The 111,469-nt window shown below is 66.5% G+C and carries 112 protein-coding genes, 3 tRNA genes and 1 other RNA gene (1 of these 116 running past the window's edge); 74 read left to right on the top strand and 42 right to left on the bottom strand.

The window, feature by feature from the left end:
* Together BT264_RS01905 and BT264_RS01900 are read right to left on the bottom strand one after the other, a co-directional pair.
* Window positions 1–1,291, bottom strand: the 5' portion of a protein-coding gene (locus tag BT264_RS01905; protein ID WP_072436067.1) for a formate dehydrogenase beta subunit. Its footprint begins 287 nt before the window's first position; only the first 1,291 of its 1,578 coding nucleotides appear in the window; its start codon is at window positions 1,289–1,291; its stop codon lies off the left edge, out of view.
* Window positions 1,288–1,788, bottom strand: coding sequence for an NAD(P)H-dependent oxidoreductase subunit E (locus BT264_RS01900; protein WP_072436066.1), 501 nt, complete (start codon window positions 1,786–1,788; stop codon window positions 1,288–1,290). The genes BT264_RS01905 and BT264_RS01900 overlap by 4 nt, the downstream gene beginning before the upstream one ends.
* A 131-nt stretch (window positions 1,789–1,919) precedes the next feature.
* Here BT264_RS01900 and BT264_RS01895 point away from each other — a divergent pair, with 131 nt between their 5' ends.
* The 3 genes from BT264_RS01895 to BT264_RS01885 all read left to right on the top strand — a co-directional run bounded on the left by BT264_RS01895 (window position 1,920) and on the right by BT264_RS01885 (window position 4,126).
* Window positions 1,920–3,026, top strand: coding sequence for a substrate-binding domain-containing protein (locus BT264_RS01895; RefSeq protein WP_072436065.1), 1,107 nt, complete (start codon window positions 1,920–1,922; stop codon window positions 3,024–3,026).
* Between the two features lie 101 nt (window positions 3,027–3,127).
* Window positions 3,128–3,397 (top strand): hypothetical protein, encoded by a 270-nt coding sequence (locus BT264_RS01890; RefSeq protein ID WP_072436064.1) that lies wholly within the window; start codon window positions 3,128–3,130, stop codon window positions 3,395–3,397.
* 375 nt (window positions 3,398–3,772) lie between these two features.
* A complete protein-coding gene (locus tag BT264_RS01885) occupies window positions 3,773–4,126 on the top strand; it encodes a DUF4148 domain-containing protein (RefSeq protein WP_034183020.1) in 354 nt (117 codons plus the stop codon).
* A 278-nt stretch (window positions 4,127–4,404) separates the two neighbouring features.
* On the opposite strand, the gene ssrA is transcribed toward BT264_RS01885, so the two are convergent.
* The 4 genes from ssrA to ompA form a co-directional block, all read right to left on the bottom strand.
* Window positions 4,405–4,774, bottom strand: a transfer-messenger RNA (tmRNA) gene (gene ssrA / locus BT264_RS01880).
* A 17-nt stretch (window positions 4,775–4,791) separates the two neighbouring features.
* Window positions 4,792–5,508: a phosphoglycolate phosphatase gene (gph, locus tag BT264_RS01875; RefSeq protein ID WP_072436423.1), complete on the bottom strand. Its 717-nt coding sequence runs from the start codon at window positions 5,506–5,508 to the stop codon at window positions 4,792–4,794.
* A gap of 13 nt (window positions 5,509–5,521) precedes the next feature.
* Entirely contained in the window at window positions 5,522–6,220 is a 699-nt protein-coding gene (ubiG, locus tag BT264_RS01870) for a bifunctional 2-polyprenyl-6-hydroxyphenol methylase/3-demethylubiquinol 3-O-methyltransferase UbiG (protein ID WP_072436063.1), read from the bottom strand.
* 152 nt (window positions 6,221–6,372) lie between these two features.
* Window positions 6,373–7,041: an outer membrane protein OmpA gene (gene ompA / locus BT264_RS01865; RefSeq protein ID WP_006400736.1), complete on the bottom strand. Its 669-nt coding sequence runs from the start codon at window positions 7,039–7,041 to the stop codon at window positions 6,373–6,375.
* A gap of 548 nt (window positions 7,042–7,589) precedes the next feature.
* Here ompA and gyrA point away from each other — a divergent pair.
* The 16 genes from gyrA to cysM all read left to right on the top strand — a co-directional run bounded on the left by gyrA (window position 7,590) and on the right by cysM (window position 25,361).
* On the top strand, window positions 7,590–10,193 hold the full coding sequence (gene gyrA, locus BT264_RS01860) for a DNA gyrase subunit A (RefSeq protein ID WP_072436062.1): 2,604 nt from the start codon (window positions 7,590–7,592) through the stop codon (window positions 10,191–10,193).
* A gap of 83 nt (window positions 10,194–10,276) precedes the next feature.
* Window positions 10,277–10,876 (top strand): DUF2059 domain-containing protein, encoded by a 600-nt coding sequence (locus tag BT264_RS01855; RefSeq protein WP_021157463.1) that lies wholly within the window; start codon window positions 10,277–10,279, stop codon window positions 10,874–10,876.
* A 174-nt stretch (window positions 10,877–11,050) separates the two neighbouring features.
* Window positions 11,051–12,133, top strand: a complete 1,083-nt coding sequence (serC, locus tag BT264_RS01850; RefSeq protein WP_072436061.1) for a 3-phosphoserine/phosphohydroxythreonine transaminase — start codon at window positions 11,051–11,053, stop codon at window positions 12,131–12,133.
* 33 nt (window positions 12,134–12,166) lie between these two features.
* Complete coding sequence (gene pheA / locus BT264_RS01845; protein WP_072436060.1) at window positions 12,167–13,249, top strand: prephenate dehydratase; 1,083 nt, start codon at window positions 12,167–12,169, stop codon at window positions 13,247–13,249.
* Between the two features lie 177 nt (window positions 13,250–13,426).
* Complete coding sequence (locus BT264_RS01840) at window positions 13,427–14,353, top strand: prephenate dehydrogenase (protein WP_072436059.1); 927 nt, start codon at window positions 13,427–13,429, stop codon at window positions 14,351–14,353.
* 13 nt (window positions 14,354–14,366) lie between these two features.
* A complete protein-coding gene (aroA, locus tag BT264_RS01835; RefSeq protein ID WP_034183036.1) occupies window positions 14,367–15,671 on the top strand; it encodes a 3-phosphoshikimate 1-carboxyvinyltransferase in 1,305 nt (434 codons plus the stop codon).
* Window positions 15,672–15,684: 13 nt separating this feature from the next.
* Entirely contained in the window at window positions 15,685–16,371 is a 687-nt protein-coding gene (gene cmk, locus BT264_RS01830; RefSeq protein WP_072436058.1) for a (d)CMP kinase, read from the top strand.
* Between the two features lie 142 nt (window positions 16,372–16,513).
* The gene (gene rpsA, locus BT264_RS01825; protein ID WP_034183438.1) at window positions 16,514–18,226 is read left to right on the top strand and encodes a 30S ribosomal protein S1; all 1,713 of its coding nucleotides are present in this window, start codon (window positions 16,514–16,516) and stop codon (window positions 18,224–18,226) included.
* A gap of 22 nt (window positions 18,227–18,248) precedes the next feature.
* Window positions 18,249–18,572 (top strand): integration host factor subunit beta, encoded by a 324-nt coding sequence (locus BT264_RS01820; protein ID WP_072436057.1) that lies wholly within the window; start codon window positions 18,249–18,251, stop codon window positions 18,570–18,572.
* Window positions 18,573–18,783: 211 nt separating this feature from the next.
* Window positions 18,784–19,077 (top strand): lipopolysaccharide assembly protein LapA domain-containing protein, encoded by a 294-nt coding sequence (locus BT264_RS01815; protein ID WP_034183038.1) that lies wholly within the window; start codon window positions 18,784–18,786, stop codon window positions 19,075–19,077.
* Window positions 19,078–19,130: 53 nt separating this feature from the next.
* A complete protein-coding gene (gene lapB, locus BT264_RS01810; protein WP_034183039.1) occupies window positions 19,131–20,303 on the top strand; it encodes a lipopolysaccharide assembly protein LapB in 1,173 nt (390 codons plus the stop codon).
* Window positions 20,304–20,393: 90 nt separating this feature from the next.
* Entirely contained in the window at window positions 20,394–21,794 is a 1,401-nt protein-coding gene (locus BT264_RS01805) for a UDP-glucose dehydrogenase family protein (RefSeq protein WP_072436056.1), read from the top strand.
* Window positions 21,795–21,801: 7 nt separating this feature from the next.
* The gene (rfaE1, locus tag BT264_RS01800) at window positions 21,802–22,752 is read left to right on the top strand and encodes a D-glycero-beta-D-manno-heptose-7-phosphate kinase (RefSeq protein WP_072436055.1); all 951 of its coding nucleotides are present in this window, start codon (window positions 21,802–21,804) and stop codon (window positions 22,750–22,752) included.
* A gap of 63 nt (window positions 22,753–22,815) precedes the next feature.
* Window positions 22,816–23,808: an ADP-glyceromanno-heptose 6-epimerase gene (gene rfaD / locus BT264_RS01795; RefSeq protein WP_072436054.1), complete on the top strand. Its 993-nt coding sequence runs from the start codon at window positions 22,816–22,818 to the stop codon at window positions 23,806–23,808.
* A gap of 73 nt (window positions 23,809–23,881) precedes the next feature.
* Entirely contained in the window at window positions 23,882–24,244 is a 363-nt protein-coding gene (locus BT264_RS01790) for a ComEA family DNA-binding protein (protein WP_072436053.1), read from the top strand.
* Window positions 24,245–24,458: 214 nt separating this feature from the next.
* The gene (gene cysM / locus BT264_RS01785) at window positions 24,459–25,361 is read left to right on the top strand and encodes a cysteine synthase CysM (protein ID WP_072436052.1); all 903 of its coding nucleotides are present in this window, start codon (window positions 24,459–24,461) and stop codon (window positions 25,359–25,361) included.
* 66 nt (window positions 25,362–25,427) lie between these two features.
* Here cysM and mltB read toward each other — a convergent pair whose 3' ends face one another.
* The gene (mltB, locus tag BT264_RS01780; protein WP_072436051.1) at window positions 25,428–26,771 is read right to left on the bottom strand and encodes a lytic murein transglycosylase B; all 1,344 of its coding nucleotides are present in this window, start codon (window positions 26,769–26,771) and stop codon (window positions 25,428–25,430) included.
* A gap of 43 nt (window positions 26,772–26,814) precedes the next feature.
* On the opposite strand from mltB, the gene BT264_RS01775 reads away from it, so the two are divergent.
* On the top strand, window positions 26,815–27,738 hold the full coding sequence (locus BT264_RS01775; protein ID WP_072436050.1) for a histone deacetylase family protein: 924 nt from the start codon (window positions 26,815–26,817) through the stop codon (window positions 27,736–27,738).
* 31 nt (window positions 27,739–27,769) lie between these two features.
* Here the strand turns inward: BT264_RS01775 and BT264_RS01770 are convergent, their stop codons facing one another.
* Window positions 27,770–28,690 carry an alpha/beta hydrolase gene (locus BT264_RS01770; RefSeq protein WP_072436422.1) on the bottom strand — a complete coding sequence of 307 codons (921 nt, stop codon included), beginning with the start codon at window positions 28,688–28,690 and terminating at the stop codon, window positions 27,770–27,772.
* A 218-nt stretch (window positions 28,691–28,908) separates the two neighbouring features.
* Here BT264_RS01770 and BT264_RS01765 point away from each other — a divergent pair, with 218 nt between their 5' ends.
* The 5 genes from BT264_RS01765 to BT264_RS01745 all read left to right on the top strand — a co-directional run bounded on the left by BT264_RS01765 (window position 28,909) and on the right by BT264_RS01745 (window position 33,343).
* Complete coding sequence (locus BT264_RS01765; protein WP_034183046.1) at window positions 28,909–29,943, top strand: methionine ABC transporter ATP-binding protein; 1,035 nt, start codon at window positions 28,909–28,911, stop codon at window positions 29,941–29,943.
* Complete coding sequence (locus BT264_RS01760) at window positions 29,933–30,586, top strand: methionine ABC transporter permease (RefSeq protein ID WP_006486982.1); 654 nt, start codon at window positions 29,933–29,935, stop codon at window positions 30,584–30,586. Before BT264_RS01765 ends, BT264_RS01760 begins: the two co-directional genes overlap by 11 nt.
* A 32-nt stretch (window positions 30,587–30,618) precedes the next feature.
* Window positions 30,619–31,413 (top strand): MetQ/NlpA family ABC transporter substrate-binding protein, encoded by a 795-nt coding sequence (locus BT264_RS01755; protein ID WP_072436049.1) that lies wholly within the window; start codon window positions 30,619–30,621, stop codon window positions 31,411–31,413.
* A 228-nt stretch (window positions 31,414–31,641) separates the two neighbouring features.
* Window positions 31,642–32,391: an electron transfer flavoprotein subunit beta/FixA family protein gene (locus tag BT264_RS01750; protein WP_072436048.1), complete on the top strand. Its 750-nt coding sequence runs from the start codon at window positions 31,642–31,644 to the stop codon at window positions 32,389–32,391.
* A 16-nt stretch (window positions 32,392–32,407) separates the two neighbouring features.
* Complete coding sequence (locus BT264_RS01745) at window positions 32,408–33,343, top strand: electron transfer flavoprotein subunit alpha/FixB family protein (protein ID WP_072436047.1); 936 nt, start codon at window positions 32,408–32,410, stop codon at window positions 33,341–33,343.
* 102 nt (window positions 33,344–33,445) lie between these two features.
* Here BT264_RS01745 and BT264_RS01740 read toward each other — a convergent pair whose 3' ends face one another.
* A complete protein-coding gene (locus BT264_RS01740) occupies window positions 33,446–34,732 on the bottom strand; it encodes a D-amino acid dehydrogenase (RefSeq protein ID WP_072436046.1) in 1,287 nt (428 codons plus the stop codon).
* Window positions 34,733–34,877: 145 nt separating this feature from the next.
* Between BT264_RS01740 and BT264_RS01735 the strand changes: the two genes are divergently transcribed.
* Both BT264_RS01735 and BT264_RS01730 read left to right on the top strand, forming a co-directional pair.
* A complete protein-coding gene (locus BT264_RS01735) occupies window positions 34,878–35,366 on the top strand; it encodes an Lrp/AsnC ligand binding domain-containing protein (protein ID WP_012492860.1) in 489 nt (162 codons plus the stop codon).
* 90 nt (window positions 35,367–35,456) lie between these two features.
* The gene (locus BT264_RS01730; protein WP_072436045.1) at window positions 35,457–36,635 is read left to right on the top strand and encodes a PA0069 family radical SAM protein; all 1,179 of its coding nucleotides are present in this window, start codon (window positions 35,457–35,459) and stop codon (window positions 36,633–36,635) included.
* Window positions 36,636–36,687: 52 nt separating this feature from the next.
* On the opposite strand, the gene BT264_RS01725 is transcribed toward BT264_RS01730, so the two are convergent.
* Together BT264_RS01725 and BT264_RS01720 are read right to left on the bottom strand one after the other, a co-directional pair.
* Window positions 36,688–37,155 carry an NINE protein gene (locus BT264_RS01725; RefSeq protein ID WP_034183440.1) on the bottom strand — a complete coding sequence of 156 codons (468 nt, stop codon included), beginning with the start codon at window positions 37,153–37,155 and terminating at the stop codon, window positions 36,688–36,690.
* A 109-nt stretch (window positions 37,156–37,264) separates the two neighbouring features.
* The gene (locus BT264_RS01720) at window positions 37,265–38,404 is read right to left on the bottom strand and encodes a PQQ-dependent sugar dehydrogenase (protein WP_072436044.1); all 1,140 of its coding nucleotides are present in this window, start codon (window positions 38,402–38,404) and stop codon (window positions 37,265–37,267) included.
* A 152-nt stretch (window positions 38,405–38,556) separates the two neighbouring features.
* On the opposite strand from BT264_RS01720, the gene rpsP reads away from it, so the two are divergent.
* The 6 genes from rpsP (at window position 38,557) to BT264_RS01690 (ending at window position 42,685) form a co-directional block, all read left to right on the top strand.
* Window positions 38,557–38,811: a 30S ribosomal protein S16 gene (gene rpsP, locus BT264_RS01715; protein ID WP_006476550.1), complete on the top strand. Its 255-nt coding sequence runs from the start codon at window positions 38,557–38,559 to the stop codon at window positions 38,809–38,811.
* Between the two features lie 42 nt (window positions 38,812–38,853).
* Complete coding sequence (rimM, locus tag BT264_RS01710; RefSeq protein WP_072436043.1) at window positions 38,854–39,531, top strand: ribosome maturation factor RimM; 678 nt, start codon at window positions 38,854–38,856, stop codon at window positions 39,529–39,531.
* Between the two features lies 1 nt (window position 39,532).
* Window positions 39,533–40,327 carry a tRNA (guanosine(37)-N1)-methyltransferase TrmD gene (trmD, locus tag BT264_RS01705; RefSeq protein WP_072436042.1) on the top strand — a complete coding sequence of 265 codons (795 nt, stop codon included), beginning with the start codon at window positions 39,533–39,535 and terminating at the stop codon, window positions 40,325–40,327.
* A gap of 132 nt (window positions 40,328–40,459) precedes the next feature.
* On the top strand, window positions 40,460–40,852 hold the full coding sequence (gene rplS, locus BT264_RS01700; protein ID WP_011883860.1) for a 50S ribosomal protein L19: 393 nt from the start codon (window positions 40,460–40,462) through the stop codon (window positions 40,850–40,852).
* Between the two features lie 87 nt (window positions 40,853–40,939).
* Window positions 40,940–41,626, top strand: coding sequence for a CoA pyrophosphatase (locus tag BT264_RS01695; RefSeq protein ID WP_072436041.1), 687 nt, complete (start codon window positions 40,940–40,942; stop codon window positions 41,624–41,626).
* Window positions 41,627–41,746: 120 nt separating this feature from the next.
* Window positions 41,747–42,685, top strand: a complete 939-nt coding sequence (locus tag BT264_RS01690) for a CobD/CbiB family protein (protein WP_034183056.1) — start codon at window positions 41,747–41,749, stop codon at window positions 42,683–42,685.
* 63 nt (window positions 42,686–42,748) lie between these two features.
* Here the strand turns inward: BT264_RS01690 and BT264_RS01685 are convergent, their stop codons facing one another.
* The 3 genes from BT264_RS01685 to BT264_RS01675 form a co-directional block, all read right to left on the bottom strand.
* Complete coding sequence (locus BT264_RS01685; RefSeq protein WP_072436040.1) at window positions 42,749–43,066, bottom strand: putative signal transducing protein; 318 nt, start codon at window positions 43,064–43,066, stop codon at window positions 42,749–42,751.
* A 62-nt stretch (window positions 43,067–43,128) separates the two neighbouring features.
* The gene (gene rsgA, locus BT264_RS01680) at window positions 43,129–44,070 is read right to left on the bottom strand and encodes a ribosome small subunit-dependent GTPase A (RefSeq protein ID WP_072436039.1); all 942 of its coding nucleotides are present in this window, start codon (window positions 44,068–44,070) and stop codon (window positions 43,129–43,131) included.
* Window positions 44,067–45,326: a M48 family metallopeptidase gene (locus BT264_RS01675; protein ID WP_072436038.1), complete on the bottom strand. Its 1,260-nt coding sequence runs from the start codon at window positions 45,324–45,326 to the stop codon at window positions 44,067–44,069. Before BT264_RS01675 ends, rsgA begins: the two co-directional genes overlap by 4 nt.
* Window positions 45,327–45,443: 117 nt before the next feature.
* Here BT264_RS01675 and orn point away from each other — a divergent pair, with 117 nt between their 5' ends.
* A complete protein-coding gene (orn, locus tag BT264_RS01670) occupies window positions 45,444–46,064 on the top strand; it encodes an oligoribonuclease (protein WP_072436037.1) in 621 nt (206 codons plus the stop codon).
* 34 nt (window positions 46,065–46,098) lie between these two features.
* Here orn and mog read toward each other — a convergent pair whose 3' ends face one another.
* Together mog and yjgA are read right to left on the bottom strand one after the other, a co-directional pair.
* Entirely contained in the window at window positions 46,099–46,707 is a 609-nt protein-coding gene (mog, locus tag BT264_RS01665) for a molybdopterin adenylyltransferase (protein ID WP_072436421.1), read from the bottom strand.
* Window positions 46,691–47,293, bottom strand: coding sequence for a ribosome biogenesis factor YjgA (gene yjgA / locus BT264_RS01660; RefSeq protein WP_305729451.1), 603 nt, complete (start codon window positions 47,291–47,293; stop codon window positions 46,691–46,693). Before yjgA ends, mog begins: the two co-directional genes overlap by 17 nt.
* 127 nt (window positions 47,294–47,420) lie before the next feature.
* Between yjgA and pmbA the strand changes: the two genes are divergently transcribed.
* The gene (gene pmbA, locus BT264_RS01655) at window positions 47,421–48,791 is read left to right on the top strand and encodes a metalloprotease PmbA (RefSeq protein WP_072436035.1); all 1,371 of its coding nucleotides are present in this window, start codon (window positions 47,421–47,423) and stop codon (window positions 48,789–48,791) included.
* Window positions 48,792–48,874: 83 nt separating this feature from the next.
* Here the strand turns inward: pmbA and BT264_RS01650 are convergent, their stop codons facing one another.
* Window positions 48,875–49,375, bottom strand: coding sequence for a dihydrofolate reductase (locus BT264_RS01650; protein WP_072436034.1), 501 nt, complete (start codon window positions 49,373–49,375; stop codon window positions 48,875–48,877).
* Window positions 49,376–49,648: 273 nt separating this feature from the next.
* Window positions 49,649–49,975, bottom strand: a complete 327-nt coding sequence (locus BT264_RS01645) for a hypothetical protein (RefSeq protein ID WP_072436033.1) — start codon at window positions 49,973–49,975, stop codon at window positions 49,649–49,651.
* Window positions 49,976–50,472: 497 nt separating this feature from the next.
* On the opposite strand from BT264_RS01645, the gene BT264_RS01640 reads away from it, so the two are divergent.
* Both BT264_RS01640 and BT264_RS01635 read left to right on the top strand, forming a co-directional pair.
* Window positions 50,473–51,870: a sigma-54 dependent transcriptional regulator gene (locus BT264_RS01640; protein ID WP_072436032.1), complete on the top strand. Its 1,398-nt coding sequence runs from the start codon at window positions 50,473–50,475 to the stop codon at window positions 51,868–51,870.
* Between the two features lie 41 nt (window positions 51,871–51,911).
* Window positions 51,912–52,883, top strand: a complete 972-nt coding sequence (locus tag BT264_RS01635) for a thymidylate synthase (protein ID WP_072436420.1) — start codon at window positions 51,912–51,914, stop codon at window positions 52,881–52,883.
* A gap of 74 nt (window positions 52,884–52,957) precedes the next feature.
* Here the strand turns inward: BT264_RS01635 and BT264_RS01630 are convergent, their stop codons facing one another.
* Window positions 52,958–55,504 (bottom strand): DUF6600 domain-containing protein, encoded by a 2,547-nt coding sequence (locus BT264_RS01630; protein ID WP_072436031.1) that lies wholly within the window; start codon window positions 55,502–55,504, stop codon window positions 52,958–52,960.
* A 162-nt stretch (window positions 55,505–55,666) separates the two neighbouring features.
* Complete coding sequence (locus tag BT264_RS01625) at window positions 55,667–56,374, bottom strand: ArsR/SmtB family transcription factor (protein ID WP_072436030.1); 708 nt, start codon at window positions 56,372–56,374, stop codon at window positions 55,667–55,669.
* 199 nt (window positions 56,375–56,573) lie between these two features.
* On the opposite strand from BT264_RS01625, the gene BT264_RS39050 reads away from it, so the two are divergent.
* Window positions 56,574–56,714: a hypothetical protein gene (locus tag BT264_RS39050; RefSeq protein ID WP_177318328.1), complete on the top strand. Its 141-nt coding sequence runs from the start codon at window positions 56,574–56,576 to the stop codon at window positions 56,712–56,714.
* A 130-nt stretch (window positions 56,715–56,844) separates the two neighbouring features.
* Complete coding sequence (locus BT264_RS01615) at window positions 56,845–57,357, top strand: acyl-CoA thioesterase (protein WP_072436029.1); 513 nt, start codon at window positions 56,845–56,847, stop codon at window positions 57,355–57,357.
* A gap of 46 nt (window positions 57,358–57,403) precedes the next feature.
* On the opposite strand, the gene fumC is transcribed toward BT264_RS01615, so the two are convergent.
* From fumC to BT264_RS01600, 3 genes are all read right to left on the bottom strand, one after another.
* A complete protein-coding gene (fumC, locus tag BT264_RS01610; protein WP_072436028.1) occupies window positions 57,404–58,798 on the bottom strand; it encodes a class II fumarate hydratase in 1,395 nt (464 codons plus the stop codon).
* Between the two features lie 150 nt (window positions 58,799–58,948).
* Window positions 58,949–60,337 carry a multidrug efflux MATE transporter NorM gene (gene norM, locus BT264_RS01605; protein WP_072436027.1) on the bottom strand — a complete coding sequence of 463 codons (1,389 nt, stop codon included), beginning with the start codon at window positions 60,335–60,337 and terminating at the stop codon, window positions 58,949–58,951.
* Window positions 60,338–60,469: 132 nt separating this feature from the next.
* Entirely contained in the window at window positions 60,470–60,688 is a 219-nt protein-coding gene (locus BT264_RS01600; protein ID WP_006486208.1) for an RNA-binding S4 domain-containing protein, read from the bottom strand.
* A gap of 270 nt (window positions 60,689–60,958) precedes the next feature.
* Here BT264_RS01600 and BT264_RS01595 point away from each other — a divergent pair, with 270 nt between their 5' ends.
* Window positions 60,959–61,360 carry a hypothetical protein gene (locus BT264_RS01595; RefSeq protein ID WP_072436026.1) on the top strand — a complete coding sequence of 134 codons (402 nt, stop codon included), beginning with the start codon at window positions 60,959–60,961 and terminating at the stop codon, window positions 61,358–61,360.
* Between the two features lie 131 nt (window positions 61,361–61,491).
* Here BT264_RS01595 and BT264_RS01590 read toward each other — a convergent pair whose 3' ends face one another.
* The 8 genes from BT264_RS01590 to fdxA form a co-directional block, all read right to left on the bottom strand.
* Window positions 61,492–62,268: a DUF4088 family protein gene (locus BT264_RS01590; protein ID WP_072436025.1), complete on the bottom strand. Its 777-nt coding sequence runs from the start codon at window positions 62,266–62,268 to the stop codon at window positions 61,492–61,494.
* 161 nt (window positions 62,269–62,429) lie between these two features.
* Complete coding sequence (locus tag BT264_RS01585) at window positions 62,430–62,768, bottom strand: AzlD domain-containing protein (protein ID WP_034183072.1); 339 nt, start codon at window positions 62,766–62,768, stop codon at window positions 62,430–62,432.
* Entirely contained in the window at window positions 62,765–63,544 is a 780-nt protein-coding gene (locus BT264_RS01580) for an AzlC family ABC transporter permease (RefSeq protein ID WP_072436024.1), read from the bottom strand. The genes BT264_RS01585 and BT264_RS01580 overlap by 4 nt, the downstream gene beginning before the upstream one ends.
* Window positions 63,545–63,668: 124 nt before the next feature.
* Window positions 63,669–64,595 (bottom strand): AraC family transcriptional regulator, encoded by a 927-nt coding sequence (locus BT264_RS01575; RefSeq protein ID WP_072436023.1) that lies wholly within the window; start codon window positions 64,593–64,595, stop codon window positions 63,669–63,671.
* A gap of 62 nt (window positions 64,596–64,657) precedes the next feature.
* Complete coding sequence (locus BT264_RS01570) at window positions 64,658–65,143, bottom strand: CreA family protein (RefSeq protein ID WP_072436022.1); 486 nt, start codon at window positions 65,141–65,143, stop codon at window positions 64,658–64,660.
* 120 nt (window positions 65,144–65,263) lie between these two features.
* Window positions 65,264–65,339 (bottom strand) — tRNA-Asn (locus BT264_RS01565).
* Between the two features lie 71 nt (window positions 65,340–65,410).
* Window positions 65,411–65,486, bottom strand: a tRNA-Asn gene (locus tag BT264_RS01560).
* A gap of 96 nt (window positions 65,487–65,582) precedes the next feature.
* Entirely contained in the window at window positions 65,583–65,906 is a 324-nt protein-coding gene (gene fdxA, locus BT264_RS01555) for a ferredoxin FdxA (RefSeq protein WP_034183076.1), read from the bottom strand.
* Window positions 65,907–66,206: 300 nt separating this feature from the next.
* Between fdxA and pncB the strand changes: the two genes are divergently transcribed.
* The 5 genes from pncB (at window position 66,207) to rmuC (ending at window position 72,179) form a co-directional block, all read left to right on the top strand.
* The gene (gene pncB, locus BT264_RS01540) at window positions 66,207–67,406 is read left to right on the top strand and encodes a nicotinate phosphoribosyltransferase (RefSeq protein WP_072436020.1); all 1,200 of its coding nucleotides are present in this window, start codon (window positions 66,207–66,209) and stop codon (window positions 67,404–67,406) included.
* Window positions 67,407–67,493: 87 nt separating this feature from the next.
* Window positions 67,494–68,156 (top strand): LutC/YkgG family protein, encoded by a 663-nt coding sequence (locus tag BT264_RS01535; protein ID WP_072436019.1) that lies wholly within the window; start codon window positions 67,494–67,496, stop codon window positions 68,154–68,156.
* 43 nt (window positions 68,157–68,199) lie between these two features.
* Complete coding sequence (locus tag BT264_RS01530) at window positions 68,200–69,630, top strand: sodium:proton antiporter (protein WP_072436018.1); 1,431 nt, start codon at window positions 68,200–68,202, stop codon at window positions 69,628–69,630.
* 81 nt (window positions 69,631–69,711) lie between these two features.
* Entirely contained in the window at window positions 69,712–70,701 is a 990-nt protein-coding gene (locus BT264_RS01525) for a 2-hydroxyacid dehydrogenase (RefSeq protein ID WP_072436418.1), read from the top strand.
* A complete protein-coding gene (rmuC, locus tag BT264_RS01520; protein WP_072436017.1) occupies window positions 70,698–72,179 on the top strand; it encodes a DNA recombination protein RmuC in 1,482 nt (493 codons plus the stop codon). The genes BT264_RS01525 and rmuC overlap by 4 nt, the downstream gene beginning before the upstream one ends.
* 109 nt (window positions 72,180–72,288) lie before the next feature.
* Here the strand turns inward: rmuC and BT264_RS01515 are convergent, their stop codons facing one another.
* From BT264_RS01515 to BT264_RS01490, 6 genes are all read right to left on the bottom strand, one after another.
* A complete protein-coding gene (locus BT264_RS01515; protein WP_072436016.1) occupies window positions 72,289–72,774 on the bottom strand; it encodes a GNAT family N-acetyltransferase in 486 nt (161 codons plus the stop codon).
* Entirely contained in the window at window positions 72,771–73,046 is a 276-nt protein-coding gene (locus BT264_RS01510; protein WP_006476519.1) for a hypothetical protein, read from the bottom strand. The genes BT264_RS01515 and BT264_RS01510 overlap by 4 nt, the downstream gene beginning before the upstream one ends.
* Before the next feature lie 39 nt (window positions 73,047–73,085).
* Window positions 73,086–74,384, bottom strand: a complete 1,299-nt coding sequence (gene glp / locus BT264_RS01505) for a molybdopterin molybdotransferase MoeA (RefSeq protein ID WP_072436015.1) — start codon at window positions 74,382–74,384, stop codon at window positions 73,086–73,088.
* A gap of 112 nt (window positions 74,385–74,496) precedes the next feature.
* Window positions 74,497–75,114 carry a molybdenum cofactor guanylyltransferase MobA gene (gene mobA / locus BT264_RS01500; protein WP_072436014.1) on the bottom strand — a complete coding sequence of 206 codons (618 nt, stop codon included), beginning with the start codon at window positions 75,112–75,114 and terminating at the stop codon, window positions 74,497–74,499.
* A gap of 28 nt (window positions 75,115–75,142) precedes the next feature.
* The gene (gene moaA / locus BT264_RS01495; protein WP_072436013.1) at window positions 75,143–76,255 is read right to left on the bottom strand and encodes a GTP 3',8-cyclase MoaA; all 1,113 of its coding nucleotides are present in this window, start codon (window positions 76,253–76,255) and stop codon (window positions 75,143–75,145) included.
* Window positions 76,256–76,387: 132 nt separating this feature from the next.
* The gene (locus BT264_RS01490; protein ID WP_072436012.1) at window positions 76,388–79,528 is read right to left on the bottom strand and encodes an Rne/Rng family ribonuclease; all 3,141 of its coding nucleotides are present in this window, start codon (window positions 79,526–79,528) and stop codon (window positions 76,388–76,390) included.
* Between the two features lie 724 nt (window positions 79,529–80,252).
* Here BT264_RS01490 and BT264_RS01485 point away from each other — a divergent pair.
* Genes BT264_RS01485 through BT264_RS01470 form a run of 4 tightly spaced genes read left to right on the top strand, consistent with a single transcriptional unit; the run spans window position 80,253 to window position 83,325 of the window.
* Complete coding sequence (locus BT264_RS01485; protein WP_072436011.1) at window positions 80,253–81,257, top strand: RluA family pseudouridine synthase; 1,005 nt, start codon at window positions 80,253–80,255, stop codon at window positions 81,255–81,257.
* Between the two features lie 5 nt (window positions 81,258–81,262).
* On the top strand, window positions 81,263–81,922 hold the full coding sequence (locus tag BT264_RS01480) for an HAD-IA family hydrolase (RefSeq protein WP_072436010.1): 660 nt from the start codon (window positions 81,263–81,265) through the stop codon (window positions 81,920–81,922).
* Window positions 81,919–82,320, top strand: a complete 402-nt coding sequence (locus BT264_RS01475; protein ID WP_072436009.1) for a Rieske (2Fe-2S) protein — start codon at window positions 81,919–81,921, stop codon at window positions 82,318–82,320. Before BT264_RS01480 ends, BT264_RS01475 begins: the two co-directional genes overlap by 4 nt.
* 12 nt (window positions 82,321–82,332) lie before the next feature.
* Window positions 82,333–83,325, top strand: a complete 993-nt coding sequence (locus tag BT264_RS01470) for a S49 family peptidase (RefSeq protein ID WP_072436008.1) — start codon at window positions 82,333–82,335, stop codon at window positions 83,323–83,325.
* 44 nt (window positions 83,326–83,369) lie between these two features.
* Here the strand turns inward: BT264_RS01470 and BT264_RS01465 are convergent, their stop codons facing one another.
* Both BT264_RS01465 and BT264_RS01460 read right to left on the bottom strand, forming a co-directional pair.
* Window positions 83,370–84,092 (bottom strand): SAM-dependent methyltransferase, encoded by a 723-nt coding sequence (locus BT264_RS01465; protein ID WP_034183089.1) that lies wholly within the window; start codon window positions 84,090–84,092, stop codon window positions 83,370–83,372.
* Window positions 84,089–84,721, bottom strand: coding sequence for a Maf-like protein (locus BT264_RS01460; protein WP_072436007.1), 633 nt, complete (start codon window positions 84,719–84,721; stop codon window positions 84,089–84,091). Before BT264_RS01460 ends, BT264_RS01465 begins: the two co-directional genes overlap by 4 nt.
* Window positions 84,722–84,931: 210 nt before the next feature.
* Between BT264_RS01460 and BT264_RS01455 the strand changes: the two genes are divergently transcribed.
* The 22 genes from BT264_RS01455 (at window position 84,932) to nagZ (ending at window position 104,726) form a co-directional block, all read left to right on the top strand.
* A complete protein-coding gene (locus tag BT264_RS01455; RefSeq protein WP_072436006.1) occupies window positions 84,932–85,567 on the top strand; it encodes a DUF177 domain-containing protein in 636 nt (211 codons plus the stop codon).
* 98 nt (window positions 85,568–85,665) lie between these two features.
* A complete protein-coding gene (gene rpmF, locus BT264_RS01450; protein WP_006759765.1) occupies window positions 85,666–85,845 on the top strand; it encodes a 50S ribosomal protein L32 in 180 nt (59 codons plus the stop codon).
* Window positions 85,846–85,974: 129 nt separating this feature from the next.
* Window positions 85,975–87,081, top strand: coding sequence for a phosphate acyltransferase PlsX (gene plsX, locus BT264_RS01445; RefSeq protein WP_034183092.1), 1,107 nt, complete (start codon window positions 85,975–85,977; stop codon window positions 87,079–87,081).
* The gene (locus BT264_RS01440; RefSeq protein WP_072436005.1) at window positions 87,082–88,071 is read left to right on the top strand and encodes a beta-ketoacyl-ACP synthase III; all 990 of its coding nucleotides are present in this window, start codon (window positions 87,082–87,084) and stop codon (window positions 88,069–88,071) included.
* An 83-nt stretch (window positions 88,072–88,154) separates the two neighbouring features.
* Window positions 88,155–89,087, top strand: coding sequence for an ACP S-malonyltransferase (gene fabD, locus BT264_RS01435; RefSeq protein ID WP_072436004.1), 933 nt, complete (start codon window positions 88,155–88,157; stop codon window positions 89,085–89,087).
* Window positions 89,088–89,123: 36 nt separating this feature from the next.
* Window positions 89,124–89,873, top strand: a complete 750-nt coding sequence (gene fabG, locus BT264_RS01430; RefSeq protein WP_072436003.1) for a 3-oxoacyl-ACP reductase FabG — start codon at window positions 89,124–89,126, stop codon at window positions 89,871–89,873.
* 144 nt (window positions 89,874–90,017) lie between these two features.
* Complete coding sequence (gene acpP / locus BT264_RS01425) at window positions 90,018–90,257, top strand: acyl carrier protein (RefSeq protein WP_004197638.1); 240 nt, start codon at window positions 90,018–90,020, stop codon at window positions 90,255–90,257.
* A gap of 164 nt (window positions 90,258–90,421) precedes the next feature.
* A complete protein-coding gene (fabF, locus tag BT264_RS01420) occupies window positions 90,422–91,654 on the top strand; it encodes a beta-ketoacyl-ACP synthase II (RefSeq protein ID WP_072436002.1) in 1,233 nt (410 codons plus the stop codon).
* A gap of 12 nt (window positions 91,655–91,666) precedes the next feature.
* Complete coding sequence (locus BT264_RS01415) at window positions 91,667–92,131, top strand: hypothetical protein (protein ID WP_072436001.1); 465 nt, start codon at window positions 91,667–91,669, stop codon at window positions 92,129–92,131.
* Window positions 92,132–92,222: 91 nt separating this feature from the next.
* A complete protein-coding gene (gene rpoE / locus BT264_RS01410; RefSeq protein ID WP_034183098.1) occupies window positions 92,223–92,822 on the top strand; it encodes an RNA polymerase sigma factor RpoE in 600 nt (199 codons plus the stop codon).
* A gap of 86 nt (window positions 92,823–92,908) precedes the next feature.
* Entirely contained in the window at window positions 92,909–93,526 is a 618-nt protein-coding gene (locus BT264_RS01405; RefSeq protein WP_072436000.1) for a sigma-E factor negative regulatory protein, read from the top strand.
* A gap of 5 nt (window positions 93,527–93,531) precedes the next feature.
* Window positions 93,532–94,584: a MucB/RseB C-terminal domain-containing protein gene (locus BT264_RS01400; protein WP_072435999.1), complete on the top strand. Its 1,053-nt coding sequence runs from the start codon at window positions 93,532–93,534 to the stop codon at window positions 94,582–94,584.
* A 16-nt stretch (window positions 94,585–94,600) separates the two neighbouring features.
* Window positions 94,601–96,097, top strand: a complete 1,497-nt coding sequence (locus BT264_RS01395) for a DegQ family serine endoprotease (RefSeq protein ID WP_072435998.1) — start codon at window positions 94,601–94,603, stop codon at window positions 96,095–96,097.
* A 7-nt stretch (window positions 96,098–96,104) separates the two neighbouring features.
* The gene (locus tag BT264_RS01390) at window positions 96,105–96,341 is read left to right on the top strand and encodes a glutaredoxin family protein (RefSeq protein ID WP_072435997.1); all 237 of its coding nucleotides are present in this window, start codon (window positions 96,105–96,107) and stop codon (window positions 96,339–96,341) included.
* 193 nt (window positions 96,342–96,534) lie between these two features.
* Window positions 96,535–98,328, top strand: coding sequence for a translation elongation factor 4 (gene lepA, locus BT264_RS01385; protein WP_072435996.1), 1,794 nt, complete (start codon window positions 96,535–96,537; stop codon window positions 98,326–98,328).
* Between the two features lie 16 nt (window positions 98,329–98,344).
* On the top strand, window positions 98,345–99,238 hold the full coding sequence (lepB, locus tag BT264_RS01380; protein WP_072435995.1) for a signal peptidase I: 894 nt from the start codon (window positions 98,345–98,347) through the stop codon (window positions 99,236–99,238).
* A gap of 153 nt (window positions 99,239–99,391) precedes the next feature.
* The gene (rnc, locus tag BT264_RS37800; protein WP_072435994.1) at window positions 99,392–100,624 is read left to right on the top strand and encodes a ribonuclease III; all 1,233 of its coding nucleotides are present in this window, start codon (window positions 99,392–99,394) and stop codon (window positions 100,622–100,624) included.
* Between the two features lie 60 nt (window positions 100,625–100,684).
* The gene (gene era, locus BT264_RS37795) at window positions 100,685–101,584 is read left to right on the top strand and encodes a GTPase Era (RefSeq protein ID WP_072435993.1); all 900 of its coding nucleotides are present in this window, start codon (window positions 100,685–100,687) and stop codon (window positions 101,582–101,584) included.
* Complete coding sequence (gene recO, locus BT264_RS01365) at window positions 101,571–102,407, top strand: DNA repair protein RecO (protein ID WP_072435992.1); 837 nt, start codon at window positions 101,571–101,573, stop codon at window positions 102,405–102,407. The genes era and recO overlap by 14 nt, the downstream gene beginning before the upstream one ends.
* A complete protein-coding gene (gene pdxJ, locus BT264_RS01360; protein ID WP_072435991.1) occupies window positions 102,404–103,180 on the top strand; it encodes a pyridoxine 5'-phosphate synthase in 777 nt (258 codons plus the stop codon). The genes recO and pdxJ overlap by 4 nt, the downstream gene beginning before the upstream one ends.
* 72 nt (window positions 103,181–103,252) lie before the next feature.
* Window positions 103,253–103,681, top strand: a complete 429-nt coding sequence (gene acpS, locus BT264_RS01355; RefSeq protein WP_021159685.1) for a holo-ACP synthase — start codon at window positions 103,253–103,255, stop codon at window positions 103,679–103,681.
* Between the two features lie 16 nt (window positions 103,682–103,697).
* The gene (nagZ, locus tag BT264_RS01350) at window positions 103,698–104,726 is read left to right on the top strand and encodes a beta-N-acetylhexosaminidase (RefSeq protein ID WP_072435990.1); all 1,029 of its coding nucleotides are present in this window, start codon (window positions 103,698–103,700) and stop codon (window positions 104,724–104,726) included.
* A gap of 193 nt (window positions 104,727–104,919) precedes the next feature.
* Here nagZ and BT264_RS01345 read toward each other — a convergent pair whose 3' ends face one another.
* From BT264_RS01345 to earP, 3 genes are all read right to left on the bottom strand, one after another.
* Complete coding sequence (locus BT264_RS01345) at window positions 104,920–106,305, bottom strand: sigma-54-dependent transcriptional regulator (protein WP_072435989.1); 1,386 nt, start codon at window positions 106,303–106,305, stop codon at window positions 104,920–104,922.
* Window positions 106,306–106,574: 269 nt separating this feature from the next.
* Window positions 106,575–107,132, bottom strand: coding sequence for an elongation factor P (efp, locus tag BT264_RS01340; RefSeq protein WP_034186515.1), 558 nt, complete (start codon window positions 107,130–107,132; stop codon window positions 106,575–106,577).
* A 128-nt stretch (window positions 107,133–107,260) separates the two neighbouring features.
* A complete protein-coding gene (gene earP / locus BT264_RS01335; protein ID WP_072435988.1) occupies window positions 107,261–108,454 on the bottom strand; it encodes an elongation factor P maturation arginine rhamnosyltransferase EarP in 1,194 nt (397 codons plus the stop codon).
* Window positions 108,455–108,530: 76 nt separating this feature from the next.
* On the opposite strand from earP, the gene uvrC reads away from it, so the two are divergent.
* The 3 genes from uvrC (at window position 108,531) to BT264_RS01320 (ending at window position 111,468) form a co-directional block, all read left to right on the top strand.
* The gene (uvrC, locus tag BT264_RS01330; protein ID WP_072435987.1) at window positions 108,531–110,564 is read left to right on the top strand and encodes an excinuclease ABC subunit UvrC; all 2,034 of its coding nucleotides are present in this window, start codon (window positions 108,531–108,533) and stop codon (window positions 110,562–110,564) included.
* 98 nt (window positions 110,565–110,662) lie between these two features.
* Window positions 110,663–111,250 (top strand): CDP-diacylglycerol--glycerol-3-phosphate 3-phosphatidyltransferase, encoded by a 588-nt coding sequence (pgsA, locus tag BT264_RS01325; protein WP_034183114.1) that lies wholly within the window; start codon window positions 110,663–110,665, stop codon window positions 111,248–111,250.
* 142 nt (window positions 111,251–111,392) lie between these two features.
* Window positions 111,393–111,468 (top strand) — tRNA-Gly (locus tag BT264_RS01320).
* Window position 111,469 lies beyond the last annotated feature (1 nt).

Here is a 111,469-nt window from a genome sequence, read left to right as displayed (position 1 = left end):
ATTCGGCAAGCTCGGCGAGGTTCGACGTGTCGTCGTGCAGCACGATGCCGCCGTGGCCGACCACCGCGCCGATCGCCGTGTACGCCTCGTAATCGAGCGGCACATCCCACTGATGGTCGGGCAGGTAGGTGCCGAGCGGGCCGCCGACCTGCGCGGCGCGTGCCGGCCGACCGCTTGCCGTGCCGCCGCCGAAGTCGAACAGCAGCTCGCGCAGCGTGACGCCGAACGCGAGTTCGACGAGGCCGCCGTGACGGATGTTGCCGGCCAGCTGGAACGGCAGCGTGCCGCGCGAGCGGCCCATGCCGAAATCGCGATAGAACGCGGCGCCGCGCGCGAAGATCACGGGTGCCGTCGCGAGCGTGATCACGTTGTTGATCACGGTCGGCTGACCGAACAGGCCGGCGAGCGCCGGCAGCGGCGGCTTCGCGCGCACGACGCCGCGCTTGCCCTCGAGCGATTCGAGCAGCGCCGTTTCCTCGCCGCACACGTACGAGCCCGCGCCTTTCGCGACGTGCAGCTCGAATGCATGCGCGGAGCCGAGCACGCGTTCGCCGAGCCAGCCGGCCTCGCGCGCGCGGACGATCGCGGCTTCGAGCGTCGCGATCGCGTGCGGGTATTCGCTGCGCACGTAGATGTAGCCGACCGTCGCGCCCGTTGCGATGCCCGCGATGATCATCCCTTCGATCAGGCAGTACGGATCGCATTCCATCATCAGGCGGTCGGAGAACGTGCCCGAATCGCCTTCGTCCGCATTGCAGACGATATACTTCTGCGTGGCGCTCGCGTGCCGGACCGTGCGCCACTTGATGCCCGCCGGGAACGCCGCGCCGCCGCGGCCGCGCAGCCCCGATTCGATCAGCGTTTCGCACGCGGCATCGCCGTCGAGCGCGAGTGCGTTCTTCAGGCCGGCGAGGCCTTCATGCTGCAGGTAGTCGTCGATCGACAGCGGATCGGTCAGGCCGATGCGCGCGAACGTGAGGCGCTGCTGGCGCGCGAGATAGGGGTGCGCGTCGACGACGCCGACGCCGCTCGGATGCGCACCGCCTTCGAGCCAGTTTGCATCGAACAGGGCCGGCACGTCGGCGGCCGACAGGTTCGCGTAGCCGATGCGTCCGGCGGCCGTACCGACCTCGACGAGCGGCTCGAGCCACAGCAGCCCGCGCGAGCCGTTGCGGACCAGTTCGATCGCGAGGCCGCGCCGTTCGGCTTCCGCGACGATCGCGGCGGCGAGTGCGTCGGCGCCGAGGGCCAGCGCGGACGAATCGCGTGGGACGTAGATGCGGGTCGTCATGCGGCCTCCGGCGTGTGGGCGAGAGCATCGGCCAGCAGCGCGTCGAATTTCTCCGGCGTGACCTTCGCATGCAGCACGCCGTTGACCGTCAGCGACGGCGATTGCGCGCACAGTCCGAGACAGTAGACCGATTCGAGCGCGACGGCGTCCGGCGCGTGCGCATCCGCGGCATCGCCGTGCGCTGCGTCGAACCGGCAGCCCGTGCGGGTTTCAGCATGCGCGGCGAGCGTTTCGCAGCCCATGCTGCGGCACGCTTCGGCGCGGCACATCTGGATCGTCACGCGCGCGGGCGGCGCGGTACGGAAGTGGTGATAGTAGGTCAGTACGCCGTGCACTTCCGCGCGCGACAGATTCAGCGCCCTGGCGAGCGGCGCGACACAGCCCGGCGGCACGTGGCCCGCGTCGTCCTGGATCGCGTGAAGGATCGCGACCAGCGACCGGCCGGTGCGCGCATGGCGCTCGACGAGCGCGTCGGGCGCATGGGAATTCGGGGACATCGGTTGTGCTCCTCCAAAGTCTCATATGCTCTCGCTATTCATATAGTGAGCATCGCGACTTCGTTCAGATTGATTTTCATCAACGATAAGCGGAAGATTTCGCAGTCGCAATAGGAAATCGGAGTACATAATTGATTCGAATCGAATGCGACGCGTATCTGACCGTACGCGACACGGAAGGTCGCACGGCCAGCCTGTCGGACGTCGCGCCCTTGCTGGAACTCGTGGCCGATACGGGCAGCATTGCGCAGGCTGCCCAGGCAAAAGGGCTGTCGTACCGGCACGCGTGGGGCATGCTGCGCGCGCTGGAAGCGTGCATCGGCGGGGAGTTGATCGAAACCGCGCGGGGCAAGGGGTCGACGCTGTCGGAACTTGGGCGGGCGGTCGTCGACGCGCAGCGCCTTGCGCGCAGCCGCCTCGACGGAAACCTGCGTGCGCTCGCGGCCGAGGTGGCCAGCGACCTGAACCGGCGGCTCGCGCAACGCGACGGTGCCGTGCGTATCCATGCGTCGCACGGTTACGCGGTCGCGACGCTCGTGTCCGCGCTCGTCGATACGCAGGCGGCCGTCGACATCAAGTATCGCGAGAGCGTCGAGGCCGTGCAGGCGCTCGCACGCGGCGAATGCGACCTGGCCGGTTTCCATCTGCCGCGCGGCGCGTTTCGCGCTCGGTGCGCGCAGATCTATCGGCCGTGGCTCGACGACACGCGCCACGTGCTGATTCACCTGACGCGCCGCCAGCAGGGGCTGTTCGTGTCTCGCGGCAACCCGAAGCAGGTCCGCGGGCTCGCGGACCTCGCGCGCAATGACATCCGCTTCGTCAATCGGCAGCCGGGGTCGGGTACGCGCATGCTGCTGGATCTCGCGCTGCGTGCGATCGGCATCGATCCCGAGCGCATCGACGGCTATGCGTCGGCCGAGCTCACGCATTCGGCGATTGCGGCGTTCGTCGCGAGCGGGATGGCCGATCTCGGCTTCGGTGTCGAGCCGGCCGCCCGTCATTTCGGGCTCGATTTCATACCGGTCGTCGACGAGGACTATTACTTCGCGTGCGAACGCGCGCGGCTCGACACGCGGCCGCTCGCCGGCGTGCTGGCGCTGCTGCGCGACGCGCGCTTCGTCGAGCGCGTCGCACATCTCGACGGCTACGATCCGGCCGCATGCGGGACGCTGACGAGCATCGCGACGGGGCTGGCCGGCGGCGACGGCACGAGCGCGCCGGACGGCCATTCCCGGTAACGGGGACGCGGTCGAACCGCGCTGCAGCAGCGGGGGATTTGCGCTACGCTTGACGCTTGATCAACGTTCCAACAAGCACGCCGTTCAGGCGTCATCCCGCCATGAAATTTTCCGTTTCCCTCGCCGCGGCAGCGTTGACCGCGGGGCTTCTGGTCGCGGCTTCGCCGTTTGCGCTTGCGCAGAATTCCCCGGGCGTGCCCGGCGGCATCCTGAGCGAACAGTTTCGCCTGAACGAGCATCCGCAGATGCCGTTCGCGGCGTCGGCGCCGTCGCAGAAATACCAGGGCAGCAAGAAGTCGGCCTTGCGTCGCAAGGGCGACCTGGGTGACCCGAACGGCTGCAACCTGAAGTGCCCGATGGATAGCCAGTAACGCGCGGACAGGCGTGTTTGCGCCGTCGTCGTGCGGTGTCGATTCGGCAGGCGGGTGATGTGCACGCGCATATCGGCTTGACCGTATGACCGGCGCGACTGCACGAATCCCGTGCAACACCATTCGAGCCCCGCGAAGCGTTGTCGCTTCGCGGGGCTTGTGCTTTCAGGCGAGTCGTCATGCGACCCGATGCCGGATGAAGCAGCGTTCGCGAATCGCCGGCCCGGCGGATGATCTAGGGTTAACCCGTAAATCAGGAAGGATGTCTTCCCGAAACCTGCCTTATTCTTAAGCATCCACCTACATAAACTTCGGTTTGTCGGCGCTGAACAAGGTGTTCACCGCGAAAACAGACAAATCTGGAGGTAGGTCATCATGAAGTCACTCGTTCAAGCTGTTGTCGTTGCTGCCGCTCTCGTTGCTCCGGTCGTGTCGTTTGCCCAGTCGGGTTCGACGATCACCCGCGCGCAGGTCCGTGCCGAGCTGGTCCAGCTCCAGCAAGCCGGTTACAACTCCGCCCGCGGCGAAGATCCGCACTATCCGGAAGCGGTCCAGGCCGCCACGGCGCGTGTTGCCGAGCAGCAGCGCAGCGCACTGGCGCAAGCGCAAGGCGCCGACGCCAGCGGGTACGGTGCGCAGGCACAGGGCGCATCGGCATCGGGTTCGCATGCCATGGGCGTGCGCCCGGCCAGCGCTGAAGAAATGAAGTCGCTGTATCGCGGCAGCTAAGTCGTGTATTGCCCGGTGTGCTCGAGCGCAGGATGCGGCGGACACGTCGCGCCCTGCGCTCGAGCACACCGGGCTGGCCGCAGCCCGTTGCGACCGACGCTTGCGCGGGCGCGGCGGGATATCCGTCACCTCCTGTCGCCGGAATACCGGCGGCATTCCGCCCGGCCCGTCCGTGGCTGGGCGCTTTTTCGGAAGGAGGGGGAGCGCATGCGTTTCGCCGGCAACAAAAAACCCCGCAGACTTGCGTCATGCGGGGTTCGTGCGGCGAGCGCGGAATTTGGTGGAGGCGGCGGGAATCGAACCCGCGTCCAGAAGCGCTCCACGACTAGTTCTACATGTTTAGTTCAGTCATTTGATTTAACCGCAGCGACGCGGACGAACACGCTGCACTACGGCGATTCGCTAGGTTTTCGACCCTGGCGTCGCGACGCCGACAGGGCTTAACTGACGTAAATGACCTCTGGCGGTATTGCTACCGGTCTTGCGACACTAGCCCGTCAGTGAACTAGGCAGAGGACGGCGGCCGTTAGGCTGCCAGTGCGAACGTATCGTCGTTTGCAGTTACGATTTTCCCATTGATTAACGAGGTGACGGGTCCTCGACATGCCCTAGCCGCTTCACAACCCCTGTCGAAACCAGGTCGCCCCCGCGGATCAGATCGATCATTATAGCCCAACATCGCGCAGCAGTTCGCGCAGTTCCTGCGTCGTGTCGACGAGATGCTGGGCCTGCCAGTCGGCCGGCGCGGCGCCGTCGCCGCAGTAACCGTACGCGGCCGCGACCGTCGCCATGCCGGCAGCGCTGCCGGCCTGAATGTCGCGCAGATCGTCGCCGACGTAGACGATGCGCGCCGGCGCGAGCGTCAACTGGTCGGCCGCGTGCAGCAGCGGAGCAGGGTGCGGCTTCGAGTGCGGCGTTGTGTCGCCCCCGACGACGCAGGCCGCGCGCGGTGCAAGACCGAGCAGGTCGACGAGCGGCGCCGTGAGCCGCATCGCCTTGTTCGTGACGATGCCCCAGCGCACGCCGCGCGCATCGAGTTCGTCGAGCACGTCGCCGATGCCGGAGAACAGCGTCGTATGCACGCAGATATCCGTTGCGTAGTTGGCCAGGAACTCATCGCGCATCGCTTCGTAGCCGGGCGTGTGCGGGTCGATGCCGAACGCGCCGCCGAGCAGGCCGCGCGCGCCGGCCGAAGCCAGCGGCCGCAGCGCGTCGAGCGGCGTTTCGGGCAGGCCGCGCGCGCGCTGCATCTTGTTGACGGCGGCGGCGAGATCGGGCGCCGTGTCGGCAAGCGTGCCGTCCAGGTCGAACAGCACGGCAGCGCAGTGCAGCAGGCGCGGTTCGTCGAGTGCGGCCCGCGCGGTCGAAAGGGGAGTCGTCATGCCGGTCGGAGGGTCACGCGCCGCGGCGGCACGCAACGAGGTAGTTGATGTCGGTGTCGTTCGACAGCGCGAAGCGCTTGCCGATCGGGTGATACGTGATGCCCTTGATCTCCACGATGTGCAGATCCGTCGCACGCACGAAGCCGGCCAGTTCCGACGGGCGGATGAAGCGCGCGTAGTCGTGCGTGCCCTTCGGCAGCATTTGCGCGATGTACTCAGCGCCGATCACCGCGAACAGGTAGGACTTCAGATTCCGGTTCAGCGTCGAGAAAAACACCCAGCCGCCTGGTTTCACGAGCGTCGAGCACGCGGCGACGATATCGCCGGGCGACGGCACGTGCTCGAGCATCTCCATGCACGTGACGACGTCGTAGGAGCCTGGCTCGCGCGCGGCGATCGCTTCGGCGGCGATCGCCTCGTAGTCGACCGCGATGCCGCTTTCGAGGCTGTGCAGGTCGGCGACGCCAAGCGCTTCGGTCGACAGGTCGATGCCTTTCACCTGGGCGCCGAGCCCGGCCATCGATTCGGACAGGATGCCGCCGCCGCAGCCGATGTCGAGCGCGCGCTTGCCGGCCAGGTGCGCATGCGCGTCGATCCAGCCGAGCCGGACCGGGTTCAGGTCGTGCAGCGGCTTGAATTCGGCATTCGGATCCCACCACCGATGGGCGAGGTCGCTGAATTTCTGGAGTTCGTGCGGATCGGCGTTGGTCATGGCGGCAAACGGGCTACGGAAGGAGGGCGGTGCTGCGGTTCGTCAGCCCCGAGTATATAAGCGGGCGGACGACGAGGCCAGCGAGCGCCCGGACGGGCATCAATGAAAAAGCCCCGCCGGAGCGGGGCTTTGAAGCAGTCGAAAACCGCGGCTTACTGCGCCGGAACGGTCGTCTTCTGGACTTCTTGCGTACCAACCACTTCGACTTCCACGCGGCGGTCCGGTGCGAGGCAGGCGATCAGCTGCTTGCGGTTCTTCTGGTTGCAGCCAGTCGTAACCGGGTTGCGCTTGCCCTTGCCTTCCGTGTAGATCTTGTTGGCCGGCACACCCTTGCTGACCAGGTACGACTTCACGGCCTGCGCACGGCGCAGCGACAGACGGTCGTTGTACTTGTCCGAACCGATGCGGTCCGTGTAGCCCGTTGCGACGACCACTTCCGTGTTCATGCCCTGGATCTTCGAAGCCAGTTCGTCCAGCTTCTGCTTGCCCAGCGGCTTGAGCGTTGCCTTGTCGAAGTCGAACAGGGCGTCAGCTTGATACGTGATCTTCTGGCTCGTGATGGCCGGAGCGACCGGAGCGACCGGCGGCTGCGGTGCCTGGGCGACCAGTGCGCCGTCGCACTTTGCGTTGGCGGTGGCCGGCGTCCAGAACGCGTCACGCCAGCAGAGCTCGTTCGTGCCGTTCATCCACACCCATTCGCCCGTGCCGTTCACCCAGTTGTCATTGACGGCTTGACGCGACGCCGGCACCGACTGTGCCGAAGCGGATGCAGCCATAACTGCGGTAGCTGCAATGAACGCGAGCTTTGAAAGTTTATTCATATTTCTCCTCTCGAAATTGAGATTACCGCAGGTTTACTGCGAGCCTGTTGACGGTGACAAGTCATACATTGCTCGAAGTATAACATTGGTGCGGCACAAAAAACGCGGCACCGCTCTGTGTAGACTTCGAGCAGCGTCTAACTTTCAGTGCGTTGGCATTTTGCCATATCGTTCCCTTCCTACGAAAAAAAATCCTCCCCACCCTAAGATCCCCTCAACTTTGTGGTGCATGCGCAACACCGGCCTGCCGCAACTTTTAGAAGTTGTCAAGGGTGTGCCGGAGAAATTGCGCGGATGCGTGCATCTGTTTACTCATGCGCGTGAAACAAATCGGGCGCGATCGCCGGTAAACCGGGCGCGAGCAACGGTGATGTCGAGTTGCGTGCGATTCCGGTCGGTTCGCCGCCGCCGCGATTTTCGCTATTTATATATAGCGGAGGAGGCGAATTTGCGGCTGATGGGCGCATGTTAGAATCTCGCGTTGCGTTGCGCATGCAGCGCCCACGCGAAAGGCGTTCGCCGTCTTCGCTCCGAAACGATACGGATACATGGATCAATTCGCCAAAGAGACCCTGCCCACCTCCCTAGAGGAGGAAATGCGCCGTTCGTATCTCGATTACGCGATGAGCGTGATCGTCGGACGTGCCCTCCCGGATGTCCGCGATGGCCTGAAGCCCGTGCACCGGCGCGTGTTGTTCGCGATGCACGAACTGAACAACGACTGGAACCGCGCGTACAAGAAGTCGGCGCGTATCGTCGGTGACGTGATCGGTAAGTACCACCCTCACGGCGACACCGCGGTCTACGACACGATCGTGCGGATGGCGCAGGACTTCTCGCTGCGCTACATGCTGATCGACGGGCAGGGCAACTTCGGCTCGATCGACGGCGACAATGCCGCGGCGATGCGTTACACCGAAATTCGCATGGCGAAGATCGGTCACGAGCTGCTCGCCGACATCGACAAGGAAACGGTCGATTTCGAGCCGAACTACGACGGCAACGAAATGCAGCCGTCGGTCCTGCCGTCGCGCATCCCGAACCTGCTGATCAACGGCTCGTCGGGCATCGCGGTCGGCATGGCGACCAACATCCCGCCGCACAACCTGAACGAAGTCGTCGACGCGTGCCAGCACCTGCTGAACAACCCGGCAGCGACGATCGACGAGCTGATCGAGATCATCCCGGCGCCGGACTTCCCGACGGCGGGCATCATCTACGGCGTCGCCGGCGTGCGCGACGGCTACCGCACCGGGCGCGGCCGCGTCGTGATGCGCGCGGCCACGCACTTCGAGGAGATCGACCGCGGCCAGCGGATGGCGATCATCGTCGATGAGCTGCCGTACCAGGTGAACAAGCGCTCGCTGCTCGAGCGGATCGCCGAGCTCGTCAACGAGAAGAAGCTCGAAGGCATCTCCGACATCCGCGACGAGTCCGACAAGAGCGGCATGCGTGTCGTGATCGAGCTCAAGCGCGGTGAAGTGCCCGAAGTGGTGCTGAACAACCTGTACAAGGCGACGCAGCTCCAGGACACGTTCGGCATGAACATGGTCGCGCTCGTCGACGGCCAGCCGAAGCTGCTGAACCTGAAGGAAATCCTGCAGTGCTTCCTGTCGCATCGACGTGAAGTGCTGACGCGCCGGACGATCTACGAACTGCGCAAGGCCCGTGAACGCGGCCACGTGCTCGAAGGTCTCGCGGTCGCGCTCGCGAACATCGACGAGTTCATCGCGATCATCAAGGCCGCGCCGACGCCGCCGATCGCGAAGCAGGAACTGATGGCGAAGCCGTGGGATTCGTCGCTCGTGCGCGAGATGCTGACGCGCGCCGAAAGCGAGAACGCGGCGGCCGGCGGCCGCTCCGCGTACCGCCCGGAAGGCCTGAACCCGGCATTCGGCATGCAGGGCGACGGGCTGTACCGTCTGTCCGACACGCAGGCCCAGGAAATCCTGCAGATGCGTCTGCAGCGCCTGACCGGCCTCGAGCAGGACAAGATCATCGGCGAGTACCGCGAAGTGATGGCGCAGATCGCCGACCTGCTGGACATCCTTGCACGCCCCGAGCGGATCACGACGATGATCGGCGAGGAACTCACGTCGGTGAAGGCCGAATTCGGCGACGCGCGCCGCTCGAAGATCGAGCTGAACGCGACGGAGCTGAACACGGAAGACCTGATCACGCCGCAGGACATGGTCGTCACGATGTCGCACGCGGGCTACGTGAAGTCGCAGCCGCTGTCCGAGTACCGCGCGCAGAAGCGCGGCGGTCGCGGCAAGCAGGCGACGCAGATGAAGGAAGACGACTGGATCGAGACGCTGTTCATCGCGAACACGCACGATTACATCCTGTGCTTCTCGAACCGCGGCCGAGTGTACTGGGTCAAGGTCTATGAAGTGCCGCAGGGCTCGCGCAACTCGCGCGGCCGCCCGATCGTCAACATGTTCCCGCTGCAGGATGGCGAGAAGATCAACGTCGTGCTGCCGGTGAAGGAATTCTCGGCCGACAAGTTCATCTTCATGGCGACGTCGCTCGGCACCGTGAAGAAGACGCCGCTCGAAGCGTTCAGCCGTCCGATGAAGAAGGGCATCATCGCGGTCGGCCTCGACGACGGCGATTTCCTGATCGGTGCGTCGATCACCGACGGCGCGCACGACGTGATGCTGTTCTCCGACGCCGGCAAGGCCGTGCGCTTCGACGAGAACGACGTGCGTCCGATGGGGCGCGAGGCGCGCGGCGTGCGCGGCATGCAGCTCGAGGACGGGCAGCAGGTCATCGCGATGCTGGTTGCGGGCAGCGAGGAGCAGACCGTGCTCACCGCGACCGAGAACGGCTACGGCAAGCGCACGCCGATCACCGAATACACGCGTCACGGCCGCGGTACGAAGGGTATGATCGCGATCCAGACGTCCGAGCGCAACGGCAAGGTCGTGGCCGCGACGCTCGTCGACGCCGAGGATCAGATCATGCTGATCACGACGGCCGGCGTGTTGATTCGCACCCGTGTTTCCGAGATTCGCGAGATGGGGCGCGCCACGCAAGGTGTTACACTCATCAGTCTCGATGAGGGTACCAAGCTCTCTGGCCTGCAGCAGATTGCGGAGGCCGAGGAGGGCGATGGCGAGGCCGACGAGGCGTCGGACGGCGAAGCCTGAAGAACGGATGAGACTCTGGCCGCCGCGGGCGTGAAGCGCCGCGGCCGGCGAGCAACCATTCATATTTCCAAAAGGGAGTGATGATGCAAAAGCAATTCAAGCAACTGGTCCTGCTGGCTGCACTGGTGCCGACGTTCGCGATGGCGCAAGCGCTGTCGAATTCCGCACCGGCGCCCGCCGCGGCAGCTGCGCCGATCGACGCCGACAAGAAGGCCGCGATCAAGGATCTGCTCGACGCGATCGACGCGCCGAAGCTCGTGTCGGCAATCGGCAACAGCGCCGAAATGCAGGCCAAGCAGCTCGTGCCGGCGATCCTGTCGGACGCGCTGTCGGAAAACAAGACGTTGAACGACAAGCAGAAGCAGGCTGCCGTTCCGACGCTGCAGAAGAACGCGGTGCCGAAGCTGGTCGACGGCGCGGGCAAGGTGTTCGGCACGCAGCAGTTCCAGAACGACGCAATGTCGGCTCAGTACGACGCATATGCGAAGTACTACAGCACGTCGGAGATCAAGGATCTGACGACGTTCTACAAGAGCCCGACGGGCCGCAAGTTCATCCAGGTTCAGGATCAGGTCGGTCGCGACGTGGTCAACGGCCTGATGCAGAAGTACATGCCGCAAGCGATCCAGGCAACGCGCACGCAGGCTGACAAGGAAGTCGCAGCAGTCAAGCCGGGCAAGTAAGCCGTCCGGGCACGCCCCCCCGGCCGTTCGGCCGGGTTTGGCGGGAGCCTTCCGACAGTGCGATAATGGCCGTTTGCGCGCGAGCGCAAGCGGCCATTCCTTTTCTGGCGCGGCTCATTTGCAACTGACATGCGGCGGCAAGCCGCCGGTCGCGTCCCTCCCGAGGTTTTCACGATGCGCGTCTTTAATTTCTCCGCCGGTCCTGCAGCGATGCCCGAGGAAGTGCTGCGGCAGGCCGCCGACGAAATGCTCGACTGGCACGGCAGCGGCATGAGCGTGATGGAGATGAGCCATCGCGGCAAGGAATTCATGTCGATTCACGAGGCCGCGCTGACCGACCTGCGCGACTTGCTCGGCGTGCCGGCAAGCCACCGGATCCTGTTCCTGCAGGGCGGCGGCATCGCGGAAAACGCGATCGTGCCGATGAACCTGCTCGGGTCACGCAACACCGCCGACTTCGTCGTGACGGGCTCGTGGTCGCAGAAATCGTTCGGCGAGGCGAAGAAGTTCTGCACGCCGCATCTCGCCGCAACCGGCAAGACGGAAGACGGCTTCACGCGCGCGCCGGCGCGCGCCGAATGGCAACTGTCGGACGATCCGGCCTACGTGCATCTGTGCACCAACGAGACGATCGACGGCGTCGAGACGTTCGAGATTCCCGATCTCGGCGACGTGCCGCTGGTCGCGGATGTCTCGTCGCACATCCTGTCGCGCCCGATGGACGTCGCGAAATACGGCGTGCTGTTCGGCGGCGCGCAGAAGAATATCGGGATGGCCGGCGTGACGGTCGTGATCGTGCGCGAGGATCTGCTTGATCGCGCGCTGTCGATCTGCCCGTCCGCGTTCGAATGGAAGACCGTCGCCGAGAACAACTCGCTGTACAACACGCCGCCCACCTATGCGATCTACATCGCGGGCCTCGTGTTCCAGTGGCTGAAGCGGCAGGGGGGGCTCGAAGCGATCGAGGCCCGCAATATCGAAAAATCGAAGCTGCTCTACGACACGATCGATGCGAGCGGCTTCTATCTGAACAAGGTCGAGCCGGCAGCGCGTTCGCGGATGAACGTGCCGTTTTTCCTGGCCGACGAAACGCGCAACGAAGACTTCCTTGCCGGCGCAAAGGCGCGCGGGCTGCTGCAGCTGAAGGGCCACAAGTCCGTCGGCGGCATGCGGGCGTCGATCTACAACGCGGTGCCGCTCGACGGCGTGAAGGCGCTCGTCGAGTACATGAAGGACTTCGAGCAGCGCGGCGCCTGACGGCGACGCTGTTCAAACAGCACGGCAAAACGCATGGACGACGAACTGAATTCCCGCCTGAAACCGCTGCGCGACCGCATCGACGCGATCGACGCGCAGCTGATCGCGCTCCTGAACCAGCGCGCCGCGGTGGCGCTGGAGGTGGGCGAGGTCAAGAAGCATTTCAACGCGCCGGTGTTCCGGCCGGAGCGCGAGCTGCAGGTGATCGCGCGGCTGCAGGACATGAGCGCGGGGCCGCTCGAGAGCGAGCACATCAGCGCAATCTGGCGCGAGATCATGGCGGCGAGCCGCGCGCTCGAGCAGACGATCCACGTCGCGTTCCTCGGGCCGGTCGGCACGTATAGCGAACAGGCGATGTTCGAGTATTTCGGCCAGTCGATCGAAGGGCTGCCGTGCCCGTCGATCGACGAGGTGTTCCGTTCGGTCGAGGCCGGTGCGTCCGCGTTCGGCGTCGCGCCGGTCGAGAATTCGACCGAAGGGGCCGTGTCGCGCACGCTCGACCTGCTGCTGCAGACGCAACTACTGATCAGCGGCGAGCTCGCGCTGCCCATCCACCACAACCTGCTCACGCAGAGCGGCACGCTCGACGGCGTGAAGCGCGTCTGCGCGCATGCGCAGGCGCTCGCGCAATGCCAGCAGTGGCTCGCCGCGAATGCGCCGCAGCTCGAGCGGCAGGCCGTGGCGAGCAACGCGGAGGCCGCGCGTCTCGCGGCGGCCGATCCGACCGTCGCGGCGATCGCGGGTGACCGCGCGGCCGCGCATTACGGCTTGCAGATCGCGTTTTCGCAGATCCAGGACGATCCGCACAACCGCACGCGCTTCGTGATCATCGGCAAGCAGCCGGCCGGGCAAAGCGGTCATGATCAGACGTCGCTGATCGTGTCGGTGAAGAACGAGCCGGGCGCCGTGTTCAAGCTGCTCGAACCGCTCGCGCGGCACGGCGTGTCGATGACGCGCTTCGAGTCGCGTCCGGCACGCGCCGGCACGTGGGAGTACTACTTCTACATCGACATCGAAGGGCACCGCGATGATGCGGCAGTCGCGGCCGCACTCACGGAACTCGGCCAGAAGGCCGCGTTCCTGAAGATACTCGGCTCGTATCCGAGCGCACGCTGACGCCGACGCCTGCTCGCGCAGGCGTGGCGGCCAGGCGGGCAGGGCAGGCCGATCGGCGCTGCCGAAGGCGGGTTCGGGCGGCATCCGGTGCAGGTCGCGCCGGGTGCGGACCCGTTGCCCGGAATCTGGAATTCCGTGTGCGGGGCGTTGTTCCGCGCGCGTAACTTGGCTCTTGTCGTGTCAGGCTTTGCATTCAACAAACTGGTCATTTTCGGTGTCGGCCTGATCGGCGGATCGCTGGCCCGCGCGCTGCGTGAGCGCGCGCCGGGCGACGCGGGCGAGATCGTCGGCGTGGGCCGTTCGCGCGCATCGGTCGAGCGTGCGCTGTCGCTCGGCGTGATCGACCGCGCGGCGGCGCTCGACGACGACGCGCAGTTGCGCGATGCGCTGGCGGGCGCCGATCTCGTGCTGCTGGCCGCACCCGTCGCGCAGACGGGCCCGCTGCTCGCGCGCATCGCGCCGTGGCTCGCCGATGCGACGATCGTCACCGATGCGGGCAGCACCAAATCCGATGTCGCCGCCGCCGCGCGCGAAGCGCTCGGCGCGCGGATCGCACAGTTCGTGCCGGGGCATCCGATCGCCGGCCGCGAGTCGAGCGGCGTCGAGGCCGCGCTGCCGGACCTGTACGTCGGCCGCAACGTCGTGCTGTGCCCGCTGCCGGAGAACGCGCCCGAATCGGTCGCGCGGATCGACGCGATGTGGCGTGCGACCGGCGCCGACGTGCGCACGATGAGCACCGGGCAGCACGACCGCGTGTTTGCGTCGATCAGCCATCTGCCGCACGTGCTGTCGTTTGCGCTCGTCGAACAGATCCTCGGCGAGACGGACGCAGAACTCAAATTCTCGTACGCGGCGGGCGGCTTCCGCGATTTCACGCGCATCGCGGCATCGAGCCCGGAGATGTGGCGCGACGTGTGCGTCGCGAACCGCGCGGCGCTGCTCGACGAACTCGACGGCTACACGCGCGTGCTCGCGCGGCTGCGCGAGGCGATCGACGCCGGCGACGGCGCGGCGCTCGAAGCCGTGTTCACGCGCTCGCGTGCCGCACGCAAGGCATGGCAGGAGCGTGGCGGCACGCCCGCTGCCGAACCGGTCAAGAAATAACAGGACGATTCCCATGGACTATCTCGATCTCGGCCCGTACTCCAGCGCATCGGGCACCGTGCGCCTGCCCGGCTCGAAGAGCATCTCGAACCGCGTGCTGCTGCTCGCTGCGCTTGCCGAAGGCGAAACGACGATCACCAATCTGCTCGACTCCGACGACACGCGCGTGATGCTCGATGCACTCGGCAAGCTCGGCGTGAAGCTCGCGCGCGACGGCGACACCTGCGTCGTCACGGGCACGCGCGGCGCGTTCACCGCGAAGACTGCCGACCTGTTCCTCGGCAACGCGGGCACGGCCGTGCGGCCGCTGACCGCGGCGCTCGCGGTGAACGGCGGCGACTACCGCGTGCACGGCGTGCCGCGCATGCACGAGCGGCCGATCGGCGATCTCGTCGACGGCCTGCGGCAGATCGGCGCGCGGATCGATTACGAACTGAACGAAGGCTACCCGCCGCTGCGGATCAGGCCCGCGACGATTTCGGTCGATGCGCCGATCCGCGTGCGCGGCGACGTGTCGAGCCAGTTCCTCACGGCGCTGCTGATGACGCTGCCGCTCGTGAAGGCGAAGGACGGCAAGATCGTCGTCGAGGTCGACGGCGAACTGATCTCGAAGCCTTACATCGACATCACGATCCGGCTGATGGAGCGTTTCGGCGTGGTCGTCGAGCGCGACGGCTGGCAGCGCTTCGTCGTGCCGGCCGGCGTCCGCTACCGCTCGCCGGGGCGGATCATGGTCGAGGGCGACGCGTCGTCCGCATCGTACTTCCTCGCGGCCGGCGCGCTTGGCGGCGGCCCGCTGCGCGTCGAGGGCGTGGGGCGTGCGAGCATCCAGGGCGACGTCGGCTTCGCGAACGCGCTGATGCAGATGGGCGCGAACGTGACGATGGGCGACGACTGGATCGACGTGCGAGGCATCGGCCACGACCACGGCAAGCTCGAGCCGATCGACATGGACTTCAACCTGATCCCCGATGCGGCGATGACCATCGCGGTTGCGGCGCTGTTCGCGAGCGGCACGAGCACGCTGCGCAACATCGCGAGCTGGCGCGTGAAGGAGACCGACCGCATCGCCGCGATGGCGACCGAACTGCGCAAGGTCGGCGCGATCGTCGAGGAAGGTCCCGACTATCTCGTCGTCACGCCGCCGGAAAAGCTCACGCCGAACGCGGCGATCGACACGTACGACGATCACCGGATGGCGATGTGCTTCTCGCTCGTCAGCCTGGGCGGCGTGCCCGTGCGGATCAACGATCCGAAGTGCGTCGGCAAGACGTTCCCCGACTATTTCGACCGCTTCGCCGCGCTCGCCAAAGCCTGACCCGACTGTTCCGATGAAATCGACCCGACCCTTTCACCCGACTCCCGTCATCACGATCGACGGCCCGACCGCTTCCGGCAAGGGCACCGTCGCGGCGCTCGTCGCCGCGCACCTTGGCTTCCACCTGCTCGACAGCGGTGCGCTGTACCGTCTTGCGGCGCTCGCAAGCGTGCGCTACGGCATCGCGGCGGAGGACATCGACGCACTGGTGAAACTGATCGACGATCTCCACATCACGTTCCGCGAAGGCTGCGCGCAGCTCGACGGCATCGACGTGTCGAACGACATCCGCGCCGAAGCGGTCGGCAACCGCGCGTCGGCCATTGCCGTGCACGGGCCCGTGCGCACCGCGCTGGTCGCGCGCCAGCGCGCGTTCCGCAAGACGCCGGGCCTCGTTGCCGACGGCCGCGACATGGGTACGGTGATCTTCCCGGACGCCGTGCTGAAGGTGTTCCTGACGGCCAGCGCCGAGGCGCGCGCGGCCAGACGGCATAAGCAATTGATGCAAAAAGGTTTTTCTGCTAATATAGATGACTTGCTCCGGGATCTTCGTGAACGTGACGCGCGCGACAGCAATCGCGCGGCCGCACCGCTGAAGCCCGCGGCAGATGCCGAGCTGCTGGATACGTCGGCACTTTCGGTCGATGAAGCAGTCGACCAGGTGCTGCAGTGGTACCGGGCGCTCGGTCAGCCCGCCTGAGAAGGCAGGCAGCGGTAGGTGCCCCGCGTCGCAAGCGCGGAGCGTGTTTCGAACCCTTAACCCCGTGTGGTCTTCGATCTGGCCCTTTCAGCCTGCCATTCCGGCCGGCGTGGCACAGCGAGCCATGCACAATCAGATTTTTATGTCCGACCTGCAAACCTCCACCCCGAATACCGAATCCTTTGCGGCTCTGTTCGAAGAGTCGCTGACCCGCCAAGACATGCGCGCCGGCGAAGTGATTTCCGCCGAAGTCGTGCGCGTCGACCACAACTTCGTGGTCGTCAATGCAGGCCTGAAGTCCGAGGCTTACATTCCGATCGAGGAATTCCTGAACGATCAGGGCGAGGTTGAGGTGCAGTCGGGCGATTTCGTGTCCGTCGCGATCGACGCACTCGAAAACGGCTACGGCGACACGATCCTGTCGCGCGACAAGGCGAAGCGCCTTGCATCGTGGCTGTCGCTGGAAAAGGCCCTCGACAACAACGAACTCGTCACCGGCACGATCACCGGCAAGGTGAAGGGCGGCATGACCGTGATGGTCAACGGCATCCGCGCGTTCCTGCCGGGTTCGCTGGTCGACACGCGTCCGGTCAAGGACACGACCCCGTACGAAGGCAAGACGCTCGAGTTCCGCGTGATCAAGCTTGATCGCAAGCGTAACAACGTCGTGCTGTCGCGTCGTGCAGTGATCGAAGCGACGCAAGGCGAAGAGCGCGCGAAGCTGCTCGAGACGCTGAAGGAAGGCGCGATCGTCAACGGCGTGGTCAAGAACATCACCGACTACGGTGCGTTCGTCGACCTCGGCGGCATCGACGGCCTGCTGCACATCACCGACATCGCATGGCGTCGTGTGCGTCACCCGAGCGAAGTCCTGTCGGTTGGCCAGGAAGTCACCGCGAAGATCCTCAAGTTCGACCAAGAGAAGAACCGCGTCTCGCTGGGCATCAAGCAACTGGGCGACGATCCGTGGGAAGGCATCTCGCGCCGTTACCCGTCGGGCACGCGCCTGTTCGGCAAGGTCACGAACATCACCGACTACGGCGCATTCGTCGAAGTGGAATCGGGCATCGAAGGCCTCGTCCACGTGTCGGAAATGGACTGGACCAACAAGAACGTTGCTCCGTCGAAGGTTGTCCAGCTCGGCGACGAAGTCGAAGTCATGGTTCTCGAGATCGACGAAGACCGCCGTCGTATCAGCCTCGGCATGAAGCAGTGCAAGCCGAATCCGTGGGATGACTTCAGCCGCAACTTCAAGAAGGGCGACAAGATCACGGGCGCAATCAAGTCGATCACCGACTTCGGCGTGTTCATCGGTCTGCCGGGCGGCATCGACGGCCTGGTCCACCTGTCGGACCTGTCGTGGAGCGAAGCCGGCGAAGAAGCCGTTCGCAAGTACAAGAAGGGCGACGAAGTCGAAGCAATCGTGCTCGGTATCGACGTCGAGAAGGAGCGTATTTCGCTCGGCATCAAGCAACTCGAAGGCGACCCGTTCAGCAACTACGTTGCAATGAACGACAAGGGCTCGATCGTCGACGGCGTCGTGAAGACGGTCGATGCGAAGGGTGCGGTCATCACGCTGACGGGCGACATCGAAGGCTACCTGCGCGCATCGGAAATCTCGCAGGATCGCGTCGAAGACGCACGCAACGTGCTGAAGGAAGGCGACAAGGTCAACGCGATGGTGATCAACATCGATCGCAAGTCGCGCGGCATCAACCTGTCGATCAAGGCGAAGGATTCGGCCGAACAACAGGAAGCGATCCGCGGCCTGCAATCGGACTCCAGCGCTGCTGCGACCGGTACGACCAACCTCGGCGCGCTGCTGAAGGCGAAGCTCGACGGCCAGAACCAGTAAGCCTCACGAGGTCTGCTGAAGTATGACCAAATCCGAGTTGGTCGCGCAGCTGGCATCGCGATTTCCGCAACTTGTCCTCAAGGATGCGGATTTCGCGGTGAAAACGATGCTCGATGCAATGTCCGAAGCCCTGGCGAAAGGGCATCGCATCGAAATTCGGGGTTTCGGCAGCTTCGGCCTCAACCGTCGCCCGGCGCGTGTCGGACGCAACCCGAAGTCGGGGGAGAAAGTGCAGGTGCCCGAGAAGTTCGTGCCGCACTTCAAGCCTGGCAAGGAATTGCGTGAACGCGTCGACGGCCGCGCCGGTGAGCCGCTGAAGGCTGACGATCCGGACGACGAGCGTTGAGCGTCGTTCGGTTTGCCCGGAACCTGTCCGGCGAAGGCTGAAGAAAAAAGCGCCCCTTGCGGGCGCTTTTTTCATTTCCGGCGATCGTGTGGCGCAATGGGGCGCGCAGGATCTGCGCAGCCGCGGAAACGCTTCCTTTACAATACGGGTCGATTCGGTGCGACGAAGGGGAGTCGCGCGCCGCGGCAAACCTCAACAAAGAGAGGGCTTCATGAAGTTTATCGTCTGGCTGATCCGGGTATTGGTGTTCGTGCTGCTGCTGGTGCTCGCGCTGGCCAATACGCAAACCGCGACGCTGAATTTTGTTGCCGGCTATGCATGGCAAGCGCCGCTGATCCTGATCGGCCTCGCGTTCTTCGTCGTGGGGCTGCTGGCCGGCCTGCTGTCCGCGCTGCCTTCGATCTTCCGTCTGCGTCTCGAGAACGGGCGCCTGAAGCGCGATCTGCGCGCGGCGCGCGAAACGCCTGCCGTCATCGACCAGCCGCCGATGCCGCCCGTCATTTAACACGGACGCCGCGCGATAATCGCGCGGTTTTCGTCTCTGCTTCGATATTTCGCATGGATCTGGATTTTTGGTGGTTGCTCGCGATTCCGGTTGCGTTCGCGCTCGGTTGGGCGGCGTCACGCTATGACCTGAAGAATCTCCTGTCGGAGAGTGCCAACCTGCCGCGATCGTATTTTCGCGGCCTGAATTTTCTGTTGAACGAACAACCCGACAAGGCGATCGACGCGTTCATCGAGGTCGCCAAGCTCGACCCCGAGACGGTTGAGCTGCACTTCGCGCTCGGCAACCTGTTCCGCCGTCGCGGCGAAACCGACCGTGCAATCCGCGTGCACCAGAACCTGCTGAGCCGTACGGACCTGCCGGTCAACGAGCGCGACCATGCGCTGTACGAGCTCGGCCAGGATTTCCTCAAGGCCGGCCTGCTCGATCGCGCCGAGGAGGCGTTCCACAAGCTCGCCGACGGCGACTACGCGCTTGGCGCACAGCGGGCGCTGCTGACGATCTACGAGATCGAGAAGGACTGGAACAAGTCGATCGATACCGCGAAGCGCATCGAGTCGATGAGCGACAAACCGCTCGGCACCGAAATTGCGCAGTTTCACTGCGAACTCGCGCAGGACGCGCTGCAGCGCAAGAACGCGGCCGCGGCAGCAGAGCAACTGCGGCTCGCGCTGACCGTGAACCCGCAGAACGTTCGCGCGACGATCCTGTCCGGCGATGCCGCGGAGGCGGAGGGCAATCACGCGGCTGCGATCGAGCACTGGAAGCGAGTCGAAGCGCAGAACCCGGCGTATCTGCCGCTCGTCGCCGACAAGCTGATGAAGGCCTATGTCGCGCTCGGCAAGAACGTCGACGGCGCGGAGCTGCTGATGGGGTATGTCGACCGCTATCCGTCGAACGACCTGCTCGACATCGCCTATCAGCATATCGCGGGGTTGCGCGGCCAGGACGCGGCGCACACGCTCGCGCGCGCGCAGATGGAGAAGTCGCCGAACCTGTCGGGGATGCTGCACCTGCTCGATGCGCAGATCGCGGCGGCCGACGAACCGCGTCGTAAGGAACTTGAAATGATGCGTGCGCTGATCAAGCAGCGCACGAAAAATCTGCCACGGTATACATGCCAGAATTGCGGTTTCCGGGCGCGGCTCTTCTACTGGCAGTGCCCCGGATGCAGCGGCTGGGAAACCTATGCGCCGCGCCGCGTCGAACCTGCGATGTCGAGCTGATCCCGGCACGCGGAGCCAACGCGCAGCGGTTGTCGCCGGGTTCGTCCCGGCGGCCAAGTTAGTCAATTACCGGGAAGTACCGGAACATCTATGAAAATCACCATCATCGGCACCGGCTATGTCGGCCTCGTCACGGGCGCATGCCTCGCGGAGATCGGTCACGACGTCTTCTGTCTCGACGTCGATTCGCGCAAGATCGACATCCTGAATAACGGCGGGATGCCGATTCATGAACCGGGGCTGCTGGACATCATCGCGCGCAACCGTGCGGCGGGGCGCCTGCGCTTTTCGACCGACCTCGAGGCGAGCGTCGCGCACGGCGAGATCCAGTTCATTGCGGTCGGTACGCCGCCCGACGAGGACGGCTCGGCCGACCTGCAATACGTGCTCGAAGCCGCGCGCAACATCGGCCGCCACATGACGGGCTTCAAGGTGATCGTCGACAAGTCGACGGTGCCGGTCGGCACCGCGCAGCGCGTGCGCGGCGTGGTCGACGAGGCGCTTGCCGCGCGCGGGCTCGGGGGCAGCGTCGCGCATCGCTTCTCGGTCGTGTCGAACCCGGAATTCCTGAAGGAAGGCGCCGCGGTCGAGGACTTCATGCGCCCTGACCGGATCATCATCGGTGTCGACGGCGACGAGACGGGCACGATCGCGCGCGAGAAGATGAAGAAGCTTTACGCACCGTTCAACCGCAACCACGAGCGGACGATCTACATGGACGTTCGTTCGGCCGAATTCGCGAAATATGCGGCGAATGCAATGCTTGCGACGCGTATCTCGTTCATGAACGAAATGTCGAATCTTGCCGACAAGGTCGGCGCCGACATCGAGGCCGTGCGCCGCGGGATCGGCTCCGATCCGCGTATCGGCTATCACTTCCTGTACGCGGGCGTCGGCTACGGCGGCTCGTGCTTCCCGAAGGACGTCCAGGCGCTGATTCGCACCGCGGGCGAGAACGGCCAGCCGCTGCGCATCCTGGAAGCTGTCGAGGCGGCCAACCATGCGCAGAAGGACGTGCTGATCGGCAAGATCGAGCAGCGCTTCGGCGCCGACCTGACCGGCCGCGAGTTCGCGGTCTGGGGCCTGGCGTTCAAGCCGAACACCGACGACATGCGCGAGGCGCCGAGCCGCCGTCTGATCGCCGCGCTGCTCGAGCGCGGCGCGATCGTGCGCGCGTACGATCCGGTCGCGGTCGACGAGGCGCGGCGCGTGTTCGCGCTGGATTTCGGCGACGATGCGGACGCGCTCGCGCGGCTGCAGCTCGTCGATACGCAGGACGTCGCCGTGACGGGTGCGGACGCGCTCGTGATCGTGACCGAATGGAAGGAATTCCGGAGCCCCGATTTCACGCGCCTGAAGGCCGAACTGAAGGCGCCGGTGATTTTCGACGGGCGCAACCTGTACGAGCCGGACGCGATGGCCGAACTGGGCATCGACTACTATGCGATCGGCCGGCCGTATGTCGATCCCCAGTCGTTTTCCCGTGGCTGATCACACGATGAATACTCTCCGCGAAGTCGTTCCGGTGCCGCGCGCGCAGCTCGCGCGCTCGCGTGTGCTTGTCGTCGGCGACGTGATGCTCGACCGTTACTGGTTCGGCAACGTCGATCGAATTTCGCCGGAAGCGCCCGTGCCGGTCGTGCACGTGCAGCGTCAGGAAGAGCGGCTCGGCGGTGCGGCCAACGTCGCGCGCAATGCCGTGACGCTCGGCGGCCAGGCCGGATTGCTGTGCGTCGTCGGTTGCGACGAACCCGGCGAGCGGATCGTCGAGCTGCTCGGCAGCAGCGGCGTGACGCCGTATCTCGAGCGCGACCCGACGCTGCCGACCACGATCAAGCTGCGCGTGCTCGCACGCCAGCAGCAACTTCTGCGCGTCGACTTCGAGGCGATGCCGACGCACGAGGTGCTGCTCGCAGGGCTCGCGCGCTTCGACGCGCTGCTGCCGCAGCACGACGTCGTGCTGATGTCGGATTACGCGAAGGGCGGCCTGACACACGTCACGACGATGATCGAGAAAGCGCGTGCGGCCGGCAAGGCCGTCCTCGTCGACCCGAAGGGCGACGACTGGGCGCGCTACCGTGGCGCGTCGCTGATCACGCCGAATCGCGCGGAGTTGCGCGAAGTGGTCGGGCAGTGGAAATCGGAAGACGACCTGCGCGCGCGTGTCGCGAATCTGCGTGCGGAACTCGGCATCGACGCGCTGCTGCTCACGCGTTCGGAAGAGGGCATGACGCTCTTTTCCGCCACCGGTGAACTGCACGCACCGGCGCTCGCGCGCGAGGTGTTCGACGTGTCGGGCGCGGGCGATACCGTGATCGCGACGGTCGCGACGATGCTCGGCGCAGGCGTGCCGCTCGTCGACGCGGTCGTGCTCGCGAATCGCGCGGCAGGCATCGTGGTCGGCAAGCTCGGCACGGCCACGGTGGACTACGACGAACTGTTTCACTGAGCGCATTCGGCGGCGCGACGAGCGCGCCGCACGAGTAGCTCGCACTTTTCAGGCAGGACGATCATGACCCTCATCGTCACCGGCGCAGCCGGTTTTATCGGCGCGAACATCGTCAAGGCGCTCAACGAGCGCGGCGAGACGCGCATCATCGCGGTCGACAACCTGACGCGCGCGGACAAGTTCCGCAATCTCGTCGATTGCGAGATCGACGACTATCTCGACAAGACGGAATTCGTCGAACGCTTTGCGCGCGGCGATTTCGGCAAGGTGCGCGCGGTGTTCCACGAAGGCGCCTGTTCGGACACGATGGAAACCGACGGCCGCTACATGATGGACAACAACTTCCGCTACAGCCGCGCAGTGCTCGACACGTGCCTCGCACAGGGCGCGCAGTTCCTGTACGCGTCGTCGGCCGCGATCTACGGCGGCTCGACGCGTTTCGTCGAGGAGCGCGACGTCGAGGCGCCGCTGAACGTGTACGGCTATTCGAAGTTCCTGTTCGACCAGGTGATCCGTCGCGTGCTGCCGACCGCGAAGAGCCAGATCGCCGGCTTCCGCTATTTCAACGTGTACGGCGCGCGCGAAACGCACAAGGGCCGCATGGCGTCGGTTGCGTTCCACAACTTCAACCAGTTCCGCGCGGAAGGCAAGGTGAAGCTGTTCGGCGAGTACAACGGCTATGCACCGGGCGAGCAGACGCGCGATTTCGTGTCGGTCGAGGACGTCGCGAAGGTGAACCTGTTCTTCTTCGATCACCCGGAGAAGTCGGGCATCTTCAACCTCGGCACGGGCCGTGCGCAGCCGTTCAACGATATCGCGTCGACGGTCGTGAATACGCTGCGTGCGCTTGACAACCTGCCGCCGCTGACGCTCGCGCAGCAGGTCGAGCAGGGGCTGATCGAATACGTGCCGTTCCCCGATGCGTTGCGCGGCAAGTACCAGTGCTTCACGCAGGCCGACCAGACGAAACTGCGCGCGGCCGGCTACGACGCACCGTTCCTGACCGTGCAGGAAGGCGTCGACCGCTACGTTCGTTGGCTGTCCGGCCAGGTTTAAACAGAAGCGTTGCATCGATAGACTGGGTCTCACGGTCGGCAGCCGCCGGCCGTTTTCATCGGAGATCCAGCACATGATCAGAAAATGGTTTGCCGCAGCGGTCATGCTCGGCGCAGTCGCGTCGGCCTGGGCGGCCGTCGACGTCAACACCGCGAACGAGGATGCGCTCGTCGGCATCAAGGGCATCGGCCCGGCGCGGGCGAAGGCGATTCTGGACGAACGCGGCGCGCGTGGTCCGTTCAGGAGTGCGGACGATCTCGCGTCACGCGTGAAAGGCATGGGCGGCCATACCGTCGAGCGACTTCAGCAGGAAGGGCTGACGATAGGTGCGGCCGGCGCAGGCGCGGCCGGCTCGGGCACTGCAGCCGCGCCGGTCGCGGGCAAGGCGGCAGCAGCAAAGCCCGCCGCGGCACCTGCCCGCACTGCGCAGAAGTAACGCGTCGCGCGCGACCGACAAAGAGCTCCTTCAGTCGCCGTCATTGCGACGGCTTCCCGCGGCATGCCGCGGGTTTTTTGCGTGCGCGCTGCGTGCGCGGCGATCGCGAATCGCGCGGCATGCGTATTCCATCGTCGCAAAGGGGTTGCCGGCGCGAGCGGCGGTGCTGGTTTACAATCGACCGATTGATCGGCCTCGTACTCACGGTATACCCATGGCTTACAAAACTATCGAAGACACGATCGGCAATACGCCGCTCGTGCAACTGGTCCGCTTGCCGGACGACGAGATTCGCGCGCGCAACAACGTGGTGCTCGCGAAGCTCGAAGGCAACAATCCGGCCGGTTCGGTGAAGGATCGTCCGGCGCTGTCGATGATCAGCAAGGCCGAGGCGCGCGGGCGCATCAAGCCGGGCGATACGCTGATCGAGGCGACGAGCGGCAACACGGGCATCGCGCTCGCGATGGCAGCGGCGATTCGCGGCTACAAGATGGTGCTGATCATGCCGGAGGACCTGTCAGTCGAGCGCCGCCAGAGCATGGCGGCCTATGGAGCCGAGATCATCCTCACGCCGATGAAGGGCGGGATGGAACTGGCGCGTGACCTGGCGGACCAGATGCAACGCGAGGGCAAGGGCGTGATCCTCGATCAGTTCGCCAACCCCGACAACCCGGTCGCGCACTACGAAGCGACCGGTCCGGAAATCTGGCGCGACACCGACGGGCGGGTGACGCACTTCGTGTCGGCGATGGGCACGACCGGCACGATCATGGGCGTGTCGCAGTATCTGAAGGAACAGAATCCCGCGATCGAGATCGTCGGTGCGCAGCCGGAAGAAGGTTCGCGCATTCCAGGCATCCGCAAGTGGCCGGAAGCCTATCTGCCGACGATCTTCGATCGCAGCCGCGTCGACCGCGTCGAGAGCGTGAGCCAGGCCGCCTCCGAAACGATGGCGCGCCGGCTGGCGGCTGTCGAAGGCATCTTCGCGGGCATTTCGTCGGGCGGCGCATGCGAAGTCGCGATGCGCATCGCGCGTCAGGTCGAGAACGCGACGATCGTGTTCATCGTTTGCGATCGCGGCGACCGCTATCTGTCCACGGGCGTGTTCCCGGCCTGAACCCGTCCCGCACGCGATAAAAAAACGCCGCAGTTGCGGCGTTTTTTGTTTGGGCGGGGGCGTTGCCTACTGCGCTTGCTCGTCTGCGTTGGCCGGCTTCAGCGCGCCGCTCGCTTCCATCTGCGCCTTCACGGCCTCGCCGAGCTGGTACACGGTAAGTGCGTAGAAGAAGCTGCGGTTGTAGCGCGTCAGCACGTAGAAATTCTTCAGCCCGAGCATGTATTCGGTCGCGCGCCCCGGCGACGGCAGGTCGACCACGGTCACCGGCGTGGCGGCTTCGGTCGTGATATTGACCGCCGGTTCGTTCAGCGTCATGCCCGCGCGCATCAGTTGCGACAGTGCCCAGTGCGGTTCGGGCTGGCCGTCGGCGGCGGCCTGTGCGATCCCCAGGCTGCCCGTATCGGGCGTGATCTGCCAGACCACCGGGCGGTCGGTTTCCCAGCCGTGCTGCTTCAGGTAGTTCGCGACGCTGCCGATCGCGTCGACAGGACTGCTGCGCAGATCGACGTGGCCCGTGCCGTCGAAGTCGACCGCATATTCGCGGATGCTGCTCGGCAGAAACTGCGGAATCCCGATTGCCCCTGTATACGAGCCGAGCACGGTGGTCGGGTCGAGCTGGTTGTCGCGGGTCCAGACCAGGAAATCCTCGAGGTTCTTGCGGAACGTTGCCTGGCGGCTGTCGCGATTCGGCGTGTCCGGATAGTCGAACGTGAGCGTCGTCAACGCGTCGAGCACGCGGAAATTGCCCATGTAGCGGCCATAGATCGTCTCGACGCCGATGATGCCGACGATCACCTCGGGCGGCACGCCGAATTCCTCGGATGCGCGCTGCAGCGTCGCCTGGTTGGCCTTCCAGAACTTCACGCCCGCATTGATGCGGATCGGCTCGATGAAGCGCGAGCGATAGACGCGCCAGTTCTTGACCGTCGGCGACGCGGCGGGCTTCACGAGCTTGACCGCCGTCGCCGAATAGCTGATGCGCGAGAACAGCGCATGCAGGCTCGCGGAGTCGAAGCCGTTGCGGCTCACCATCTCGTCGATGAACGCGTCGACCTTCGCGTTGCTCGCGTAACGCTGGGGAACGATTTCCTCTTCGAAGGTCTGGCCTTGCGGCGCCGGCTGCTGGGGCTGGGCCTGTGCGACGCGCGTACCGGCAGGCTTCGCAGGCTGCGTCTGCGCGCCGGCAGGCGCGGCGCCGAGGGCTGTGGCGACGGCGGCGACGACGAGCGGAGCGCGAACACGGAGCAACGCGGAGAGAAGGGCGGCAGGCTTGCTGGAATTCATGTCGAAGCGGGCGGACGGGGCGATTGGGTTCGGCGCAGTATACCCGACGCATCCGGCGCGCCGGGGCGAAACGGGGCCCCGTTGTGGTAAGTTAGCGGCGAATTCGCGGCAGACGATGGACATCATTGATGGAGACCTGCGGCGCACCGCGCGCTGCGGAAGACAGCTTATGGCAACCGCTTTCTATACGCACCCCGACTGCATGCTGCACGAGATGGGGGAATGGCATCCGGAATGCCCGGCCCGATTGTCGGCGATCCAGGATCAACTGATTGCGAGCCGCATCGACGACCTGATCGTGCACGAAACCGCGCCGTTCGCGAGCGAGGTGGCGCTGGGCCGTGTGCATACGCAGGCGCACATCGACTACATCCGGAGCATGACGCCGGTCGACGGTTACGTCGAGATCGATCCCGATACGCTGATGAACCGCGACACGTGGCGCGCGGCGCTGCGCGCAGCCGGTGCCGCGATCGCGGCGACCGATGCGGTGATCGAAGGCCGCTACGCGAATGCGTTCTGCAGCGTCCGGCCTCCCGGCCACCATGCGGAGCCCGCGCGCGCGATGGGTTTTTGTTTCTTCAACAACGTTGCGATCGCCGCGCGGCATGCGCTCGACGTACACGGCATCGAGCGTGTGGCGATCATCGATTTCGACGTGCACCACGGCAACGGCACCGAGGCTGCGTTCGCCAACGACGAGCGCGTGCTGATGTGCAGTTTCTTCCAGCATCCGCTTTACCCGTTCTCGGGCGCCGATCACCAGGCGCCGAACATGGTCAACCTGCCGATGCCCGCGCGCAGCAACGGGATGGCGATCCGCGAAGCCGTCGACATGTTCTGGCTGCCGCGTCTCGACGCGTTCAAGCCGCAGATGCTGTTCGTGTCGGCGGGCTTCGATGCGCATCGCGAGGACGACATCGGCAACCTCGGCCTCGTCGAGGCCGACTTCGAATGGCTGACCGCGCAGATCGTCGACGTGGCGCGTCGTCATGCGCAGGGCCGCATCGTGAGCTGCCTCGAGGGCGGCTACAACCTGTCCGCGCTCGGGCGCAGTGTCGTCGCGCACCTGCGCGTGCTGGCCGGCATCTGACCGGCGGGCCGCCGCCGGCATGTGCGCTTGATCAGCGCGCCGGCACGCGCGTGTGAATCCACGCGATCAGCGCGTCGATCACGCGATCGCGTTCAAGATCGTTCATCGTTTCGTGGAAACCGCCATCGTATAGCGTCAGCGTGCGATCGGGCGAGCCGACTCGCGCGCCGAACGCACGGCTGCCGTCGGGTTCGGTCAGCTTGTCCTCGGTGCCGTGATAGACGAGCACCGGGACGCGCAGCGCGCCGCGGCCGCGTTCGATACGCGCCATCGCGTCGAGAATCTCCGCGCCGGTGCGCGCGGGCACCGCGCCGTGATGCACGAGCGGATCGGCGCGATTGGCCGCGACGATGGCCGGATCGCGCGACAGCAGCGCCGCGTCGATCCGGATCGCGGGAAAGGTCGGCCACGCGCGGCTGATGACGCGGCTTACCGCGAGCATCCAGCGCGGCACGTCGCGCCCCGGTGCGAGCGCCGGGCTCGACAGCACGAGGCCCGTCAGCGCATGGCCGCTGGCCGGCGCGCGTTCTATCGCGTACAGCGCGGCGACCGCGCCGCCCATGCTGTGTCCCATCAGGATCAGCGGCGCATTGCCGCGCGCTGCTTCGGCGACCAGTGCATCCGCATCGTCAAGGTAATCGTCGAAACGCTCGACCCAGGCTCTCTTGCCGGGCGACTGGCCGTGCCCGCGCAGATCGATCGCGAGCACGTCGATGCCGGCCGCGTTCAGCCGGCCGGCGAGCGCGGCATAACGGCCCGCGTGTTCGGCGAGGCCGTGCACGAGCGCGATCGTCGCGCGCGGCGGCGCGGTGCCGCTGCCGGCCGGCCAGCGGTACGACGCCAGTTCGAGCCCGTCCGTGGTGCGCAGCCGGCCCATTTTCGGCGCCGGCGGCGACGCAGGCGCCGATCCGGCGGTGGCAGGTGCGGTGGCCGGCGTGGTGGTGGCGGTCATCTGGCGGGTCCCCTGTTCGTTGGCATGCGTGTTCCGGATCATAGTCGCGACACTCCCGCGGCGGGCCAGCGGTGCCCCTCTAATTTCGTGAGGTTATGAAAAGATCGAAATCGATTATTAAGGGGAATGAGGGGTTTGCGGTAAAATCGCCGGCTATTCCAGATGCATCGGCGGCCGACTGGCGGGCCTGCTCGCCAGCCGGCCGCCGTTTTGTTTACATGATCGAATTACGCAATCTTTCGCAGCGTTTCCCCGGGCCGAGCGGCTGGGTCGAGGCGCTGCACAACGTCAACCTGACGATTCCGCAGGGCGAGGTGTTCGGCATCATCGGCCGAAGCGGCGCCGGCAAGAGCACGCTCGTGCGCACCATCAACCTGCTCACGCGGCCAACCGAAGGCAATGTCGTCGTCGGCGGGCGCGATCTCACGCTGCTGCCGGCCGGCGCGCTGCGCGAGGCGCGCCGCGAGATCGGCATGATCTTCCAGCACTTCAACCTGCTGTCGTCGCGCACGGTGTTCGACAACGTCGCGCTGCCGCTGGAGTTGGCCGGCGCAAGCCGTGCCGACATCGAGGCCGCCGTGCTGCCGCTGCTCGACCTCGTCGGGCTGTCCGCACAGAAGGATCGTTACCCGGCGCAGATCAGCGGCGGACAGAAGCAGCGCGTCGGCATCGCACGCGCGCTCGCGAGCCAGCCGAAGGTGCTGTTGTCGGACGAAGCGACGTCCGCGCTCGATCCCGAGACCACGCGTTCGATTCTCGACCTGCTGAAGCGCATCAACCGCGAGCTCGGCCTGACGATCGTGCTGATCACGCACCAGATGGAAGTGATCAAGCAGGTGTGCGATCGCGTCGCGGTGCTCGACGCGGGGCGGGTGGTCGAGGAAGGCCGCGTGATCGACGTGTTCCTGCAGCCGCATCACGAAGTGACGCGCGCGCTGATCGGCGACGTGATCGCGCAGGAACTGCCGCCCGCGCTGAAGGTGCGCGTGGCCGAGCGGCTGAAGACGGGCAGCGGGCATCTGCTGCGGCTCGCGTTCACGGGCTCGGGTGTCGACCAGCCGATCCTGTCGGAGACGATCCGCCGTTACGAGCTCGATTTCAACATCCTGCACGGCCAGATCGACGAGATCCAGGGGCAGGCATTCGGTTCGCTCGCGGTGCTCGCGGGCGGCGAGCCGGGCAAGGTCGGGCAGGCGCTCGCGTTCCTGCGCGAGCAAGGTGTGGTGGTAGAGGAGCTTTCGTATGTTGAGTGAGATGTTCGATATGTTCGTGCAGTCGTTCTGGGAGACGCTGATCATGGTCGGCATCTCCGGAGCGGTCGGCGCGCTCGTCGGTCTGCCGCTCGGCGTGCTGCTCTACCTGACCGATCGCCAGGGCGTGCTGCAGAACCTGGCCGTGAATCGCGTGCTCGGCGGCATCGTGAACGCGGTCCGCTCGACGCCGTTCATCATCCTGCTGGTCGCGGTGATTCCGTTTACGCGGCTCGTCACGGGTTCGTCGATCGGCACGGCCGCGGCGGTCGTGCCGCTGACGCTGGCGGCCGCGCCGTTCATCGCGCGTCTCGTCGAGACGGCGCTGCGCGAAGTCGACCGCGGGCTGATCGAAGCCGCGCAATCGATGGGCGCGACCACATCGCAGATTGTATTCAAGGTGCTGTTGCCCGAATCGCTGCCGGGCGTCGTGGCGGGCCTGACGATCACGTTCGTGTCGCTGGTCGGCTATTCGGCGATGGCGGGCGCGATCGGCGGCGGCGGGCTCGGCGATCTCGGGATTCGCTACGGCTACCAGCGCTATCTGCCGGAAGTGATGTGGACGGTCGTCGCGATCCTGATCGTGTTCGTGCAGATCGTGCAGTCGTTCGGCGACTGGCTCGTCCGCCGGCTGAGCCACAAATAAGACGAAATTGACCATCCAATAGGGGAGAGACGATGCAACGACGCTTCATGCTGAAATTCGCGGCGGCACTCGGCGCAGCCGCGCTGTTCGCGGGTGCGCACGCGCGGGCCGAAACCATCAAGGTGGGCGTGACGGGCGGGCCGCACGCGCAGATCATGGAAGCGGTGAAGAAGGTCGCGGCGAAGAGCGGCCTCGAGATCCGCATCGTCGAATTCTCCGATTACGTGCAGCCGAACGCGGCGCTCGCGTCGGGCGACCTCGACGCGAACAGCTACCAGCACGATCCGTATCTGCAGGCGCAGGTGAAGGATCGCGGCTACAAGCTGATCAAGGTCGCGGATACTGTCACGTTCCCGATGGGCATCTATTCGAAGCGCGTGAAGTCGCTGACCGAACTGAAGCCCGGCGCGCGCATCGCGGTCCCGAACGATCCGACCAACGGCGGCCGTGCGCTGCTGTTGCTGCAAAAGCAGGGCCTCCTGAAACTGCGCGCGGATGCGGGGCTGAAGGCGACGCCGCTCGATATCGTCGACAATCCGCGCAAGCTGAAGATCGTCGAACTCGATGCGGCGCAGATTCCGCGCTCGCTCGGCGACGTCGACGCGGCCGCGATCAATACCAACTACGCGATGGAAGCGGGGTTGAAACCGAAACAGGACGCGATCGCGATCGAAGGGCCGAACGGCCCGTACGCGAACATCCTCGCGATTCGCGACGCGGACAGGAACAAACCGTGGGTCGCGAAACTGATTGCGGCCTATCATTCGGCCGACGTGAAGCAGTTCATCGAAGGCAAGTTCGGCGGCGCGGTCATTGCCGCCTGGTAACGGGCAGAGTGCGGGGCGCCCGGCGGGATTAGAGTCGATGATCGAAAACCCGGGCTTTGCGTCCGGGTTTTTTCTCTTTTAAAATAGAACGACCGTTCGCTATCATTGGCGCGTCGCCAAGAAGCGGTATCCTCGACAGCCACGATGGATGGGTCCGCTTGGCCGCGCAGTCATGAGGCCTCGCTATAGAATGGCCTCTGGTCGTATTCGTAACTTTGGAGCGTGTGCATGAAAATCCTGGTGCCAGTGAAAAGAGTGGTCGATTACAACGTGAAGGTCCGCGTGAAGTCGGACAACACGGGCGTCGACATTGCGAACGTGAAGATGTCGATGAACCCTTTCGACGAAATCGCCGTTGAAGAAGCGGTGCGCCTGAAGGAAGCGGGCGTCGCAACCGAAGTGATCGCCGTTTCGGTGGGCGTTACGCAGGCGCAGGAAACGCTGCGCACGGCGCTGGCGATCGGTGCGGATCGCGCGATCCTCGTCGAGTCGAACGACAGCGTCGAGCCGCTGGCCGTCGCGAAGATCCTGAAGGCGCTGGTCGACAAGGAACAGCCGCAACTGGTGATCCTCGGCAAGCAGGCGATCGACGACGATTCGAACCAGACGGGCCAGATGCTGGCCGCGCTGGCAGGCCTGCCGCAAGCGACGTTCGCGTCGAAGGTGACGGTCGCCGACGGCAAGGCCACGGTTGCGCGCGAAGTCGACGGCGGCGCGGAAACGCTGTCGCTGACGCTGCCGGCGGTCGTGACCACGGACCTGCGCCTGAACGAGCCGCGCTACGTGACGCTGCCGAACATCATGAAGGCGAAGAAGAAGCCGCTGGAAATCGTGAAGCCGGAAGACCTGGGCGTGGACGTCGCGCCGCGTCTGAAGACGCTGAAGGTGGTCGAGCCGCCGAAGCGCGCGGCCGGCGTGAAGGTGCCGGACGTGAAGACGCTGGTCGAGAAGCTGAAGACCGAAGCCAAGGTGCTGTAAGAGGGAGCGCAAGGAAATGACGATTCTGGTGATTGCAGAACACGACAACGCGTCGATCAAGGCCGCGACGCTGAACACGGTGGCAGCGGCGGCGAAGATCGGCGGTGACATTCACGTGCTGGTCGCGGGCCACAACGCGCAAGCGGCGGCAGACGCGGCAGCGAAGATCGCAGGTGTTTCGAAGGTGCTGCTGGCCGACGCGCCGCAGCTCGAAGCAGGCCTCGCGGAAAACGTCGAAGCGACCGCGCTGAACATCGCGAAGGACTACTCGCACATCCTCGCGCCGGCCACGGCGTACGGCAAGAACATCGCGCCGCGCATCGCCGCGAAGCTGGACGTCGCGCAGATTTCGGACATCACGGCGGTCGATTCGGCGGATACGTTCGAGCGCCCGATCTACGCAGGCAACGCAATCGCGACGGTGCAGTCGAGCGACCCGGTCAAGGTCATCACGGTGCGTGCGACGGGTTTCGATCCGGTGGCGGCCGAAGGCGGCAGCGCTTCGGTCGAGAAGATCGATGCGGCAGCCGACGCAGGCAAGTCGCAGTTCGTGAGCCGTGAAGTGACGAAGCTGGACCGTCCGGAACTGACGTCGGCCAGTATCATCGTGTCGGGCGGCCGCGGTCTGGGCAGCGGTGAAAACTACACGAAGGTGCTCGAGCCGCTGGCGGACAAGCTGTCGGCCGCACTCGGCGCATCGCGCGCGGCAGTCGACGCCGGCTACGTGCCGAACGACTACCAGGTCGGCCAGACCGGCAAGATCGTCGCGCCGCAGCTGTACATCGCGGTGGGCATCTCGGGTGCGATCCAGCATCTGGCAGGCATGAAGGATTCGAAGGTGATCGTCGCGATCAACAAGGATCCGGAAGCGCCGATCTTCAGCGTGGCCGACTACGGCCTCGTCGGCGATCTGTTCACGCTCGTGCCGGAACTCGTGGCCGAGCTCGGCTGACGCGGCGTGACGCTTCAGCGGTAAGTACACGGAGCAAGGGGCGCTACGAGCGCCCCTTTTTTTCGATGCCGGCCGACCCGCATTGCTGCGGGCCGCCGCGGCTTATGCGTATGCCGGACGCGTCTGGCCGGCCACTTCCTTCAGGTAACGGTGCACCGACAGGTCGTCGGCCTGGATCGCCGGCTTCTTGCCCGAGATCAAGTCTGCGAGCAGTTGGCCCGAACCGCACGACATCGTCCAGCCGAGCGTGCCGTGGCCGGTGTTCAGGAACAGGTTCGACACCGGCGTGCGGCCGACGATCGGCGTGCCGTCCGGCGTCATCGGGCGCAGGCCCGTCCAGAACGTCGCCTTCGACGTATCGCCGCCGCCCGGGAACAGGTCGTTCACGCACATCTCGAGCGTTTCGCGGCGTGCGGCGCGCAGGTTCTTGTCGAAGCCGACGATTTCCGCCATGCCGCCGACGCGGATGCGCTGGTCGAAACGCGTGATCGCGATCTTGTAGGTCTCGTCGAGCACGGTCGACACGGGCGCGGCCGCTTCGTTGACGATCGGCGCGGTGATCGAATAGCCCTTCAGCGGATAGACCGGGATCTTCATCAGGTTCGAGATGAAGTTGGTCGAGTACGAGCCGAGCGCGACGACGTACGCGTCCGCGCGCACCGTCTCGCTGCCGCATTGCACGCCGGCGATCTTGCCGCCGGCAATCGCGAGCGCGTCGATCGGCGTGTTGTAGCGGAACTTGACGCCGAGCGATTCGGCGAGCGCCGCGAGGCGCGTCGTGAACAGCTGGCAATCGCCCGTTTCGTCGCCCGGCAGGCGCAGGCCGCCCGTCAGCTTGTGCGACACGGCGGCGAGCGCCGGTTCGGCATTCTTCAGGTCGGCCGGCGACAGCAGTTCGAACGGCACGTTCGCTTCCTGCAGCACGGCGATGTCCTTCGCCGCGCCGTCGAGTTGCTGCTGCGTGCGGAACAGCTGCAGCGTGCCGCCCGTGCGCCCTTCGTACTGGATGCCTGTGTCGGCGCGCAGCGCCTGCAGGCAGTCGCGGCTGTATTCGGCGAGGCGGACCATGCGGCCCTTGTTGACTGCATAGCGCTCGGTCGTGCAATTGCGCAGCATCTGCCACATCCACTGGAGCTGGAAGCGCGTGCCGTCGAGACGGATCGCGAGCGGTGCATGCTTTTCGAACATCCATTTGACGGCCTTCAGCGGCACGCCGGGCGCGGCCCACGGCGCGGCATAGCCGGGGGAGATCTGGCCCGCGTTCGCGAAGCTCGTCTCGAGCGCAGGGCCGGCTTCCCGGTCGATCACAGTGACTTCATGACCGGCGCGCGCGAGGTAATACGCGCTTGCCACGCCCACCACACCGCTGCCCAGAATGACGACTCGCATAGCTGCTCCAGATGGAAGGGACCAGATCGAGGCCGGACGCACCCGCGGTTCCGTGTAACCTCTAGCTGATCTAGTTTTTTGAGCTATGGTATTGTCGAATGTGCAGGTTTTGTTATCGTATTTTTCAGGTTTTCAGCATAAACAAATGAGAACGCAACGTCAGCCCGTACGCTCGCTCGACAAGCTCGACCGACGCATCCTCAAACTGCTCCAGGACGACGGCCGGATGGCGATGAAAGACCTCGCGGAACAGGTCGGCCTGACTGTCACGCCGTGCATCGAGCGCGTGCGGCGCATGGAGCGGGACGGCGTGATCACCGGCTATCACGCGCGGGTCGACCCGGGCCAGCTGGGTGCCGCGCTGCTGGTGTTCGTCGAGATCACGCTCGGCCACAAGGGCGGCAACATGTTCGAGCAATTCCGTCGGGAAGTGATGAAGATCGACGAGGTGCTCGAATGCCACCTCGTATCCGGCGATTTCGACTACCTGATCAAGGCGCGGATCGGCGAGATGGCCGACTACCGGAAGCTGCTCGGCGACATCCTGCTGCAGTTGCCCGGCGCCGTGCAGTCGAAGAGCTATGTCGTGATGGAGGAAATCAAGGAAACGCTGACGATCGCGGTCGGCGAGTGACGCGCCGGCGGCCCGTTACCGGGCCCCTTATCCCGCCCTTGGCATGCTGCGCTCAATACTGTATAAATGTACAGTATTGAGCGCAGGCGAATGGGTGGGCACATGGACGATCGATCCGACAACGAATTTCCGGTAGCGCCGCCCGTGCCCCGCAAGGGGCGCGGTGCGGTCGACAACCTGCAGGGGCGGTACGAGCTCGCGCAGCGCGAAGCGGTCGACGACGGCTGGACGCACGAGTCGGACGATGCCGACTTCGCCGCGCCGCTGCGCACGCAGGTGTTCGAGGAGCGTGCGAAGAGCATCCTGACGCACAACCAGTCGCCCGATATTCCGTTCAGCGTATCGCTCAATCCGTATCGCGGTTGCGAGCACGGCTGCATCTACTGCTTCGCACGGCCGACGCACAGCTATCTCGGCCTGTCGCCGGGGCTCGATTTCGAAAGCCGCATCTACGCGAAGGTCAATGCGGCCGAACTGCTCGAGCGCGAGATTTCGCGCAAGCGCTACGTGCCTGAGCCGATCGCGCTCGGCGTCAATACCGACGCCTATCAGCCGGTCGAGCGCGACCTGCGCATCACGCGCAGCGTGATCCAGGTGATGCACGATCGCGGGTTGCCGTTCGCCGCGATCACGAAGTCGTCGCTGATCGAGCGCGATCTCGACCTGCTTGCACCGATGGCGGAGCGCGGGCAGGTGATGGCGGCAGTCACGATCACGACGCTCGATGCCGATCTCTCGCGCACGCTTGAGCCGCGGGCGGCGACGCCGGCGCGCCGGTTGCGCACGATCCGCGCGCTGCGCGATGCAGGCGTTCCGGTCGGCGTGAGCATTGCGCCGGTGATCCCGTTCGTCACCGAGCCCGACATGGAGCGCGTGCTCGAAGCATGCGCGGAAGCGGGCGCGACGCACGCGAGCTACATCATCCTGCGGTTGCCGTGGGAGGTCGCGCCGCTGTTCAAGAACTGGCTCGCCGCGCATTTTCCCGATCGCGCGGAGCGCGTGATGAACCGCGTGCGCGACATGCGCGGCGGGAAAGACTACGACTCGGATTTCTCGAAACGGATGAAAGGCGAGGGGATCTGGGCCGACCTGTTGCGGCAGCGTTTCCGCCAGGCCGTCAAGCGGCTCGGGCTGAACGAGCGCACGAACGGCATCCTCGATCTGTCGCAGTTTCGCGGCGCGCCGGCCGCCGCAGTGCCTGCGCCGCGCATGGCAGTGCGCGCTGCCGGCGCGAAGTCGCGCGACGACATGCAGTTGAATCTGTTCTGACTGGCGCGCAATATCGGTGCTCGTCGGCGCCGGTGTGTCGCGCTCGTTACGCTTACTGCGAAATCTGCTTCGCTGCTTCGACCTGCGATTCGAAATACGTCTGGAACGACAGCGCGAGCGCGGTCATCAGCAGGAACGCACCGATCAGCAGCGAGAAGATCACGACAAAGATCACGGTCCAGCCCGACCGGCTGTGCTTGCCGGTCTCCGCGTTGAATTGCGCGTCCCACTTTTCGTCGGGGCGCAGCCCGTAGACGAGTGCGGCGAGGAACGCCGCCAGCAGAGAGATCGCGCCAGGTACCGCGAGCCACCAGCCGAGGCCGGCGCTGCGCTGGGTCGCCGCGAGCAGGAGGAAGCCCGGGATGCCGACGATCGTCGCGAGCAGGTGTGCCCAGCCGTACACGTCGCGAAAGCCGTACAGATAGAAGCGGTGCGCGCCGAGCGATCCGAACAGGAATGCGAGGGCGGCGGTGAGCGTCTTGGAACGGAAGCGGCGGGACGGTGCGGTGCTGCTGGACATGGATGGCGGCGTATTGTCGTTGGCATGGGCGGCCGGCGGGCCGGCGCGGGCGCGCGGCCCGGCACGCATTCTACGATGCCCGGTCGGGCCCGGTCACCCCCGGCCTGCGTCAAGGTGCCGCATAGGTCACGCGGTAGATTGCGCCTGCGTAATCGTCGCTCACGAGCAGCGAACCGTCCGGCAGCGGCAGCACGTCGGCCGGGCGTCCCCACACCGTGCCGTCGGGTCGCAGCCAGCCCGTGACGAATGGGGTTTGGCGCGCCTGGCTGCCGTCCACCGATACGACGACGCGCATCACGCGGTAGCCGACCTTCGTGCTGCGGTTCCACGAACCGTGTTCGGCGATGAACACGTTATTGCGATACGACGCCGGAAACATCGGCCCGGTATAGAAGCGCATGCCGAGCGCCGCGACGTGTGCGCCGAGTTTCAATGCGGGCGGCACATAACGGCGGCACACGTCGGTGCTGCCGAATTCGGGGTCGGGCGTATCGCCGCCATGGCAGTATGGAAAGCCGAAGTCGAGGCCGGCGCGCGGCGCGCGGTTGAGCTTGTCGTCGGGCACGTCGTCGCCCATCATGTCGCGCCCATTGTCGGTAAACCACAGCTCGCCCGAATCGGGGTGCCATGCGAAGCCGACCGTATTGCGCACGCCGCGGGCGACGACCTCGCTTCCGCTGCCGTCGGCCTTCATGCGCGCAATGATCGCGTAGCGGCCGCGATCGGCGAGACAGACGTTGCACGGTGCGCCGGTCGGCACGTAAAGCTTGCCGTCGGGGCCGAACGCGATGAATTTCCAGCCGTGATGGTGGTCGGTCGGCAGCGCGTCGGTCACGACGGCAGGGGGCGGTGGCTTGGCGAGCCGGTCGTCGATGCGATCGAGGCGCAGGATGCGCGACACGGCTGATATATAGAGCGCACCATCGCGGTAGGCTACGCCGACAGGCATGTCGAGTCCGGACGCGATCACGTGACGCGTGCTGATCCGGCCCTCGTGCATCTCGAACGCATGCACGCGGCCTTCCAGCGTGCCGACATACAGGATGCCGCGCGGCGACCACGCCATTTCGCGTGCGGTCGGTACCGCGTCGGTCAGCACTTCCACGTGGAAGCCGGGCGGCACGACCAGTTCATCGACCGGCAACGGCGCGGCGAACGCCGTTGCGGACGCGAGGCAGGCAAGGCCGGCAAGCAGCGCGATGAAACGGTGCTGCGCGCGGCGCGTCGGGGCGGCGCGAAGGAGCGGCATGACGGTCGGGAGCGTCCTGGACACGACGATTGTATGCCCGGCGGACGGGCCGTCCGTGGATTTTTTGCGCGTAAGTGTTTGTTGTGCCTCTGGTTTCCGGCTATAATCGCGTGTTTCAGTAGTTTCGAACCCGGTTTTCCGAAGGACATCATATGGTTATCATCCGTCTGGCTCGTGGCGGCTCGAAGAAGCGCCCGTTCTACAACATCGTTGCTACCGATTCGCGCAACCGTCGTGACGGCCGCTTCATCGAGCGCGTCGGTTTCTACAACCCGGTCGCCACGAAGGGCGAATCGCTGCGTATCGCTCAGGACCGCCTGACGTACTGGCAAGGTGTTGGCGCGCAACTGTCGCCGACCGTCCAGCGTCTCGTGAAGGAAGCGCAAAAGGCGCAACCGGCTGCCTAACATGGCACGGTGTGCCGGTCGTGCCGGCTGTGAGGTGCATTGATGGCGGGTCACGATTCCGGTAATGAAAGGCGCGGGCGTGCGTCATTCGGCGCATTCGTCCGCAAGCCGGTCGAGCGCGACGTTGTCGCGAACGCCGGTCGGGCTGCCGAACAGGGTAGTCTCGAAGCGACGCAAGCCTGGCCCGACGATGCCGTCGAGGTCGGGGCGGTGGTCGACGCCTACGGCCTGAAGGGATGGGTCAAGGTGGCGGCGCATGCCGATGCCGGTCGCGGCGGCGACGCGTTGCTCAACGCGCGCCGCTGGTGGCTGGAACGCGGTGCGGAGCGGCTTTCCGTCCGCATCATGCAGTCGAAGACGCACAGCGACACGGTCGTTGCGCAACCCGCGGGCGTCAGCGACCGCGATGCCGCGCTGGCCATGCGCGGCTTTCGCGTGTTCGTGCGCCGGGAAGATTTCCCGGCATTGGCCGCGGACGAATTCTATTGGGTCGACCTGATCGGCCTCGATGTCGTCAACGAGCAATCGGTGGCGCTCGGGAAAGTGAGCGGGATGATCGACAACGGTGTGCATGCGATCATGCGTGTCGAGTATCCCGCGACCGGCAAAGACGGTCAGCCGACCACCGACGAACGGTTGATTCCGTTTGTCGGCGTATACGTCAAAACGGTGGATCAGGCGGCGCGTCGCATCGTCGTCGACTGGGAAGCCGATTACTGAAATGAACCAGGTTACCGAGAGCGCGGTGCAGTTCGACGTCGTCACGCTCTTTCCCGAGATGTTCCGTGCACTGACCGACTGGGGAATCACCAGCCGGGCCGTCAAGCAGGGGCGCTTCGGGCTGCGCACCTGGAACCCGCGTGATTTCACGACGGACAACTACCGCACGGTCGACGATCGTCCGTACGGCGGCGGTCCGGGCATGGTGATGCTGGCCAGGCCGCTCGAAGCCGCGATCGGCGCCGCGAAAGCGGCGCAGGCGGCGCAGGGCATCGCGAGCACGCGCGTCGTGATGATGTCGCCGCAGGGCGCGCCGCTCACGCACGAGCGAGCGGTGCGGATGGCGCAGGAGCCGGGTGTCGTCGTGCTGTGCGGCCGCTACGAAGCGATCGATCAGCGCCTGCTCGACCGTTGCGTCGACGAGGAAATCAGCCTCGGCGATTTCGTACTGTCGGGCGGGGAACTGCCGGCGATGGCGATGATGGATGCGGTCGTGCGGCTGCTGCCCGGTGTGCTGAACGATTCGCAGTCGGCCGTGCAGGACAGTTTCGTCGACGGCCTGCTCGATTGTCCGCATTACACACGCCCCGAGGAATATGACGGCGTGCGCGTGCCGGACGTGCTGCTCGGCGGGCATCATGCCGAGATCGAGCGGTGGCGGCGTCAGGAAGCATTGCGGAATACGTTGGGGAAGCGGCCGGACCTGATCGTTCGGGCGCGCCGCGAAAAGTTGTTGAGCCGTGCCGACGAGGCATGGCTTGCGAACCTCGCACGCGAAGCGAAGGACGCCTCCTGAGGCGGCGTCGCGGGCGGGAATTGGCGGTGCCGTGCATGCGTGCGCGGTGCCTGATGTGAATCCATCCTCTATCGGGGCCGGCCTGGGAGCAGGCAGGTGCAAACGCCGACACGATGGCAATAGGAGTCAGTGATGAACCTCATCGCAAAACTTGAGCAGGAAGAAATCGAGCGCGCGCTCGCCGGCAAGACGATCCCCGAATTCGCCCCGGGCGACACGGTGATCGTGAACGTGAACGTGGTTGAAGGTAACCGCAAGCGCGTTCAGGCTTACGAAGGCGTCGTGATCGCGATTCGCAACCGTGGCCTGAACTCGAACTTCATCGTTCGCAAGATCTCGTCGGGCGAAGGCGTCGAGCGTACGTTCCAGACGTACTCGCCGCTGCTGGCAAGCATCGTCGTGAAGCGCCGCGGCGATGTGCGTCGCGCGAAGCTGTACTACCTGCGCGAGCGTTCGGGCAAGTCGGCTCGTATCAAGGAAAAGCTGGTGTCGAAGGATCGCACCGCAGCAGCTTCCCAAGAGTAAGAGCTGTAAGGAAAAAGCACCCACCCGGGTGCTTTTTTCATTCTGGCGCGACAATATGCTCGATACGACACGAACCAGAGAGCCCCATTGAACCGCCGCCCCATCATCGATCCCGAAGTATTGCCGGTCGAAGGCACCGGCGCCGGCCTGCCCGCCATCGATCCGCACCAGATGACGCCGTCCGGCTTGCGCGACCGTTTCGCGCGCACGCTCGACTGGAACGTCGAGCCCGGAGAGGCGAGGCTGCAGGAAGGCGTCGATCCGCGCAGCGCGGCCGTCCTCGTGCCGCTCGTTGCCCGTGAGTCGGGCCTCACCGTGCTGCTGACCCAGCGCGCCGACCACCTGAACGACCATGCCGGGCAGATCAGCTTTCCCGGCGGCCGTCGCGAACCGTTCGATCGCGACGCGACCGCCACTGCACTGCGCGAGGCGAAGGAAGAGATCGGGCTGGACGCCGAACGCGTCGAGATCCTCGGCGCGCTGCCCGATTACCTGACCGGCACCGGCTTCTGCGTGGCGCCGGTGGTCGGCCTCGTGCATCCGCCGTTCACCGTGCAGGCCGACACGTTCGAAGTCGCCGAGATCTTCGAGGTACCGCTCGCGTTCGTGATGAATCCCGCGAACCATCAAGTCCGCGTGTTCCGCTGGGAAGGCGGCGAGCGTCGTTTTTTTGCGATGCCCTATCCGAACGGCAGACCAGGCGGGCATTACTTCATCTGGGGCGCAACTGCCGCCATGTTTCGCAATCTGTACCGCTTCTTGGCCGCTGCATAGGCGCACACACCGGCTCACGCGCGCGGCCGGCCGCCGGGCGACCGCGCCGGCAGCCATGCTTGGCTTACGCTGTGCTATCGTTATGCAAAAAATGACATAACTCCGAAGACGGCGCCACGCATGACTTTCTTTTCGGTTCTCCTTGCCCTCATCATCGAACAGGTCCGCGCGTTGTCGCCGAACAATCCGGTGTTCGCGCTGTTCCAGTTTCATGCGGAAACCGTCGCGCATGGCCTCGACGCCGGCAAGCAGAAGCACGGCATCCTCGCGTGGCTCGCGGTCGTGCTGCCGTGGGTGCTGGTCGTCGCACTGATCTATTTCCTGCTGTACAAGGTGAGCTTCGTGCTCGCGTTCCTGTGGAACGTGGTCGTCGTGTATTTCACGCTTGGCTTCCGCCAGTTCAGCCATTACTTCACCGACATCCATCTCGCGCTCAACAACGACGACGTGCCGCGCGCGCGCGAAATCCTGCGCGAGTGGACGGGCATCGACACGGTCGACATGCCGGTCGGCGAAATCGTCCGCCATACGCTGATTCACGCGGTTGTCGCATCGCATCGCCACGTGTTCGGCGTGTTCTTCTGGTATGTGCTGCCGATCGGGCCGGCCGGCGCCGTGCTGTACCGGATTTCCGAATATCTCGCGCGCAGCTGGTCGACGCCGGGCGACGAGCGCACGGCCGCCTTCTCGACGTTCGCGCAACGCGCATTCTTCGTGATCGACTGGATCCCCGCGCGACTGACCGCACTCGGCTTCGCGATCGTCGGCAATTTCGAGGATGCGATCTACGCGTGGCGCAACCACACGCGCCAGTGGCCCGACCCGAACGACGGCGTGCTGCTGGCAGCCGGCAGCGGGGCGCTCGGCGCGCGTCTCGCGGGGCCGCTCGCGGAACCGTCGAGCCTCGACGCGCTGGCGGTCGGCGACAGCGGTCCGCTGACGGTCGGTGATGATTGCACGCCGCGTACGCTGCAGTCGGCGGTCGGCCTCGTCTGGCGCGCGGTGATCCTGTGGATGATCCTGCTGCTGATGCTGACGCTCGCCGTGTGGGTGTCGTGACGGGGCCGCGCAGCGCTCGATGAAAGGCAAAGGCCGGCTTGATGCCGGCCTTTTTGCTGTGGGTCAGTCGTCGAGCGGATCGCGCACGGCGCCGCATTGCCAGCACGCCGTGAACTGGGCCTCGAGCGCTTCGCCGCACTGTCGGCAGCGCCACGGCACGGCGCCGGCCGACGGGCCGTGCGACGCGGCATCGAGCAGCCGGCGAGCGAGCGCGTCGTCGCGTTCGTCGTCGAGCCACAGCTCGGGCGTGCACGCGTCGGCGGGCAGGCCGCCGAGTGCGCCGGTCGCGTAGCAGTTATGCAGCTCGCAACCGATGCCGGCCACCTGAAGCACGTTGGCCCAATGCTGTGCCGTCGCAAGATCGGGTGCCTTGAAACGCATGGCGGCTCCTGTCGATGAAGGTCGGCCCGAACGGCATCGGCCGCCGCGCGCCTGTCGCGCGATCAGCGGACGATCTGGCTCGCCTCGTGCACGAGCTGCGCATACAGCGCGTGCCGCGACGGCGCGATGCGGCCGTCGGCGACCGCTTCGAGAATCGCGCAGCCGGGCTCGTGCAGATGATGACAATTATAGAAACGGCAGTCCGCGAGCAACGGCCGGAACTCCGGAAACGCGCGCTCGAGACGGCCTTCCGTCAGATGGTAGAGGCCGAATTCCTGGAAGCCAGGCGAATCGATCAGCGCGCCGCCGCCCTCCAGCGGGTAGAGGCGCGTGAACGTCGTCGTGTGGCGGCCGCTGTTGAGCGCGGCCGAGATCTCGCGCGTCGCGGCTTCGGCATCGGGAACGAGCAGGTTCACGAGCGTCGACTTGCCCATCCCGGACTGGCCGAGCAGGATCGTCGAATGGCCGGCGAGGTGCGGCATCAGTTGTGCGCGCGCGTCGTCGGGCGAGCCCTTCACCGACAGCTCGAGCACGTCGTAGCCGAGCGCGCGGTACGGTGCGAGGCGCTCGCGCGCGACCGGCAGCGCAGCCTCGACGTCGATCTTGTTCAGCACGACGAGCGGCTTCAGCTCGTTCGCCTCGGCGGCGATCAGCGCGCGGCCGAGCAGGTCTTCGCTGAAATAGGGCTCGGTCGCGAGCACGATCAGCAACTGGTCGAGGTTGGCCGCGAAGAGCTTCGACTTGAACTGGTCGGAACGGTACAGCAGGTTGCGCCGTTCGCCGATCTCGACGATCACGCCCTGGTCGGCCGACGCGTGTTCGTATACGACGCGGTCGCCGACCGCGATGTCGCTCTTCTTGCCGCGCGGGAAGCACTGCAGCATCGGGCCGCCGTCGTCGGGCGCGACGATGTAGTGGCGGCCGTGCGCCGCGATCACGCGGCCTTCGACACGTTGCGCGCCCGACGCGCGCGGGGCCGGCTTGCGGGAAGGCGGCCGGCTCATGCGAGCTGCAGCAGGCGGTCGATCCGCTGCGATGCGGGCGGATGCGAGTAATAGAAGGCCGTGTAGACGGGGTCGGGCGTCAGCGTCGACGCGTTGTCCTCGTAGAGCTTCACGAGCGCGCTGACGAGATCCTGCGCGTCGGTCTGGCTGGCCGCGAACGCGTCGGCCTCGAATTCGTGCTTGCGCGACGTGAGGCTGCTGAACGGCGTCGCGAAGAACAGGAACACCGGAATCGCGAGGAAGAACAACACGAGCGCGGCGCCCGCGTTGCTCGTGTCGAGCGACGGCGTGACGCCGAGCCCTGTATAGAACCAGGTGCGCTGCGCCAGCCAGCCGAGCAGCGCGAGCAGCACGAGGCTCAACACGAACGACACGAGCATCCGCTTCATCACGTGGCGGCGCTTGAAATGGCCGAGTTCGTGCGCGAGCACGGCTTCGATTTCCTGGCCGGACAGGCGCGCGAGCAGCGTGTCGAAGAACACGATCCGCTTCGATGCGCCAAAGCCCGTGAAGTACGCATTGCCGTGCGCGGAGCGGCGGCTGCCGTCCATCACGAACAGCCCCTTCGCCGCGAAGCCGCAGCGCTTCATCAGCGACTCGATGCGCGTGCGCAGCGCGTCGTCCTTCAGCGGCTCGAACTTGTTGAAGAGCGGTGCGATGAAGGTCGGGTAGATCAGCAGCACGAGCAACTGGAACGCGACCCAGACGATCCAGGTCCACAGCCACCACAGGCTGCCGGCCTGGTTCATCAGCCACAGCACGACGAACAGCAGCGGCAGGCCGAGCGCGGCGCCGAGCAGCGAGTTTTTCAGCATGTCGGTGAAGAACAGCCGCTTCGTCATCCGGTTGAAGCCGAAACGCTGTTCGATCCCGAACTGGCGGTAATACTCGAACGGGACGTCGATCACGCTCGTGATCACGAGCACCGCCGCGACGAGCGCGACCTGCTGCCCGTAGCCGCGGCCGAGCCAGCCGGTCAGCAGCGTGTCGAGCGCGCCGACGCCGCCGAGCAGCGTGAGGCCGACCAGCACGGCCGCGCTGACGACGATCTCGAGCATCGTCAGCCGGGTACGCTCGACCGTATAGTCGGCCGCGCGCTGGTGGGCGGTCAGCGGGATGGTTGCGCTGAACTGCGCGGGCACGCCGTTGCGATGCGCGGCGACGAAGCGGATCTGCCGCGACGCGAGCCACAGCTTGGTGACGACCATCGCGAGCACGGCGAGCGCGAACAGCAGGGTGAACGAAAAGGGTGACATCGAAGGCGCCAAAGGGTTCTATGCGAGAATTATATGTTCTTGCGGACCGGGCCCGCTGATGCGTTGCCGGCCGCCCGGGCGGCGTCGCGCGCCGTCCGCCATTTTCCAGGATGACTCATGACCGATACCGCCGCTTCCGCCAGCCAGCCCGCGCTCGTGCGCAACGAGTTGAACCTCGTCTGGCTCGACATGGAGATGACGGGCCTCGACCCGGATAACGACCGCATCATCGAGATCGCGGTCGTCGTGACCAATTCCACGCTCGACGTTGCCGTCGAAGGCCCCGTGTTCGCGATCCACCAGAGCGACGAAACGCTCGCGAAGATGGACGACTGGAACAAGTCGACGCACGGCCGCTCGGGCCTGGTCGAGCGCGTGCGCGCATCGACCGTGACCGAGGCGGAAGCCGCCGCGCAACTGCAGGCGTTCCTCGCGCAGTACGTGTCGCCCGGCAAGTCGCCGATGTGCGGCAACTCGATCTGCCAGGACCGCCGTTTCATGGCGCGCTGGATGCCCGAATTCGAGAAATTCTTCCACTACCGCAATCTCGACGTCAGCACGCTGAAGGAGCTGTGCCGCCGCTGGCAGCCCGCGATCTACAAGGGCTTCCAGAAACGCGCGATGCACACGGCGCTCGCGGACATCCACGAGTCGATCGACGAGCTGAAGTACTACCGCGAGCATTTCCTGATTCCGGCCGCGTCGGCGTCGGCAGGCGAGTCCGCGCCGGCCGCCTGAGCGGGCCGGCACGCGCTCGGCGCTCGACAAACGCTCAGCGCTGCGCGCTTTTCGGCCGGAACGCCGCGACCACCGCGGCGTCGGTCTCGATGTACGGGCCGCCGATCAGGTCGATGCAGTAGGGCACCGCTGCGAAGATGCCGGGCACGGTCGACTTGCCGTCGGCGTCGCGCAGCCCTTCGAGCGTTTCCCGGATCGACTTCGGCTGGCCGGGCAGGTTGATGATCAGCGCCGCATGGTCGGCCGTCTCGCGAATCACCGCGACCTGCCGCGACAGGATCGCCGTCGGCACGAAATTCAGGCTGATCTGCCGCATCTGTTCGCCGAATCCCGGCATTTCCTTCGTCGCCACGGCCAGCGTGGCCTCGGGCGTCACGTCGCGGCGCGCGGGGCCCGTGCCGCCCGTCGTCAGCACGAGGTCGCAGCCGGCGACGTCGACGAGCTCGGCGAGGGTCGCGGAGATCGTCGGCGCGTCGTCCTGGATCAGCCGGGTTTCGGCGCGCCACGGCGAGACCAGCGCACCGGCGAGCCACTCCTGCAGCGCCGGAATGCCTTTGTCTTCATAGACACCCGTGCTGGCACGGTCGCTGATCGACACGAGGCCGACGACGAGTTCGTCCGGGTGGTCAGGCTTCGTCGTCATGGTCGTCTCCGGCGTCGTCGGCCGCTTCATCATCCCCGCCGGGGGTGCCGCTCGCGGTCTTGACCCACTGGAACAGTTCGCGGAAATAGCGCGGCGGCTTGCCTTGCTGCGCTTCCTTGCGCGCGTTGCGGATCAGCGTGCGGCCTTCCTGGATGTCGGCGTCGGGGTGCCGGCGCAGGAATTCGGTCAGTGCGTCGTCGCTGGCGAGCAACTGTTCGCGCGTGCGCTCGATCCAATGCAGGCGGGCCGTCGCGGCCTTGTTCACGCCGCGCTGCGCGTCGAGCGCGGTGCGCAGCGCGGCCGTCTCGTCGTCGGCCAGCGAGCGCATCACGCGGCCGACGTACTGGAGCTGGCGGCGCTTGCCTTCGTGATCGGTGATCCGGCGCGCCTCGCGAACGGCGTCCGCGAGGGCTTCCGGCATCGGCATGCGCTTGAGCGCGTCCTTCGGCAGGTCGACGAGCGCCTGGCCGAGCTCCTGCAGCGCGTGCATCTCGCGCTTCAACTGGGATTTGCTGGGGCGATCGTAGCCGTTGTCGTCGTCTTCGACGGCAGGCTCGATCGGCTGAATTCGGGTTTTGCGTGTCATGGGCGGCATTGTATCGCGGCGCGGACACCCCAAGCTTGTCTGTGTCCGTCCCCGGACCTTGCTATGATCGCGGGATACGCAACATTTTGAACATGCGGGCGCCCGCCCGCCACCGGATACCAAGACGATGGCAGCCAATCTCGACGTACAAGCGCGCTATTTCCCGCACACGCAGGACCAGCTCAAAGAAATCGCGTCGGACATCCTTCGCCATGCGAAGGCACTCGGCGCGACGGACGCCGCCACCGAAATCTCCGAGGGCGACGGCCTGTCGGTGTCGGTGCGCCGCGGCGAAGTCGAAACGATCGAGCACAACCGCGACAAGATGGTCGGCGTGACCGTGTTCATCGGCAAGAAGCGCGGCAACGCGAGCACGTCCGATTTTTCACCGGCCGCGATCAAGGATACCGTCGCCGCCGCCTACAACATCGCACGTTTCACGGCCGAGGACGAAGCGGCCGGCCTTGCCGAGGCCGAGCTGCTCGAAACCGACCCGCGCGACCTCGATCTCTATCATCCGTGGGCGCTGACGGCCGACGAGGCCGTCGAACTTGCCCGCCGCGCGGAAGACGCCGCCTTCGCGGTCAGCCCGCAGATCCGCAATTCGGAAGGCGCGAGCGTGTCGGCGCAGCATTCGCAGTTCGTGCTCGCGACGTCGCGCGGCTTCCTGTCCGGCTATCCGTACTCGCGCCACTACATCGCATGCGCGCCGATCGCGGGCAGCGGCCGTCAAATGCAGCGCGACGACTGGTATTCGTCGAAGCGCAGCGCGATCGATCTCGCGGCACCCGAAGCGGTGGGCCGTTATGCGGCCGAGCGTGCGCTCGCGCGGATGGGCGCGCGCCGTCTCGACACCCGCAAGGTGCCCGTGCTGTTCGAGGCGCCGCTCGCGGCCGGCCTGCTCGGCGCATTCGTGCAGGCCGTGAGCGGCGGCGCGCTGTACCGCAAGACGTCGTTCCTCGTCGACAGCCTCGGCAAGCCGGTGTTTGCGCCGCACATCCAGGTCGTCGAGGATCCGCACGTGCCGCGCGCGATGGGCAGCGCGCCGTTCGACGAGGAAGGCGTACGTACGCGTGCGCGCAGTGTCGTCAAGGACGGCGTCGTCGAAGGCTACTTCCTGTCGACCTATTCGGCACGCAAGCTCGGCACGCAGACCACCGGCAACGCGGGCGGCTCGCACAACCTCGCGCTGCGCAGCTCGAACACGCAGCCGGGCGACGATTTCGACGCGATGCTGAAGAAGCTCGGTACGGGCCTGCTGCTGACCGAACTGATGGGGCAGGGCGTGAACTATGTGACGGGCGACTATTCGCGCGGCGCGGCAGGTTTCTGGGTTGAGAACGGCGTGATCCAGTATCCGGTCGAGGAAATCACCGTCGCGAGCACGCTGCAGGAGATGTTCCGGCATATCGTCGCGATCGGCGCGGATTCGATCGTCCGCGGTACGAAGGAAACGGGCTCGGTGCTGATCGAGCAGATGACGATCGCAGGGCAGTAAGCCGCGCGCGGCGCAGGCCGCCACGAAACGAAAAAGCCCGACCGGCGCGAGCCGGTCGGGCTTTGCTCATTGTGCGTGACTCGTCAGACGCGCTTGCGTTCGTAGACGACGAACGCATAACCGAACGTGTTCGGCGCGGCGGCCTGGTGTGCATCGCGCGAGACTTCCTGCCAGTGCGCGGCGTCGGGCGCTGGGAACGATGCATCGCCGTCGAAGTCGGCATCGATCTCGGTGACGATCAGTTTATCCGCGAGCACGAGGCCTTCCGCGTAGAGTTGCGCACCGCCGATCAGGAATGCTTCGGGCACGCCGTCGCGCTCGACGAGGGCCAGCGCGTCGGCGAGCGATGTGACCGTGTCGCAGCCATCGAAGCGGCGCGTTGCGTCGCGCGTGACGACGATGTTGCGGCGGCCCGGCAGCGGCCGGCCGATCGACTCGTGGGTCTTGCGGCCCATCACGATCGGCGCGCCCATTGTCGTGCGCTTGAAGAACGCGAGATCCTCGGGAAGTTTCCAGGGCAACTGGTTGTCGCGGCCGATGATGCCGTTGCGGGCACGCGCGACGATCAGGGTCAACGTCGTCATGAAGGTCGGAGAAGAGGAAAGCCGGAATGGCGCCGATTCTACCGGAACGGCGGTGCCTGCCGGATTCCTCGCACGTGCATCGGCTTTCCGGTGTTGCGCGCCGCGATGCGCGATGCAATGCGGCGCGGCGACGGACTGAGTAAAAAGAGTGCCCGCCGGGGGACGGAGCACAAAAACCGCTTAGTGTCGCGGGGCGGTGAGGATGGTCGCGATCGATGCTGTCCGGCAGATCCCAATAGCTACGGAATCCTCATCGAATGGGTTGGCGCATGCTCACTGGTGCGTGGTGCCTTGTGCGTTTTTTTCCATCGCGTGCTGCACGTCGCGTGGCTGCGGTACCGGGAGCGGTGTCGGTAACTGGGGCGGAGGCGGGATCTCGTCCCACAGCGTCACTGAAGCCTTGCCGGCCGGCAGCGGTTGCGGCGCCGACACGGTCACGATGCCGAACCCGTTGCCGGGCTGCATGCCTGGCGCGTTTTCGGCGAGCAGCATCGCGCGATCCAGCTTCATGTTTTCATCCGCATGCGCCGGCGCAGGCGGGCCGGCGGCCGAGAGCGAAATCGCCATCGGCATGAAGGAAAGTAACAGATGTTTTCGCATGGTCGCTGTCTCCGATGTATTCCTATGCAGCGAAATACATGCCATCGCGCCGGGACCCTTGTCACGATTGCGATTCGCGCACACGCGTCGACAATTGCGGCGAAAAACGCCTGAAAGTGTTTCAGGCCTGAAACGAGGGGGCTTGGGAATACTGCGGATTCAATCGATACGCTACAAGGATGAAAATCGACGCGTGTGATGAAAGAGCACTTCGCTGCGCAGGTGCTATGTGCAGATGATTGACATGCGTCGACTTCCCGAGCGATTTGACCGCATCGCCCGAGGTGCTGAAATCGGTTTGTCGCATTCAGTGCCTATAACTAAGCTGTGTTGATCAAAAAAAACGGACGCGAAATTAGCGCCATCATGCGAGGCTTTGTCGTTGCCGCGCATCGGCATGGCGAATCGAGCCACCTTTGGCTGACCCGATTCGATCCTTTCGCACGCGACTTGGCGTGCGCGGCAATCGTTGGATGGTTGATGAACGGGGTGGGCATATGGGAGCCGATCAGCGGCACGTGATCTATTACTCGCGCGAACCGAACGATGCGTTGCGCGGCCATTTCGACGAATGCGGTTGGCGCGTCGATCTCGCGGAGACCGTACGCGACGTACGGCGCGTCGTGCAGCACGGCGTTGCAACGGCCGGCCTGCTCGATTTCTCGCCGGGCTTCAAGCCCTCGGACCTGCGCGAACTCGAATCCTGCCTGAGCATCCAGCACATCGGCTGGATCGCGGCGACGCGGCGCGGCCAGTTGCAGGACGCCACGCTGCGCCATCTCATTCGCGACTATTGCTTCGACTACGTGACGATGCCGTACGAGATGTCGCGGATCGTCGAGACCGTCGGTCATGCGCATGGCATGGTCGCGCTGACCGAGCCCGTTGCGCCGCTTGCCGGTGCGGGCCGCAGCGAAGGCGAGATGGTCGGCACCTGCGATGCGATGCTCGGACTCTTCAGGACAATCCGTCGCGTCGCGGCGACCGATGCGCCGGTGTTCATCTCCGGCGAATCGGGCACGGGCAAGGAATTGACGGCGGTCGCGATTCACGAGCGCTCGTCGCGTGCGCAGGCGCCGTTCATCGCGATCAATTGCGGTGCGATCCCGTCGACGCTGCTGCAGGCCGAGCTGTTCGGCTATGAGCGCGGCGCGTTCACCGGTGCGAACCAGCGCAAGATCGGCCGCGTCGAGGCCGCCAACAGCGGCACGCTGTTTCTCGACGAGATCGGCGACCTGCCGCTCGAAAGCCAGGCGAGCTTGTTGCGCTTCCTGCAGGAAGGCAAGATCGAGCGGCTCGGTGCGCACGTGTCGGTGCCGGTCGATGTGCGCGTGATCTGCGCGACGCACGTGGACATGGAAGCGGCGCTGCGCGAAGGGCGGTTCCGCGAAGACCTGTTCCATCGCCTGTGCGTGCTGAAGATCGAGGAGCCGCCGCTGCGCGCGCGGGGCAAGGACATTGAGGTGATCGCGCGCCACATGCTCGAGCGTTTCAAGGGCGATGCGCATCGCCGCCTGCGCGGCTTTTCCCCTGATGCGGTGGCCTCACTGTACGGCTATTCGTGGCCGGGCAACGTGCGTGAGCTGATCAATCGCGTGCGCCGCGCGATCGTGATGTCGGAGGGCCGGATGATCACCGCGGCCGATCTCGAGCTGAACGACTACGCGACGCTCGCGCCCGTGTCGCTGCTGGAGGCGCGCGAGGCGGCCGAACGGCAGGCGATCGAGCAGGCGCTGCTGCGCCATCGCGGCCGTTTCGCGGATGCCGCGCGCGAACTCGGCGTGTCGCGCGTCACGCTCTACCGGCTGATGTGCGCGCACGGAATGCGCGATCGCGGCGACGCGCTGGCGGGGTTTCCTGCGTCGTTGCCGGAGTTTCCGCATCACGCTTGCTAAAATTGGCGGGTACGGCCGCCCTCGCGGCCGAAGGAACCCGCATGAAACAGTATCTCGACCTCGTTCGTACCATTCTCGATACCGGCACCTGGCAGGAGAACCGCACGGGGATCCGCACCATCAGCATGCCGGGCGCGATGCTGCGCTTCGACCTGCAGCAAGGCTTCCCGGCCGTCACGACCAAGAAGCTCGCGTTCAAGTCCGCGGTCGGCGAACTGGTCGGCTTCCTGCGCGCGTCGCGCAGCGCGGCCGATTTCCGCGCGCTCGGCTGCAAGGTGTGGGACGCGAACGCGAACGAGAACGCGCAGTGGCTCGCGAACCCGTACCGCCAGGGCGTCGACGATCTCGGCGACGTGTACGGCGTGCAATGGCGCCAGTGGCCGGGCTACAAGGTGCTCGATGCGGGCGCCGATGCGCAGATCGCCGACGCGACGCGCCGCGGCTTCCGGATCGTCACGCGATTCGACGAAGACGGCGCACCGAAGGTGCTGCTGTACAAGGCGATCGACCAGTTGCGCCAGTGCCTGGACACGATCATGGAGAATCCGGCCGACCGTCGTATCCTGTTTCACGCGTGGAATCCGGCCGTGCTCGACCAGATCGCGCTGCCCGCATGCCATCTGCTGTACCAGTTCCTGCCGAATGCGACGAAGCGCGAAATCTCGCTGTGCCTGTACATCCGCAGCAACGACGTCGGGCTCGGCACGCCGTTCAACCTGACGGAAGGGGCCGCACTGCTGTCGCTCGTCGGCCGGCTGACGGGCTATACGCCGCGCTGGTTCACGTATTTCATCGGTGACGCGCACATCTACGAGAACCAGCTCGACATGCTGCAGCAGCAGCTCACACGCGAGCCGTACGAAAGCCCGCGGCTCGAGATCGCCGAGCGCGTGCCTGAATACGCGAAGACGGGCGTCTATGCGCCCGAGTGGCTCGAGCAGATCGAGCCGTCCGATTTCTCGCTCGTCGGCTATCGCCACCATGAGCCGCTGACCGCGCCGATGGCGGTCTGATCGCGCCGCCCCCGCAGAAAGAAGGCCTGACCGGCATCAGCCGGTCGGGCCTTTTTGCTTCACGTTTGCGGCACTTACTGGCGGTGCCGCTCTTCGTGACCGCCTTGCGGCGGCGGGTTGCTCGGGCGCGGCGCCTCGACGTGCGGCGCCGGTTGCGGCCGCGGTTCCATTCGGGGCGCGGGCATCGACGGGCGCGGTTCCACGTGCGGTGCGGGCATCGACGGCCGTGGCTCCATGCGCGGCGCCTGCGGCTGCGGGCGCGGCATTTCATGTGCGGCGGGGGCCGGCGGGCGGTACTCGTTCACGCGCGGCGGTGCGACTTCGCGGTGTGGCGCCGGTTGCGCGAATTCGGGGCGCGGTTGCGGCGCGGGGGCGGCCCGTTCCGGTTGCGGCTGCCCATGCTGGGCCGGCGTCGGGAATTCGGGGCGCGGACGCGGCTGCGGGATTTGCGCCGTATTGTCGAACCTCGGCTGCGGCAGCGCGCGCGGCGCTTCGTTCCGGCCGCCGGGCTGCGCGCCCTGCGGAGCCGGCGTGCCGTCCGGATGCGGCACCGGCACCGCGCTGCGCACGGGCGGCAGCGCATTCTGTCCTGCCGTGTGCAGCGCGGCCGGCGGGGCGGGGCGCTGACGCTCCATCGGCGTGTGCGGCTGCATCCACGCCGGTGACGGCGCTTCGGCTGCGTGTGCGTTGCCGTTGCCCGACGGGAAATTGCCGGCCACCGGCGGATGCGGGACACCGTCTCCGGGCCCGAACGCCTGGCGCGGCGCCGGGTTGCCCGGTGCCTGCGACATGCCGCCGTTGGCGAAGCGCGGCGCATTGGGGTTCTCGCCGTTCGCCGGCCGCGCGAGAGTCGGCGCGCCCGGCACCGGCACCGGTGCGCCCGGACGTCCGGCCTGCGCGGCTGGCGGCTGGCCTTCGCGCGGCGCGCGTGAAGGTTGCACGACGGGGCCGTGCGGATTCACGAGCTGCACGTTGTGCATTGCCCATGCGCCGCCGTTCGGGTTGCCCGGAACGCGAACCGGGCGAGCCGTATAGTCCGCCGGCACGTTCGTCTTCACGACGGGGGCGCCGGCGCCCGGCACGCGTGCGCCTTGCTGCGCAAGGTGGGCGGCGGCCTGGTCGCGATACGCGGCCGGCACGGCAGGATTGCGCGTCGCGACGTACGGGTGCTGCGCGATCGCCTCCGGCGGACGGTAGCCGGCATTGCGCAGCCCGCCGGTAAAGCTCTGGCGCACCGGCGCGATACCGGGCGTGCCCGGTGTCACGTGCGCATTGCGCCATTGCTGCGGATCGACATGCTGCGAGAAGTGCGCAACAGGTTGACCGTGCACGAACGCGGAGGCCGGCACGGCCGTGATCGCGTGCGGCGCGTGGAAGTTCACGTACGTCTTGTTGATATTGGTGATGTTCGTCACGTTCACGGTCTTGTTCACGTTGACGTTGTTCACCACGATGTTGCGGTTCACGCGATCGTAGTAGTGCGGGCTCCAGCCGCCCCAGCCGGGGTGCCACGGCTCACCCGGGCCGAGCGCGAACCATGCGCAGCCGGCCGCGGCGACGCCGCCGACGGTGAGCGCGACGCTCCAGTCGGGACCGCCGCCGCCACCGACGAACGCGACGAGCGCCGGCGCATAGACGGGCGGCTGGCTGACGACCATCGGGCCGGGCACCCATGCCCAGCTATCGTCCACGTACGCCCAGCGGCCGTAGTGATACGGCGCGAAGCCCCACGGTGCATCGTCGACCCACGTCCAGCCCCACGGTGCCTGCCAGATCCAGTGGCCGTCGTGATACGGCGCCCAGTCGGCCGGCGTGTCGTTCGGCACCCATACCGAGCCGTAATTCGGGGTTTCGCGCCACGTGCCGTTCGCGTCGAGATCCTGGTAGCCGGGAACGTTGCGGGACACATAGCGGGCCGATACCGAGCGCTCCTCGGCCGCGTCGCGGCTGGCGGCCCACTGGTCGAGCGCATCGGGGCCCGGCGCGGGCGATTGCTGCGCAACCTGCAGGTCGGTGCCCGTGAACACGACCTGCTGTCCGGGTGACAGCGGGTATTGTCCGTTGCTGCCGTAGACGGTCGCGCTGCCGCTGCGCACCGTGACCGTCGTGCTCGCTCCGTTCGGCGCGACATCGACGCGATAGTCGCCGGGGCCCGTGATGCCGAGCGCGAGGTTCGGCGTGTCGATTTCATACGATCCGCCGGCCGGCAACTGGCGCACGTGCGTCGATACGGTGCCGAGGCCGACCTTCAGTTGCGTCGTCGTGTCGTCGAGGTTCAGCACCGACAGGCTCGTCGAATTGCCGAGCCGCACCGCGGTCGAGCCGATATGCAGCTCCGAGCGCGCGCCGGCATCGTTCCAGAGCTGGTCGCCGGTCGTCAGCGGCCGGTTCACGGCGGCATACGACCATGTATCGGTGCCGGCCGGTTCGGTCGTCACGGCGCCCGACAGGTAATTGAGCCGCGCGACGCGGCCCGGCGGATCGCCGCCCGGTTGCCGGGCCGCGGCCGCATACGGCGGGGCATCGGCCGATTGTGCGAATGCGGGGGGCAGCGTCGCAAGCGCGACGAACGCGAGCAGCGTATAGCGGGCGGATCGCTTGAGCGTGAACAGGGGGGCCATGGTGAGCGTCTTCGTCGTTATCGCGGCGCGTCGATTCGTGCCGTTGAGTTCACAATATCCGCTCGGTCTGTTTCAGTGCTCGGTGTTTTGTAAGCCGGATGGCACGCGATGTAACAAAACCTGTCCATCGCGAGCCGTTGTCGTGCAGCTGCAATGCTGGCGTCAAGCGGACGTAAGCCACCCGTCGAAAACCTGCTGTCCGGGCACGGTGACGCGCAGCACGCGCGGTCGTGCGGAGCGCTCGATCCAGCCGTGCGCACAGAAGCTCTCGAGCAGTGCGGCGCCGAGCGCGCCGCCGAGATGCGAGCGCCGCTCGCTCCAGTCGAGACAGCCGCACGCGAAGCGGCGCCGGCGCGCGCGCTGCTGGGCGACGTCGATGCCCCATTGCGCGAGCGCCCGGGTGCCGAGTTCGGTGGTCTCGATCTCATCGCCGTTGGCGAGCAGCCAGCCGCGCGCGGTGAGCCCGTCGAAGATGCGCACTGCGAGTTCGCCGGCCATGTGGTCGTAGCAGGTGCGTGCGTAGCGCAGTTCGGCCGGCACCGTGCGCGACGGCGGCGGAACCGGGCGGTGCGGCGCGGCCGCGCGGGCGACGTTCGCGAGCGCCTCGAGCGATGCCGCGATGTCGGACGATGCGATCCGGTAATAGCGGTGCCGGCCGCGCACTTCGAGCGCGAGCAGGCCGCCTTCGGTCAGCCGCGCGAGATGCGCGCTTGCCGCGGACGGCGACAGCCCCGCGATCATCGTCAGTTCGCCGGCCGGTCGCGCGCTGCCGTCCATCAGCACCCACAGCATCGCGGCGCGCCCCGGGTCGGCGATCAGCGCGCCGATGCGGCTCAGGCCCGGAAAGTGGTGGTCGTCGTGATCGGTCATCGTCGTGTCTCGTCAGGCGGGATGACGTGCAGTGTAGTGGGTGCGGGCATTCGATGTTTCGGATCCGGCTGAAATGTCGAATAGCGGTACCGGCGCGGGCGCCGACCCTGCGGGAGACCGGGCTGCGGTCCCGTGCGGGGCACGCGTAGAATGGCCGGACGCGGCGGCAGCGGGCCGCCGCACGTGACACGATGCAACGATGAAGACGATTTTCTGCCTGTTGGCGGCCGCGCTCGTCTGCGCGGCCTGTGCGCAGGGCGGCGCGGGCACTGCCGGCGCGCGGGGCGGCAGCCTCGAGATGTACGGGACGATCGACCAGGGCATCACGATACGCCGCTGACGGGCGCCGATCCGTGTGCGTTTCGGGCGCGTCGGCGCCGCCGCGCCATACGGGGCGCCCCGCGACGCGTTGCCGCAGTGCAACGTATAATGGCCCGATCACAGCGCCCCTGCCGCCCGGAGCCAACAAGATGCCCCAACCGTCCCCCGTACCGGCCGCTCTCGACCGCACCGAAACCGTATTCCGCTTCCTCGCCGAGCCGTCGTCCGTGAACTTCGGCGGCAAGGTGCATGGCGGCGCGCTGATGAAGTGGATCGACGAGGTCGCGTATGCATGCGCGGCCGTCTGGTCGAGCCGCTATTGCGTGACGGTCAGTGTCGGCAACATCCGTTTCCAGCGCCCGATCCTGGTCGGCAATCTCGTCGAGCTGAAGGCGCGCGTCGTCGCGACGGGGCGCACCAGCATGCATATCCATGTATCCGTGCACGCCGGCGATCCGAAGGGCGGCGTGTTGCGCCAGACGACCGATTGCCTGGTCGTGTTCGTCGCGGTCGACGAGAACGGCAACCCGGTACCGGTGCCGCCGTTCGTGCCCGAGACCGACGAGCAGAAGGTGCTCGCGAAATATGCGGCCGACGTGCGGGCCGCGCTCGACAAGATCGTCGAGTTGAAGCCGGAAGAGGTCGCGAAGGGCACGGTCTGACCGGCGCGGGCGCCGCGCCCTTCGCGCCGCGCCCGTCGTTCCGCCATTACTGCGACCCGATCATCTGCTCGGGACGCACCCACGCATCGAATTCCGCCTCGGTCAGGTAGCCGAGCGCGAGCGCGGCGGCTTTCAGCGTCGTACCTTCCTTGTGCGCCTTCTTCGCGATCTGCGCGGACTTGTCGTAGCCGATATGCGGATTGAGCGCCGTCACGAGCATCAGCGATTCGTTCAGCAGCAGGTCGATGCGCGCGCGATTCGGCTCGATGCCCACCGCGCAGTGGTCGTTGAAGCTCTGCGCGCCGTCGGCGAGCAGCCGCACCGATTGCAGTACGTTGTGCGCGATCATCGGCCGGAACACGTTCAACTCGAAATTGCCGCTCGCGCCGCCGACGTTGACTGCGACGTCGTTGCCGAACACCTGGCAGCACAGCATCGTCACGGCCTCCGACTGTGTCGGGTTCACCTTGCCCGGCATGATCGAGCTGCCCGGCTCGTTCTCCGGAATCGACAGCTCGCCGAGCCCGCAGCGCGGCCCGCTCGCGAGCCAGCGGATGTCGTTCGCGATCTTCATCAGGCCGGCCGCGACGGTCTTCAGCGCGCCGTGCGCGAACACCAGCGCGTCAGCCGCCGCCATCACCTCGAACTTGCTCGGCGCCGTCACGAACGGCAGCTTCGCCAGGCGGCCGATTTCGTCGGCGACGCGCACCGCGAACTCCGGATGCGCGTTCAGCCCCGTGCCGACCGCGGTGCCGCCGAGTGCGAGTTCGTACAGGTGCGGCAGCGCCGATTCGACGTGACGGATGCCCTGGTCGAGTTGCGCGACATAGCCGGAAAACTCCTGGCCGAGCGTGAGCGGTGTCGCGTCCTGCAGGTGCGTGCGGCCGATCTTCACGATATCGGCGAACGCCTTCGATTTCGCGTCGAGCGTCGTGCGCAGCGTGCGCAGCGCCGGCAGCAGGTGATTGACGATCGCGTAAGCGGCCGCGACGTGCATCGCGGTCGGGAACACGTCGTTCGACGATTGGCCGCGGTTCACGTCGTCGTTCGGATGAACCTTGCGCGCTTCGCCGCGCTCGCCGCCCATCAGCTCGCTCGCGCGGTTCGCGATCACCTCGTTGAGGTTCATGTTGGTCTGCGTGCCGGAGCCCGTCTGCCAGACCGCGAGCGGGAATTCGCGCGGATGCTTGCCGGCGATGATCTCGTCGGCCGCGTCGATGATCGCGCGCGCCTTGTCGTCGGCCAGCACGCCGAGCGACTGGTTCACGGCCGCCGCGGCACGCTTGACGATCGCCAGCGCGTGGATCAGCTCGGGCGACTGCTTCTCCGTCGAGATCCGGAAATTCTGCAGCGAGCGCTCGGTCTGCGCGCCCCAGAGCCGGTCGGCCGGCACGGCGATCTCGCCGAACGTGTCGCGTTCCATCCGAACTGCTTCGTTCATGATGCACTCCTCTTGGAAAGGGGAAAGGCCGCGCAATGCGCGGCGTCGGGCGTATCGTGAGGCAGTCGCGCCGCTCGCGCGGCGTCTTCGGGACTTCGGGCCTTCAGCCGACAAGCATAGCGTCGGCCGCGATTTCGTGTCGTGCCGCGCTCAATGCCGCGCCGCGATGAGCGACGCGGTCTTCAGATGAAAGCGCCATGCCATCAGCGCCGCGACGCTCGCGAGGCCGGCCGCGAGCCCCCACCACAGGCCGCGCGCGCCGAGGCCTGCATGGAACGCGAACCAGTAGCCGGTCGGGAAGCCGATGCCCCAGTAGCCGAAGGTCGCGGCGAGCATCGGGATGCGCGTGTCCTTCAGGCCGCGCAGCGCGCCCGACGCGACGGTCTGCATCCCGTCGACGATCTGGAACACCGCGGCGATGCCGAGCAGCGATGCCGCGAGCGACACCGTGGCGGCATTGGCCGGGTCGTCGAGATGAAGATACAGGCCGACGATCGTGTGCGGCGCGACGATCATCACGATGCCCGACAGCGACATGAACGCGACGCCGAGCGCGAGCGCGACGAAGCCCGCATGCCGCGCGGCGACGGGCGAGCCCGCGCCGACCCAGTAGCCGACCCGGACGTTGGCGGCCTGGCCGATCGCGAGCGGTACCATGAACGATACCGACGCGACGTTCAGCGCGATCTGGTGCGCGGCGAGCGACGTCGCACCGAGTACGCCGACCGTGAGCCCGGTGGCGAGGAACAGCGTCGATTCGACCCCGTACGTGATCGCAACGGGCCAGCCGATGCCGATCAGCTCGCCCATCACGGGCAGCTTCGGGCGCGCCGCGGTCACGAAATGGCGGAAGCGCTGCCGGCCGTGCAGCAGCCAGATCAGCGCGAGCGCGGTGAGCCAGATCGTGATCGTCGTTGCGACCGCCGACCCGAGAAAGCCGAGGCGCGGCAGCCCGAATGCGCCGTGGATCAGCCCGTAGTTCAGCACGCCGTTGACGCCGACACCGCCGATCGACACCCACAGCAGCCGCCGCGCGGCGCCGATCGCCGGCAGGAACGCGCGCATCAGCCCGACACCGATCAGGCTGCCGAGCGCCGCGAAGCGCAGGATGCCCGTGTATTCGCCGACGTGATGCGCGAGCAGCGGCGGCTCGTGGAACATCAGCAGGATCGGTTCGGCCAGCGACAGCGCGGCGATTGCCGGAATTGCGAGCAGCACGGACAGCGCGAACCCGGTCCAGTAGATGTGCGGCACGCGGTCCTCGGCCTGGGCGCCGCGCGCATGCGCGACGCTCACGCTGACCGACGACAGCACGCCTTGCAGAATGGTGACGATGACGAAGAAGAAGTTCGCGCCTAGACCGCCGGCCGCGAGCGAATCGGGGCCGAGCGAACCGAGCAGCACCGTGTCGGTGACGCTCATCGCCATTTGTGAAAGTTGCGCGATCGCGAGTGGTGCGGCGAGGCGCGCGGTATCGGCAGCATGACTGGACAGCGACGGCGGCGCGGCGGCCGTCCGCGTGAGACCGGAATGCGACATGGAATGGGCGCTCGCGCGGGTGCGGGCCCGCGCTGTCTGTATTTATTTTGAGAGACGGCTAGCTTACGGCTTTATTCGTACCGTGTCGAACGCGCGCGCCGATGGCCATGTCGCGGACAGGGGGAACAGGCCCTAAGCCTCGCGCACCGCGATGCGCGTGTCGCCGAGCAGCACGACCTGGCCCGCGCGGATCTTGCAGGTCTTGCGAAGCTCGACCGCGCCGTCGACTTTCACCGCGCCGGACGCGACGATCAGCTTCGCGGTGCCTCCGCTGTCCGCGAGGCCGGTGATCTTGAGAAGGTTGTGCAGTTCGACGTATTCGCCGGTCAGCGTGAAATCCAGATTGGGCATGACGAAGAAGGTGCGCAAAGCGCGGAAGGAATCGCCTCGCATCATACGGCACCGCGGGCCGGCGTGCGAGCGCGGGCGGCCGCGGCACGCAGATGTTAAGGACTGTGAGCGATTCGTCAGCAAATGAAACGGTGGGTAACAGTCTGAGAGATTCGAGAACCTGCCGTGCGGGCCGCGGGTCTTTTGTCGTACCTGCTGCGTGTTGCGGCGGGGGACGCGACGGACCGCATCGCTGCGGTTCGCGCCCACAACTTCTTGAGGAGGATTGTCATGTCCAAGATTCGTACGATGCTGATCGGTGCCGCGCTGACGGCGTTCGCCACTTCGGCCGCGTTTGCCCAGACGGGCGCGGCGGCGCAGGGCGCGGCAGGTACCGGCGTGCAGGCGCAGACCCCGGCAGCGGGTGTCGGCGCGGGCGTGCAGGGCGGCGCCGGCGCGAACGCGTCGGGCAATGCGGTCGGCGGCGCAACCGATGCGGTCGGCGCGGCAGCCGACGGCGCGAAGGATACGGCGTCGTCGGCCGTCCACTCGGTCAAGAAGCACGCGAAGCACACCGCGAAGTCGGCCAAGAGCCATGTCGGCTCGGCCAAGGCGAAGGCCGGCGAAGCGACCGAAGGCGGTGCATCGGTCGGCGCGGAGGGCGGTGCATCGGCCCAGGGCGCCACGCAGTAAGCGGTGCCTGGCGCCGCGCGACGCTCGCCCTGGACGGCGCGTCGCGACGGCGGCCGTCCGGCGGCCCGGTTCACTTCGCGCGAACCGGGCCGTTTTCATGTGTTCATGCTTTCAGCAGCGCGGGCGCGCGGTCACGGCCGGCGCTGTCCCTGGCCTTGTCCCTGCGCGGGGCGCGCGGCAGCCGGCGTGAATACGCTGCGCAGCCATGCGGCGAGCCGCGCGAAGACGTCGTACGGCTCTTCGACGAAGATCTCCGGTTTCAGCAGCCGCAGGTATTCCATGATCTGCTGCGCTTCCTGTTTCTGGAACGAGCCATGTGCGAGCCCGAGCCGCAGCAATCCGCGCAGTTCGCCGAGCTTGTCGCGCGCGGTGCTGCCGACGCTCATCTCGCATGCGAGCTTGGCCTCGTAAATCCGTTGCCGCAGCGATTCCGCGAGTCGCCATGCGGGCGTCTGCATCAGTTCTTCGAGCGCCTGGATGTCCTGAGCCGCGCCCTTGATCTGCGACGCGAGCGGGTCGATCTGCGCCGGGTCGCCCTGCGCCTCGGCGACGATCGCCTTCGCCCAGTCGCGGCACGCCTTCGCGAGTTCGTCGGGCGTCCATTCGGAGCGCGACGCGAAACCGAAGCCGAATTCGCCGGCCTGCCGCATCAGGATCGCGACGACGTCCGGAAATTCCTTGTCGAGCGTGCGCTTTGCCCACGCGTACTGGCCGCCCTGCAGCATGCGCTGCACCGCGTGCTCGGTCAGCGGAACCATGTTGTCGAGCAGCTTCGCGCGCAGGAAATCCTCGAACGACGGTGTCGCGAACTGCGGGTCGAGTTTCAGCGACACGCGGACGAACGCGTCGTAGTCCTTGCGCAGGGACTCGAGCGTGTCGTCCTTGAGGGAAAGGGTGATCTGGCCCATGAATCGTCTCGATGGCGGCCCGCGCAGGCCGGCGGTCGGCACGGCGCACCGGTGCGGGCGCAGCGTCGACTGACCGGTGCGCGCCGAGGCCGGTGGCGGGTTTTCATTTCCTATATCGGCGCGCCGCGCGGAAACTTGAGCGCGCGCGGTGGAGTGTCCGCTCAGGCGGGCAGCCAGTGCGGCAGCACGATCCCTTGCCAGAAAAAGAACACCGCGAGACCCGCCGCGATCGTCACGAGCGGGCGGCGGGTCGCAGCCGACACGAGCACGGCGGCGAGCGCGCCGACGAGCTGCGGATTGCGCCAGGTCAGCTCGGCCGTGCCGCCATGCGGCGAGACGGTCATCGGCACGATGATCGCGGTCAGCACGGTGACGGGCACGAAGCCGAGTGCGGTCCGCACGAGCGGCGGGAAGGTCAGCCGCTCGCCGAACAGGAACAGCGTCGTGCGGATTGCGTACGTGATGACGGCCATCCCGAGGATCAGCAGCGCGTAGCTCACGATGCGGCCTCCGTGCGTGACCGCGCGCGCGAGCGCTCGTGCCTCAGCGTCAGCGCGACGCCGATCGCGACGCCGGCGGCAACCGCGCCGAGCAGCCCGAGCTTGTACGGCCAGCCCTGCCAGAAGTACGCGAGCGTGCCGGCCGTCGCGGCCGCCGCGAAATAGCGCAGCGTGCCGAGCTGCGGGACGACGATCGCGATGAAGGTCGCCGCCATCGCGAAATCGAGGCCGAGCGACTGCAGGCCCGGGAATGCCGCGCCGAAGCCGATGCCCGCGAGCGTCCAGACCTGCCAGTTCAGGTACATCGCGAGCCCGGAGCCGAAAAAGTAGTGCGGGCCGATCGTACCGGGCGGGAAGTGCCGGTAGTGCCCATAGGCGACCGCGAAGACCTCGTCGGTCATCAGCGCGCCGAGCGTGGCGCGCCAGCGCAGCGGCAGGTGCGCGACATAGGGCGCGAGCGTCGCGCTGTACAGCAGGTGGCGCAGGTTCACGATCAGCGTCGTCGCGAGTACGACGACGAAGCTCGCGCTGCCCGCGATCAGGCCGAGCGCGATGAACTGCGCGGAGCCTGCGAACACGGCGAGCGACATCAGCACGCCGTGCCACGCGGCAAGCGGGCCGCCGCCGACGAGCGTGCCGAAAATCACGCCGAACGGCGCCGCGCCGATCATCATCGGGATCGTGTCGCGCGCGCCGTCGAGCCATTCATTGAGCGGGCGGCGACGGGGCGATGCGGGTGTCGGGTTCAAAGCCGGGTTCAAAGCGTGCTCCTCCATGCGCTGGAGGATAGCGGGCCCGTGGTTTTCGGGCTTGTATGTTCTTGCGGTCGCGGGCGGGGTGGCGGCCCGGGCGGTTGTCGGCGCGGCGGCAAGCGAACGGCCGGATGCGGGAAGCCGCGCGTCAGCTCGCCTGCCAGCGCCCGGGCGGCACGCCGAACATCCGTTTGAAATGCCGCGTGAAGTGGCTCTGGTCGACGAAGCCGCTGGCCGCCGCGACGTCGGCGACGGGCACGCCCGCCCGCAGCGGCGCCAGCGCGCGCTGCAATCGCAGCTGGTTGCGCCAGGCATGCGGCGGCATGCCGGTCGTACGCGTGAACAGGCGCGCCGCGTGGAACGGCGACAGGCCGGCCGCCTGCGCGACTTCGTCGAGCGTCACCGTGCACGTGAGATCGGCGGCGAGCCGCTCGCGCATCGCATCGACGCGCGGTTCGTCCGCCGCGAGCGGCGCCGGTCGCGGCTGCGCGTCGGCATGGCGCACGATCAGCGTCGACAGCGCGTCGAGCATGGCCGTTTCGGCGGCGAGCGGATCATAGATGGGTGCGCCGGAGGCTGGATCACCGGCCGCCGGATCGCCGGCCGCCGGATCGTCGGCCGGCTGCCCGTGCGCATGGGAGGACAGCGCGCGCTCGCTGCCGGCTTCCATCATCCGGTGCGCCAGCGCGAGCCGGGCCGCGAGGTCGGCGTCGCGAATCACGTCGGGGGCAAACCACGGCGCGTCCTGCGGGCGGCCGGCGATCGCGCTTGTGAGTTCGCGGATGAATTCGACCGGCAGGTAGCTGACGCGATAGCACCAGCCTTCGTCGGCCGCGCGCGAGCCCGTATGCACTTCGCCGGGATTGATCACGGGCACGGTGCCCGTTTCGGCGACATGGCCGCTGCCGCGATAGGTGAAGCGTTCCGCGCCTTCGAGAATCACGGGGATCGTGTACGCGTCGTGCCAGTGGGGCGCGAACGTGTGGTCGCGATAGGTGGCCGTGACCAGATCTGCCTCCGGCAGCAGCGGCGTGCGCCAGTAGCGTGCGGAGTCTGGAAGGCGGGTGGCAGACATGATCGGGCGCGGGAGCGGTCGAACCGACAGTGTATCGCTCGCGCGCCCGGCGGGTGCGGGCCTTACTTGACCGGAATCGTCGTGCCCGCCGGCATCGGCACCGCGGTGACGGCGTTCTTCGGGCTGCCGCTGACGATGCGGTCGCTGTAGGTCAGGTAGACGATCGTGTTGCGCTTCTTGTCGACCACGCGCACGACGTGCAGCGTCTTGAAGATGAACGACATGCGTTCGCTGAACACGTCGGTCTGCTGCTTGAGCGGTTCCTTGAAAGTGATCGGGCCGACCTGCCGGCACGCGATCGACGCCTCGCTCGGATCCTCGGCGACGCCGAGCGTGCCCTTGATGCCGCCCGTGCGGGCGCGCGACACGTAGCAAGTCACGCCGTTGACGACCGGATCGTCGTACGCCTCGACGACGACGCGGTCGGAGCCCGTTACGCGGAAGTGGGTATTGACGCTGCCGACTTCCTCCGCGTGCGCGAGCGGCGCGATGGCGAATGCGGAGAGCAGGACGGCGAAGGGTGCGGCGCGCAGGAGGCGGTGCTTCATCGACGGAACCGGATGCGAATGCGGGACAGAGACTCTAGCATGCGCGGGACCGGGCCACGATAACGCGAAAGGGCGGCCGGAAAAACAAAAGGCCCGTCGAATGACGGGCCTTTCGCTGTCTGGCTCCCCGACCTGGGCTCGAACCAGGGACCTACGGATTAACAGTCCGGCGCTCTACCGACTGAGCTATCGGGGAATAAATCGGTACATCTGCGTGTTCGGTTACCAGCAAAAAGCCCGTCCACTTTCAACGGGCCTATGCATTTTTGGCTCCCCGACCTGGGCTCGAACCAGGGACCTACGGATTAACAGTCCGGCGCTCTACCGACTGAGCTATCGGGGAACAAACAGCAGAGAAACGAGATTTTATGGAGTGTTGGCTAACCTGTCAATACTTTTGGGCCGCAGCGCACAAAAAAATTCTGCGGCCGCCGCGCGATCAGCGCTCGAGCAGGTGCAACTTGTCCTGCACGTCCTTCCACTCGTCCGCGTCGGCCGGTGCCGGCTTGGTCTTCGTGATCGACGGCCAGCCCTTTGCCAGCTCGGCATTCAGCTCGGTGAACTGCTGCTGGTCGCCCGGAACGTCTTCTTCGGCATAGATCGCATTGGTCGGGCACTCGGCAACGCACACGGCGCAGTCGATGCACTCGTCCGGATCGATGGCGAGAAAGTTGGGACCTTCACGGAAGCAATCCACCGGGCACACATCCACGCAATCCGTGTATTTGCACTTGATGCAGCCTTCGGTCACAACGTGAGTCATTAAAACGCTCCTGCTTGGCGGTATATATGGGGTGGCGTTGGCGCCAAAAGCGGCATTGTAACTGAAGCGCAAAACCCGCATGGCGTGGTCGGCTTTCCGGCTTATATCGTTTCGTGATTAGTTTATGGGCCCCCGCCGAGGGGCGCGCAAAGCGGAACCCGGATACGGGCGTCGGCGCGACGGAGCGGGGCGGCAGGCGGTTTCGCGATGGTCGGGCCCGCATTCGGGTAACATGGCCGACAGACCGGGCGGCGCGCTGTGCGCCGGGGCCCTGTCACGATATTGGCGGTGCCGCAAATCATGATCATCACTTCGCTGCTCGACACGGATCTCTACAAGTTCACGATGATGCAGGTCGTCCTGCATCACTTCCCGGCGGCCAACGTCGAATACCGTTTCAAGTGCCGCACGCAAGGCGTCGATCTCGTGCCGTACATCGACGAGATCCGCGACGAGGTGCGCGGCCTGTGCTCGCTGCGTTTTTCCGACGTCGAACTCGACTACCTGCGGCGGATGCGCTTCATCAAGAGCGATTTCGTCGATTTCCTCGCGCTGTTCCACCTGAACGAGAAGTACATTTCGATCACGCCTTCGCCGAAGGGCAACGGCGAGATCGACATCGTGATCGAGGGGCCGTGGCTGCATACGATCCTGTTCGAGATCCCGGTGCTCGCGATCGTCAACGAAGTCTATTTCCGCAATACGCAGCGCGAGCCCGACTATCGCGAAGGCCGCGAGCGGCTGCGCGAGAAGATCAAGCTGCTCGGCGCGAAGCCCGAGTTCGCCGACTGCAAGATCGCCGACTACGGCACGCGCCGGCGCTTCTCGAAGGTCTGGCACGAGGAAGTCGCGCTCACGCTGCGCGACGGCCTCGGCCCGCAGTTCGCGGGCACGAGCAACGTGCTGTACGCGATGAAGCACGACATCACGCCGCTCGGCACGATGGCTCACGAGTACCTGCAGGCGTGCCAGGCGCTCGGCCCGAGGCTGCGCGACTCGCAGATCTACGGCTTCGAGATGTGGGCGAAGGAATACCGCGGCGACCTCGGGATCGCGCTGTCGGATGTCTACGGGATGGATGCGTTCCTGAACGACTTCGACATGTACTTCTGCAAGCTGTTCGACGGCGCGCGCCACGATTCGGGCGATCCGTTCGACTGGGGCGAGCGGATGCTGCGCCATTACGAGGCGAACCGGTGCGACCCGCGCACGAAGGTGCTCGTGTTCTCGGACGCGCTCGACATCCCGAAGGTCATGCAGTTGTACGAACGGTTCCGCGGCCGTTGCAAGCTCGCGTTCGGCGTCGGCACGAACCTCACCAACGACCTCGGCTACGTGCCGCTGCAGATCGTGATCAAGATGGTGCGCTGCAACGGCCAGCCAGTCGCGAAGCTGTCGGATTCGCCGGGCAAGAGCATGTGCGACGACAAGGCCTATCTCGCCTACCTGCGCCAGGTGTTCGGCATCGCGCAACCGGTCGAGGAAGACGCGTCGAAGTGAGCGTCGGCCGTTCGGTCGAAGGTGCGTGGCGGCAGGGGCGGCCGGTATAATCCGACGTATTGCACGCCAACGTCACGAGGACCGTTCATGGACACTTCTGCTGCCCGTCGCCAGATCCTCGCGCGCATTCGCGCGGCGCAGGGGCGCGCGGCCGAGCCCGATGCAGCGGAGCGCGACGGCGTCGCCGATTATCTCGCCCGCCATCCGCAGGGCCCGCGTCCGCCGATGCCGGCCGATCTCGTTGCCGCATTCGTCGACGAAGCGGCACGCCTGTCGACGACGGTCGACGAAGTCGCGGCGCTCGCCGACGCACCGACCGCCGCCGCCCGCTATCTTTCCGCTCACGGCCTGCCGACGCAGGCCGTCGCATGGCGCACGCTGGCCGATCTCGACTGGGCCGGCGCAGGCCTGTCGGTCGAGTGCCGCAAGCCGCGCGACGGCGATCTCGTCGGCCTCACGGGCTGCTTTTGCGCGACCGCCGAAACGGGTTCGCTGGTGCTGCTGTCCGGTCCCGATACCTATGCATCGGCCGGCCTGCTGCCGGAGACGCACATCGCGATCGTGCCCGCGTCGCGGATCGTCGCCGGTCATGAAGACGCGTTCGCGCTGATCCGTGCGGAGCGCGGCGAGTTGCCGCGCGCGGTCAATTTCGTGTCGGGCCCGTCGCGCACGGGCGACATCGAGCAGACCATCGTACTGGGCGCGCACGGCCCGTACCGCGTGCATGCGATCGTCGTCCGGGGCGCATGACGCGCCCGCCGCATCCACTACCACTCGAACAAGGAAGTTCTGCATGAAACGACATGCCGCCTGGGCGGGCATGGCGTCGGGAGTCGCGCTTGGCGCCGTTCCCGCGCTTGCCTCGGCCGCAACGCTCGACGGTGCCACACTGTCCGCGCTCTGGGGCATCCCGTTTGCCGGGATCCTGCTGTCCATCGCACTGTTCCCGCTCGCTGCCCCGGTATTCTGGCATCACCACTTCGGCAAGATTGCGGCGGGGTGGGCGGTCGTGTTCCTGATCCCGTTCGCGTTCGCGTTCGGCGCGGGCACCGCGTTCGGCACGCTCGTGCATGCGCTGCTCGAGGAATACATTCCGTTCATCGTGCTGCTCACCGCGCTCTATACGGTGGCAGGCGGCATCTGCGTGAACGGCAACCTGCACGGATCACCGAAGCTGAACACTGCGATCCTCGCGCTCGGCACGCTGCTCGCGAGCGTGATGGGCACGACCGGCGCCGCGATGCTGTTGATCCGGCCGCTGCTGCGCGCGAACGACAACCGCAAGCATGTCGTGCACGTCGTGATTTTCTTCATCTTCCTCGTCGCGAACGCGGGCGGCTCGCTGTCGCCGCTCGGCGATCCGCCGTTGTTCCTCGGATTCCTGAACGGCGTGAGCTTCTTCTGGACGACGACCCATCTCGCGCTGCCGATGCTGTTCATCTGCGTCGTGCTGCTGGCGCTGTTCTTCGTGCTCGACACGTATTTCTACCGGAAGGGCGGCGAGGAGCGGCCGGCCGCGCTCGACCCGACGCCCGACGGCGCGGCGCTATCGATCGACGGCAAGATCAACTTCGTGCTGCTCGCGGCCGTGGTCGCGCTCGTGCTGATGAGCGGCATCTGGAAGCCGGACATCGCGTTCGACGTGTGGGGCACGCACGTCGCGCTGCAGAACCTCGCGCGCGACGTCGCGCTCGTGGTCGTGACGCTCGCGTCGCTCGCGCTGACGCCGCGTTCCGCACGTGAAGGCAACGCGTTCAACTGGGCGCCGATCGAGGAGGTAGCGAAGCTGTTCGCGGGAATCTTCGTGACGATCGCGCCGGTGATCGTGATCCTGCGCGCGGGCGCGGACGGCGCATTCGCGCAGATCGTCCATCTCGTCACGGGGCCGGACGGCAAGCCGGTCGACGCGATGTACTTCTGGGCGACGGGCCTACTGTCGTCGTTCCTCGACAATGCGCCGACCTATCTGGTGTTCTTCAACCTCGCGGGCGGCGATGCGCAGACGCTGATGACGACGGGTGCGTCGACGCTCGCCGCGATCTCCGCGGGCGCGGTGTTCATGGGCGCGAACAGCTATATCGGCAACGCGCCGAATTTCATGGTGAAGGCGATCGCGGAGTCGCGCGGCGTGAAGATGCCGAGCTTCTTCGCATACCTCGGCTGGGCGCTCGTCATCCTGGTGCCGGTGTTCCTGCTGACGTCGCTGATCTTCTTCCCGGCGTAACCTGACAACTTTCAACCAAGCGCGGGCAGTCCCGGCGGCGCGATGCGCGCCGCGATCGGCCCGCGGCATACGGAGATGGCGATGCAGAAGATTCTGGTCGCGCGTCCGATCTTTCCGGACGTGATCGAACGCCTCAAGCAGTATTTCGAAGTCGACTGGAACGACGGCGACGCGCTCGCACCCGATGCGCTCACCGCGCGTCTGGCCGACAAGGACGGCGCGCTGACGGCCGGCGATCCAGTCGGCGCGGCGGCGCTCGCGGCGGCGCCGCGCCTGCGCGTCGTGTCGAACATGGCGGTCGGCTACAACAACTTCGACATGGCCGCGTTCAACGCGGCGAACGTGCTCGGCACCAACACGCCGGACGTGCTGAACGAGTCGACCGCCGATTTCGGCTGGGCGCTGATGATGGCCGCCGCGCGCCGGATCGCCGAATCCGAACACTGGCTGCGCGCCGGTCACTGGCAGAAGTGGGCGTACGACGGTTTCCTCGGCAACGACATTTACGGCTCGACGCTCGGCGTCATCGGGATGGGCCGAATCGGCCAGGCGCTCGCGCGCCGCGCGCGCGGTTTCGGGATGCAGGTGATCTATCACAACCGGTCGCGGGTCGCGCCCGAGATCGAGGCCGAGCTGAACGCCGAATACGTGTCGAAGGATGCGCTGCTCGCGCGCGCCGATCACGTCGTGCTCGTGCTGCCGTACACGAAGGAAAACCATCACACGATCGGCGCGGCCGAACTCGCGAAGATGAAGCCCACCGCGACGCTGACCAACATCGCGCGCGGCGGGATCGTCGACGACGCGGCGCTGGCCGCTGCGCTGCGCGACGGGACGATCGCCGCGGCCGGCCTCGACGTGTACGAAGGCGAACCGGCCGTGCATCCGGCGCTGCTCGAGGTGCCGAACGTCGTGCTGACGCCGCATATCGCGAGCGCGACCGAAAAGACGCGCCGTGCGATGGCGAACCTTGCCGCCGACAACCTGATCGCCGCACTGGGCGAGGGGCCGCGCGCGGGGCAGCCGCCGAATCCGATCAACCCTGACGTGATCGGGAAGCCGCGCGCATGACGATGACGTTGTTGCTTGCGGCGGTCGTCGTGCTGGCCGTCGCGCTCGCGGTGGCGATCGTCGCGATCGTGCGCGGCGGCGGCCGCCACGACGATGCGGGGGTGCTCGGCGACCAGATCGAGGATGCCGCGCATGCGCAGGCGCGCGCGGTCGAGCGGCTCGAACGCGAATTGCGCGGCGAGATCGTCGAGAACGCGCGCGGTTCGCGCACCGAGCTGGCCGGCAGTTTCTCGCAGCTTCAGCAGACGCTCGCCGCGCAATTGACGAGCGTGGCGACCGTGCAGAACAACCAGATCGAGGGTTTCGCTCAGCAGCTCGGCAAGCTCGTCGCCGGCAATGCGCAGCAGTTCGACGCGATGCGCGAGAGCGTGCAGCGTCAGGCGCAGCAGGCGCGCGAGGAGCAGACGGCCGCGCTCAGGTTGTTCGGCGATACGTTGAACCGGCAGCTCACGCAACTGACCGAAGCGAACGATCGCCGGATTGGCGAAGTGCGCGCGACGCTCGAACAGCGGCTGAAGGAAATCGAGACGAACAACGCGGCGAAGCTCGAGGAGATGCGCCGCACCGTTGACGAGAAACTGCACGCGACGCTCGAACAGCGGCTCGGCGAATCGTTCAAGCTCGTGTCGGACCGGCTCGAGCAGGTCCATCGCGGGCTCGGCGAGATGCAGACGCTCGCGGCGGGCGTCGGCGATCTGAAAAAGGTGCTGACCAACGTGAAGACGCGCGGCACCTGGGGCGAGGTGCAGCTCGAGGCGCTGCTCGAACAGATGCTGACACCCGATCAGTACGCGAAGAACGTCGCGACGGTGCCGAAAAGTACCGAGCGCGTCGAATTCGCGATCCGGCTGCCGGGCCGCGATGCGGGCACGCGCGATGCGCCGCCGGTGTGGCTGCCGATCGACGCGAAATTTCCGCGCGAAGACTACGAGCGGCTGATCGACGCGCAGGAGCGCGCCGATACGGCGGCGGTCGAGGAAGCGGCACGTGCGCTCGAAGCGCGCGTGCGGCTGGAGGCGCGCACGATTGCCGAGAAGTACGTCGCGCCGCCGCACACGACCGATTTCGCGCTGCTGTTCCTGCCGACCGAAGGGCTTTATGCGGAAATCCTGCGCCGCCCGGGGCTGACCGACCTGCTGCAGCGCGACTACCGCGTGACGGTCGCGGGGCCGACGACGCTCACCGCGTTGCTGAACAGCCTGCAGATGGGGTTCCGTACGCTCGCGATCGAGCAGCGCTCGAGCGAGGTCTGGCAGGTGCTCGGCGCGGTGAAGACGGAGTTCGGCAAGTTCGGCGACGTGCTCGCGCGCACGAAGGCGCAGCTCGAAACGGTCACGCGCTCGATCGAGTCCGCCGAGCAGCGTACGCGTGTGATGAGCCGCAAGCTGAAGCAGGTCGAGGCGTTGCCGGGCGATACGGCGGCTGGCTTGCTCGGTTCGGACGGCGCGGACGGCGGTGCCGATGCCGACGACGCTTGACGGGTTCAGCCGCTCGAGTGCGGGCGGATCGCAATGAAATCGGGCGCCGTCGGCGCCCGTTTCCTTTTGCGGCAGGGGTAGTTCGGCCGCGGCTCGCGCGGGCCGACGCTCAGCGGCCTGCGAGCGTATCCAGCGCGTCGCCCGTTACGCGAACGATGCGCCATTCGGGCAGCACGGTCGCGCCCATCTTTTCGTAGAAATCGATCGCGGGCTGATTCCAGTCGAGGACCGACCATTCGAAACGCCCGCAACGACGCTCGACGGCCAGTGCCGCGAGGTGGCGCAGCATCGCGGTGCCGAGGCCGGTGCCGCGCTGCGACGGCTGCACGTACAGATCCTCGAGATAGAGGCCGCGACGACCGAGGAACGTCGAATAGTTGTGAAAGAACAGCGCATACGCGACGATCGCGCCGTTGCGCTCGGCCACGAGCGCTTCGGCGGCAGGCCGCTCGCCGAACAGCGCGTCGGCGAGATCCGCTTCGGTCGCGACGAACAGGTGCGTGAGCTTCTCGAATTCGGCCAGCTCGCGCATCAGCGCGAGGATCGTGCCGGCGTCGCGCGCTTCGGCCGCGCGGATCAGCGGCGCGTCGCTCACGCTTCCTCCGGCGGATCGGACAACACGATCTCGATGCCGCCGAAGCGCGATGCGACCCAATTGTATGCGTGGCATGCGATCCACAGCAGCACGAAGCCGAGGATGGCGTTCAGCAGCAGCGCGCTCAGGATCGTGCTCAACTCGACCATCCCGTAACGGATGTACGCGACGAGAATGCCGAGCAGCACGATCGGCACGCTGAACGTCAGGTAGACGAGGATCAACGCCTTCGCGGTCTGCCCCGCGGCGATCGACGAAATTTGTTTCTTCATGTGCGGATTGCCCCCGTAGAGATATATCGATAGTGAAATTCAGATCAGGCCGTCGAGCGGCAGGATGTCGACCGGAGTGCCCGCGTCGACTGCCGCGGTATCGTGGCCCAGGACGATGAAACAGTTGGCGGCCGCGAGGCCGCTCAGCGACGCGGAACTCTGCGAACCGGCCGGCGCGACGTGCCAGCGGCCGTCGGCGGCGCGCGTCGCGATGCCGCGCAGGTATTCGGTGCGGCCCGCACGCGTCTTCAGCGCATGCGTGCTGAGCGCCGTGTACATCGCCGGCGGCGGCGTCTGCGCGCCGGCCAGCGTGAGCAGCGCGGGGCGCACGATCGCGTGGAACGTCACGGCGGACGCGACCGGATTGCCGGGCAGCCCGAAGAACAGCGCGTGACCGGCGCCATCGGGCGCACGTGCGAGCGTGCCGCACGCGAGCGGCCGGCCGGGCCGCAGCGCGAGGCTCGCGAACGTGACGTCGCCGAGCCGTGCCATCACGTCGCGCGTGAAGTCGGCTTCACCGACCGATACGCCGCCCGACGTGATCACCGCATCGGCCTGCGCGGCGACGGCGTCGCGCAACGCGGCTTCGAGCGCGGCCGGGTCGTCGCGGACAATCCCGAGATCGATCGCGTCGACGTGCAGCCTTTCGAGCATCGCGATCAGCATCCCGCGGTTGCTGTCATACAGCGCGCCGCGACCGAGCGGTTCGCCGGGCTCGCGCAGTTCGTCGCCGGTCGAGAACACGGCGACGCGCACGCGCCGGCGCACCGTGACGTCGGTGAAGCCGAATGACGCGAGCAGGCCAAGATCGGACGGCCGCAGGAGGCGGCCCGCGGCGAGCGCGCAGGCGCCGCGCGCGAGATCCTCGCCGGCCTTGCGGCAGTTCGCGCCGTGCGCGACGTCGTGCGCGGCGAAGCGGATCGTGTCGCCGTCGACACGCACGCGTTCCTGCGGAATCACCGTATCGCATCCGGCCGGCATCGGCGCGCCCGTCATGATGCGCACGCATGACCCGGCCGCCACGGCGCCGTCGAACGGATGGCCCGCGAACGCGGTGCCGGCGACCGTCAGCGCGACGTCCCCCTGCGGCGCCGCGTGCGCACCGGCGCTGCCGTCGAACGCATAACCGTCCATTGCCGAGTTGTCGTACGCGGGAATGTCGAACGGTGCGTTCACGTCGGCCGCAAGCACGCGGTCGAGCGCGTCGCGCAGCGTCACCGTGTCGCACGCATCCACAGGCACCGCGAAGCGGCACGCGAGCGCCTGCGCGTCGGCAAGCGACAGCGGGGCATCGGAATCGGGTGCGGTTCGGGAGGCGGGCGAGGATTGCGTGATCATCAGTCGGACTGCGCCGCGAGGCGTATCGGGTTCGTGGCCGGTGGCGCGAGGAGGGTGCCTGGGCGCGGGTTTCGCGTGCGGTGGACGCCGGGCGGGAACGGCGCGGGCGCCGTCAGCGACGGGCCAACGCGGCAAGTTCCTGCCAGGAGTTGGCATTGTAAAACGCACGCTCGTCGCGAAACTCGACTTCGACCGTCTTGTGGCGTGCGTACCACGCACGCACCTTGCGGTCGCCGGCGGCAAGCCGCGAGGCGAGATCGTCGGCCAGCGCCGTGCGCAGCAGCGCGAACGTCGGCTGTGGCGAGCGCGCCTGCTGCGCATCGACAGTGACCGCAATCGCGATGTCGGCCTGCTGCGCGTCGAGCGCGGCATGCAGCCGCGCGACCAGGTCGGCGGGCAGAAACGGCGTATCGCACGGCGAACACGCGACGAGCGGCGCGCGCGCGGCCCGCATGCCGGCGAGCAGACCCGCGAGCGGGCCGGGGAAATCGGGTGTTTCGTCCGCGACGACGCGTGCATCGAACGGCGCACCGAGCTCCGCATAACGATCGGCGTGGCGATTCGCGCTGATCAGCGTCTCGTCGACCTGCGGCGAGAGCCGGCGCAGCACGTGCAGCGCGAGCGGCGTACCGTCGAGCAGTTGCAGGCCCTTGTCGACGCCGTCCATGCGCGTGGCGCGCCCGCCTGCGAGCAGCAGGCCGGCGATCGAGGGAGAGGCGGAAACGGGCATCGTGCGAAGGCGGAAAGGGCGGCGTGCGTCAGCCGCCGATATACGACATTTCGACGCGCTTGCCGGCGCCGTCGGGCGCGGGTTCGGCCGACGCGCTGCCGCGCAGTTGCGAATAGCGGTCGGTGCGCGCCTGCCAGATGCGGGCGATCGCGGTCGCGATCTCGGCGTCGCTTGCGCCGCCGCGCACGAGCGCGCGCAGGTCGTGGCCCGTCGACGCGAACAGGCACAGGTACAGCTTGCCTTCGGTCGACAGCCGCGCGCGCGTACAGTCGCCGCAGAAGGCCTGCGTGACGCTCGAGATCACGCCGATCTCGCCGCTGCCGTCCGCATAACCCCAGCGTTGCGCGGTTTCGGCCGCCGTGTGCGCGTCGAGCGGCACGAGCGGGAAATGTTCGGCGATCCGCGCAACGACGTCCGCCGACGGCAGCACCTCGGTCATGTTCCAGCCGTTCGAGGTGCCGACGTCCATGTATTCGATGAAGCGCAGGATCACGCCGGTGCCGCGGAAACGCTTGGCCATCGGCAGGATCTCGCCGTCGTTGGTACCGCGCTTCACGACCATGTTGACCTTGACCGGCGCGAGGCCGGCGGCCTGGGCCGCGAAGATGCCGTCGAGCACGTCGGCGCTCGCGAACTCGGCGTCGTTCATGCGCTTGAACAGCGTATCGTCGAGCGCGTCGAGGCTGACCGTCACGCGTGTGAGCCCGGCGTCCTTCAGCGCGCGCGCCTTGCGCGCGAGCAGCGAGCCGTTGGTCGTCAGCGTCAGGTCGAGCGGGCGGCCGTCATGCGTTGTCAGGCGCGCGAGGCGCTCGATCAGGAATTCGAGATTCTTGCGCAGCAGCGGCTCGCCGCCCGTGATGCGGATCTTCTCGACGCCGTGTGCGACAAAGAGTCGCGCCACGCGTTCGATTTCCTCGTGCGTGAGCAGCGCGCTGTGCGGCAGGAACGGGTAGTCCTTGTCGAAGACCGCGCGCGGCATGCAGTACACGCAGCGGAAATTGCAGCGGTCCGTCACCGAGATGCGCAGGTCGCGCAGCGGCCTGGCGAACGTGTCGGCCAGCGTGCCGTCGGGGGCATGCGCGACGCCGGAGACGTCCGGCATCCCGCTGACGTCGGCGAGAGGAATGATGCGTCGGGACATGTTGAAAGAAGTGCGAGCCAGACTTGTATTTTAGCCGCAAGCGGCCGCCCGGGTCCGGTGGGCGGAAACCCGCAGCATGGATGTGAAAAAGCCCGCCGGAGGCGGGCTTTTCCTGGTCGGGCGATGTGCCGGTCAGTGGTGCGTCGTTTCGACCTGCTGCATCGGGGCCGTATCGACCGGCGGCAGCGCCTTGCGTTCGCGCGGCACGCGGGCCGGACGCGGGAGGCGCGATGCGGCTTCCTGCGCAGCGGCGAACTTGTCGGCGTCCGTGTTCACCCAGACGAGACCGGCCTGCTCCAGCACGACATCCAGGCTCGCCGAAGCGGGCGAGGCTGCCGGTTGCGCGGGGGCAGGAGCCGGTGCCGGTGCTGCAACGGCCTCGACCGGTGCCGCTTCGACATGCGCCGGCTCGACAGCCGCCGGAGCGGCTTCGGTCGTCACGGCCGGTGCGGCTTGCTCGACGGGCGCGGACTGCGGCGCCTCGACAGCGGCCGGCGCTGCTGCCGGTACTGCCGGCACTTCGAACGCATCGGTCGGCGAAACCGCGACCGGAGCCGGACCGGCTTCCATGTCGACGGCCGGTGCGACCGGTGCCGGTTCTGCCGCTGCCTCGACGGCGACCGCGGGCTCGACCGGAGCGGCCGGAGCCGCTTCGACGTATGCCGGTGCCGGCTGAGCTTCGACAGCGGCCGGCGCAGCATGCTGCTCGACCGCTGCTTCGACGACGACGGCGCCTGCCACGGCCGCGACGACTGCCGGTGCGGCCGTGTGGGCCGGTTCGGCAGCGGCCGGTGCTTCCGGCGTCACGGTTTGCGCTGAGGCTTCGCCATTCGGGCCTTGCTCGGCCTGGTCGACGACTGCGCCGTCTTCGTCGCGCTCGCGACGACCGCCGCGGCGGCCGCGACGGCGGCGACGACGTTCCTCGCCGTCACGCGCGCCGGCTTCCGCATCGGCTGCCAGCTCGGCACCGGGCAGGGCTTCTGCAACGGCCTTGTCGGTTTCCGCTTCCGGATGGTTTTCGCCACGGGTGACGGTCTCGAGCGTGGCCGCATGCTGGGTCGGCTTGCGGCGTTCGCCGCGCTCGCGACGCTCGCCGCGTTCCTGGCGCTCGCCACGACCTGCTGCGTCGACGCCTTCCGGCTGCTCGGCACGCTCGCGCGGTTCACGCGGCTCACGCGGCTCACGGCTTTCGCGCGGCTCGCGCGGTTCGCGACCTTCGCGCTGGCCACGGCCCTCGCGACCTTCGCGGCCCTCACGACCTTCACGGATTTCGCGACCTTCACGCGGCTCGCGACCCTCGCGCGGCTCACGGCCTTCACGCGGTTCGCGCGCTTCCTTGCCTTCGCGCTCCAGGCGTTGCGGCTGACCACGGCCTGCTGCTGCCTGGTCGCGCCCGCCTTGCGCCTGCTGGGCGCCGCCGCGACGGTTGCGGTTGCGATCGCCGCCGCGCTGCTCGGTCTTCTCGGTACGCTCGCGAGCCGGGCGGGCCGCCGGTTCCTTCGCCGGTGCCGGAGCAACCGGTGCGGGCGCCGGAGCCGGCGACATGCCGAACAGGCCCTTCAGCCAGCCGATGAAACCGCCGCTTGCCGCGGCGACAGGTGCGGGGGCCGGAACGGGCTCGACCGGGCGCTGCGGCGCCGGGCTCGGGGCCGGGCGCTCGGGCGTGATGCCCTTGACCGCGGCTTCCTGCTTCGGCTTCACTTCTGCCGTGCGCTTGCTGTAGCCGGTTTCCGACTCGAGTTCGCGGGCAGCTTCCTCGGCCATCTTCCAGGACGCGCGCGGATCGTCGAGGCGCGCGTCGTCGTGGCGCAGGCGCTCGAGCTTGTAGTGCGGCGTATCGAGGTGCTTGTTCGGGATCAGCACGATGCCGACCTTGAAGCGCGACTCGATCTTGTTGATTTCCTGACGCTTTTCGTTGAGCAGGAAGGCGGTCACCTCGACCGGCACCTGGCAGTGGATCGCCGCGGTGTTTTCCTTCATCGCTTCTTCCTGAATGATCCGCAGGACCTGCAGCGCGGACGATTCGGTATCGCGGATGTGGCCGGTGCCGTTACAGCGCGGGCAGGTCACGTGGCTGCCTTCCGACAGGGCCGGACGCAGGCGCTGGCGCGACAGCTCCATCAGGCCGAAGCGGGAAATCTTGCCCATCTGCACGCGTGCACGGTCATGCTTGAGCGCGTCTTTCAGGCGCTGCTCGACTTCGCGCTGGCTCTTCGCCGATTCCATGTCGATGAAATCGATCACGATCAGGCCGCCGAGGTCGCGCAGGCGGAGCTGGCGGGCGACTTCGTCGGCCGCTTCGAGGTTCGTGCGGGTCGCCGTTTCCTCGATGTCCGCGCCCTTGGTCGCGCGCGCCGAGTTCACGTCGATCGCGACGAGCGCTTCGGTGTGGTCGATCACGATCGCGCCGCCGGACGGCAGCGGCACCGTGCGCGAGTAGGCCGTTTCGATCTGGTGCTCGATCTGGAAGCGGGAGAACAGCGGCACGTCGTCGTGGTAGCGCTTCACCTTCGACACGTTGTCCGGCATCACGATGTCCATGAACGCACGGGCCTGATCGTGGATCTCGGTCGTGTCGATCAGGATTTCGCCGATATCGGGCTGGAAATAGTCCCGGATCGCGCGGATCACGAGGCTCGATTCCAGGTAGATCAGCATCGGCTGGCCGGAGTTGCCGCTTTGCGACGCCGCTTCGATCGCGCGCCACAGTTGCAGCAGGTAGTTCAGGTCCCACTGCAGTTCCTCGGCGCTGCGGCCGATGCCCGCGGTGCGGGCGATCATGCTCATGCCGTCCGGAATCTGCAGTTGCGACATCGTTTCGCGCAGTTCCTGGCGCTCGTCGCCCTCGATCCGGCGCGATACACCGCCGCCGCGCGGATTGTTCGGCATCAGCACCAGGTAGCGGCCGGCGAGCGAGATGAAGGTCGTGAGGGCGGCGCCCTTGTTGCCACGCTCTTCCTTCTCGACCTGGACGATCAGCTCCTGGCCTTCGCGCAGGGCATCCTGGATGCGCGCGGAGCGCATGTCGATGCCTTCCTTGAAGTACTGGCGGGCGACTTCCTTGAACGGCAGGAAGCCGTGGCGATCTTCGCCGTAGTTGACGAAGCACGCTTCGAGCGACGGCTCGATGCGGGTGACGACACCTTTGTAGATATTGCCTTTGCGCTGTTCGCGCCCGGCTGTCTCGATGTCGATGTCGATGAGCTTTTGCCCATCGACGATGGCGACGCGCAGCTCCTCCTGCTGCGTCGCATTGAACAGCATGCGTTTCATGAACGACTCCAGGCGGCTCCGCAGCCGACGCCTCGCGGTTGTCAGTCGCGAGGGCGGGAACGACGGCAGGCCGCACCTTGTTGTGTTGTCACGAGCACGCTGGAGCGGGAACGATGGCGGGGAGAATTGCCTGAAGAGGCGCTTGGGCCCGAAAGACGGGGCCGGCGGCCGTAGGGCACCTGCGAATACGGCTTCAAAGCACGGCGTTCACACACCGCACGCTGCAAAAAAGCGCGCTAAGCCTGAGTCCGGGCATTGCCACGGGCGCGCGCAATGGGTCGCGCGCGCCGGCTGGCGGCAGATGCTGCGGCTTGGGCCGCAGCGGGGAGTATCGAATCCAGCCCGACTTTCCCGCTTGGGGTGTACTTCCCTGGTTTGACGTCGCCAAGCCCCGCACGCTTCGCGGGGCCAAATCGGGCGCAACGCCGTAATTTTCGCAACCGGCAGCCTGCGGACGCACTTCGCGCCGTCGGGCTGCCGATCAAATTCTTTTCAACCAACTTTCCGTTACCGCGGCGCCTTGCCGACCGAATCCGCCTGTGGGCGCGATCCTTGCCGACGGGCGGCGCCGTGCGTGCAACTTGCTGCATCTCTTTGATTAGGGGCGAGCAGCGGACCCCCGGCGCAAGTAAAATAATGGTTTCCGCTTGCACCTTGCCCGACTCGGTCGGGGCCGGCCGGTCAGGCCACCCTCAACGTCAGGCTGGGCAAAATTATATTCAGTATGAATGAGTTAGGCAAAATATCCCAGAATTCGGTCGCAAGCGGCCAGGTATCGATGATCGAGATCGATGAAAACTCGGCCGGTCAGCGGATCGACAACTTCCTGTTGCGCGTCTGTAAAGGCGTGCCGAAAAGCCATATTTACCGGATCCTCCGCAGCGGCGAAGTGCGCGTGAACAAGGGCCGGATCGATGCACAGTACCGTCTCGCGCTCGGCGACGTCGTCCGCGTGCCGCCCGTGCGCGTGGCGGCGGCGGACCTCGCGCGTGCCGACACGCCCATCGTGCCGCCCGCGAATTTCGACGTGCTGTACGAGGATGACGCGATGCTCGTCATCGACAAGCCGGCCGGGGTCGCCGTGCACGGCGGCAGCGGCGTCGCGTTCGGCGTGATCGAGCAGATGCGCCAGGCGCACCCGCGCGCGAAATTCCTCGAACTCGTGCACCGGCTCGACCGCGAGACGTCCGGGATCCTGATGCTCGCGAAGAAACGCACGGCGCTCGTGGGCCTGCACGAACAGATCCGCGAGAACCGGATGGACAAACGTTACTTCGCATGCGTCCACGGCGAATGGCAGCCCGACTGGGGGCGCCGTCGCGCGGTAAAGGTGCCGCTGTTCAAGTATTCGACCCCGGAAGGGGAGCGCCGCGTGCGCGTGCAGGACGACGGGCTGCCGTCGCATACGGTGTTCAACCTCGTCGACCGCTGGCCCGACTACGCGCTCGTCGAGGCGGAACTCAAAACGGGTCGGACCCATCAGATCCGCGTGCACCTCGCGCATCTCGGCCTGCCGATCGCCGGCGACGCCAAGTATGGCGATTTCGCACTGAACAAGGCGCTGGCGCGCGCGAATGCGCAGCCGTCGTTGAAACGGATGTTCCTGCACGCGCACCGGCTGCGGCTCAACCATCCGCTGACCGGCGAGGCGCTGCAGTTCGATGCGCCGCTGCCGGACGAATGCCGGCGCTTCCTCGACCAACTCAGCGCACTGCGCGATACCGCCTGAACCGCATGGCTCGACAGCAATTTGACCTGATCGTCTTCGACTGGGACGGCACGCTGATGGATTCGACTGCGCACATCGCGCACAGCATCCAGGCCGCATGCCGCGATCTCGGCCTGCCCACGCCATCCGACGAGGCGTCGCGCTACGTGATCGGCCTCGGCCTGCGCGATGCGCTGCAGGTTACCGCTCCGACCCTCGATCCGTCCGACTATCCGCGGCTGGCCGAGCGCTACCGTTATCACTATCTGCTCGACGACCAGCGCATCGAGCTGTTCGCCGGCGTGCGCGAGCTGCTCGCCGAGTTGCGCGATACGGGCTACCTGCTCGCCGTTGCAACCGGCAAGGGGCGGGTCGGGCTGAACCGCGTGCTTGACCAGTCGAAGCTGACGAGCCTGTTCGACGCGACGCGCTGCGCGGACGAGACGTTCTCGAAGCCGCATCCGGCGATGCTGCACGAGTTGTCCCGGGAATTGGGGCAGGACCTCGCGCGCACCGTGATGATCGGCGACACGACGCATGACCTGCAGATGGCCGCGAGCGCCGGAGCGGCCGGCGTCGGTGTCGCATACGGCGCGCACACGGCCGACGCGCTGGCTGCGCTCGCGCCGCGCTTCGTCGCGCCGGACGTCGACGCGCTGGCTGCGTGGCTGCGGGAGCACGCATGAGCGCGGCGCCGGACGCCGTGCGCGTGTGCGCATCGGACGCGCTGGCCGACGGCGGCGCCGGCGTGCGCGTCGACGCGACGCTGCGCGGCGAGCAGGCCGTCGTGTTCTTCGTGCGCTACGACGGTCGCGCATACGGTTACCTGAATCGCTGCGCACATGTGCCGATGGAGCTCGACTGGTCCGAAGGGCAGTTCTTCGAGTCGTCGGGCCTGTACCTGATGTGCGCGACGCACGGCGCGATCTACGCGCCGGATACCGGCAAGTGCGTCGGCGGCCCGTGCCGCGGCGCCCGCCTGCGGCCGGTCGAGGTCGACGAACGCGACACGCCCGACGGGCGTGCGGTATTCTGGGTGCCCGACGCCGACCTGCGTCCTGCCGCTCCCGCCACGACCGACTGACGACAACACTGCATGGCCGACCAACCGAATTCCCCCGATTCCTCCTCCCGTCCCGACAGCCGCGAACCGAACTGGGAGCGCGCGGCGCTCGAGCGGATCGCGCTCGCGGCCGTGAAGGAACAGCGCGCGGCGCGGCGCTGGAAGATTTTCTTCCGCTTCGCGTTCCTGGGCGTGTTCGTGCTGCTCGCGTTCGCGCTGATCGATTTCTCGAGCGATTCGAAATTATCGTCGAGCGGGCGGCATACGGCGCTCGTGACGATCGACGGCGAGATCGCGGCCGGCGTCAATGCGAATGCCGAAGACATCAATACGGCGCTCGGCTCCGCGTTCGACGACGACGGCACGGTCGGCGTCGTGCTGCGGATCAACAGCCCGGGCGGCAGCCCCGTGCAGGCCGGCATGGTCTACGACGAGATCCGGCGGCTGCGTGCGAAGCATCCGGACAAGCCGCTGTACGTCGTCGTGACCGACATGTGCGCATCGGGCGGCTATTACATCGCGGCCGCGGCCGACAAGATCTTCGTCGACAAGGCGAGCATCGTCGGGTCGATCGGCGTGCTGATGGACGGTTTCGGCTTCACCGGGCTGATGGGCAAGCTCGGTGTCGATCGGCGCCTGCACACGTCGGGCGAAAACAAGGGTTTCTACGATCCGTTCTCGCCGGAGACGCCGAAGATGGACGCGCATGCGCAAGCGCTGCTCGACCAGGTGCACGCGCAGTTCATCAAGGCCGTGAAGGAGGGCCGCGGCAAGCGTCTGCATGAGACGCCCGACATGTTCTCCGGCCTGTTCTGGACCGGCGAGAAGAGCGTCGAACTCGGGCTTGCCGACGGCTACGGCACGACCGACACGGTCGCGCGCGACGTGCTGAAGGCGCCCGATCTCGTCGACTATACGGTGAAGGAAAGTCTGACGAACCGCGTCGCACGCAAGTTCGGCGCCGCCGTCGGCGGCGCCGCGATGAAGGCTTTGACGGCCGGCGGCGCGTCGTTCAGCCTGCGCTGACCGGCGTCCGGCGGGCCATGATGGCCCGCTGGCCGGCCGCGGCTTCAGTTCGCGAGCAGCAGGAAGATCGCAGGACGCTTGTGCAGATTCGGCGCAGGCGCCTTTTTCCAGTCCGCCACGGTGCGGCTCGCGATCGTCTCGGTCGCGAGGGTCAGGTCGGCCGCGACGCAGATCTGCGTCGACGGCGCGCAGGTCGCAATCAGCGTGTCGAGCATCGCGTGATTCCGGTACGGCGTCTCGATGAAGATCTGCGTCTGGCGCGCCTTGCGCGACAGCTGCTCGAGTTCGCGCAGGCGTTTCGCGCGCGCGGCCGCGTCGACCGGCAGGTAGCCGTTGAACGCGAAGCTCTGGCCGTTCAGGCCCGACGCCATCAGCGCGAGCAGGATCGAACTCGGTCCGACGAGCGGCACGACCTTCACGCCGCGCTCGTGCGCGCGGCGTACCAGCAATGCGCCGGGATCGGCGACGGCCGGGCAGCCGGCCTCGGACACGAGGCCGGCGTCCGCGCCGGCCAGCACGGGCGCGAGCAGGCGGTCGATTTCGCCGGCCGGCGTATTGACGTTCAGCTCGCGGATCTCGATTTCCTGGATCGGACGCGTCGTGCCGATCTTCTTCAGAAAGACGCGCGTCGTTTTCGCGTTCTCGCCGATGTAATAGCCGAGCGTGCCGGCGCGTGCCTGCACGGCCGCGGGCAGCACGGCGGCGAGCATCGATTCGTCGCCCTCGCCAAGCGTGTTCGGGACGAGATAAAGCGTGCCGGCCGTCATGCGCGGTCTCCACGGATGGTTGCAAACAGCGGATATTCGACGGCACGCAGCATCCGCGTGAGCGCGATCAGCGGCAGGCCGACGAGCGCGGTCGGGTCGTCCGAGTCGATCGCGTCGAGCAGCGCGATGCCGAGCCCTTCGGATTTCGCGCTGCCGGCGACGTCGTACGGCGTTTCCGCGCGCAGGTACGCGTCGAGTTCGGCCTCGGGCAGCGAGCGGAAGCGCACGCGCGTGATGATGTCCTCGACCTGCGCCTCGCCCGTGCGGCTGTCGTACAGGCAGAGTGCGCTGTGGAATTCGACTTCGCGGCCTTGCATCGACACGAGCTGCGCGAGCGCGCGCTGGTGCGTGCCGGGCTTGCCGATCTGGAGCCCGTCGAAGGTCGCGACCTGATCCGACCCGATCACGAGCACGCCGTCCGGCGCGTCGATCGTCGCGGCGACGGCGCGCGCTTTCGCGCCTGCGAGGCGCAGGGCGGTCGAGGCCGGAGTTTCGTCGTCGAGCGGGGTTTCGTCGAGGTCGGGCGACACGACGTCGAACGGCACGCCGAGGCGCTCGAGGAGCGTGCGGCGGTAGCGGGAACTGGAGGCAAGAATCAGCCGCGGCGGGCGGCAAACGGTATCCGGCATGGTCGGTTGGATCGGTGAGTCGTCGGGTGTTGTGCGGACGCAAGCTTAAGTGATTGACCGCAAAAGGTAAAACAGGTATGCTTGCCCGCTTTTCGTCGGCAGGCTTCCGTGGTGGCGCCTGCCGGGTCTTCGGAAGTAAAGTACGTACCCGTACGTGAGTGAGCGGCGCCAAGCCGGATCCCGCAAGTCAGCCTGTAGGCAGGAGCGCACATGAACACTTCTTCTGGCAAACCTGCGGCGCCGCTTGATCCGCACGCGGTCGACCTGTTCGAGTTCGCCCGCAGCGGGCGACAGGCAGCAGGGGCGGTGCGCCTCTCGCAACTGCCGCGCATGTTAAACGAAGTGCCGGCGGACGCGCCAGATCGCGACACGGTCTTCACGTGGCAGGCGGAAGGGTTCACGCAGAAGGAGTTGCAGGACGACGGCGCCGATGGGCAGCAGCCGTATCTGCGCCTCGCGGTGCATGGCCAGGCGTGGCTCACGTGCCAGCGCTGCATGACCCCGTACGACCAGACGTTCGGCGTCGACATGGTGTACCGCGTCGTCGCGACCGAAGAAGAAGCTGAAGAATTTCCGCTCGACGACGATGAAGCCGATGTGATCGTGGGCTCACGCCAGTTCGATCTCGTCGACTTGATCGAAGAGGAGTTGCTGCTTTCGTTGCCGCTCGTGCCCAAGCACGAGGTTTGCCCGGCAGTTCACGAAAGCCTCGTGTCGGGTGCGAGCGGTCCTGAGGAAGAGGCGGGCGAAGAGCCCGACGAAGCCGCGGACGAAGGCAAACGGCCGAATCCGTTCGCAGCGCTGCAAGCGCTGAAGAAGGACGGTGACGGCACCAAGAAACACTAAGCAGTTGTGGCGCGGGAAGGCGTAAGGGCTTTGGGCCAGGGTAGTTAAGCGCCGGATCGGGCTGTGTTAGAATCCGGAAAATTATTTAGGAGTTAGTCATGGCAGTCCAGCAAAACAAGAAGTCGCCGTCGAAGCGCGGCATGCATCGTTCGCACGATTTCCTGACGGCAACGCCGCTGGCAGTCGAGCCGAGCACGGGTGAAGTGCACCTGCGTCACCACGTCAGCCCGAACGGCTACTATCGCGGCAAGAAAGTCGTCAAGACGAAGAACGACTAAGCGTCAAGTCACGCGTTGCGCGCTACGTTCGCCGTTCGCGTGACAACTGGTTCGCTTGACACTTTCCTGGCGCAACAAAAAGGCGGCATTCAACTGCCGCTTTTTTGTGCCTGAAATTCGTCGCATTCCATGACCGTAAAGCTCACAATCGATTGCATGGGAGGCGACCACGGCCCGTCCGTGACCGTTCCCGCGGCAGTCAAGTTCGTCCGCGCGCATCCCGATGCGCACCTGATGCTCGTCGGCATCGAAAGCGCGATCCGCGCTCAGCTCAAGAAGCTGAAAGCTCTCGACGATCCCGCGCTGACCATCGTGCCCGCCACCGAAGTCGTGGCGATGGACGACCCTGTCGAAGTGGCGCTGCGCAAGAAGAAGGATTCTTCGATGCGCGTCGCGCTCAACCACGTCAAGGAAGGCGCGGCGCAGGCCTGCATCTCCGCCGGCAATACCGGCGCGCTGATGGCCGTTTCCCGTTACGTACTCAAGACGCTGCCCGGCATCGAGCGGCCCGCGATCGCGTCCGCGCTGCCGAACCCGACCGGCTACACGATGATGCTGGACCTCGGCGCGAACGTCGACTGCGAGCCGCAGCACCTGCTGCAGTTCGCGGAGATGGGGCACGCACTGGTGGCCGCGCTCGAAGGCAAGGAGCGGCCGACGATCGGCCTGCTGAACATCGGTGAAGAGGTCATCAAGGGCAACGACACGATCAAGCGCGCAGGCGAGCTGCTGCGCGCCAGCACGCTGAATTTCCGCGGCAACGTGGAGGGCAACGACATCTACAAGGGCACCGTCGACGTGATCGTGTGCGACGGCTTCGTCGGCAACGTCGCGCTGAAGACGTCCGAGGGGCTCGCGCAGATGCTGTCCAACATCATCCGCGAGGAGTTCGGCCGTTCGCTGATGTCGAGGTTGATGGCGCTGCTCGCGCTGCCTGTCCTGATGCGTTTCAAGAAGCGCGTCGACCACCGCCAGTACAACGGCGCGGCGCTGCTGGGGCTGAAGAGCCTCGTGATCAAGAGCCACGGTTCGGCCGATGCCTACGCGTTTGAGTGGGCGATTAAACGCGGGTATGATGCGGTCAAAAACGGCGTGCTGGAGCGCCTCGCGCGCGCGATGGCGGACAATTCGGCGTCGCTCGGCGACGGCGAGCACGACGCGGGCGGCGCGGGCCATGCAAGCCCGGCCGCAGGCCCTCACGCCGAACCTTCCGCTGCGCAATCCTCTAAAGCATAAATGGCCCAATCGACTCTCTATTCCCGCGTGCTCGGCACGGGCAGCTACCTGCCGCCCGACCGCGTCACGAACCAGCAGTTGACCGATCGTCTCGCGAAGGAAGGCATCGAGACGAGCGATGAATGGATCGTTGCGCGCACGGGTATCCGTGCGCGCCATTTCGCCGCGCCGGACGTCACGACGAGCGATCTCGCGCTCGAGGCGTCGCGTCGTGCGATCGAAATGGCCGGTATCGATCCGCAGTCGATCGACCTGATCATCGTCGCGACTTCGACCCCCGATTTCGTGTTCCCGAGCACCGCGTGCCTGCTGCAGAACAAGCTCGGCATCAAGAACGGCGGCGCGGCATTCGACGTGCAGGCCGTGTGTTCAGGCTTTGCGTATGCGATGGCGACGGCCGACAGCTTCATCCGCAGCGGCCAGCACCGCACGGCGTTGATCGTCGGCGCCGAGACGTTCTCGCGCATCCTCGACTTCAAGGACCGCACGACCTGCGTGCTGTTCGGCGACGGCGCGGGCGCGGTGATCCTGTCCGCGTCGGAAGAGCCGGGCGTGCTCGGCAGCGCGCTGCACGCTGACGGCAGCTATTCGCATATCCTCTGCACGCCGGGCAACGTGAATCGTGGCGTGATCGAGGGCAGCGCGTTCCTGTACATGGACGGGCAGGCCGTGTTCAAGCTCGCGGTCAACGTACTCGAGAAGGTTGCGATCGAGGCGCTTGCAAAGGCGAATCTCGCGCCTGAACAAATCGACTGGCTGATTCCGCACCAGGCCAACATCCGCATCATGACCAGCACCTGCCGCAAGCTCGGCCTGCCGCAGGAACGCATGGTCGTGACGGTCGACCAGCACGGCAACACGTCGGCCGCGTCGATCCCGCTGGCGTTCGACACCGCGGTGCGCGACGGCCGCATCCAGCGTGGCCAGCACGTGCTGATCGAAGGTGTCGGTGGCGGCTTTACCTGGGGCGCGTCGGTCTTCCGCTTCTGATCCGCGGCGCGCGACTGCTGCGCGCGGATCTCATCGGCGCGCCGTTCGTGCGCGCCGTCCGAATCGATTCAATTGGGGACGATATGAAATTTGCATTCGTTTTTCCGGGGCAGGGCTCGCAGGCAGTCGGCATGCTCAACGCATTCGCCGATCTGGCTGTCGTGCGCGAGACGCTCCAGGAGGCGTCTGACGCACTCAATCAGGACCTCGGCAAGCTGATCTCCGAAGGCCCGGCCGAAGAGCTGAATCTGACCACCAACACGCAGCCCGTGATGCTGACCGCCGCTTACGTGTGCTACCGCGCGTGGCAGCAGGCAGGCGGCCCGGCGCCGTCGATCGTCGCCGGTCACAGCCTCGGTGAATACACGGCGCTCGTCGCGGCGGGCGCGCTCGCCTTCAAGGACGCGGTGCCGCTCGTGCGCTTCCGCGCGCAGGCGATGCAGGCGGCCGTGCCGGTCGGTCAGGGCGGCATGGCCGCGATCCTGGGCCTCGACGACGACACGGTGCGCGCGGTGTGCGCCGAAGCCGCGGAAGCGGGCGTCGTCGAAGCGGTGAACTTCAATGCGCCCGCGCAGGTCGTGATCGCGGGCAACAAGGCTGCCGTCGAGAAGGCGTGCGAGATCGCGAAGGCGAAGGGCGCGAAGCGCGCACTGCCGCTGCCTGTGTCGGCACCGTTCCATTCGTCGCTGCTCAAGCCGGCATCGGACCAGTTGCGCGACTATCTCGCGAATGTCGACGTGAAGGCGCCGCAGATTCCGGTCGTGAACAATATCGACGTCGCCGTGGTCAGCGATCCGGCCGCGATCAAGGACGCGCTGGTGCGTCAGGCGGCAGGCCCGGTGCGCTGGGTCGAGTGCGTGCGGCACATCGCCGGCACGGGCGTCACGCACGTGATCGAATGCGGTCCGGGCAAGGTGCTCGCCGGCCTGACGAAGCGCATCGACGGCAACCTGACGGGGGCGTCGGTGTTCGATCCGGCGTCGCTCGACGAAGCGCTCAAGCTGGTGACCGCCTGACGCGGCGCCTTTTCTCAAGAGACGGATATTCGATTCATGGAAAAGACTCTCGATAAACAGGTTGCGATCGTGACCGGCGCGTCGCGCGGCATCGGCCGTTCGATCGCGCTCGAACTCGCGCGCCTGGGCGCGACGGTGATCGGCACCGCAACGAGCGAATCGGGCGCTGCCGCGATCACCGCGGCGTTCGCGGAAGCGGGCGTCACGGGCCGCGGCGCGGTACTGAACGTCAACGACGCGGCGGCCGCCGAGACGCTGATCGACGCGACCGTGAAGGAATTCGGCGCGCTGAACGTGCTCGTCAACAACGCGGGCATCACGCAGGACCAGCTCGCGATGCGGATGAAGGACGAGGACTGGGACGCGGTGATCGACACCAACCTGAAGTCGGTGTTCCGCCTGTCGCGCGCGGTGCTGCGCCCGATGATGAAGGCGCGCGGCGGCCGTATCATCAACATCACGTCGGTGGTCGGTTCGGCCGGCAACCCGGGGCAGGTCAACTATGCTGCCGCGAAGGCCGGCGTCGCGGGCATGACGCGTGCGCTCGCACGCGAAATCGGCAGCCGCGGCATCACCGTGAACTGCGTCGCGCCGGGCTTCATCGACACCGACATGACGAAGACGCTGCCGGAAGAACAGCAGGCCGCGCTCAAGACCCAGATTCCGCTCGGCCGCCTCGGCAGCCCGGAGGACATCGCCCATGCCGTCGCGTTCCTCGCATCGCCGCAGGCCGGTTACATCACCGGCACGACGCTGCACGTGAACGGCGGCATGTACATGTCGTAACGATTTTCGTTTACTATCCGCGCCGTATCCCGTTTTTCAGGCGGATCGGCGCTTGATCGGCCATCAAGCCAACGCGCGTTTTGGCGTCAGCAAACCTGATAAAATGCGCGCACTTGTAAATCTGAACTTTCCCTCGGAGGGGTAATGGACAACATCGAACAACGTGTCAAGAAGATCGTCGCTGAACAACTGGGCGTCGCGGAAGCCGAGATCAAGAACGAAGCTTCGTTCGTGAACGATCTGGGCGCCGACTCGCTCGACACGGTCGAACTGGTGATGGCTCTCGAAGACGAGTTCGGCATGGAAATCCCGGACGAAGAAGCAGAGAAGATCACGACCGTTCAGCAAGCGATCGACTACGCTCGCGCAAACGTCAAGGCGTAAGCGCCTTTCGCGCTTGTTCGCCACGTCGCCGCGATCTTCGCGATTGACGCGCCATCCTGCCGGCTTCGCGCCGGACGGACTAACAGCCACAGGGCTCGCAGGGCTGGTTCCTGTGGCCACTGTGGCTTTTGTTTTTGTCATCCAATAATGGAAAAGAGGTTACCGTGAGCCGCCGTCGTGTTGTTGTTACAGGCCTGGGGCTGATTTCGCCTGTTGGCAATAATGTTGCCGACGGTTGGGCCAATCTCGTCGCCGGCAAGTCCGGTATCGCCACCGTCACGAAGTTCGATCCGTCGAACCTCGCCGTGCATTTCGCGGGCGAGGTGAAGGGTTTCAGCGCCGAGGAGTACATCCCGGCGAAGGAAGCCCGCAGCATGGATACCTTCATCCATTACGGCATCGCCGCCGGCGTGCAGGCGCTCAAGGACAGTGGTCTGGAAGTGACCGACGCCAATGCGGAACGCATCGGCGTGCTGGTCGGTTCCGGCATCGGCGGCCTGCCGATGATCGAAGATACGCACCAGACCTACGTCGATCGCGGCCCGCGCCGGATTTCGCCGTTCTTCGTGCCGGGTTCGATCATCAACATGATCTCGGGCCACCTGAGCATCATGTTCGGCCTGAAGGGCCCGAACCTCGCGACCGTGACGGCCTGCACGACCGGCCTGCATAGCATCGGTCTCGCCGCGCGCCTGATCCAGGCCGGCGACGCGGACGTGATGGTCGCGGGCGGCGCCGAATCGACGGTGTCGCCGCTCGGCATCGGCGGCTTCGCGGCCGCGCGAGCGCTGTCGACCCGCAACGATGATCCGGCGACCGCGTCCCGTCCGTGGGACAAGGATCGCGACGGCTTCGTGCTGGGCGAGGGCGCAGGCGTGATGGTGCTGGAAGAGTACGAGTCGGCGAAGGCGCGTGGCGCGAAGATCTACGCGGAAGTCGCGGGCTTCGGCATGACGGGCGACGCGTACCACATGACCGCGCCGAACATGGACGGTCCGCGCCGCTGCATGGTCGCGGCGCTGCGCGACGCCGGCGTGAACCCGGACGAGGTCCAGTACCTGAACGCGCACGGCACGTCGACCCAGCTGGGCGACAAGAACGAGTCCGACGCGGTGAAGGCGGCCTTCGGCGAGCATGCGTACAAGCTCGTCGTGAACTCGACGAAGTCGATGACAGGCCACCTGCTGGGCGGCGCGGGCGGCCTCGAGTCGGTGTTCACGGTGCTGGCGCTGCACAACAACGTGTCGCCGCCGACCATCAACATCTTCAACCAGGACCCCGAATGCGATCTCGATTACTGTGCGAACACCGCGCGTGACATGAAGATCGACGTGGCCGTGAAGAACAATTTCGGCTTCGGCGGTACCAACGGCACGCTGGTGTTCAAGCGCGTCTGACGCTGAAATCGCTTGACGAGTCCATTCGATGCTCCGGCCGGGCGTCCGCAGCGCTTTGCGTTGCGGGCCTCGGCCGTGTCGTATGTCGTGCTGGCCGCGTTCGTCGCGTCGGCTGCCGCGTCGGCATACCTGTTCTGGACGCCGCGCGCGGGCGCTGCCGCCGGCGCATGCGTGTCGGCCGCGACGGCCGCGCTGCTGGCCGTGTGCGCCGCGCGGGCCTGCGCCCGCCGGCTACCGGCCGAGTTGCGGATCGACGCATTCGGGGAAGTTGCGGCGTTTGGCCGCACCGGGCGGCTGCTGGCCCGCGGCCGTGTGACGGGCCATGCGCACTGGAGCAGCCTGCTGCTCGTGCTGTCGGTCGGGCAGGGCACCCGGCGGGCCCGGCCGCTGCTGATTCCGGCCGATGCGCTCGACGCCGCGTCGTTCAGCGCGCTGTCCGTGCTGGCGAGAACCGCGGGCGCGGCGGGGCGGGCATGACGGCGGCGCGGTTACCGACCGTAACCAGCGGCCGGTGCGGGAACGCTACAATAGCGCTCCACGTTGCATCCCTAGTTAATGGATTTGTCAGGTGAGTGAAAAAGAAATTGATCAGGTTCTGGTCGAGCGCGTACAGAAGGGCGACAAGGCAGCGTTCGAACTCCTGGTCTCCAAATACCACCGCAAGATCATTCGGCTGATCTCGCGCCTCGTGCGGGATCCCGCCGAGGTCGAGGATGTAGCCCAGGACGCGTTCATCAAGGCGTACCGTGCGTTGCCGCAATTTCGCGGCGAATCTGCGTTCTACACGTGGTTATACCGGATTGCCGTCAATACGGCGAAGAACTACCTTGCGACGCAAGGTCGCCGCGCACCGACCTCGACCGAGGCCGATGCGGAGGAAGCGGAAACTTTCTCCGACGCAGACCAACTAAGGGATATCAACACGCCTGAGTCGATGTTGATGAGCAAGCAGATTGCCGAGACGGTCAACGCTGCAATGGCCGCGTTGCCCGAAGAATTGCGCCAGGCGATTACGCTGCGCGAGATCGAGGGCCTGAGCTACGAAGAGATCGCGGAAATGATGGGCTGTCCGATCGGGACGGTCCGGTCGCGGATTTTCCGTGCTCGCGAGGCAATCGCTGCCAAATTGCGTCCGCTGCTCGATACGCCCGAAGGCAAGCGCTGGTAAGCGCGATGGGCGGAACGACGCGGGTCGGGGTCTAGTAACGGATAGAGTCGTGAAGTCACGACGGGGTGTGCAAGATGGGGAGCATCATGGGGTCGGTCAATACGCAGTCGCAGGCGTGCTCACGCGGCGAGCGCCTTTCCGCGCTGGTCGACGGCGAAATGTTCGATGGCCCGGATCACGGGCAGTTTCTGGCTGAGCTCGACCGCGCGGATCGCGCTGCGTGGGCCCATTACCACCTGATCGGCGATGCGCTGCGCTCGGACGAACTCGCGTTGTCGCCCGCGCTGAGCGTCGCGTTCACCGCGCGCATGTCGGCCGCGCTCGAGAGCGAGCCGCACCTGCTCGCGCCGGCGGCCGCGCCGGTCGCGCGCAGGCTGCTGTCGCTGCGCCGGCGTGTCGTGCCCGCGTTCGCGGTGGCCGCCGCGGCGGCCACGCTGACGTGGATCGTCGTTCCGCAACTGCAGACGGCCGGCACGCCGGGCGCCGTCCAGGTCGCGTCGGTCGGTGCGCCGCAAAGCGGCAACCTGCAGCGCGTGACGGTCGCGCAGGCGTCGGCCCAGCCGGGGCTGCAGGACGTCAACATCATTCGCGACGCCAGTCTCGACCAATACCTTGAAGCGCACCAGCAATTCGCGCAGCAGCCCGTCGTCACGGGTTCGATGCCGCTGATCCGCGCTGCCGTGACCACCACGCCAGGCCAATAAACCCGATGCGGACATTGCAGTTGAATCACGCCATCTCCGGATGGAAGCGGCTGCCGGCCCTCCTGCTTTGTGCAGCCGCCCTGTTGTCCGTTCAATCCCTTCCTGCCAGCGCCCAGCAACCGGACGATCCCGTCGCGACCCGCAAGGGTGCCGCCGACTGGCTCGACCGCGTCCAGCAGGCGGCGCAGCAGCAGAGCTACGAGGGCACGTTCGTCTACCAGCGCGGCGGGTATGTCCAGTCGTCGCGCATCGCGCACGTCGCGTCCCGCGACGGCGAGTTCGAGCGGATCGAGACGCTCGACGGCAAGCCGCGCAAGCTGCTGCGGCATAACGACGAGCTGTACACGTTCGTGCCGGAGCGCAAGCTGTGCGTGGTCGAGCGCCGTCAGACGCGCGATTCGTTCCCCGCGCTGCTCGGCGCGAGCGGCGAACACGTGATGTCCGTCTACGATGCGAAGTTGCTCGGCAAGGACCGCGTGGCCGGGATCGACGCGCAGGTCGTCGAGCTCGTACCGAAGGATGCCTACCGCTTCACGTACAAGCTTTGGGCCGACGCTCGCACGGGGCTGCTGCTGCGTTCGCAGACGCTGGATGCGAACGATCACGTGCTCGAACAGATTGCGTTCTCGCAATTGCAGACGGGCGGTGCGAGCGGCGACAAGGCCGCGATCGCGGCCGGCATGCGCAACCTGAGCGGCTGGACCGTCGTGCGCCCGCCGGTCGCGACGGTCGACATGGAAGCGCAGGGCTGGCAGCTTGCGCCGAGCGTCGCCGGTTTCAAGAAGATCCGCGAAGTGCGCCGGCCGATGGCTGCGCGCGATGCGGGCGATCCGCCGATTCCGGTCGATCAGGCCGTCTTCACCGACGGTCTCGCGACGATCTCCGTTTTCATCGAACCGGCCGAGAAGAACACGCGCAAGGAAGGCGCGGGCAGCACCGGTGCGACGCACGTTCTCGTGAAGCGTCGCGGCGACTACTGGATCACCGTGCTCGGCGAAGTGCCGCCGGCTACGTTGCAGCAGTTCGCGTCTGCCATAGAATACAAGGCTTCCAAGTAACGCTACGGCTTCCGACATGATGAAACACACGCTGCGCAAATGGTTCGCGGCGGCGGCGTTGTCTGCCTGCCTGCCGCTCGTGCCGCATACCGCGATCGCGGTGACGGCTCCCGCTGCCAGCCTGCCCGACTTCGCCGATCTGGTCGAAAGGGTCGGGCCGGCCGTCGTGAACATCAGGACCACCGCCAACGTGCCGACGAGCAGCGGCCCGCGCGGGATGCTCCCGCCGGGCTTCGACAACGGCGACATGTCGGAATTCTTCCGGCGCTTCTTCGGCATTCCGCTGCCGCAGGCGCCCGGCAACGGTAGCGGCAACGGCAACCCGAAGAATGCGCCGGCACCGGACAATCCGCCCGACACCGAGCAGAATCGCGGCGTCGGCTCGGGCTTCATCGTGTCGGCCGACGGTTATGTGATGACCAATGCGCACGTCGTCGACGACGCGGACACCATTTACGTGACGCTGACCGACAAGCGCGAATTCAAGGCGAAGCTGATCGGCGTCGACGATCGCACGGACGTCGCGGTCGTCAAGATCCAGGCGTCGAACCTGCCTGTCGTCGCGATCGGCGACTCGAACAAGGTGCGCGTCGGCGAGTGGGTCGTCGCGATCGGTTCGCCGTTCGGTCTCGACAACACGGTGACGGCCGGCATCGTCAGCTCGAAGAGCCGCAACACGGGCGACTATCTGCCGTTCATCCAGACCGACGTCGCCGTGAACCCCGGCAACTCGGGCGGCCCGCTGATCAACATGCAGGGTGAGGTGATCGGCATCAACTCGCAGATCTACAGCCGTACCGGCGGCTTCATGGGCATTTCGTTCGCGATTCCGATCGACGAGGCGATGCGCGTGGCCGATCAGCTGAAGGCGACGGGCAAGGTCACGCGCGGCCGGATCGCGGTGGCGATCGGCGAGGTGACGAAGGACGTCGCCGACTCGATCGGGTTGCCGAAGGCCGAAGGCGCGCTCGTCAGCAGCGTCGAGCCGGGCGGCCCGGCCGACAAGGCAGGCATCCAGCCGGGCGACATTATCCTGAAGTTCAACGGCCGCCCGGTCGACGCGGCGTCGGACCTGCCGCGCATGGTCGGCGACACGAAGCCCGGCACGAAGGCGACCGTCAGCGTATGGCGCAAGGGTCAGGCGCGCGATTTGCCGATCACGATCGCGGAGACGCCGGTCGAGTCGACGGCCAAGGCCGAACAGCGCAAGAACGCGCCGCAGAAGCCGCGCCAGACCAATTCGCTCGGTCTGACGGTCAGCGACCTGACGGCGGATCAGTTGAAGACGCTGAAGTTGAAGAACGGTGTGCAGATCGACGGCGTCGACGGCCCGGCTGCCCGTGCGGGCCTGCAGCGCGGCGACATCGTGCTGCGCGTCGGCGATACCGACATCACGAGCGCGAAGCAGTTCGCCGAAGTGACCGCGCAGCTCGATCCGCAAAAGGCGGTCGCGGTGCTGGTGCGGCGCGGCGACAATACGCAGTTCGTGCCGGTGCGGCCGCGCCAGAAGTAACGCGCCGATGTTCACGCTCTACGGCCGCGGCTGGTGCCACCTGTGCGACGACATGCGCGGCGCACTGGCGCCGGTGGCGGCCGAATTCGGCGTCGCGGTCGACTATGTCGACATCGACACCGATGCAGCGCTCGTCGCCCGCTACGACGAGGACGTGCCGGTGCTGCTGCTGGACGGCGCGGAAGTGTGCCGCCACCGGTTCGACGACGCGAGGGTGCGCGACGCGCTCATGGCCCGGCGCTGAGCCTGTCGCTGGCCGGTGTCGCTTCGCACGGGACTTCGCCCGGCAGGCGCCCCGGCCGGGCACCGCGCGGCCAGGCGTCCGAAATACCGCCCGGTGAAGGCCTTTTCGGCTAAAATAGGCTGTTTTTTCACCGACTTACACAAGGCGTGCTCCGCAGTCGTCGAGCGCGCCTTTTTCGCTTGATCGGCACTGAATGGATCATATTCGCAATTTCTCGATCATCGCGCACATCGACCATGGCAAGTCGACGCTCGCGGATCGCATCATCCAGGTCTGCGGCGGCCTCGCCGACCGTGAAATGGAAGCGCAGGTGCTCGACTCGATGGATATCGAGCGCGAGCGCGGCATCACGATCAAGGCGCAGACGGCTGCACTGTCCTATCGCGCGCGCGACGGCAAGGTCTACAACCTGAACCTGATCGACACGCCGGGGCACGTCGACTTCTCGTACGAGGTCAGCCGTTCGCTGTCCGCGTGCGAAGGCGCGCTGCTGGTCGTCGACGCGAGCCAGGGCGTCGAGGCGCAGACGGTCGCGAACTGCTACACGGCGATCGAGCTCGGCGTCGAGGTCGTGCCGGTGCTGAACAAGATCGACCTGCCGGCCGCGAACCCCGAGAACGCGATCGAGGAGATCGAGGACGTGATCGGCATCGACGCGACCGACGCGACGCGCTGCAGCGCGAAGACGGGCCTCGGCGTCGAGGATGTGCTCGAAGCGCTGATCGCGAAGGTGCCGCCGCCGAAGGGCGATCCGGACGCGCCGCTGCAGGCGCTCATCATCGATTCGTGGTTCGACAACTACGTCGGCGTCGTAATGCTGGTGCGCATCGTCAACGGCACGCTGCGCCCGAAGGACAAGATCAAGATGATGGCGACCGGCGCGCAGTATCCGGTCGAGCACATCGGCGTGTTCACGCCGAAGTCGCGCAATCTCGATTCGCTGTCGGCGGGGCAGGTGGGCTTCATCATCGCCGGCATCAAGGAACTGACGGCCGCGAAGGTCGGCGATACCGTCACGCATGCGGCCAAGCAGGCGGCGCAAGCGCTGCCGGGCTTCAAGGAAGTGAAGCCGCAGGTGTTCGCCGGCCTCTATCCGGTGGAAGCGAACCAGTACGACGCGCTGCGCGAATCGCTCGAGAAGCTGAAGCTCAACGACGCGTCGCTGCAGTACGAGCCGGAAGTGTCGCAGGCGCTCGGCTTCGGGTTCCGGTGCGGCTTCCTGGGTCTCCTGCATATGGAGATCGTGCAGGAGCGGCTGGAGCGCGAATTCGACATGGACCTCATCACCACGGCGCCGACCGTGGTCTACGAGGTCCTGATGAGCGACGGCTCGATCGTGATGGTCGAGAATCCCGCGAAGATGCCGGAGCCGCCGAAGATCGAGGAGATCCGCGAGCCGATCGTCACGGTGAATCTCTACATGCCGCAGGACTACGTCGGCTCGGTGATCACGCTGTGTACGCAGAAGCGCGGCTCGCAGATCAACATGCAGTATCACGGCCGCCAGGTGCAGCTCACCTACGAAATCCCGATGGCCGAGATCGTGCTCGATTTCTTCGACCGCCTGAAGTCGGTGTCGCGCGGCTACGCGTCGATGGACTACGAGTTCAAGGAATACCGGTCGGCGGACGTCGTGAAGGTCGACATGCTGATCAACGGCGACAAGGTCGACGCGCTGTCGGTGATCGTCCACAGGTCGCAATCGCAGTATCGCGGCCGCGAAGTGGCGGCGAAGATGCGCGAGATCATTCCGCGCCAGATGTACGACGTGGCGATCCAGGCCACGATCGGTGCGCACATCATCGCCCGCGAGAACATCAAGGCGCTGCGCAAGAACGTGCTGGCGAAGTGTTATGGCGGCGACATCACGCGCAAGAAGAAGCTGCTCGAAAAGCAGAAAGCAGGCAAGAAACGCATGAAGCAAGTGGGTTCGGTCGAGATCCCGCAGGAAGCGTTCCTTGCGATCTTGCGCGTCGAAGACAAATAACAGGACTGTTCCTTTCATGAATTTTGCGCTGATTCTTTTTGTGCTCGTCGCCGTGACGGGCGTAGCGTGGGTGCTGGACAAACTGGTGTTCCTGCCGCGGCGACGCATGGCGGCCGACTCGGCGATCGAGGAGTTCGATCGCCAGCAGTCGCGCATCGACAAGCGTTTCGCGGACGAAAACGCCGTGCAGACGCGTTCGAAGCTGCGCGACGAGAAGCTGCGCCAGCCGTGGTGGCTCGAGTACACCGCGAGCTTCTTCCCGGTGATCCTGGCGGTGTTCGTCGTGCGTTCGTTCATCATCGAGCCGTTCAAGATTCCGTCGGGCTCGATGGTGCCGACGCTGCTCGTCGGCGACTTCATCCTCGTCAACAAGTTCGAGTACGGGCTGCGCCTGCCGGTCACGAACACGAAGATCACGCAGGGCAGCCCGCTGTCGCGCGGCGACGTCGTCGTGTTCCGTTATCCGAAGGACGAGTCGGTCGACTACATCAAGCGCGTGATCGGCCTGCCGGGCGACACGGTCGCGTACCAGGACAAGCAGCTCACGATCAACGGCCAGCCGGTGCCCGAAACGCCGCTGCCCGATTTCTTCGACGACGAGCGCCAGAATTACGCGAAGCAGTTCGAGGAGACGATCGGCAACAAGAAGAACGCGATCCTCAACAACCCCGCGGTGCCGCCGTTCGTGATGGGCGCATACGACTATCCGTATCGCGACAACTGCACGTACAACAGCCGCGGCGTGATCTGCAAGGTGCCGCCCGGTCACTACTTCATGATGGGCGACAACCGCGACAACAGCGCGGACAGCCGCTACTGGGGTTTCGTGCCGGACCGGAACATCGTCGGCCGCGCGTTCTTCATCTGGATGAACTTCAGCGACCTGAAGCGCATCGGTTCCTTCAACTGATCGCATTCGACTCACGCGCAATACGCGATGCACGGGCCGCGTCGCGTATTGCCGAACTACTTTAAGAACCGGCGGTAACACCGCCTCGTCACGCCTTTTCGTGTCCGGCCGTGCCGTTTCGGCCCGACCGGCGCCCGCGTTATACTCCTGCACATGCCCCTATCCCAGTTGGAAAGCCGGCTGCGCTACGAATTTCGCAATGCGGAATTGTTGCGCCAGGCTTTGACCCATCGCAGTCACAGCGCCACGCACAACGAACGGCTCGAGTTTCTCGGCGACTCCGTTCTGAATTGCGCGGTGGCCGCCCTTTTGTTCCAGCGTTTCAGCAAGCTGGACGAAGGTGACCTGTCGCGCGTACGCGCCAACCTCGTCAAACAGCAGTCGCTGTACGAAATTGCTCAGGCCCTGAATATTTCGGACGGGTTGCGGCTGGGCGAGGGCGAACTGCGCAGCGGCGGTTTCCGCCGCCCGTCGATCCTCGCGGACGCGTTCGAAGCCATCATCGGGGCCGTGTTCCTCGATGGCGGCTTCGAAGCCGCCCAAGGGGTCATCAAGCGCCTCTACATCCCGATTCTCGACCACATCGATCCGCGCACGCTCGGCAAGGACGCGAAGACGCTGCTGCAGGAATACCTGCAGGGGCACAAGATCGCGCTGCCGACCTACACGGTCGTCGCGACGCATGGTGCGGCGCACAATCAGCAATTCGAAGTCGAATGCACGGTGCCGAAGCTGGACGTGAAGGTGTCGGGCTCCGGTGCGAGCCGGCGCGCGGCCGAGCAGGCCGCAGCGAAGAAGGCGCTCGACGAGGTGATGGCGGCCGCGCCGATGCTGGCCACGAAGCCGAAGCGCTCGAAAAACGCGCGCGGGTCGAAGCATGTCGAACCCGAAATCGTGCCGGGCGTGAAGGGCGTGCAGGAAGCGCTCGACCTGCGCTCGCCGGAGCGGAAGGAACGCGCGGCGGCGCGCGAGGCCAAGGCGGCCGGTGCGGTGCCTGCGGCAACCGCTGCGACCGGCGCCGGCGTAGAGCCGGCTGCGGCGCCGATGGCCGCGATTCGAGCGGCGCATGTCGAGTCGGCTGCCGACAAGGGCGAACGGACGACGAAGCCGGCGAGCGACAAGGTTGCCGAAAAGCCGGCCGAGCGCACCGACAAGGTTGCGGAAAAACCCGCGGAAGCCGCGCCCGCGCCGCGCGCAGCCGACAAACCGGCCGGCCACGCAGCCGATCCGGCATCGTCGTCCACCGACAAGCCTTCGGCCGGCTCCGACCCCGCTTCGCGCGCGACCGTGCGTGCTCGCGATGCCGCGGCGCCCGATTCCGATACGCCGCCGGGCGGTGCGAGCCTCGCTGCCACGCAGGCGCGCGTGGCCGATGCCGACCACTGAATTGCCCATCGATCGTGCCGCGCGCCGCGCGGCCGTTTCCGAACCTGTCTCCCAAACGATATGAACACTCCCGCTCCTACCGGTTTCCGTTGCGGCATGATCGCGATCGTGGGCCGCCCGAACGTCGGCAAGTCGACGTTGATGAACGCACTCGTCGGCCAGAAGATCAGCATCACGTCGCGCAAGGCGCAGACGACCCGCCATCGCATCACCGGCATCAACACGTTCGACGACGCGCAGTTCGTGTTCGTCGACACGCCGGGTTTCCAGACCCGTCACAGCACCGCGCTGAACCGTTCGCTGAACCGCGCGGTCACGTCGACGCTGACGTCGGTCGACGTGATCCTGTTCGTGATCGAAGCGGGCCGCTTCGGGCCCGACGACCAGAAGGTGCTCGACCTGATTCCGCCCGGCATGCCGACGCTGCTGATCGCGAACAAGATCGACCGCGTGGCCGACAAGGCGACGCTGTTCCCGTTCATGCAGCAGATGAGCGCGCTGCGCGAATTCACCGAACTCGTGCCGCTGTCGGCGCAGCGGCCGGAAGACATCAAGCGCCTGCTGGAGACGATCAAGCCGTACCTGCCGGAAGGCGAGCCGATCTACGGCGAGGACGAGCTGACCGATCGCAGCTCGCGCTTCCTCGCGGCCGAGATCCTGCGCGAGAAGGTGTTCCGCTGGACCGGCGACGAACTGCCGTACACGAGCACCGTCATCATCGACAAGTTCGAGGAGGAGGGGCGCCTGAAGCGCATCTTCGCGACGATCCTCGTCGAGCGCGATTCGCACAAGGCGATGGTGATCGGCAAGAAGGGCGAGAAGCTCAAGCAGATCAGCACCGAGGCGCGGATGGACATGGAGAAGCTGTTCGACGGCCCCGTGTACCTCGAGACCTTCGTGAAGGTGAAGAGCGGCTGGGCCGACAACGAGGCGGGGCTGCGCGCCTATGGGTACGAATGACGCGCTGACGTCGACTGAAGACGCGGTGACGGCCGGCGCGAACGACGCGCCGCTGCCGGCACCGCCCGAACCGCCGCGCAAGGCGCGGCGCGCGACGTCTCGCACGTCCGATTTCCGCGTCGCCGAGCAGCCGGCGTTCGTGCTGCACAGCTATCCGTACCGGGAAACGAGCCTGATCGTCGACGTGCTGACGCGCGATCACGGCCGGCTCGCGCTCGTCGCGAAGGGCGCGAAGCGCCCGCACTCCGCACTGCGCGGCGTGCTGCAGACATTCCAGCCGCTGCTGCTGTCCTGGTCGGGCAAATCCGAGGTGCGCACGCTGACGGGCGCCGAGTGGGTCGGCGGGATGCTGCCGCTCGTCGGCGACGGGCTGCTGTGCGGCTTCTACGCGAACGAACTGCTCGTGAAATTCTGCGCGCGCGAAGATCCCCAGCCGCCGCTGTTCAATCATTACGTGCTGACCCTCACGCGCCTCGCGCATGGCGAACCCGCGGTGCAGGTGCTGCGCTCGTTCGAGCGCGTGCTGCTGCGCGAGACCGGCTACGCGATGGCGCTGAACCGCACGGTCGCGCGCCGTGCGGTCGAACCCGACCGCCGCTACGTGTTCGATCCCGAGCGCGGCGTGCGCAATGCTGACGACGATGTGCCGTCGCACTGGCCGGTCATCACCGGACAGACGTTGCTCGACATGGAGCAGGACGATTACCATCGAGCCCAGACGGTTGCGCAAAGCAAGACGCTGATGCGCTTCCTGCTGAACACCTATCTCGGCGGTACGCCGCTTGCCACGCGCCAGATCCTGATCGACCTGCAAAACCTATGAGCTTCTTCCTGACAACGCCCACTGCCATCGACCTCGGCGTGAACATCGACCACGTCGCGACGCTGCGCAATGCGCGCGGCACCGCCTATCCCGATCCGATCCGCGCGGCGCTCGCCGCCGAAGAGGCCGGTGCGGACGCGATCACGCTGCACCTGCGCGAGGATCGCCGTCACATCGTCGACGCGGACGTGCGCAAGCTGCGCCCGCTGCTGAAGACGCGCATGAACCTTGAATGCGCGGTGACGGCCGAGATGCTCGATATCGCGTGTGAAGTGCGTCCGCACGACGCGTGCCTCGTGCCCGAGAAGCGCGAGGAACTGACGACCGAAGGCGGCCTCGACGTCGCCGGCCACTTCGAGGCCGTGCGCGCGGCGTGCAAGCAGCTTGCCGACGTGGGCGTGCGCGTGTCGCTGTTCATCGACCCTGACGAAACGCAGATCCGCGCCGCGCACGAAGCGGGCGCGCCGGTGATCGAGCTGCATACGGGCCGCTACGCCGAGGCGCACGACGAAGCCGCGCAGCAGCGCGAATACGAGCGCATCGTCGCGGGCGTGCAGGCCGGCGCGAAGCTCGGCCTTAAGGTCAACGCGGGTCACGGCCTGCATTACACGAACGTGCAGCAGATCGCCGCGATCGACGGCATCGTCGAGCTGAACATCGGCCACGCAATCGTCGCGCACGCGATCTTCGCGGGCTGGGACAACGCGGTGCGCGAGATGAAGGCGATCATGGTTGCCGCACGCGTCGCCGCGCTGCATGGCGGCGCGCGTTGAAGATGAAATTCCATCGCGCCGCGGGCGCCGTTTGCAACCCGGCCCCGCTGGGGCGTTCCGGCGCGTACTGACATGGCGATCTACGGTATCGGTACCGACATTGCCCAGGTGAGCCGCGTCGCGGCCGTGCTCGAACGCACGGGCGGCCGGTTTGCCGAGAAGGTGCTGGGCCCCGACGAGCTGCGCGTGTTCCATGCGCGTCGCGCACGTTCCGAGGCGCGCGGCATCGCGTTTCTCGCGACGCGCTTTTCCGCGAAGGAAGCGTTCTCGAAGGCGATCGGGCTCGGCATGCACTGGCCGATGACGTGGCGTGCATTGCAGACCCTCAACCACCCGAGCGGCGAGCCGTACGTGGTCGCGTCGGGCGAGCTGGCCGACTGGCTTGCCGCACGCGGCATCACGGCGCGCGTGACGGTCAGCGACGAACGCGACTATGCGGTGTCGTTCGTGATCGCAGAGACGGACGCCGCACCCGCACCTGTTTCCCGAACCTCCTCCTGACGGAATTCCCGATTCGATGAAAACGACTCCCGGCCCGGTCATGCTCGACGTCGTCGGCACGGCCCTGTCGCGCGACGATGCGCGGCGCCTCGCGCATCCGAACACCGGCGGCGTGATCCTGTTCGCGCGGCACTTCCAGAATCGTGCGCAACTGACCGCGTTGACCGACTCGATCCGCGCGGTGCGCGAAGACGTCCTGATCGCCGTCGATCACGAAGGCGGGCGCGTGCAGCGTTTCCGCACCGACGGCTTCACGGTGCTGCCCGCGATGCGCCGCCTCGGCGAGCTGTGGGATCGCGACGTGCTGCTCGCGACGAAGGTCGCGACCGCCGTCGGTTACATCCTGGCCGCCGAGCTGCGCGCGTGCGGGATCGACATGAGCTTCACGCCCGTGCTCGATCTCGACTACGGGCACTCGAAAGTGATCGGCGATCGCGCGTTCCATCGCGACCCGCGCGTCGTCACGCTGCTCGCGAAGAGCCTGAACCACGGGCTGTCGCTTGCCGGCATGGCGAACTGCGGCAAGCATTTTCCGGGGCACGGCTTCGCGGAGGCCGATTCGCACGTCGCGCTGCCGACCGACGATCGCACGCTCGACGCGATCCTCAAGCAGGACGTCGCGCCGTACGACTGGCTCGGCTTGTCGCTGTCCGCGGTGATTCCCGCACACGTGATCTACACGCAGGTCGACCAGCGGCCGGCCGGTTTCTCGCGCGTGTGGCTGCAGGACATCCTGCGCGGCCGGCTCGGCTTCACGGGCGCGATCTTCAGCGACGACCTGTCGATGGAGGCCGCCCGCGAAGGCGGCACGCTCACTCAGGCGGCCGAAGCCGCGCTCGCCGCCGGTTGCGACATGGTGCTCGTCTGCAACCAGCCGGACGCAGCCGAGGTCGTGCTGGACGGGCTGAAGGCGCACGCATCGGCCGAGTCGGTGCGACGTCTCAAGCGGATGCGCGCGCGCGGCAAGGCGCTCAAGTGGGACAAGCTGATCGTGCAGCCCGAGTATCTGCAGGCACAGGCGCTGTTGAGCAGCGCACTGGCGTAAGCGGGGAAGGGGCTGGCGCGGTACCGCGCCATTCCGGTCGCTGAAGCAAAAAGCCGCGCAACAGCGCGGCTTTTTACATGGGGTGCGGCAGGCGTGAACAGGACCGCGGCGGAAATCGGGCATGCCGGCACGGCGACCTCATGGCGCAACTAACGGGCAAATCCTGCCAGCGCCCGCATGCATCGCCGGCCGCTCAGTTCACCTTCATCCGCTGCAGTTTGTTGTACAGCGTCTTGGGGCTGATGCCGAGCAGCGTCGCCGCGCGGTGGCGCGTGCCGCCGACCGCGTCGAGCGTCGCACGGATCAGCAGATCCTCGACGTCGGCCAGCGGCGTGCCGACCTTGATCTGCACGCTGCTGCCGTTCAGCGCGGCGCCGGCGGCGAAGCTGGTCTCGCCGGCGCGCAGCGTCTCGATGAAGTCGCCCGATGCGTCGTACGCGAAGCGCACGCGCTCCTGCAGCTCACGCACGTTGCCGGGCCATTCGTAGGACACGCATTCGCGCACGAAGCCCGGCGCCGCGCGCTTGTCGGTCGTGTTGCGGCCGGTCGCGCGCGCTTCGCGGTTCAGTTCGTCGATCAGCGCGTCCGCGATCGCGAGTGCGTCGCCGTCGCGCTCGCGCAGCGGCGGCATCGTGACCGATGCCGCATCGAGGCGCAGCCACAGATCCTCGCGCAGCGTGCCGTTCGCGACCGCTTCGCGCGCCGGGCGGCGCGTGGTCGCGATCAGCCGGAAATCGCTCGTGATCGCGCTCGTGCCGCCGATCCGCATGAAGTTCTGCGAATCGAGCGCTTGCAGCAGCGCTTCCTGCAGCACGAGCGGCAGCGCGGTGATCTCGTCGAGGAACAGCGTGCCGCCGCCCGCCTGTTCGAACAGGCCCGATTCGCGGCGCTCGGCGCCGTCGAATGCGCCGCGCTCATGGCCGAACAGCACGCTGTCGAGCGATGCGCCGTGCCGGCCTGCCTGCGTGATCGTCCGGCAGTCGAACGACACGAACGGCCCTTTGCGGCGGCGGCTCAGTTCATGCAGCGTGCGTGCGGCCAGCTTCTTGCCGGTGCCGGCTTCGCCCGCGATCAGCACGGCCGTTTCGGTGCGCGCGTTGTGCTCGATCATGTCGTACACGTGCTGCATCGCGTCGCTGCGGCCGACCAGTGCGCCGAAGCGGCCGAGATGGCGCAGCGATGCGCGCAGCGACTGCACTTCGTCGATCAGTTCGTACGGGCGGGGGATTCGCGCGAGCAGGCTGCGCAGGCGCGGAATGTTGATCGGCTTCAGCAGGTAGTCCCAAATACCGTGACGCAGGCCCTCGATTGCGCTTTCGACCGTCGCGTTGCCCGTCAGCACGATGACGGGCAACGAGCCGTTCGGCTGTTGCTGCGGCAGGTGCTGGAGCAGGTCGAACCCGCTGCCGTCCGGCAGGTTCAGGTCGACGAGGACGACATCGGGAATCGAGCGGCCGAGCGCCGTGCGCGCTTCGGCGAGCGACGTGGCCGTGTCGACCGAGAAGCCGTCTGCGGCGAGCAGCGCGGTGAGGCCGGAGAGACTGTTGGGATCGTCTTCGACAATCAGGGCGTGTGGCATGGTGGACGCGAGTCGAGTCAAGAGAGGCGGGCCGTCGGCCATCGGGAGCCGCAGCCGCATGTCAGATTAAAAACTGATTTTATGCCCCGCCGAACGCGTAACGCGCATTATTTCTCCGGCGCTATAAAACAGTTACCGATGATACAAATTGAATATCTTTACCGGTGGATTTTGTGCTTGATATGGCACTGGTTTGCGGTCGCTGTTGGCGACAGGCAAACAAAAAGCGCCCCGAAGGGCGCTTTGTTCGACGCGGGAATCGCTGGCGATTACGCGCGGCTGCGGTATTCGTTCGTGCGCGTATCGATTTCGATCTTGTCGCCGGTGTTGCAGAAGAGCGGAACCTGCAGTTCGAAGCCCGTTGCGAGCTTTGCGTTCTTCAGCACCTTGCCCGACGACGTGTCGCCCTTGACGGCCGGCTCGGTGTAGGTGATCTCGCGAACGAGGATCGTCGGCAGTTCGACCGAGATCGCCTTCTCGTTGTAGAACACGACTTCGCATGCCATGCCGTCTTCGAGGTAGTTCAGCGCTTCGCCCATCATTTCGGCTTCGACTTCGAACTGGTTGTAGTCGGCGTCCATGAACACGTACATCGGGTCGGCGAAGTACGAGTACGTCACTTCCTTGCGGTCGAGCACGACGACGTCGAACTTGTCGTCGGCCTTGTAGACCGATTCCTGGCCTGCGTTGGTCAGCAGGTTCTTCATCTTCATCTTGACGACGGCGGCGTTACGGCCCGACTTGTTGTATTCCGTCTTCGAGATGACCCATGCGTCGCTGCCGATCTGCACGACGTTGCCTACGCGGAGTTCCTGTGCGGTCTTCATAAAAAAACTGTCCTGATCAAATCAAATAAATAGGTGCCTGAGCGTTGCGCAACAGCCGAGGTGCCAAGCGGTGCGTTCCGGTGGACGCCAAAAGCGAGCGCTTGCATGGTCAGCCGTCGGATAACCGCTTATTTTAACTGAGATTTTGCGTATTCGGCCAGCTTTCCGGCGAGATCGCCGACGGCCGCGAGCGTATCGGCCCAGCGGGCCGCGTTGGCGGCCAGGGCGGCCCGGTGTTGCAGGAAATCGGCCCAGTCGGGCGTGCCGGCGCCGTTCCACGCATGCCAGAAGCGCTCGAGCGCCGCGCGCGGCGCGTCGGCGAGGCCGGCAGACAGGTGCGCGAGCGCGGCGTCGAGCTTCGGCAGGTGCACATCGTCGGCCTGCGGGTAGATGTGCCACACGAATGGCTTGCGTGCCCACTGCGCACGGACGAACGAATCCTCGCCGCGTACGAAATTGATGTCGGCCACCCACAGCAGCGGGTCGTAGTCGGCCTGCGGGACGAACGCGAGCCCGTGAGCGACCAGGTTGCCGCTGCTCGCATGCGCGCCTGCGCCGAACGACTCGACCCCGAAAAAGCGCGCCACGGCGGGCGACACGCGGCCGGCCGGCACGAGCGCGACGACCGGTGACGGGCCGTCGCGCCACTGCGCGAGCAGCGCGTCGACGGCCGGATTCTCGTATGCGAACAGGCTGACGACCGTCGTGCCGGGCGCCGGCGGTGCGCCGCCGGTCGCGCGCTGCCACCACGCGGCGCGCGCGGCCGCGTCGGTTTCGAACGCGGTGCGGCGCGCATCGAGGTCGTGTTCCTTCAGGACGCCGCCCGTGCCGGCCGACAGGCCCGGGAAGAAGAATGTCTTCAGCAGCGGGTAGCGCGGATGCGGCGACGGCCGCAAATGGAAATCGGCGACCCAATCCTCGGCGCTCAGGTATTCGAGGTTGATCCACACCGGGCGACGCGCACGGCGTGCCATCGCCGCCAGATACGCACCGGGCAGCTCGCATGCGAATGCCTCGATCACGACGTCGGCGATCTCGAGCGCGTCGCCGGCTTCCGCATGCCAGTGCTCGATCGCGATGCCGTCGACCGACTGCCGTCCCGCGTCGGGATCGATCCCCGGCAGCAGGCGCGCGAACGTGCGCAGGTCGTCGACGAACAGGCGAACCTGCCAGCCGTGCTCGTGTGCGAGCTGGCGCGCGACGCGCCAGCACACGCCGATGTCGCCGAAATTGTCGATTACCGTGCAGAAGAGGTCGCAGGCGATCGGTTCGCCCGGCGCGAGCGGCGCGGCGGATTGGGGGGCAGCGGTGGTGCGTGGCATCGAAGCGGGCCGGTGAATGCTCTAAACTGGCGATTCTAATAGACCCGTCCCGCGTTACAAGGCGCCCGGATCACGCATGACAGCCCCAGAAGCCTCCGATACTCCGTTCGAACCGAAGAAGATCCTTGCGCAGTTGCCGCACATGCCGGGTGTCTATCGCTATTACGACACGGCGGGCGCCGTCCTCTACGTCGGCAAGGCGCGCGACCTGAAGAAGCGCGTGTCGAGCTATTTCACGAAGACGCAACTGTCGCCGCGCATCGCGATGATGGTCACGCGCATCGCGCGCATCGAAACGACCGTCACGCGCTCGGAAGCCGAGGCGCTGCTGCTCGAGAACAACCTGATCAAGGCGCTCGCGCCGCGCTACAACATCCTGTTTCGCGACGACAAGTCATATCCGTACCTTAAGCTCACCGCGCACCGTTTTCCGCGGATGGCCTACTACCGCGGCTCGGTCGACAAGCAGAACCAGTATTTCGGGCCGTTCCCGAGTGCGTGGGCCGTGCGCGAGAGCATCCAGATCCTGCAGCGTGTGTTCCAGTTGCGGACCTGCGAGGATTCGGTCTTCAACAACCGCACGCGGCCGTGCCTGCTGCACCAGATCGGACGCTGCACGGCGCCGTGCGTCGGTGCGATTTCCGACGAGGATTACGCGGTCGACGTGTCGAACGCCGCGCGTTTCCTGCTCGGCCGGCAGTCCGAAGTGATGAACGAGCTCGAGCAGAAGATGCACGCGTTCGCGGCCGAGCTGAAATTCGAGCAGGCGGCTGCGGTGCGCAACCAGATGAGTTCGCTTGCAACGGTGCTGCACCAGCAGGCGATCGAGGTCGGCGGCGACAGCGACGTCGACATCCTGGCGGTCGTCGCGCTGGGCGGCCGCGTGTGCGTGAACCTTGCGATGGTGCGCGGCGGCCGCCATCTCGGCGACAAGGCGTATTTCCCGACGCACGTCGAAAGCGCGCTGACGCTTGCCGAGGGCGGCCTCGGAGACGAGGCCGAGGTGGCGGAGGTTGCCGACGCGGCCGGCGGTGTGCTGCCCGACCAGCCTGCGGCAGAAGGAGGCGGCGCGCGCGGCGACGCGGTGGCGTCGGTCGAGGCCGAAGTGCTCGATGCGTTCATCTCTCAGCACTATCTCGGCAACCGCGTGCCGCCGGTGCTCGTCGTGAGTCATGCGCCCGCGAGCCGCGACCTGCTCGAGCTGCTGTCCGAGCAGGCCGGCCACAAGGTGTCGCTGGTGCGGCAGCCGCAGGGGCAGCGGCGTGCGTGGCTGTCGATGGCCGAGCAGAACGCGCGGCTCGCGCTCGCGCGGCTGCTGTCCGAGCAGGGCTCGCAACAGGCGCGTACGCGCGCGCTTGCGGAGACGCTCGGCTACGAATGCGACGATCTCGCGACGCTGCGGATCGAATGCTTCGACATCAGCCATACGATGGGCGAGGCGACGCAGGCGTCATGCGTCGTCTATCACCATCACAAGATGCAGTCGGGCGAGTATCGTCGCTACAACATCACGGGTATCACGCCGGGCGACGATTACGCGGCGATGCGGCAGGTGCTCACGCGCCGCTACGAGAAGATGGTCGAGCAGGCCGCGCAGGCGGCCGCCGCCGACGATGCGGCGGGCATCGACGGCGAGTCGACGCGCCAGGCCGAGGCGTCGAGCCTGCTGCCGAACCTCGTGCTGATCGACGGCGGCAAGGGTCAGGTCGAAATCGCGCGGCAGGTGTTCACCGAGCTCGGGCTCGACACGTCGATGCTGGTCGGCGTCGCGAAAGGCGAGGGGCGCAAGGTGGGCCTCGAGACGCTCGTGTTCGCGGACGGCCGCACGCCGCTCGAACTCGGCAAGGAGAGCGCCGCGCTGATGCTCGTTGCGCAGATTCGCGACGAGGCGCACCGCTTCGCGATCACGGGCATGCGCGCGAAGCGGGCGAAGGCGCGCCAGACGTCGCGGCTCGAGGAACTCGAGGGCGTCGGCGCGAAGCGCCGGCAGCGGCTGCTCGCGCGCTTCGGCGGGTTGCGCGGCGTCGTTGCCGCGAGCGTCGAGGAACTCGCGAGCGTCGAGGGCATCTCGCACGCGCTTGCCGAGCAGATATACAAGCAGCTTCACTGACGCGCCCGTGCGGCCGGCTGCCTTGCCCGCGTTTTCGCGTTCTTGTGGCAGGCCGGTCGACACGGCACAATTGCGAATCCTTTACTGTCCCGGATGCCATGCCGTTCAATTTCCCGATTTTCCTGACGTGGGTACGGATCGTGCTGATCCCGCTCGTCGTCGGCGTGTTCTATCTGCCGGACACGGTGATGGGCGGCGCGCACCGCAATCTCGCGGCGGCGGCGATCTTCATCCTCGCCGCGCTGACCGACTGGTTCGACGGGTTTCTCGCGCGCAAGTGGAACCAGACCTCGTCGTTCGGCGCGTTTCTCGATCCGGTGGCGGACAAGCTGATGGTGACGGCCGCGCTGCTGATCCTCGTGCAGATTTCGCGGGTCGACGCGGCGATCGCGCTCGTGATCGTCGGCCGCGAGATCGCGATCTCGGCGCTGCGCGAGTGGATGGCGCAGATCGGCGCGTCGAAGAGCGTCGCGGTGAACCAGCTCGGCAAGTTCAAGACCGCGTGCCAGATGGTCGCGATCCCGATGCTGCTGTTCTACGGGCCGCTGCCGCTCGGCGTCGCGACGATCGACACGCGCGTATGGGGCGAGTGGCTGATGTATCTCGCGGCGGTGCTGACGATCTGGTCGATGCTGTACTACATGAAGCTTGCGTGGCCGCAGATTCGCGAGCGCGGCGGCGCGTGACCCGCGCCACGCGTTCGGCGGCGCGGGTTTTTGGAAAAAGGGCTGGAAAAGCCCTTGACATACGAATGTGCCTTAGACATAATCTCGCTTCTCCGCTGCACGGCGAAGTAAGTGCGACGGGGAAGCAGTAGCGCAGCAATACGCGGGAGTAGCTCAGTTGGTAGAGCGCAACCTTGCCAAGGTTGAGGTCGCGAGTTCGAGACTCGTCTCCCGCTCCAG

The sequence above is a fragment of the Burkholderia sp. NFPP32 genome (genome assembly GCF_900119325.1).
Classification (GTDB): Bacteria; Pseudomonadota; Gammaproteobacteria; order Burkholderiales; family Burkholderiaceae; genus Burkholderia; species Burkholderia pyrrocinia_C.
This window is presented reverse-complemented; position numbering and strand designations above follow the sequence as displayed.

Coding starts and splice junctions, on each gene's coding strand:
- BT264_RS01900 (WP_072436066.1), bottom strand. CDS start 1,788: ATGTCCCCGAATTCCCATGCGCCCGACGCGCTCGTCGAGCGCCATGCG.
- BT264_RS01890 (WP_072436064.1), top strand. CDS start 3,128: ATGAAATTTTCCGTTTCCCTCGCCGCGGCAGCGTTGACCGCGGGGCTT.
- BT264_RS01885 (WP_034183020.1), top strand. CDS start 3,773: ATGAAGTCACTCGTTCAAGCTGTTGTCGTTGCTGCCGCTCTCGTTGCT.
- gph (WP_072436423.1), bottom strand. CDS start 5,508: ATGACGACTCCCCTTTCGACCGCGCGGGCCGCACTCGACGAACCGCGC.
- ubiG (WP_072436063.1), bottom strand. CDS start 6,220: ATGACCAACGCCGATCCGCACGAACTCCAGAAATTCAGCGACCTCGCC.
- ompA (WP_006400736.1), bottom strand. CDS start 7,041: ATGAATAAACTTTCAAAGCTCGCGTTCATTGCAGCTACCGCAGTTATG.
- gyrA (WP_072436062.1), top strand. CDS start 7,590: ATGGATCAATTCGCCAAAGAGACCCTGCCCACCTCCCTAGAGGAGGAA.
- BT264_RS01855 (WP_021157463.1), top strand. CDS start 10,277: ATGCAAAAGCAATTCAAGCAACTGGTCCTGCTGGCTGCACTGGTGCCG.
- serC (WP_072436061.1), top strand. CDS start 11,051: ATGCGCGTCTTTAATTTCTCCGCCGGTCCTGCAGCGATGCCCGAGGAA.
- pheA (WP_072436060.1), top strand. CDS start 12,167: ATGGACGACGAACTGAATTCCCGCCTGAAACCGCTGCGCGACCGCATC.
- aroA (WP_034183036.1), top strand. CDS start 14,367: ATGGACTATCTCGATCTCGGCCCGTACTCCAGCGCATCGGGCACCGTG.
- cmk (WP_072436058.1), top strand. CDS start 15,685: ATGAAATCGACCCGACCCTTTCACCCGACTCCCGTCATCACGATCGAC.
- rpsA (WP_034183438.1), top strand. CDS start 16,514: ATGTCCGACCTGCAAACCTCCACCCCGAATACCGAATCCTTTGCGGCT.
- BT264_RS01820 (WP_072436057.1), top strand. CDS start 18,249: ATGACCAAATCCGAGTTGGTCGCGCAGCTGGCATCGCGATTTCCGCAA.
- BT264_RS01815 (WP_034183038.1), top strand. CDS start 18,784: ATGAAGTTTATCGTCTGGCTGATCCGGGTATTGGTGTTCGTGCTGCTG.
- lapB (WP_034183039.1), top strand. CDS start 19,131: ATGGATCTGGATTTTTGGTGGTTGCTCGCGATTCCGGTTGCGTTCGCG.
- BT264_RS01805 (WP_072436056.1), top strand. CDS start 20,394: ATGAAAATCACCATCATCGGCACCGGCTATGTCGGCCTCGTCACGGGC.
- rfaE1 (WP_072436055.1), top strand. CDS start 21,802: ATGAATACTCTCCGCGAAGTCGTTCCGGTGCCGCGCGCGCAGCTCGCG.
- rfaD (WP_072436054.1), top strand. CDS start 22,816: ATGACCCTCATCGTCACCGGCGCAGCCGGTTTTATCGGCGCGAACATC.
- BT264_RS01790 (WP_072436053.1), top strand. CDS start 23,882: ATGATCAGAAAATGGTTTGCCGCAGCGGTCATGCTCGGCGCAGTCGCG.
- cysM (WP_072436052.1), top strand. CDS start 24,459: ATGGCTTACAAAACTATCGAAGACACGATCGGCAATACGCCGCTCGTG.
- mltB (WP_072436051.1), bottom strand. CDS start 26,771: ATGATGTCCATCGTCTGCCGCGAATTCGCCGCTAACTTACCACAACGG.
- BT264_RS01775 (WP_072436050.1), top strand. CDS start 26,815: ATGGCAACCGCTTTCTATACGCACCCCGACTGCATGCTGCACGAGATG.
- BT264_RS01770 (WP_072436422.1), bottom strand. CDS start 28,690: ATGACCGCCACCACCACGCCGGCCACCGCACCTGCCACCGCCGGATCG.
- BT264_RS01765 (WP_034183046.1), top strand. CDS start 28,909: ATGATCGAATTACGCAATCTTTCGCAGCGTTTCCCCGGGCCGAGCGGC.
- BT264_RS01760 (WP_006486982.1), top strand. CDS start 29,933: ATGTTGAGTGAGATGTTCGATATGTTCGTGCAGTCGTTCTGGGAGACG.
- BT264_RS01755 (WP_072436049.1), top strand. CDS start 30,619: ATGCAACGACGCTTCATGCTGAAATTCGCGGCGGCACTCGGCGCAGCC.
- BT264_RS01750 (WP_072436048.1), top strand. CDS start 31,642: ATGAAAATCCTGGTGCCAGTGAAAAGAGTGGTCGATTACAACGTGAAG.
- BT264_RS01745 (WP_072436047.1), top strand. CDS start 32,408: ATGACGATTCTGGTGATTGCAGAACACGACAACGCGTCGATCAAGGCC.
- BT264_RS01740 (WP_072436046.1), bottom strand. CDS start 34,732: ATGCGAGTCGTCATTCTGGGCAGCGGTGTGGTGGGCGTGGCAAGCGCG.
- BT264_RS01735 (WP_012492860.1), top strand. CDS start 34,878: ATGAGAACGCAACGTCAGCCCGTACGCTCGCTCGACAAGCTCGACCGA.
- BT264_RS01730 (WP_072436045.1), top strand. CDS start 35,457: ATGGGTGGGCACATGGACGATCGATCCGACAACGAATTTCCGGTAGCG.
- BT264_RS01725 (WP_034183440.1), bottom strand. CDS start 37,155: ATGTCCAGCAGCACCGCACCGTCCCGCCGCTTCCGTTCCAAGACGCTC.
- BT264_RS01720 (WP_072436044.1), bottom strand. CDS start 38,404: ATGCCGCTCCTTCGCGCCGCCCCGACGCGCCGCGCGCAGCACCGTTTC.
- rpsP (WP_006476550.1), top strand. CDS start 38,557: ATGGTTATCATCCGTCTGGCTCGTGGCGGCTCGAAGAAGCGCCCGTTC.
- rimM (WP_072436043.1), top strand. CDS start 38,854: ATGGCGGGTCACGATTCCGGTAATGAAAGGCGCGGGCGTGCGTCATTC.
- trmD (WP_072436042.1), top strand. CDS start 39,533: ATGAACCAGGTTACCGAGAGCGCGGTGCAGTTCGACGTCGTCACGCTC.
- rplS (WP_011883860.1), top strand. CDS start 40,460: ATGAACCTCATCGCAAAACTTGAGCAGGAAGAAATCGAGCGCGCGCTC.
- BT264_RS01690 (WP_034183056.1), top strand. CDS start 41,747: ATGACTTTCTTTTCGGTTCTCCTTGCCCTCATCATCGAACAGGTCCGC.
- BT264_RS01685 (WP_072436040.1), bottom strand. CDS start 43,066: ATGCGTTTCAAGGCACCCGATCTTGCGACGGCACAGCATTGGGCCAAC.
- rsgA (WP_072436039.1), bottom strand. CDS start 44,070: ATGAGCCGGCCGCCTTCCCGCAAGCCGGCCCCGCGCGCGTCGGGCGCG.
- BT264_RS01675 (WP_072436038.1), bottom strand. CDS start 45,326: ATGTCACCCTTTTCGTTCACCCTGCTGTTCGCGCTCGCCGTGCTCGCG.
- orn (WP_072436037.1), top strand. CDS start 45,444: ATGACCGATACCGCCGCTTCCGCCAGCCAGCCCGCGCTCGTGCGCAAC.
- mog (WP_072436421.1), bottom strand. CDS start 46,707: ATGACGACGAAGCCTGACCACCCGGACGAACTCGTCGTCGGCCTCGTG.
- yjgA (WP_305729451.1), bottom strand. CDS start 47,293: ATGACACGCAAAACCCGAATTCAGCCGATCGAGCCTGCCGTCGAAGAC.
- pmbA (WP_072436035.1), top strand. CDS start 47,421: ATGGCAGCCAATCTCGACGTACAAGCGCGCTATTTCCCGCACACGCAG.
- BT264_RS01650 (WP_072436034.1), bottom strand. CDS start 49,375: ATGACGACGTTGACCCTGATCGTCGCGCGTGCCCGCAACGGCATCATC.
- BT264_RS01645 (WP_072436033.1), bottom strand. CDS start 49,975: ATGCGAAAACATCTGTTACTTTCCTTCATGCCGATGGCGATTTCGCTC.
- BT264_RS01640 (WP_072436032.1), top strand. CDS start 50,473: ATGGGAGCCGATCAGCGGCACGTGATCTATTACTCGCGCGAACCGAAC.
- BT264_RS01635 (WP_072436420.1), top strand. CDS start 51,912: ATGAAACAGTATCTCGACCTCGTTCGTACCATTCTCGATACCGGCACC.
- BT264_RS01630 (WP_072436031.1), bottom strand. CDS start 55,504: ATGGCCCCCCTGTTCACGCTCAAGCGATCCGCCCGCTATACGCTGCTC.
- BT264_RS01625 (WP_072436030.1), bottom strand. CDS start 56,374: ATGACCGATCACGACGACCACCACTTTCCGGGCCTGAGCCGCATCGGC.
- BT264_RS39050 (WP_177318328.1), top strand. CDS start 56,574: ATGAAGACGATTTTCTGCCTGTTGGCGGCCGCGCTCGTCTGCGCGGCC.
- BT264_RS01615 (WP_072436029.1), top strand. CDS start 56,845: ATGCCCCAACCGTCCCCCGTACCGGCCGCTCTCGACCGCACCGAAACC.
- fumC (WP_072436028.1), bottom strand. CDS start 58,798: ATGAACGAAGCAGTTCGGATGGAACGCGACACGTTCGGCGAGATCGCC.
- norM (WP_072436027.1), bottom strand. CDS start 60,337: ATGTCGCATTCCGGTCTCACGCGGACGGCCGCCGCGCCGCCGTCGCTG.
- BT264_RS01600 (WP_006486208.1), bottom strand. CDS start 60,688: ATGCCCAATCTGGATTTCACGCTGACCGGCGAATACGTCGAACTGCAC.
- BT264_RS01595 (WP_072436026.1), top strand. CDS start 60,959: ATGTCCAAGATTCGTACGATGCTGATCGGTGCCGCGCTGACGGCGTTC.
- BT264_RS01590 (WP_072436025.1), bottom strand. CDS start 62,268: ATGGGCCAGATCACCCTTTCCCTCAAGGACGACACGCTCGAGTCCCTG.
- BT264_RS01580 (WP_072436024.1), bottom strand. CDS start 63,544: ATGGAGGAGCACGCTTTGAACCCGGCTTTGAACCCGACACCCGCATCG.
- BT264_RS01575 (WP_072436023.1), bottom strand. CDS start 64,595: ATGTCTGCCACCCGCCTTCCAGACTCCGCACGCTACTGGCGCACGCCG.
- BT264_RS01570 (WP_072436022.1), bottom strand. CDS start 65,143: ATGAAGCACCGCCTCCTGCGCGCCGCACCCTTCGCCGTCCTGCTCTCC.
- fdxA (WP_034183076.1), bottom strand. CDS start 65,906: ATGACTCACGTTGTGACCGAAGGCTGCATCAAGTGCAAATACACGGAT.
- pncB (WP_072436020.1), top strand. CDS start 66,207: ATGATCATCACTTCGCTGCTCGACACGGATCTCTACAAGTTCACGATG.
- BT264_RS01535 (WP_072436019.1), top strand. CDS start 67,494: ATGGACACTTCTGCTGCCCGTCGCCAGATCCTCGCGCGCATTCGCGCG.
- BT264_RS01530 (WP_072436018.1), top strand. CDS start 68,200: ATGAAACGACATGCCGCCTGGGCGGGCATGGCGTCGGGAGTCGCGCTT.
- BT264_RS01525 (WP_072436418.1), top strand. CDS start 69,712: ATGCAGAAGATTCTGGTCGCGCGTCCGATCTTTCCGGACGTGATCGAA.
- rmuC (WP_072436017.1), top strand. CDS start 70,698: ATGACGATGACGTTGTTGCTTGCGGCGGTCGTCGTGCTGGCCGTCGCG.
- BT264_RS01510 (WP_006476519.1), bottom strand. CDS start 73,046: ATGAAGAAACAAATTTCGTCGATCGCCGCGGGGCAGACCGCGAAGGCG.
- glp (WP_072436015.1), bottom strand. CDS start 74,384: ATGATCACGCAATCCTCGCCCGCCTCCCGAACCGCACCCGATTCCGAT.
- mobA (WP_072436014.1), bottom strand. CDS start 75,114: ATGCCCGTTTCCGCCTCTCCCTCGATCGCCGGCCTGCTGCTCGCAGGC.
- moaA (WP_072436013.1), bottom strand. CDS start 76,255: ATGTCCCGACGCATCATTCCTCTCGCCGACGTCAGCGGGATGCCGGAC.
- BT264_RS01490 (WP_072436012.1), bottom strand. CDS start 79,528: ATGAAACGCATGCTGTTCAATGCGACGCAGCAGGAGGAGCTGCGCGTC.
- BT264_RS01485 (WP_072436011.1), top strand. CDS start 80,253: ATGAATGAGTTAGGCAAAATATCCCAGAATTCGGTCGCAAGCGGCCAG.
- BT264_RS01480 (WP_072436010.1), top strand. CDS start 81,263: ATGGCTCGACAGCAATTTGACCTGATCGTCTTCGACTGGGACGGCACG.
- BT264_RS01475 (WP_072436009.1), top strand. CDS start 81,919: ATGAGCGCGGCGCCGGACGCCGTGCGCGTGTGCGCATCGGACGCGCTG.
- BT264_RS01470 (WP_072436008.1), top strand. CDS start 82,333: ATGGCCGACCAACCGAATTCCCCCGATTCCTCCTCCCGTCCCGACAGC.
- BT264_RS01465 (WP_034183089.1), bottom strand. CDS start 84,092: ATGACGGCCGGCACGCTTTATCTCGTCCCGAACACGCTTGGCGAGGGC.
- BT264_RS01460 (WP_072436007.1), bottom strand. CDS start 84,721: ATGCCGGATACCGTTTGCCGCCCGCCGCGGCTGATTCTTGCCTCCAGT.
- BT264_RS01455 (WP_072436006.1), top strand. CDS start 84,932: ATGAACACTTCTTCTGGCAAACCTGCGGCGCCGCTTGATCCGCACGCG.
- rpmF (WP_006759765.1), top strand. CDS start 85,666: ATGGCAGTCCAGCAAAACAAGAAGTCGCCGTCGAAGCGCGGCATGCAT.
- plsX (WP_034183092.1), top strand. CDS start 85,975: ATGACCGTAAAGCTCACAATCGATTGCATGGGAGGCGACCACGGCCCG.
- BT264_RS01440 (WP_072436005.1), top strand. CDS start 87,082: ATGGCCCAATCGACTCTCTATTCCCGCGTGCTCGGCACGGGCAGCTAC.
- fabD (WP_072436004.1), top strand. CDS start 88,155: ATGAAATTTGCATTCGTTTTTCCGGGGCAGGGCTCGCAGGCAGTCGGC.
- fabG (WP_072436003.1), top strand. CDS start 89,124: ATGGAAAAGACTCTCGATAAACAGGTTGCGATCGTGACCGGCGCGTCG.
- acpP (WP_004197638.1), top strand. CDS start 90,018: ATGGACAACATCGAACAACGTGTCAAGAAGATCGTCGCTGAACAACTG.
- BT264_RS01405 (WP_072436000.1), top strand. CDS start 92,909: ATGGGGTCGGTCAATACGCAGTCGCAGGCGTGCTCACGCGGCGAGCGC.
- BT264_RS01400 (WP_072435999.1), top strand. CDS start 93,532: ATGCGGACATTGCAGTTGAATCACGCCATCTCCGGATGGAAGCGGCTG.
- BT264_RS01395 (WP_072435998.1), top strand. CDS start 94,601: ATGATGAAACACACGCTGCGCAAATGGTTCGCGGCGGCGGCGTTGTCT.
- BT264_RS01390 (WP_072435997.1), top strand. CDS start 96,105: ATGTTCACGCTCTACGGCCGCGGCTGGTGCCACCTGTGCGACGACATG.
- lepA (WP_072435996.1), top strand. CDS start 96,535: ATGGATCATATTCGCAATTTCTCGATCATCGCGCACATCGACCATGGC.
- lepB (WP_072435995.1), top strand. CDS start 98,345: ATGAATTTTGCGCTGATTCTTTTTGTGCTCGTCGCCGTGACGGGCGTA.
- rnc (WP_072435994.1), top strand. CDS start 99,392: ATGCCCCTATCCCAGTTGGAAAGCCGGCTGCGCTACGAATTTCGCAAT.
- era (WP_072435993.1), top strand. CDS start 100,685: ATGAACACTCCCGCTCCTACCGGTTTCCGTTGCGGCATGATCGCGATC.
- recO (WP_072435992.1), top strand. CDS start 101,571: ATGGGTACGAATGACGCGCTGACGTCGACTGAAGACGCGGTGACGGCC.
- pdxJ (WP_072435991.1), top strand. CDS start 102,404: ATGAGCTTCTTCCTGACAACGCCCACTGCCATCGACCTCGGCGTGAAC.
- acpS (WP_021159685.1), top strand. CDS start 103,253: ATGGCGATCTACGGTATCGGTACCGACATTGCCCAGGTGAGCCGCGTC.
- nagZ (WP_072435990.1), top strand. CDS start 103,698: ATGAAAACGACTCCCGGCCCGGTCATGCTCGACGTCGTCGGCACGGCC.
- BT264_RS01345 (WP_072435989.1), bottom strand. CDS start 106,305: ATGCCACACGCCCTGATTGTCGAAGACGATCCCAACAGTCTCTCCGGC.
- efp (WP_034186515.1), bottom strand. CDS start 107,132: ATGAAGACCGCACAGGAACTCCGCGTAGGCAACGTCGTGCAGATCGGC.
- earP (WP_072435988.1), bottom strand. CDS start 108,454: ATGCCACGCACCACCGCTGCCCCCCAATCCGCCGCGCCGCTCGCGCCG.
- uvrC (WP_072435987.1), top strand. CDS start 108,531: ATGACAGCCCCAGAAGCCTCCGATACTCCGTTCGAACCGAAGAAGATC.
- pgsA (WP_034183114.1), top strand. CDS start 110,663: ATGCCGTTCAATTTCCCGATTTTCCTGACGTGGGTACGGATCGTGCTG.